This is a genomic window from Umezawaea sp. (assembly GCF_057122925.1).
In genome coordinates this window covers 1-115,343 of sequence record NZ_DBNGPQ010000065.1, presented here as the reverse complement: position 1 = coordinate 115,343, position 115,343 = coordinate 1, and the positions used below count along the sequence as shown (strand labels likewise).

Genomic DNA, 115,343 nt, shown 5'->3' with positions numbered 1-115,343 from the left:
GACGTCGAGCCTGCCCGCGGTCAACCCGGCGTCCTTGACGACCTTCCGCACGACGGCCGCCGCCGACATGTTGCGGAACGCCTGGACCTTGCGACCCCGCATCAGGCGGTGCGCCCGGCTCATCGCCCGGATCACGGTGTACTGGCCGGTGCGGTCGCGGTCCAGCTCCAGCGCGGTGACCTCGCCGGAGAACACCTGCTCGGTGGTGGTGACGCTCGAGGCCGCCAGCGACACCACGAGCTCGGTGCCGATCGTGATGCGCGTCTCCTTGAGCAGATCGTTCTTCTCGTCGGAGTACGTCAGCACGGCGCAGTCGGGCAGGCCGACGTTCTCGTCCACCACGCAGCGGACCAGTTGGTCGGCCTCGGCGATCAGCGGGATGCCGTTCGCGCGCACCAGCGCGCTCGCGGCGATGTTGTCGCCCTCCACGTCCGGCCCGGTCATCGGTCCTCCCCTGTCTCTCCCGCCACACCCGGTACCAGCAGTTCCGTGCCGGGGACCAGGACCATGGGGTCGTCGATGTCGTTGGCTTCCGCGATCACCCGCCAGGCCGTCGCGTCGCCGTACTCGCGCCACGCCAGCTGCGGCAGGCTGTCCCCGGCGACCACCCGGTGCGTCCGCCGGGCCTCGCGCGAGCCGGACGTCGGGTTCTGGCCGGGCGTGCCCGCCCCCGCCTCCTCGATGGCCAGCGAGCAGGTGGCGCGCAGCGGCTTGCCGTCCACGTCGAACAGCGAGTAGTCCACCGACAGGCTGGACAGCACGCCGTCGAAGGACACCGACGTGGCGGTGCCCCACTCGAAGCGGACCCACGGGCTCGCGGGCTTCTTCTTGCGCAGGCTGGCCTTCGTGGGCACGCAGGCGATCATCAGCTTCTCCACCCGCTCCTCCACCGAGTTGTCGTGCTCGGCGGTCGCGTCCAGGAACACGTCCACGCTCAACGACCGCGGCCCGCTGCCGACGAACTCCGGCAGCGACGCCTGGCCCGCCATCCGCGCCGGTTTCCGCCGCCACTCGACGCTCTTGCTCAGCGCCAACTTGTTCGGGTTGAACTGGAACTTGACCGTGGCCAACCGCGCCCCCGGCTTGGCACCGCTCCTGGCGGGCGGTTCCATGATCACCAGCTGCGCCTTGACGAGGCCCGAACCGAAGTACGCCTTCGCCGCCTTGCCCGCCTTGCCCGCGATCACCCCGACCTTCGATGCCACGGTCCGCCTCCTCCCGTCGCCGCGCTCAGTCGTCGCTGGACGCCTGGAGGCCCTCGTGGGCGAACTCCAGCGTCTCCACGGCGGCCTGCGACCGGCTCGGGTCGAAGGTCGGCCCCTGCCAGCGGATCGGGATGATGCCCATCACCTGCCAGCTGACGATCGGGGTCAGGTCCGGGGCCAGCGCGACGATCTCGCCGTCCTCGCGGTCGGCCTCCTTGATGACCTCGTTGAACCACTTGAGGACCTTGGCCGAGTCACCGGTCACCGGGCGGGTCATGGTGATGTTGGACCAGGTGATGCGCGAGGGCAGGCTCCAGCTGAACCCGTTGTTGCCGCCCTCGGCGTACTGCTCGACCTCCACCGTCGCGCCGAGGCCGTCGCAGGTGTGGAACATGCCGAGGTCGTCGTCGGCGATGGTCAACCGGAAGAAGACGCTGCTGGCGAAGACGTCGTCGCTCATGGAAGTGCTCCTCGTTCGGGCCGGTCAACGGCGGCGGTCGTGCAGTCGGCCGGTGCGTTCGCGGCCCTGGCGCAGCTCGGCGCGCAGCAGCCTGCCGAGCGGGTCGAGCAGCCTGCGGGCCAGTTCGTCGAGATCCGGGTCGACCCGCTTCGGGCGGGTGGAGCGCGCGGGCTCGGTCACCGGGGCCTCGGGCCAGGCCCCTGGCATCCTCGGTTCGGGGTCCGACGACGCGCCTGCCGGTGCCCGCTGCACCTGCGCGCCCGCCGACCACCTCACCGGGACGGGGGCCGAGGTCGGTCGCGGAGCCGCCGGGTCGCTCGATGCGCGGTCCCGGCCGATCGGGGTCGGCACGCCGGTCGGGTGCGGGCGTGCGACCGCCGGGAGCTTCGGGCCGCCGTCGAGCGGTCGGGGCGGCGTCGGCCGCACCACGGCGGGCGCGCCGCTCCCCGCGGGTCGGGGCGAACGGCCGACGTGCCGCTGGACGTGGGGGTGAGAGGCGGGACCGGTCGCCCGCTGGACGGCCACCGACGACGCCATCGAGGTCGGTGCCGAGATCGGCGTGGGGGTCGAGATCGGGGTCGAGTTCGGGGTCGGCGCGAAGGTCGGCGTCGGCATCGGTGTTGGTGTCGGCGCGAAGGTCGGTGACGGGCTCGGCGCGAAGGTCGCTGCCGGGGTCGGGGTCGCCGCGGAGGTTGATGCCGGTGCCGCGCTCGGGGCCGTGCCGCCCGGCCGCGCCCGGCCCGAACCGGTCGGCCCGTGCGCGCCCGCCCGCCCCTTCACCACCGGCGTCGGCGCGTTCGGGCGGCTGAACCACCGCGTCCGCGGGGACGTCTCGCCGGAGCTGGTAGGCCTCGGCGCGGCCGTGCGTCGACCGACCGACCCGCGACCACCGTCCGCCGGGACTCCCCGGTCCGCGGACCGCAGGCGCGCCGTCGGCGCGGGATCCGAACCGGTCGCCTCCCGCCCGGCGCCCGCCCACCGCGGGCGGACCACGGGCCGCCCCGCCGCGCGCCGCACCGGCTGGGGCAGCCCTGCGGCGGTGCTGGTGGTGAGGGGCCGTTGAGCGATCAGGGGCAGCACCCGCGGACCGTGCGTTCCGCCCCGTGGTGTGGACCGGTGAGGCTCATCCGCCGCGGGCCCCGTGGAGCCCACGTGCGCCGCGGAGGGCACGGGACCACCGGGTGCCGCGTGCGCCGCGGAGCCCCCGTGCGCCCCGGAGGGCACGGGACCACCGGGTGCCGCGTGCGCCGCGGAACCCCCGTGCGTCCCGGCCCCCGCCCGCGCGGCAGGCGTCGGCGACCGCTGGACGGTCGCCTCCCCGGCCGGGAGCCGGGTCACCGGCACCACCGGCAGCCGGGTCGCACCCGGTCCGGCCGGTGCCCGGTCGGTCGTGAACGCGTCGCCGGACCGCCGCGCCGTCGGCATCGTGCCGTCGAGCGCACGCCGCACCGGGCGGTCCACCCCCAGCGGTGGCAGCACCTCCGCTCCCGGGAGCGGGCCGCGCCCGTCACCGGCGCGCCGCACCGGTCCGCCCGCCGTGGTCGCCCGCCGGGAAGACGACCCACCGCTCGGGGACGACTCCGGCTCGTCAGCCGCCGAACCCCGCACGGCCGGTGCGTTCGCCCCACCGGCCGCGGGCTTCGGCGAACGTGCCCCCGCCGGGGTCGCGGTGGCCGGCAGTCCCGCGAGGGGTGCGCCGATCCCGGTGCCCCGCTCGGGTCGCGGCGCCGCGTCGGGCTTCGGTCCCGCGCCGCGCTGCACCGCGGGCGGACCGCCGGCCTGAGCCGCCACCGACCGGACCACCGGTGTCGGCCCACCGACGCCGGGTGGGTTCGACCGCGGCACCGACGACGAGCCCGCCGCTCCGAACGGCACCTGTGCCGTCGGCGGCATCGCGGTCAACGGTTCCCCGAGCACCGGCACGGATCTCGGCCTCGGCGCGGCCTCCGCGGGCCCGGGCCGCCCGCCCGCCGGGGCCACCGGCACGCTCGGGTCCTTCCCCGCCGCACCACCGACCACGGGCAGCGAGCGGACCGGCATCACCGGCCGCCCGGCGACGGTCAACGGCGGCCGGACCGGTCGCAACCGGACCACCTCGGCGATGCCACCCGTCGACCTCGCCCCACCCGTCCGCCCGGCGCCGGACCCTGCCGAACCCATCACCACCCCACCGGCGCGCAACGCCACGGCAGCGGCCACGGCCTCGCCTCCACCCGACGACGTCGGGCCGACCACCGCGCCACCGGTGCTCGAAGACTCCACCGCGGCACCAGCACCGGAAGACCCGGCCGCACCACCGGAACACCCGGTCGCGCCACCACCGGACGACCCGGTCGAACGCCCTCCACCGGAGGGCTTCGACCCGCCGACCGCACTCCGCCGCACCAGCGGCGCGGCACCGGCACGAGGAGCCTTCGGCACGGCCGCCTCGACCACGTCACCGGACACCCCCGTCCGCGCAGGACCGACCGCCTCCTCGCTCTCCCGGCGCCAGGCCACCAGCAGCGGTCCGCCACCGGAGTACCGGGACCGCTCGGCCACCTCCGGACCGGTCATCCCGCCGACCAACCCGGCTGGGGCGTCGGCGTGCACCGAGTGCCCCAGCTCGCCGCCGAACCGGTGGTCCCGCCAGGACGCCAACCCGTCCCGGAAGCCCAGCCCGTCGCCGACGGCGATGCCGCTGCGCTGGATCACCCCGCTCAGCGGCGCGACGGCACGCCACCCGCCGTCCCACGCGGGACGCTCCGGTGCCGCCGAAGCGGTGACCCGCGCGGCCACCGGCTCCCGCGCGGCGCGGGAACCGCGCCGCCACCGATCCCGGAAGAACCCCACCGGGTCACCTCCCCTCGTTCACCCTGGTGTTGATGCGCGCGATCTCGCGGACCCAGCTCTGGCGCTCGTGGTGCGCCAGGTCGAGGATCTCCTCGCGCGGCCAGTGGAAGTGGTAGGCCACGTACGCGACCTCTTCGAGCAGCCGGTCGGCCGCGTACGTCACGATTCCCCCAGGCGACCACCGGCGAGGTCGACCTCGAACGCGGTGCCGCACGACGGGCAGGACACACCCGCCCTGGTGTGGCCCTCGCTGTTGATCCGCCGGTAGAAGTCCTGGAGGAAGGCGATGTCGGTGGCGTACATCTGCTCCACCACCCCGGCGTGGACCTCGCGGACCGTGCCCAACCGGGTGATGACCTGGCTGAGCAGCACCACGCTGAGGTAGCCGGGGTTCTCCTTGACCCGCAGGTCGATCTGGGGCCGCAGCTCGTCGCGCGCCGTGGCCAGGCGCATCCGGCCGTGCCGGTGCACCACGCCGTCGGGGTCCACGTAGCCCCGCGGCAGTTCGAAGTCGAACTCCGTGCGCAGGCCGCCGTGCGCGCTCGGCGCGGCCGACCGCTCCGGCTCGTCGCTGGGCTCGACCAGCTCGTCGAGCTGGTCGAGCGCGATCGTCCGCCGCCTCATTCGACCGTGATCTCCTCGAACACGAGGGTCACCTTCTCGGTGGCGGCACTGGATTCGCCCGCCTTGAACGAGGGGCCCTCCCACTTGCTGGCCCACGCGCGGAAGAGCGTCATCCGGCGGACCGTGTTGCCCTCGGTGTCCTTGACCTCGATGGTGATGTCCTGTCGGGCCGCGGTGACCGCGCCCTTCTCCAGGGTTTCCTTGAGCCAGTTGGTGAACGTGACGCTCTGGTCCAAGCCCCTGGTGAGCGTCACCTCACCACCCTTCTGCGCACCGGGTTGCTTGCGCAGCACCGGTTTGCCGGTCGAGGTGACCTGGGAGACCTCGACGACGTCCTCCTCCACGGTCAGCCCGCTGACCTCCTGGAGGGACTCGACGGTGAACCCGCCGAGCTGGACGCCGAAGATGTGGGTGGAAAGAGCATCGCCCTCTGCCATGGGTGGTGCCGCCTTTCTGGTTCACGCGCCCGCGCGGGACGGCTCATTCGCTGACGAGGCTGGTGCTGTCGGAGAACTGCGACAGCTGGAAGACCACGAACTCGGCGGGTTTGACCGGCGCCACGCCGATCTCGCACACGACCTGGCCGAGGTCGATCGACTCCCGCGGGTTGTTCTCCCGGTCGCACTTGACGTAGAAGGCCTCCGCCGGGGTGCGGCCGAACAGCGCGCCCCGCCGCCACTGCTCGGTGAGGAAACCGGTGATGTTGCGCCGGATGCTGGCCCACAGGCGGTCGTCGTTGGGTTCGAACACCACCCACTGCGTGCCCAGCAGGATCGACTCCTCCAGGTAGTTGAACAGCCGGCGCACGTTGAGGTAGCGCCACGCCGGATCGGAGGACAGCGTGCGGGCGCCCCAGACCCGGATGCCGCGACCGGGGAACGAGCGCACGCAGTTGACGCCGATCGGGTTGAGCAGGTCCTGCTCGCCCTTGCTGACGTTGATCTCCAGGTCCACCGCGCCGCGGATGACCTCGTTGGCGGGCGCCTTGTGCACGCCGCGCTCGTCGTCGTTGCGGCTCCACACTCCCGCGATGTGCCCGGCGGGCGGCACGAGGGTGTTGCGCCCGCCGGCCGGGTCGAAGACCTTGATCCACGGGTAGTACAGGACGGCGTACTTGGAGTCGTAGTTCGCGTCGTCCATCCGCCAGGCCCGGACCTTCTGCGCGGTGAGCCCTGGCGGCGCGTCGAGCAGCGCGACCCGGTCGCCCATCTGCTCGCAGTGCGAGATCATCGCCAGTTGGACGGTCTTGACGCCCTCCAGGTCGATCAGGCCGCGCTGGTAGGCGCTCATCAGGTCCGGCGCCACCACCATGGTGACCTCGTCGACGCTCTCCAGGCCACCCATGCCGGTGCGCGCCTCCGGGTCGCCGAGGTACTCCCCGGTGTCCAGCTTGGCCACCGCCTTCGACGGGGCCGGCGTGTCGGGCAGCGTGACCTGCTGCTTGTCCGGACGCGCCAGTGCGCCGCCGGACCGCTCGGTCACCCGGATGAACTTGGAGCGTTCGGACACCTGCGTGGCGACGTAGTTCTTGACGTTCTTCCTGGTGGAGACGTCGTGGGTCTCCACCACCTTGCCGCCCTGCTTGACCAGCAGCTTGAAGCGGTCCTCCGGGGGGTTCTCGCCGTCGGCGTCGGCCACCTCGACCGAGATGTCCGAGCCCGTGCCGGGCAGCGCCGCGACGTGCAGGCCGCCCAGTTCGGCCGGGGCGGGCGCGGCGGGCTCGGGGTCGGCCCCCGCCTGGGCGCCGCCGACGCGCACCACGTACGCCGCGCCGCCGCCGTTGGCGAAGTAGCCGTACATCGCGTGCGGAAGGTAGGCGTCCTCGGTGAAGCCGCCGAAGAGCTGGGCGTACTGGTTCCAGTTCGACACGAGGGTCGGCCGGTGGAAGGGCCCGCGCTCGGCGAAGCCGACGAAGGCGGCCACCGCGGTGCCGACACCCTCGATCGGTCGCGCCCCGGACTGGACCTCCTCCACGTAGACGCCCGGTGAGAGGTACTGCGGCATGGTCGCTCCCCTGTCTTTCCGCTCTGCTGTCTTTCCGCTCCGCTCTGGCACTTCACAGCCTGCTGCGACCGCGCGGGCAAGGGCAGGGTCGGCGGACCACGACCGAGGGCAATGCCGTTGCCCGAAGGGACACGCGCGGTCCGGGCACACCGAAGCGCCCCGGCGCGGTGGGCGCCGGGGCGTGGGGGGCGGTCATGGGCGACGGATCGAACGGGTGCTCGCGAAGTGCGCGCGAATCACTCGTCCTGCTGCCGCGGCCCCACCGTGCGGCGGCCGCCGCTGACACTGGTCTGCAGATCCTCCGGGCGCAGGAACCGCCGCAACCAGCTGTCCACGGTGGCGATGAGCGAGTCGAAGTCGTCCGGCAGCTGGTTGTCGTACATGACCAGCACCTCCTGGGCGAGGCCGGTGGCCAGGACGTTGCGAACGGCGCCGACCTGGGCCTCCAGAGCGTTGTAGGTGCTGGAGGTCTGGCCCTCTCCGGTGATCGGGATGTCGACGTCGAACGAGTCGATGACGGACTGGATGAACTTCCGCGCGTCGCCGGCGTCCACGCTGTCCAGTGTGTCCCGCACCCGCGTCCACACCCGCCGGTCCTGGTTCTGCGTCGACGAACCCTGCTGGGCCCTGGCAACGACCCGGTCGATCAGCTCCTGGTCGTCGGTGTACTCGTTCATCATGGCCGAGAGTTGCTGCCTGACCCGGTTGATCGACTCGTTGGCGATGGCGTCACCGGCCCACAGGTTGTACGGGTTGTTCGACAGCATGGTCAGCACCCTGGCGACGGTCGAGCTCAGGCTGTCCCGCAGCTGCTCCGACGTCGTGCTGCTGGCATGGGAGGAACCGTGCTCGGACGCCACGTCGATGTCCATCCCACTGCCCGGCGGCGACTGCTGAGCGGCGGGCGGGGCGTCGGCCATGGTGACGTTGCTGGACTGGCTGTTGGCCGCGTCGCCGTTCTCGCTGCTGTGCGAGCTGGCCGCCTCGGCCTCGTCGAGCTCCGCCCAGGTGGCGACCGAGTCCAGGGTGTTCAGGAGCGTCCGCATCCGCTGTCTGATGTTCTCACCGGGGGTCAGCGCGGCGTTGAAGGCGTTGCGGAACGCACCGCGCATGGTGTGCCAGGCGATGATGTGCCGTCGGTCCTCGTCGTAGCCGGTCACGATCTGGTTGGCCCTGGTGTCCCAGCCGGGGCGGCCTCCGACGGTGACCTCCGCGCCCGTGCCCTCGTCCGTCGTGACCCGGTTGGTCACCACCTCGACGTCGCCGCTGGAGTTGCTGCGCCTGCGCACCAGCCACTCCATCAGGGCCGTGCTGAACTCCCGGAGGACCGCGTCGCCCTCGAAGAGGTTGGAGTCGATCATCCCCCTCAGGTCGTCCGTGGCGGCGGCGAGGGCGCCGCCGCCGTGAGGCATCACGAAGACGTCGTACTGGCCGTACGCCATGCGCACCACGTCGCCGCGGAGCAGCTGGTCCCAGGTGATCGTGGCGAACCCGGTCCCGTTCCCCTGGTCCGTCAGCCTCGGGTCGATGCCCCTGCTGATGTTCAGCGCCTGCCTCCGGGTGCTGGCGCCGCTGCCGCTGGGCAGCGCCACCGGCACGACCAGCAGCATGGACAGCAGCCTGTTCATGATCTGGGTGCCCGCGTCGGCGTCGAGGCCCGGCTGGACGTCCGCGATCCTGGCCCGCTGGACCGGTATGCCGCCGCCGTGGTGATGGTGTCCGGACGCGCCGCCGTGCCGGGGCGGCTCGCCGCGCAGCGCCCTGGTGGCGTTGGCCTCGGCCTCCTGCTCGTGCCGGTCGGACGGGTCGCTCATCCGCATCCCGTTGCCCTGATCGGTGCCCTCGACCCGCCCTTCGGCCTGCTGGCGCACGTGGTCGAACTCGTGCAGCAGCGTCTTCCAGTCATTCCCGCCGCGGCCGAGCACCACGTGCCTGCCCGTGGTGTAGGCGCGGGCGCCGATCTCCTCCGTCGAGCGCTCCGCGGCCTGTCCGGTGTGCAGGCGCACCCCGGACAGGTCCACGCCCAGTCGCGCCTCCGCCTCGAACCGCACGTCGTCGGGCACCGGCCGGCCGGAGCCGCTCACCGCGTCCCGCACGCTCGCCCGCCGCACCTCGGCCTGCTCTGCCCCGGCCTCGTCGAGCACCGACTGGACGAGGCCGGTGGTGGCCGTGTTGCCGACGAGGCGCTGCAGCCTCAGCACCTCCTCCGCACCGCGCTCGGCTCCGTCCGGGATCTGCGGAGACTGTGCCCGGTGGCAGGTCCCGCCCTCGTGCTCGTGCTCGTGCTTGTGCATCAACGCCTCCCGCGTCGGAAAGAGCAGGTCACCGCGTCACCCCGAACCACGGCCCGAACTCGCTCTCCAGCACGAGCCTGCCGAGCTTGCGGTACTCCTGGTGCACCGCCGCCACCACGTCGGCCATGGCCACCGGGCGGTCGGAGGCCGCCGCCTGGTAGGCCGCGGTCACCGCGCACGCGCGGATCGAGCCGCCCGCGAGTTCGAAGCGCTCCGCGCAGAACGCCAGGTCCACGTCCCCGGCCCGCGGCAGGGCCGGGCCGAGGCAGCGGTCCCACAGCGCCAAGCGGTGCTCCGCGTCGGGCAGCGGGAAGTCCGCGATCACGTCGATCCGGCGGGTGAAGGCCTCGTCCACATTGGACCGCAGGTTGGTGGTCAGCACCGCGATGCCGTCGAAGGACTCCATGCGCTGCAACAGGTAGGCCGACTCGACGTTGGCGTACCGGTCGTGCGCGCTCTGGACCTCCGACCGCTTGCCGAACACCGCGTCGGCCTCGTCGAACAGCAGCACCCCGTGCACGCCCGCGGCCTCGGTGAAGATCCGTTCCAGGTTCTTCTCCGTCTCGCCGACGTACTTGTCCACCACCGTGGACAGGTCCACCACGTACAGGTCCATGCCGATCTCGGCCGCGACGACCTCGGCGGACATCGTCTTGCCGGTGCCCGACTCGCCCGCGAACAACGCCACCACGCCCCGTCCGCGACCGCCGCCGGGGCGCATCCGCCACTCCCCCAGCACACGGTCGCGGTGCCGGGCCCGCACGACCAGCTCGGCGAGCTGCCGCCGGGTCCGCTCGGGCAGCACCACGTCGTCCCAGCCGACGGCGGGCACGATGCGCCTGGCCAGCCGGTCCAGGCCCGCGCCGTTCTGCGCCCGCACCCCGGCACGCACGTGGCGCAGCCCGACCGGCTCGCCCTCCACGGTGGCCAGGTGGCCTGCCACGGCCACCACCCGGTCGATCTCCTCGGAGCCGAGCCGGTAGCCGGCCAGGTTCGGCAGGAACGCGGGTTCGCCGCCGAGCGCGCGCGTCCACCACGAGGCCCGCTCCGCGGGCAGCGGCGACGCCACGGGCACCGACAGCACGGGCCGCGCGGTCCACCGGGGGTCCCAGTGCTGCCTGCTGTGCAGGACCACCGGCAGGTCACCCGCCAGCGCGACCAGCTCGCGCAGGGCCCGCGCCCCGTCGGGCGCCAGCGGCTCCAGCGGGCCGAGCACCACGCCCGCTCCGCGCAGCCGGGCCTCGCGGACCACCGCGGCCAGCTCGGGGCGCTTCCGGTCGGCCAGCGCCGCCACGTCGAGCACCACCGCGCCCCGTCCGGCCGCGGCCAGCGCGCCGACCGCCGCCGGGCCCGCGCCGCCGCCGGTGTCGCGCAGGTGCACCGGGGTGATCCCGGCGCGCAGCCCCGCGCCGAGGCGCTCGGGCAACTCCTCCACGGGGGCAGCGGCCGCGGGCGCGATGCGCGCGAACTCCGCCACCTCCGGGTCGGGCGCGTCGTCGCCGAGCAGGTGGGCCACCACCCGGTCGGGTACGCGCAGCGCCCTGGACAGCGCGGGCGCCGTCGGGTCCTGCACCTCGACCAGGCCACCCGCCACCAGGGGTGCGCTCGCCGCGAGGCGGAACCGCCCCGGTCCGGCGATCGGCTCGCCGCACAACCGGAGCGCCAGGCCCACGGTCGCCCGGCGGCGCGTGACGTCGTCGTTGAGGTAGCCGTAGAGCCGCTCGAAGCGCGGGTCCACGTCGGGCGCCACGGCCACGAGCAGCAACTCCAGGTCGACCGGTGCCAGACCGAAGCCGGCGGCCAGCCGGAGGAGCCGGGGCCCCGCGTCGGGCACGAGCGCGGCCAGGGCGTCCAGTTCGGGGTCGGGCTCGGGGACGTGGAGCGGCGGTTGCCGCGGCGCGGCCAGCACTCCCCGGACGGCCTCGGGGGTGAGGTACAGGCCGCGGTACGGATCGTCCGGCGCGGGGTCGACGGCGCGCAGCGCCGCGACCGCCTGCCGCACCCGCCGCTCGACCGCGCTCAGCCGTGCCCACAGGTAGACCAGGTCGGCGCTTTCCGGGGACGTGGCAGGCCCCGCGTCCTCCTGTGCCGGTCGGACGACCACGCCGGTCATCGGATCGCCCCTCCGCGTCGCCTCCTGGACCCCGGCGCGGGTTTGGGCCTGGTGGCCGCGAACCCGTCACCACCGGCGGTCGTCGGTCCCTCGTAGCGCAGGCGGCGCGCGCGCTCCCCGGACTGCGCCGCCGTCTCCAGCACCACTCCCTCGGTGACCGGCGGGCCGGCCTTGGTCCACTCGCCCGCCAGCGGCGCGATGACCTTCAGGTCGATGGACGGCTTCAGCTCACCGCCCAGCGCCGACCACATCTCCGAGGTCGCCCGCCCGTCCGGCGGCTGGGCCGAGTTCAGCAGGACGCCCAGCCCCAGCTCCGCCAGCGACCCGGTCAGCCACTCGTTCGCCATCCGCTCGACGCGCACGAGGTTCGCCAGCACCTCCGACAGCAGCCGGTGCTCGTCCTGCGGGCGGTTGGTCCACGCCGTCACCAGGTAGGCCAGCTCGAACCACCGCGCCGGGCCGTACCACCCGGTCAGCACGCCCTCGTCGTCGTGGACCTCCACGCCGCCCGCGTGGCGGCGCATCACGTCCTCGCGGATGTCGTGCAGGAACACGTTGACCGTGGGGGCGTTGCGCCGAGCGGCCCAGTCCTTGGTCGGCGCGTCGAACGACAGCTCGCCCCCGCCGCCGGGCACACCCGCCGCGACCAGCATCCGCCGGATCGCCTCGTCCACCTCGTGGATCACGGGCACCTCCTCCTCGTCGTCGGGTTCACCTGCGCGCCACCATGTCCGGCGGCCCGATGGACCCCGGCACGACCAGGAACGGCGTGGTGACGGGGCGGAAGCCGGGGCCGGTCGCGGTGATCGTGCGCGGCCCGGTCTGGTCCTTGGACAGGATCAGCAGCTGCGCGGTGAACCGGCCGTCCGCGCGCGGCGACGTCGGTGCGGCGGAGGCGGTGATGCCGGGCGTCCAGGTCAGCCGGACCGGAGCGCCGGGCGGGAAGTCCACGCCTCGCACCGAGGTGACGAACCCCGGCTCGCCGATCGGTGGCACGGCCACGATCCTCGGCTGGAGCACGGTCATCGGTGCGGCGGCGGTGTTGTCGTTCGGGTTGGCGTCGGTGCCGGTGGTCCGCAGCACGCCGCGCACCTCGGTCCGCACCGCCGCGGTGGGCGCGAGCACCACCTGCACGACCTGGGTGGTGCCCGCCACGAGGTCGGGCAGCACGCAGCTGGTCGGCGCGCACCCAGGGGGCACGGCCGCCACCGGCACCCGCGCGGGCAGCAGGAAGTCCAGTCGCAGCCCGGTCGCCAGGGAATCGCCACCGTTGCGCACGGTGTAGGTGACCACCGCCCGGCCGCCGACGTAGGACGGGGCGGGTTGCACCGAGACGGCCAGGGCGGGACCGGCGGGCGGGACGGGCGGGGGCGGCGGCAGCGTGGTCGTGGTCCGTGTGGTGGTCGGCGTGGTCGTGGTGGTCGGCGGCTCGCCGACGGTCACCACGGTGTTGTCCGCGTTGTCCGACGGCAGCGCGTCCAGCACCGCACCGGCCACCGACGAGTCCAGCCGGTGCGTCCCCGGCACCACGCCCACCACGTCGGCCACCACCTCCACCGACGTGCCGGGGGCCACCACGCCGAGGTCGCACCGCGACTCCTCGACCGCGCACGTTCCGCCCGACGCGCGCAGTCCGACCAGCCGCAGCCCGGTGGGCACGGCCACGGTCAGCACGGTGCCCGGAGAGGCCGCCGGACCGCGGTTGAGCACGGTCACCGGGATCGAGGCGGTCCGGCCCGCGTCGACCGACGCCGCAGGCGGCGCGTCCACCGAGAGGTCGACCGACTGCTGCCAGGTGGGTTCCTTCTGCCTGCCCGGCAGGTGGGTGGCGATCCGGTTCAGGGCCCCGGTGCCGGGGTCGAGCACGGCCAGCTCCTCCGGCGACCGGGCGTCGCCCGCCCGCCGGGTGGTCAGCGCGATCCGGCCGTCCGCGGCGTACGCGGCATCGCGCGGTTGGAACGGCCCAGCAGGGTTGATCACCGGCGCGGCGCACGAGCCGCCGCCGAGCAGCACCTCGCAGTTCAAGTCCGCCAGTCCCACCCGCAGCAAGCCGTCGAACTCGCGGTTGAACACCAGCTCGCGCCCGTCCGGGCTGAACGCCGAGCTGTCGTCGGTGACCGGGCAGTCGCCGCCGCACACCAGCGCGCTCAGATCGCGCTGCTGGTCCAGCGTCCCGGCGCGCGCCGTCCAGATGTGGTTGTCGCGGACCTCGCCGGTGGGTCCGTCGGTGATGATGCCGCGGGTGAACGCGAGCGCGGTCCCGTCCGGCGACCACGCGGGCTGGGTGTCCTCCTGGTCCGAGACCTCCGGCGGCGGCCTCAGCACACCGGCCACGGCGCCCGTGGCGGCCTCGACGACCACGACCCGGCTCTGGCCGCCCGCAGGCCGCAGCCCGCCGGGAGAGCGTCGCGCGAAGGCGATGAACCGGCCGTCGGGCGAGAAGCCCGCGTCGAACTCCCAGTCGGCGGGCTGCCGGTCTGCGACGGGCACCCGGCGCGGGTTGCCCCCGTCCGCGTCGACCAGCCACAGGCGCTGCACCCGTTGGCCACCCTCGTCCTCGAACCGGCTCAGCAGGATCTGCCGACCGTCCGGCGAGTACGACTGGCGGGTCGCCCACGGGTCGAACCCGGCCCGCGGCCGGAACAGCAGGTTCGGGTCGTCGACCGCCTCGGGGTCCTCGCGCAGCACGGTCACACCGAGGTCGCGCGGGTCGGAGCCGTCGGGGCGGATGTCCTGGAGGGTCGCGGTGAACCAGGTGGGAGCGCTGGTGCGGGAGACCAGCAGCCGCGGCACGGAGCCCTCGACCTGCCAGCTCGGGGAACTCAGGTGCCGGTCCTCACCCAGCAGCAGGTCGGGCGGCGCGGTGAGCGGCAGGCCCGGCGTCGTGTCGGCGCGGTAGACCTTCACCGCGTTCGGGTCGGCGGGGCAGCTGCAAACCTGGTCCAGGCTCAGGAACAGCAGGCGCGAGCCGTCGGGCAGCCACGCGGGCCAGTGGCCGCGCCACGCGGCCTGGTCGCCGCCCAGCAACGGGGTGCCGACGCCCGTGCCGGTCAGCACGCGCACCCGCGGCACGTCGCCCACCCGCAGCGTGTAGGCGATGCGGCCGTCGACCGGGTTCCACGCGGGCTCGCCCGCGTCGCCGTTCGGCTCGTCGGTCACCCTGGTGACCGCTCCACCCGCCACCGGCATCCGGTAGACCTCCCGGTCGCCGTCGCGGTCGCCGGAGAACGCGACCTGCGTGCCGTCAGGGGAGAACGTGGGCCACGACTCGTCGGAGTCGGTGTCGGTCAGCCGCCGCGGCTCGCCGCCGTCCACGCCGACCAGCCACAGGTCGCCACGGGAGCCGAACACCACCGTCCGCAGGTCGGGCGACAACTGCGGGTGCGCCGCGTCGTGGCCCTCGGTCAGCGCTCGCACGCCGCCGCCCGCGTCGCGCAGGTACACCTGCGGCCGGGGTTCGTCGCGCAGGCTGGTGAACACCACCAGGTCGCCGCGGGCGGACACGTGGTCGTCGAAGTGGGCGGGCCCCTCGCCCAGCAGGGGCGTGGTCGGGCCGAGGTCGTCCGGCTGCGGGTCGACCACGTGGCCGAGGCTGCGGTGCTCGGTGCCCGCGAAGGCGATGCGGCCGGTCACCGGCTCCCCCGGCTGGGCGGACACCTCCGGCGGGCCGACGACGTCACGCACCACCGCGATCACCCCGCACACCACCACGACCGCCGCGAGCACGGCGAGGGTGCGGGTACGCGCCCTTCTGGACAAGGTTCCACCTCCGGTCACGGACCTGTCGCAAGCGATCGTCGCCGCGCGCGGCGAGCGCCGGGGAGGTCCGGTCGGGCAGGGTCAGGGAAGACCCGTGGGCCGTTCGGGCAAAGGGGAGTCCGGGGCGGCGCTCAGATGAGGCCGTGGCGCATCACGTAGCCCACGGCGTGGGCCCGGTTGCGCAACTGGAGGCGAGTGGTCACCTCGTGCAGCACGTTCTTCACGGTCCGCTCGGAGAACGACATCCGCGCCGCGATCTCGGCGGTGTCGCACCCCTCCGAGATCAGGCGCAGCATGTCCGCCTCCCGAGTGGTCAAAGTGGACAGTGTCGGCCCGTTCGGGTCGAGCACGCTGCGCTGCAACCGGCTCACGTGGTCCAGCAGCAGGCCCAGCAGGTCACCCGGCAGCACCGCCTCGCCCTTGTCCAGCGCGACCGCCGTGGCCACCAAGCGGTCCTGGTCGGCCTCGGCGCGGCGGACCACCGCCGCCACCCCGCAGTCGATGGTGGTCTGGAGCGCGTCCTGGTCGAAGCGGCCCACCACGACACCGGTGCGCGTGCCCGACGAGCGCCGCAACCGCCGCAACAGCGCCGCCGCCGCCTCGTCCACCTCGTCCACCACGACCAGCGCCACCGCCGCACGCTCGCGGTCGTGCGGGTCGAGCACCTCCACCTCCGGACGCGGGCGCAACTGGTACGCGACACCCGTGCGCAGGACCGGGTCCTCGGCGTACACCGCGACCGGGATCCTCGTCATGACAGCCTCCCCTGGCGAGAACCGGATCGACGTGGCGGTCCTCTCACCACCATCCTGCGCACCCGGACCGGGCGCGGGTCGGCGCAGCGACCGCCCGTGCACTTGTTTGCCCCCGGTGTGCCCTTTTCTCCCTGTCTCAACGGGTTCCGCCCTGCCTACCGTTCGACCGGTGACCACAACGACCGAATTCGGTCTCCCGACCGTGGTAGTCACCCCCGGTTCGGAGGCGAGCACAACGTTGACGGTGCGCAACGACAGCGACATTGTCGAGGCGTACGAGTTCGAGGTGGTGGGCGAGTGCGCACCGTGGACCTCCGTCGAGCCCGCGCGGCTCTCGCTGTACCCCGGCACGTCCGACCAGGTGGCCGTCCTGCTGCGTCCGCCGAGGTCGTCGGAGGTGCGCGCGGGTGAGGTACCGCTGGGCGTGCGCGTCCTCCCGGCGGAGCGCCCGGAGTCGGTGGTGGTCTCCGAGACCACGGTCGTGGTCGAGCCGTTCCTCCAGCAACACGCCGAGCTGGTGCCCGAACGCCGCCGAGCCTGGCGCAGCGCGCGTTTCCACGTCGAGGTGCACAACGACGGCAACACCCCGATCACGGCGGCCCTGGTCGCGGCCGAGTCCGACGACCAGCTGCACGTCACCGTGCCCGCGGAGCCCACGACCGTGGACCCTGGGGTGCGGGTGGAGCTGCCGGTGCGGGCGCGCGTCGGCAAGGTGCTGTGGTTCGGTTCGCCGCTGGCCTGGCCGGTGCGGCTGACCACGACCTCCACCGCCGCCTCCGCGGTGCTGCCCGCCTCCGGCGAGGCCGCGCAGTCCGAGGAGCTGGAGGGCGAACTGCTCCAGCTCCCGGTGTTCCCCAAGTGGCTGCTGGCGCTGCTGGCACTGCTGCTGGCGCTGCTGCTGGCGTGGCTGCTGCTGGTGCGTCCCGCGGTGCGGAGCGCCGCGCGCGAGGCCACCGACGACCGGGCCGGGGAACTGGTGGAGGCGGGCAGGCAGGAGGCCGCCGCTGCCCAGAACGAGCAGCCGCAGCAACGACAACAGGGTGGCGAACAGCCCCCGAGCGGTCAGCAGCAGGAACAGCAGGGGCAGCCGGGACAGCCGGGGCAGCGCGATGCCGTTGGCGGCGAGCAGAGCTCCAACACCATCGAGGTTCGCACCAACACCGGCGACCAGGGCACCGGCAGCTACGTCGTGCCCGCCGGGAAGGTCTTCCGCATCACCGACCTCGTGCTGGCCAACCACCAGGGCGACGAGGGCGTGCTGACCATCGCCTTCGGCGAGCGCACGGTGACCACCATCGCGCTGGAGACCTTCCGCAACCAGGACTACCACTGGGTGACGCCGATCGACGTGCCGGAGAACAGCACGGTGAGCGCGACCGTCAACTGCGCCCGGCCGGGCACTCCGGCCAGCGGCCAGCAGGCGCCGAACTGCCTGCAACTGCTCAACGTCAGCGGCGCGCTCGCGGACGTGCCGCAGGGCTGACCGGTCGCGAACCCGCGGTGGTCCGGACCCGCGGCGGGTCGGGTGCCGCGGGTCCGGCGTTCGCGGCCCGGCAGACCCTCGACGTGCTCACCGGTCACGTCGGGATCGGCCGGACCGCGTCGACGACCCGGCCGACCACGTCGATCCCCGGTGCCACCGCTCGTGGTCCGCAACCACGACCCGCGGCCGAACTTCTCGACGACCGCCACGGTGATCCGCGGCTTCCGCCGTCCCGCCGCCATCGCCGCACGCCGTCGCCACCACGGGCAGCGCCCGTCCCACCGCGCGCCCCCGCGCCGTCACCAGGTGATCACCCGTCAGGTCGGCGCGTGGCGCGGTGACAGGCCGGTGCGGACTCCCGTTCCCACCGCCGGACACCGCCCGGAGGGCCGGTCAGTCGCGGCGGCGGTTCCACTCGTCCAGCAGCGCGTCGATCCAGGCGCCGAGCAGCTCGGCCGTCTCGCGGTCGCCGCAGAGCAGGTGGTGGTGCAGTTCGGCGCCCGCGTCCGCCAGTTCGACGCACAGGTCGAGCGCGCCGAGGTCGAGTCGGCCGAGGTCGGACTCGCTGACAGGCGGTTCGGGCATCGCGGGCTCCGACGCGTCCGGTCCGGGGCAGGTCATCGCGGGCGCCCGGAGTTGCGTCCCGCGATGCGCAGGGCCTCGATGTACTTGGGCAGCTCGACCAGAGCCCGTTCCCAGCTCTCGGAGTTGAGCTGCCCGGCGAACACCGAGTCGACCACGAGCCGGTCCACGTCGGGCGCGACGTCGTCCCCGGACACGTCGCGCAGCTTGCGCGACAACTCCAGCCTGCGCAGCCGCGACCGCACCTCGTCCAGGGTCCGCTCCAGCTCGCCGATCACACCCCGCGCCTGGTCGGGGTCCAGGACCAGCCACCCGCGTCGGGCGAGCTGGAGGAACAGGTCGCCCGCGAACCGCTCCGGGGGGAGGGCGCGACCCACGTCACCAGTCTCCCCATCGGACCACACGTCCATCACGCCCTCCGCGCGGGAACCGGTCATCCCAAGGATCCCGATCCCCAGGTTCGCCCCGTACCAGGGATGTGCCCCGACCCCATCACACCGCGCGCGGTAAAGAGAAGCCCAGGCCGCACGGTGTGCCTGTCCTTACCCATGTTCTGCCCGCGGGGCAGCGCGATCCGCCGCACCGGTGCACTGCTCCTCACCGCGGGCTTCGATGCCGAGGCCCGGCTGTGGACTGCGTCGACCCCGTCGTCGTCCGCCGCGTCGAGCGTCGTCTCCGGGCACACCAACACGGTGTGGGCTGGCGCTTTCCGCCCGCACGGGCACGTCCTCGCAACAGCCTTCGAACCCGTGGGCACCACCCGGTCGACCGCCACGTCCGGCTGGTGCCCCGGTGTTCCGCTGGTCGAGCAGGTGGCTTCTTCACCATTGATTCCTCACGGCTCGTCCGTCGATCGTGAACAACCCCGCGTCGGTAGACCTTTGGTGCCGCGGACGGCTGAACCGGGCCGCTGCTCGGACCAGCTGACGAGGAACACCTGACGAAGGGGGACAGATGAGGGCACCTTGGTGCGAGCACTTCTCGCATCGAGCGCTCGTCCTGCTGGTGTCCGGAACCGCGCACCACGGCCCCGTCCGGCACGAGATCTCGTCCGACGAGACCGTGGCCCCCGTCAACTGCTCCTGCGCGGCCCAGGCGGTCGCGAACGGCGAGGTCGCCGGATCACGTCGCACACCGGGGCGCGATTCCGGATCGCCCGCGCAATGGCTCGGGTTCGCGGCACACCGGAGATCCCGAGGGGGGATCCGAGCCGCCGCACAGGCGGCAACCACGAGTTGTACGAACAAGGGGAGATTTCGGCATGTCGAGCACCAGACGAACATCGATGATCTTGCTGGCCCTCGTGGGCGTGCTGAGCGGGATGCTCAGCGGCACGGCGAGCGCGAGCGAGGACGGGCCCGCGGAGGCGTACGCGCGCATGGTCCAGTCCGGCCGGTTGTCCGCGGCGGATCGCGAGATCCTGCTGCGCAGCCCCGAGATCGCGCGGACCGTGGTCGATCCGGGCAGGACGACGGTCGAGCAGCACGTGCGACCGGCCGACGGGAACGAGCCCGGCGTCCAGTCGGGGTGCTGGATCGGGGAGGCGTCGGTCGACGGGTACTACGTCCTGGGCGAGTGGGCGTTCACCTTCACCTACCGGGTCGACTGGTGCGAGGACGCCAACGTCGTCCTCGGGGTCCACTACCGACAGGGCAGTACCCGGCTGAACACCTTCATGAGGGACAGGGGCGTCTCCGAGAACTGGGTCACCCCCACACCGTCCCGCACCGTGACGACCAAGTGGAAGCAGCACGTGGAGAACTGCCCGTTGTTGTTGCCGTGCACGTGGAGCAACTACCCGTACGTGGTCTGGCACCTGACCGCCGACCCGTTCGGGACCGACTGGAGCGAGCGGGGGATCGAGGGCTGATCTCGGTGCCTGCCGCCCGTCTCGGCTGGCGGCAGGCACCGGCCGCGCACCGGTGGTGCGGGAAGGACCGGTCGGCGGGTCCCGCGTTCGAGCGCGGCTCACCTCTCACCGCGAGATGGAGATGTTGAACGTCGCGGTTCCCAGGGCCCTGACGGTCGCGAAGAACAACGGGGCGGCGTGCTCGGTGGCCAAGGCGGTGTCGACGCCGCCCAGGTCCAGGACGCTGCTCCCTGGCCATCCCAGGTCACCGAGCAAGCCCGTGACGACGGTCTTGGCCGCGCTGTCGTCGCCGCTGACGAAAACGGTCGCCCTGGGAAGCGACGCCAGCGGGTCGACCATGATGGTGAAGTTCATCGTGTTGAGCGTCTTCACGACACGGGCACGGGGGAACCGTGCCTGCACCTGCTGGGCCACGCTGTCGCCGGGGTAGGCCATCGCCATCCCGGGGGTGAAGGCGGCCGAGGGGTCGAGCACGATCCTGTCGGCCAGCACGTCATCCCCGATCTCCTCCAGGGCACCGAGCACGGCCGTGCCCGGGATGGCGGTGACGACCACGTCGCTGGACGCGACGGCCTCGCGCGGGCTGAGCGTTCCCGCTCCACCCGCGCGCGTCCGTGATCCGTGGACGACGTGGTGACCGGTGGACGCCAGTCGTGTCCCCAGTGCCGTACCGACCTTGCCCGTGCCGAGGATCGCGATTCTCATGGGTTCTTCCTGTGGTGGTTCGGACGGTCGAGCGACGAGGAGCCGGACGTCCCGGCTACTTGGTTTCGACCTTCGCCAGGGGCGTCTTCCGGGTTTCCAGGGCTTTCACGGCGATGTCCCAGGACGTGTCGCCGGGGAACAACCGGGACCGCAGGTAGGCCCACACCAGCGCCCGCAGCGCGGCGACCCGTTCGGGGTTCTCGTCGGAGGTCTCCGCGGCGTCGTAGCCGGAGATCCCGCCGAACAGGTGCTGTGCGCCCAGGAAGGTCAGCAGCGTCTTGTTGCCGCCGGGGCTGTGGGTGTAGGCGTCCCAGCGGTAGCTGAGCCGGGAGGAGAAGTGGGGGTTCAGGTCCTCGTCGCCTGCGATGACGAGCGCGGCGCCGGTCATCTGCCCGAAGTCGATGAAGTTCATCATCGGGTAGTGCTCGGCGGCCCACGGCGAGAAGTGCTCGTCGGCGATGCCCGGTCCCCCGATCACGACGCCTGCCTTGACCCTGGGATCGGAGAGGTCCTTCTCCCGAGGGTCGTTCGGGTCGAGCACCCGCGAGCCCAGCAGCAGCGAGACCGTGTGCCCACCGGCCGAGTGCCCGACCGCGGCCACCTTCTCGGTGTCGACACGGCCCGGCAGCCCCGGAACCGCGGCGAGGACCTCCTCCAGGTGGTCGAGGACGACGTGCATGTCGGTGGCGCGGTCACGCCAGAACAGCGACGCGTCGGGCAGGTCCTGGTCGCGCAGCCCGAGCACCGTGGAGTCCAGGTGCGTCGGCTGGACGACGACGAACCCGTGAGCGGCCCAGAAATCCGCGACGGGGCCGTAGCCGCGCAGCGAGGAGAGGAAGTTGGCCATGCCGTGCCCGTGCGAGAGCAGGATCACCGGCAGGTCGGTCCCGGTCACGGGCGCCGAGACCTTGATCTCCAGCGGCACGGGCCTGCCCGGTACCTCCAGCGAGACGGGGCTGTAGCTGACGAGGGGGGTGGGGTCGCTGACCGGGAAGCCTGCGGCGTCCGCGTAGGACACGCTCATGGTTGTTCCTCTCGGGCCGTTCGTCCGTGAAGCCGTTGCTCGACGGACTCGGTGGGTGATCGACTTCGACCACCCGGCAAAGATTGCCATGGACGGCAAGTTTGCACAAGGAGGCATTTTAGCTATGGAGTGCATGTATGCTGGGGCCTGCGCGGGCGGTGACCAACGGAGTGCGGGGAGTGCGACGGTGACCAGTGGCGGTCCAGGACTTCGGGAACGGTCGAAAGCACGACGCCGGCGGCTGATCCTGCACACGGCCCTGCGCCTGTTCACCGAACACGGGTACGAACGGACGACGATCGCCGACATCGCCGAGGCGGCCGAGGTCGCGCCGCGGACCGTGACGGGCTACTTCCCGTCGAAGCTCGACTTCATCACCGAGTGGCCCGCGTCCATCGAGCGGCGGGTCATCGCGCTGCACCAGGAAGATCCCACCGTGGAGTTCATCGATCTGGTGGACAGGTGGTGGCACGACCTGCGCGACAACGTCGACCAGGAGGAAGCCGCACTCACCCGCGCCATGGCCCTGGCCAACCCCGGCGTGGTCGCCATGGCGGAGGCCGAGGTCTCACGACGAACCCCCGGAACAGGCTTCCCCTTCGACGGGAACGATCGCGACGACCTGTTCGGAGCCGCGGGTCGAACCGCGATCAGGGGCGTCAACCACGTGTTCCTCCGCGGCGTCGCCGAGGGCCGCATGACCGACGAACTCCACGACGACCTGCTGCGCCTGATCCGCGCCATCGCCGACAGCACCAACGTCGGCCACGGCTCGCTCAAGCTGGACCCCTAGCCGGAGCGTCGCGCCCCCAGTTCCCGGTCGCGGCCGAGTTCGCGCGACAGGGGTTCCCCCCGCTCCGAGACCAGGCCGGCGGACCGGGACCCGCCGCACCGCGAGGGCCGCCGCGGTCGATCTTCGCAGCCGGCCCTCGCGGTGAGGTCTCAACGGGGTTCGGCGGGCGGTCGGCCGGAACGGGCCGGCACGGTCTCGCACCAGCAGGCCGTCCTCGGTCCGCGCACCGCCACCGCCCACTACGGCGGCTCCATCACGGCCTCACCCCCACCGTGCTGGACGACCCACGACCCCGAGGTGGTCCGCGGCGCCCTCAAGCGCCAGGGCGAGACCCGGACCCGGTGATCCGCTCGACCAACTCGTCGCGGTAGGCCTGGGCGTCCCGCAATTCCGGTTCGGAGCCGTCGGTCCGCGCGAGCGCGCCTTCGAGGATCCTCAACGCCTGCCGCTCGTCGCCCTTCGCGTCCGCCAGCCGTGCCGCGTTCTCCACGGCTTTCGCGAGCTTGGTGCGCGCCTCGGGTTCCTGGGCGGCCTTGTGGATCCGGATCCAGTTGCCGCCCGGATCGACGACGGTGAACCCGGTGTACCGGTCGTTGCGCAGCCGGGGCCTGGTCATGCGCGGGATGCCGGAGATGAGCAGTTTTCCGTGCACGGACCGCATCCCCGCCGCGAAGGCCTCGAACAGCTCGCCGGTGTCCTCCACGATGACCAGGCACGTGCTGTACGACTGCGCCGGGTCGTAGTCGTCCATCCCGAAGAAGTGCAGGTTGATGTCCTCCCGTCGCACGGCGACGTGCGGGTTCGGCCGCGTCTGCCGATAGGTGACCTCGAAGCCGAGCATCTCGTAGAAGGACGTGATCTCGTCGATGGACGGACAGGGCAGGAGCGGGATCGTCAGTTCGTTCGCCACCGCTCGAAACTAAGTCCGGCCCCGCCGAAACGACACGGAGGTATTTGCTCAAGCGAACAGCAGGACGACTCCCCGGCGACGACACCCCAGGGCCGCGTCCGCTTTTTCGCAGCGGACTCGACCAGCCCCAGCCCGTCGGGCCGCGCCGCTACACGGCTTGGGCGGTGGAGAGCGGTGCGCCACCGAGGATCCTGTCGCGCAGCTCCGCGGGCGTCAGGGCGGCGTCGGCGAGCGGCCCCGAGAACGCGGTGGCCGCCGCTACCGCGAAGAAGGTGGCTCGACGGCGGCGAGCACCACCTCGCGCACGAGGAAGTGGATTGCCGAAGGGTGAGCTGGTCGGGACTTTCGGCGCACCGCATCGTCCGATGCTCGCCGCGGGGGAACCGGTAGCCGCGGGCCAACGACCCATCTCCGTGGCGAGAAGCGCCAGAACCGGGTGGAGTCGCGACCTCGTCGCACCCCGTCACAGCGGACGGCGCAACCCGTCCAGCACGAGGGTGATCACACCGTCGGCCTCGACCCGCCACCCAGGGCGGTCGTGGGCCGCACTGATGCCGTGCAGCGCCATCATCACGGCACCGGCGTCCACGTCGTCGCGCACGGTGCCCTCCCGCACGGCGGCGGCCACCAGGTCGGTGACGGCCCGCTCCAGCTCCCGACTGCCTTCGGCGAGGGCGTCCGAGCGGGTGGCCATGAGCGTGGACAGCGTCCGGGCCAGGCCTACGTGGGCGGCTATGTGGTCGACCATGCCGCGCAGGAAGGCCGCCAAGGCCTCCGCCGCGGGCAGCACGGCCCGCAACTGGCGGAGACGGTCGCACAGCGCGGCGATCTCGCCGTGGTAGACCGCCTCGGCCAGCGCCTCCCGCGTGGGGAAGTGGCGGTACAGCGTGCCCGTGCCCACGCCGGCCAGACGGGCGAAGTCGTCGAAGCGCAGGTCGAAGAAGCCACCGGCGTCGAAGACCTCACGGGCCGTGGCGAGCAGGGCGTCGCGCTTGCGCTGGGCATCGGCCCGGAGCGGCTTGTCGACGGTCATGCGCTACCTCGCGTTGACAAGTGGAGATGGCCTCCATGTTCTCGGTAGAAGTGGAGATGTTCTCCACTTAGATGGTACCCCACGAGCGCACGAGGAACGGTGGGCGTCCATGGGCCATCCAGGGCTACATGGCCGACCTCATCGCGGAGAAGGAGGAGAACCCGCCGGACGACCTGCTCGGGCGGCAGATCGTCGAGCTGCGCGCGAACGGCACCTACCGGAGGTCGGCACTGGTCAACACGGGCTTGCTGCTGCTCGTCGCAGGCCACGAGACGACGGCGAACATGATCTCGCTGTCGACCGTGGCGTTCCTGCGCAACCCGGAGCAGCTCGCGATGATCAAGGCCGACCCGGCCAAGACGCTCAACGCGGTCGAGGAGATGCTGCGGTACTTCACGATCATCGACGTGGGGACGGCCCGGCTGTGCGTCGAGGACGTCGAGGTCGGCGGGCAGCTGATCCGCGCGGGCGAAGGCGTGCTGGCGCTGGGTCATTCGGCCAACCGGGACCCGCGGGCGTTCGAGGACCCGGACGACCTCGACATCGAGCGCGTCGCCCGCCACCACGTCGCGTTCGGTTTCGGGCCGCACCAGTGCCTGGGCCAGAACCTGGCCCGGATGGAGCTCCAGATCGTGTTCGGCACGCTGTTCCGACGCGTCCCCGGCCTGGAGCTGGCGGTGGACGTCGACGAGCTGCCGTTCAAGGACGACGCGAACGTCTACGGCCTCTACCAGCTCCCGGTGACCTGGTAGAGGACGAACCGCCGTCCCACCTCAGCAGGAGCGGCCCATGAAGATCACCGTGAACGGCGGCGAGTGCGTCGGTGCCGGACAGTGCGTGCTCACCGGGCCCGCGACGACTCACCCTGGCGCGTGACACCAAGCAGGAACTCACCACCGCCAGCGACGCGGTCACGCCACGTCCGACCGGACCGCCTCCTCCACCGCACCCACCACGGTGAAAACGCGGTCCAGGTCGGTGAGCTTGATGGGCCTCAGCACGCGCCGGTCGGAGGCGACGACCACCAAGGACACCCGGTGCTCCTGGCAGCGTTGACGGGCGGTCAACAGCGAGGAGATGCCCATCGAGTCGAAGAACGTCACGTCGGTCAGATCGGCCACCACGATCTCCGGCGCGGTCACGGTCGCCGCGGCCTCGGCGAGGGCTGTGTCCATCAGGTCGACGGTGTCCAGGTCGACTTCACCCACGATGTGCACGACCAGCGCGTTGTCGAGTTTTTCACTGCTCACCGTCAGTGCCTCGTCGTCCATCCCGCGGTCCTCCGATGCCTGGGTTTGGTCGCACCCGCGCAGGTCGCGGGTGCGAGCAAATCAGGTGGCTGGCTGTGGTAGCCGCCCGATCCGGAAGTGCACACAACGTCGCTCCGACCGTACTCGGTGACCCTCGACCACGCAGCCCCGGTCGGGTCGTTCGTTCATTCGCCCTCGGATTCACCTCCCCCACGCCGAAGGAGAAACACGGTGAGTGACCGCCAGCGCCGCGAGACGATCCGTCAGGCCCCGACAAGGCCCGATCGTGGCGTGATGTGACGCGGTACCCGGCGCAGGGGCGCGCCGGCACCCACCGAAGGTCTGTAACAGGTCCCCCACCGCGGCCGACAACGATCATGCCGCACTCCCCCTCCTGACATGAGGTTCCTCCATGACCACACCTGGCCGGCAGGCGCCGAAGCGGCCCGCACCCGTCAACGGCGACGAGCCGACCGCGAAGCGGGCCAAGCTCGATCCCACCGCAACGCAGGCCGACGTGGTCATGATCCCGGAAGAGATGCCTGACGGCGGCTTCCCGGTTCTCGACGGCCTCCCGGAGCCGGTGCGCACCAGGGTCGAGGGATATGCGAAGCGCCTCCTCGGCCACCTGCACACCCGGCCGGAACTGGTCGACGAGCTCCACCACCGCTACGCCGCCGCAGCCGCGGAAGAAGCGGGCGACAAAGAGCTCGGCGAGCAGGTCGACACGTCCGGTTCCCTGACCACGACCAAGGCCGTCGAGAAGAAGGTCGCCGACAAGGTCGAGCAGGAGGCCGGGGCGAAAGCGCTGTCGCACACCGCCAAGGGGAAGTGGCTGGACAACGGCGTCGCCTCCGGTGCGGTCCCGAAGAACAACATCCGGGACCGCCAGCTGGCGAACCAGATCTCGGCCGTCGTGCTCCAGACCGACGGCAAGGGTTCGTCGGAGATCGAGGTGATGCTCATCAACGGACGGATGCTGATCAGCGCCAACGAGAAGGCGGTGGTGGCGAACCTGCACGGCAAGCGGCTCGGCGACATGATCGACGGGCTCAACCACGCCCAGCTCAAGCCCCACGTCAAGTCCAAGGCGCGCAAACTCGCGGACCTCTACGACGTGCTGCACGGCCGGAACTGCCCGAACGGCGAGAAACGCCTGGCCCAGATCGCGGTGGACTGCCTGATCTGGCCGAAGCAGCAAGAACCGGTCAAAGCCGCGTTGGCGACGTTGCTCGCGGACGCGCCCATCGTCAACGGCGGCCCCCCGGCGAACGCGGCGGCCGCCCTGGTGGCCACGCGCCACGCAGGGCACGTGATCGCGGTCGACGGTGAGGACGCCGCAACGAAGAAGCAGGTCTCCCAGAAGGGCCCGGACGGCAAGGTCGCCAAGGACTCGATGGGCAAGACGGTCATGGTCACCGTCGCCGCACGGACCCCGAAGTCGCACGCGGAACAGAACTTGGTGCTGACCCAGGTGCTCGCCGAGCACACCGGCCCGTCGGCGGTGGCGGGCGGGAAACGGCCCTGCACGGTCTGCTACCTGTCGTTGAGCCTCGTGCGCAACCAGGGTTTCGCCGACCTGCGGTTCAGCAACCGCTCCGGTGGCTTCTGGAAGACCACGACGGTCGGCGCCCTGACCACGATCGCCAAGGCGCTCCGCATGGACAAGGACGCGATGGTCATGGCGTTGGACCAGATCCCGTTCAGCACCCACTACGTGACCGACCTCGACCGCCTCGCGGCCAGGAGCACGCCGGTGGCCCGGCTGCGGGACGCCCTCTCCCTCTACAACACGAAGACGGTGTCGCCGTCGCAGAGCCAGGTGGACGAGGACTTCATCGTCGACGAGTCCGAGCACTCCGAGTCCGAGCACGCCGAGTCCGCGAGCGAGGACGAGGACTGGTTCGGCGAACACAGCGAATCGGACGAGGCCGTGGAGGCAACCGACGGAGCCGAAGGAGAGCCCGAGGACGAACTCGACGACGAGGAACTCGACGACGTGATCGACCTCGAAAAGGTGGAGTAGGGCTCCGGACCCGGTGCGCGTCCGCGGTCGCCTGGCTTCAGGATGGTCTGGTCCACGATCCGCACGGCGAACTCGCGGGGCACGTCGTGTTCCTCGGAGGCGACCCTCGGGGCCACGAGCTCGATGTTGTTTCTCCCTGAAGGTCGGAAGCCGACCGCGCTGGAGAGGGCGCTCGGTCGGCGAGGTGTCCACGTCATCGAACCACCTGACCTACGAGCCGACCGACGTCGAAACGGGCCCACCGCGGGAATTCCGCGGTGGGCCCGTCGTTCACGGTGTTCAACAAACGTGGTCGTACCACGCGTTGTGAACGTCACCGGCCCCGCCGATGTCGTACGTCCCGTACGTCGGGATCTTCTTCCACCCGTCCGGCCCACCACTACCGGCCGGGTAGTGGTCGACCCAGATGAAGATGCAGGTGGTGTCGCAGTGCGAGTACCACGCCGTCCAGACATCCTTGTAGAAACCGCACACCAGGACATCCTGGTCGTCGGTCGCGGCCTGGACGGGCTGTTGGACCGAGATCTCCTGCGACACCTGCTGGACGGGGACCTCCTGATCAGCCGCCTGACCAGGGGCCACGGTGTAGAAGACCGCCAGCAACATTCCCGCGATCACGACACCGACACGTTGGAGTTGGCGCATCTGGGGACACCCACCTTCCTGAAATCGAGTCCCGATCAGGAACTCGTCGATTGACCGCCCCAGTTCTACGCGACCGGCATTCTTTACGGTCGACCCGCGGACATGAACAACCAATCCGCGAGATCACTGCCTGGTGACCTGCCTGGATGAATGCCCACTGCTACCACCGATGCAGACCCACCAAGTCGGCGACCAGCTACCACCCTCGAACCAGCAACACCTCGCCCTCAGTGCACGACCCCGACATTCGCAGCGCTTCTAGAGGTTCCCGTGCGACGGCTGTTGGTGAATCCTGAATTCGGGAACACCGGCGAGTTGAACTCGGAACATGATGTGGCTCCGGCGGAGATCACCTCCATCTGCTCCAGACCACTTCCACCACCCGGTCGCCGCCGTTCTCGAACTCCTCAGGAAATCCCACGCAGAGACGGTTCTCGACAACCACGCCACCACGACAAAACAAACACCGCCCCACGTGCCGAACCCCCCTCCGCGGCCAAGGAAAAACCGCACCACAGCAACTGAGGACCGTGCGACCCACCTGGCCATCCGTCGATGCGGGGGAACACGGTCGCTAGGGTTCCGCGGGTGCCGTTCACCCTTGCCCACCCCGCGGCGATCCTCCCCTTCTCCCGTGGTCCGCTGGTTCCGTCCGCACTGGTGATGGGATCGATGGCGCCGGACCTGACGTACTACGTCCCCCTGCCGTGGCTCGATCCCACCGGCACGCTGCTCACCCGCACCCACCACGCGTCGTCGGTGTTCTGGCTCGACCCGTTGCTCGCCCTGGTCCTGCTCGTGGTGTTCCACGTGCTGCTCAAACGGCCCGTGGTGGCGCTCCTGCCCCCGGCCGCCGCGGGGCGCGTGTGGCGGTCCGCGGAGCGGTTCACCTGGCGGCGGGCAACCGCGGCGTGGTGGATCGCCGTTTCACTGGTGATCGGGGCAGCGACTCATGTGGCGTGGGACCGCCTGGGCGGCGCGTTCGGTGAGGATCACTCGCCAAAACTGGACCTGGCCGGCGGTGTACTGGGTTTCGCCGCGCTCCTCGTCTGGACGTGGCGCTGGTGGCGGGCGACGTCGACGCAACCGATCCCGACCGGTCTGCGGCTCCCGGCTCGGCTCCGCACGGTGGTCTGGAGCGCAGTGGTGGCAGCGCCTCTGGTGCTGGGCACTATCGGCGCGGTGAGCGGGGTCCGGCAACTCATCGCGGCCGATGAGATGGACCACTCCGACCTCCCGCCCGACATCATTCCGCCGACGTGGACCGGGAAGGACATGGCGGAGCTCGCGGTGAGGCAGTTCGCCGTGAACGGTGTCGCCGCCCTCTGCGTCGTGCTGGCGATCTACGCCGTTGGCTGGCACCTGAGCCGTCTTGCCACCCGTGGGCGTGGCTCGACCGGACCAGGTCCGGGAGGTGGGGCGCCGCCGCCACGCGACGTCCCGCGATCCTGCTGACGATGACCTCGCAACCCGGTCAGGCAGGGAGCCGCCTCATCCTGCGCAGCCGTTGGCTTCGCCGTTCAGGCCACGTCCGACCGAACCGCGTCCCGCACCGCACCCACCACGGGACCGGCACCGAGGCTCCGCGCCAACGGGAATGGCGACGAGCGTGTTGTGGTCCGGTGGCGGACACGACGGGTCCCCGAACGGCGGCCAGCCATGCGGGTGACCGAAATACAGTTCACACCGATGTTTGTCGCTGGGCCGATCGGATCTGTCACGGAGAGTCCCAACGGCCCAGCAGAAGAGGCTTTCAGCCTAGTCAAAAAGGTCTTTTGGCCACTGCCTGAAACTCTTCCCCGCGCAGAGCATGTATGCCCGATCACCATCCAATTTCCACAAGGAAGCGATCGGAAAGCAAATGCCTTCGCGCAACGATCCGGCCCTGCTCAACGATCGAGAAGAGGCATACATCCGCGATAGAGGCGGCACTGCCCAGAGTTAGCCGCCGAAATGGAGTTGCTCATGCGCAGGAAGTTTTATCGACGATTACTCAGATCGGTGGGTGCCGTCGCGGCGGCCCTGACCTTCATGGTCGCGGGCGCGACACCGGGATGGGCGGTGGCCCCGGCCAACGACAACTTCGCCAACGCCCAAGCCGAGACCGGCTCGTTCACCGACAGCCTCAACACCGCCGACGCGACCACCGAGTCCGGCGAGCCGCTGAACCCCTCCTGTACGGCCTTCACCCTTGAGCACACGGTGTGGTACGGGTTGACGGTCAGCGCGGGCTCCGGAGTTGTCGCCAGCACGGCGGGATCGGACTTCGACACCGTCCTGGCCGTCTACACCGGCGCGAGCCTAGGATCGCTCTCCGAGGTCGCCTGCGACGATGATGTCAACTTCCCGGACCTCACATCCCGGGTGGAGTTCACCGCGAGCACGTCCACGACCCACTGGATCCAGGTAGGTGGTCTCGACACCACTGCCTCCAGCGGCAACCTGGCCCTCGACGTGATCGTGACCCCGCCGGCGGGTGCGGACATGTCGGTATCGATAGCCGAGTCGGCCGACCCGGTCGCGCTGGGCGGCGACAACCTCACCTACACCCTCAACGTGGCCAACTCCGGCCCCTCCGGAGCGACCGGGGTCACCGCCAACACCGCCTTCTCCGGCGCGTCGGCGGGCATCGTGTCCGCCACGTCCAGCCAGGGCTCGTGCGGCATCAGCGCCCCCAACGTCAACTGCTCGCTCGGCGCGGTCGCCGCGTCCGGCTCGTCCACCGTGACCATCACCGTCACCCCCGCCGCGACCGGCACCATCACCGCCACCGCGACCGTGGACGCCACCGAGAGCGACCCGACGCCGGGCAACGACACCGACGCCGAGTCCACCGCGGTGAACAACGCGCTGGGCTGCACCATCGTGGGCACCAACGCGGGCGAGACGATCACCGGCACCAACGGCGCGGACGTGATCTGCGCGCTGGGCGGCAACGACACCATCAACGGCCGCAACGCCAACGACACCATCTACGGCGGTCCCGGCAACGACTCCAGCTACGGCGAGGACATCCTCGGACTGCTGGACAACGGCGCCGACACCCTCTACGGCGGACCGGGCAACGACACCCTCGACGGCCAGAACGGCAACGACACCCTCATCGACCACGACGGCGCCGACACCCTGTCCGGCAGCCTGGGCAACGACACCGTCGACACCCAGGACGGTGTCGGCGGCGACACCGCCAACGGCGGCCTGGGCACCGACACCTGCACCACCGATCCCGGCGACGCCACCTCCGGCTGCTGAACCACCCCCACACCCCGCCGCCCTGGCCACCCGCCAGGGCGGCGGGCCCCCACCCGAACGCCCCCGGAACGCCACCCGGAGATCACCCCGCAACCTCGGATCGCGTACGAGCGGCTCCACCTGACCGACGCTGCCCACCACACCCAGCTCACCGCGTCGACCGCGGCCGTGACGGCGTTGATCCCCGCGGCCGTCACCAGCGTCAGCGGCGAGCACTGGAACACCACGTCCGCTTCTCTCCACAAAGGACCCCAGTCTGGGTTGAGGTGCGCCGGAGTGACGTCGTCGTGGTCGGCGGCCAAGGTAGGCGGCAGGGTGGTGGTGTCGTCGTCCCGGATGGACATTCCGAGCCCGGAACCGTTGTCCCGGCCACTGTGCGCGGTTCCCAGATCGTCGACGACCGTGATGGCGCCCTGATCGCCGGGCTCGAGTCGGGTGTGCGCGTCGGTGGTGCTCACCAGTTCGACGCGGTCTTGCGGTGTGCACTCGCCCGCCTCCGCCCCGCCGCGCCTGACCCGCCGGCGGGGGCCGGCCTTCCGGCTTGACCTGGAGCGCGCTCCAGGTCCTAGCGTCGGAGGCGTTCGCCAGCCCGCCAAGCACCGTCCGGTTCGCCGGGCAGGAGGAGTACCCGCGCATGATCACCCGAACCACGCTCGGCTCGCCCGGTCTCACCGTCAGCACGATGGGCCTGGGGTGCATGGGGATGAGCGAGAGCTACGGCGCCGCCGACTGGGACGGCGGCCTGGCCACCATCGACCGGGCCCTGGAGCTGGGCATCACGTTCCTGGACACCGCCGACGCCTACGGCACCGGGCACAACGAGGTGCTGGTGGGCCGGGCCGTCCACGGCCGCCGGGACCAGGTGCGGCTGGCCACCAAGTTCGGCATCGACCGCAGCGCCGGCGACCGGGCACGCCGCATCCGCGGTGCCCGCGACTACGTGCTGCGCGCCTGCGACGCCTCGCTGCTGCGGCTGGGCGTCGAGGTGATCGACCTGTACTACGCCCACCGCCCGCCCCAGGACGTGGAGATCGAGGAGACCGTCGGGGCGATGGCCGAGCTGGTCGAGGCGGGCAAGGTCCGCCACCTGGGCCTGTCCGAGGTCAACGGCGAGTTGCTGCGCCGGGCGCACGCGGTGCACCCGATCACCGCGGTGCAGAGCGAGTACTCGCTGTGGACCCGCGACGTCGAGGCGGTCACCCCGGTGATGGCCGAGCTGGGGGTCGGGCTGGTGCCGTACTCGCCGCTGGGGCGGGGGTTCCTGACCGGCACCCTGGACCGCTCCACGCTGGGCGAGAAGGACCTCCGGCGCACCAACCCCCGCTTCGCAGGCGAGGCGGGCGAGGCCAACGAGAAGATCGCGCACACCGTGCGCGAGGTGGCCGACCGGCTGGGTGCCACCCCGGCCCAGGTGGCGCTGGCCTGGGTGCACGCCCAGGCCGAGCGGCTCGGGGTGGCGGTGGTGACCATCCCGGGCACCCGCAGCCCGGCCCGGCTGGAGCAGAACGCGGCCGCGCTGGAGCTCACCCTGGACGCCGAGGCGCTGGCCGCGCTGGACCCGCTGAGCGACCAGGTGGTGGGCGAGCGCTACACCCCCGCGCGCACCGCTGAGATCGCTCGGGATTAGCCGGTGGGCTCGACGCGCCCGCGAAGTGGTCGATCGTCGGGCGGCGAGCCGGTGTCCTCATCATCGCTGTCGTCCTCGGGGTCGCAGACGAAGGTGCACAGCGCGGTCCCACCGGGACGGGTCTCTTGGCAGAGCAGCGAAACGGCCGGCATGACCGCGATCAGCGCGCTGACCGGGTCGACCGGTCGGCGGTGTGACTCCGGGACTGCTGCCAGGTGTCCGCCGGCCCGGCTGGGAACCGTCCTCCGAGGAGGGTGTCGGCCGGGGAAGCCGGGTAACTCCGGCTGCCGCTTCATCCGCGCGACGAAGCCGGTCGTTCTTCAGCGTTGAGCGCTGGACGTGGGCCGCGGTGAACACAACTGGTTCCGGAGATCACGGTTGGCGCGGCGGAGTTTCGCGTTCCGGGCGGCAACTGGTCGTAGCGGCTCGACGTGCGCGGACCTGGAGCTGGTGGGGTGGTCCGGGCTGCGCCGATCTCGCCGGCGACGTCGGGGAAGTTGCGCCGGAACGTGGTACTGCTCAGTCCGAACCGGCGGGCGAGCGCGAGGACGCTGGGGCGGTTCCGTTCTCGTCGCAACGGCCGGTGAACTCGGCGAGGGCCTTGTGAACCTGTGCCTTGGTGGGCAGGACTGCGTGCCGGCACGGGCGTAGGCGAACTCGGTTCGCAGGGTTTTACCTGCCGAAAACTCATCCGTCCAGGTGACAGCGAGTCCACAAGGACCGGTGCACGGATGCAGTCGTGATCATGCCGCGGCGGATGAGCACGGCATGATGACCAGCCGTGCTGCTTCGGCCTGCCTACCTCAGCGCGACCAACGCGTTCGCCCCACCACACCTGCTGCCCATGAGCGGCCGGGACGAGGACGTGAAACCCTGGTGCCACGACACCAGGATTTCACGCTGAAACGCCAACCGGGCAACACCCGGCCGCGGTTCTCCCCCACCATCGCCTGGTCGGCGAACCGAGCCGAACCACACCCGGAGCCGCTGATGACCGTCGTTCCCACCACCCTCTCCCCCGCCGCGGTGACGCATGGCTGACGCCGGGCGGCGCGTTCGACTGCTGGACCGGGGGTCGTGGCCCGAGACCCAGCGCGTCGCGGAGATCCTCCGCAAGGAGACCGTGGGCGGTGTCCTGCTCCTCATCGGCGCCGTGCTCGCACTCGTGTGGGCGAATTCGCCCTGGTCCTCCGCCTACGAGGCGTTGCGTGACGTGCGGGTCGGCCCTGCCGCGCTGCACCTGGACCTCACCCTGGCGACGTGGGCCGGGGACGGCCTGCTCGCGATCTTCTTCTTCGTCGCCGGCCTGGAGCTCAAACGCGAGTTCGTCGCGGGCGACCTGCGCGACCCGCGCAGGGCCGCGGTGCCGGTCGCCGCCGCCGTCGGCGGTGTCGTCGCGCCCGCCCTGATCTACACCGCGGTCAACCTCGGCAACCCGGCGGCGTTGAGCGGCTGGGCGATCCCGACCGCCACGGACATCGCCTTCGCGCTGGCCGTGCTGGCCGTGATCGGCCACCACCTGCCGTCCGCGCTGCGCACGTTCCTGCTCACCCTGGCGGTCGTGGACGACCTGCTCGCCATCGTGATCATCGCCGTCTTCTACACCCGCGAACTCTCCATCATCCCGCTGGCACTGGCTCTGCTCCCGCTCGCGGTGTTCACCTTCCTGGTGCAGCGCCGGGTGCGGTCGTGGTGGCTGCTGCTCCCCCTGGCCGCGACGACCTGGGCGCTGGTGCACGCCTCCGGCATCCACGCCACCGTCGCCGGGGTGCTGCTCGGCTTCGCCGTCCCGGTCATCCGCAAGCACGGCACCGGGCCAGGCCTCGCCGAGCACTTCGAGCACCGGTTCCGGCCGATCTCGGCCGCCGTGGTGGTCCCGGTGTTCGCGTTCTTCGCCGCCGGCGTCACCGTCGGCGGCTTCGGCGGCCTGCTCACCTCGCTCGCCGACCCGGTCGCGCTGGGCATCGTGCTGGCGCTCGTGCTCGGCAAGACGATCGGCATCACCGGCGCGACCTACCTCGTGGCCCGGTTCACCCGCGCGGAACTGCACGACGACCTCGCCTGGACCGACGTCATCGGCCTGGCCGTGCTGGGCGGGATCGGGTTCACCGTCTCCCTGCTGATCGGCGACCTCGCCTTCGGCGCCGGCAGCGAGAGCGACGAGCACGCCAAGATCGCGATCCTCGTCGGCTCCCTGCTCGCGGGGCTGATCGCCACGGTCGTCCTGCGCGCCCGCAACCGGGTTCACCGGCGGATCTGCGCCGAGGAATCGGTCGACGCGGATCAGGACGGGATTCCCGACGTGCACCAACGCGAGGACTGACGGCCTCCGGCTCAGTGGCCGCGCACCGGTTCGCGCGTCCAGTCGGTGTCACGGAGCGGGAGTCCCCGCTCGGTGCACGCCCTCACGAGCGTCGACCGCGGCGGTGACGCCGTTCTCACGGCGTCGCGGCTGCTGGTCGCCGCGGGCATGGTCGACCGGCGGCAGAACCCGGCCACGCGCCGTGAGGTGGTGCTGGGGCTGACCGCCGCGGGACACGAGGTCGTGCGCGGTGCCACCGAGCGGCGGCGGTCCGAGATCGCCGAGATCGTGGCCCGGATGCCCCAGTCCACGCGGCACGGCTTGGTCGAGGCGCTGCTCGCCTTCACCGAGGCGGGGGACGAACCGTCCGCGGGCGCCGTACCGGGCGATGTGGGGTGGTTCTGACGGTTCAACCGCCGGGGGCGCTTCCCCGCAACTCCACGAGGTGGTCGTCGGGCAGCAGGTGCGCTGCTTCGGGTTCCTCGCACCAGAGCCGTTGGCCGTTGCGCAGCACGGCCAACACCCGTGGACCGAACTGGAGCGGGTCACGGCCGATCTCGGTCGAGCTGACCGGCCGCAGCGCGACGACCAGGTCGTCGGCGTGAGCCGAGGCGTCGATGAACGGGCCCAGCAGATCGGGCCAGAAGACCGGTCGTCTGATCGTTCCACCCGCCAGTTCGTCGGAGACGATCCCGCGGGTGGCGCCGAGGTGGGTGGCCAGTGCGCTCGCACGCGCCTCGCGCACGACGGTGATGATCGCCGACCTGGTCGCTCGCCGGACTGCCGAGGTGACCAGCACGCCCGCCTCGTCGCTGTTCACCGCGATCACGACGCAGAGCGCCACGTCGACGTCGGCGCGGCGCAGGACTTCGCCGTCTCCCCCGTCGCCCTCCACCACGACAGCTCCGTCGTGGGCCGCGATCCGAGCACGGGACCAGTCGGGTTCCACGACCACGAGGCTCGTCGCGGACGCCAGTTCCACGAGGGTCAGCGCCGCCCGGCGCCCGGTCTCGCCGTAGCCGATGACGACGACACGACCGAACATCCGTTCTCCTCCACGACGGCGGGTGAGCCCGCGGCACGGTGGGGCTCGTCACCACCGTCGCACCGCACCCGCACCGGCGCACCTGAAGATCTGCTTGCGCTCGCGGACCGCCAACCGCATCGTCAGCCACTCGTCAGGTCAAATCCGGCGTCGTCAACCGACGATGGGATCAACAACGTCGACGAACGGAGGGCACCATGACGGCACTGGTGCAGCGGTCGGACCACCACACGCGGGTCGTCTCGGGAGAACTGCTCACCGAGTTCCGAGGTGTGCTCACGACCTCGACGATCGCCGAGGTCGTGGCCGTCGCTCGTCACGACCTGGAGGGGCAGATCGTTCCCGAGGCTCTGCAGGAGATGCTGCACCGGCTCGCCCACCACAGGTTGAGCGCCCTGTGCGACTCGAACCGGTGACCACGCGGTTCGGCGTTCACACCTCGGGTCCGGTGCTTCGGTTCCACAGGAACGATCCCGTGCTGACGGCGACCCGTGGAGAGAGCAGGTCCTCGACGCCCGTCAGGACGTCGACACCGCCGTGATCGCTCGCACGAGACGCGCGGTCATCGCACCCTCACCTCCATCCGGCGGAAGACCCTGACTCCGACGTACCGGACCACGGTTTCACCGGGAACCCAGATCAGTGACCTAGGCGAACGTTACGCTCCCGTTACGTCCGCGACGTGGTGGTGACCGCCGCATTGTGCGTCACCCTCGACGCCCCGAACCTTGCGATCGTCTTGCGATCCAGCACTCGGCCCCGCTCGACCGGTCGACACCTCCTCGGTCGGGCAAGCTGTCGAAGCAGACGATCCGGGACAGGAGGGCCATGAACCACCGCGTGCTGCTCGTCGAGGACGACGAACGGATCCGGCAGGTCCTCGTGCTGGCGCTGGGCGACGAGGGCTTCGACATCACCGACGTCGTGTCCGGTGAGGACGCGCTGCGCGAGCTGGAGTCCTCGTCGTTCGACGTCGTGCTGCTCGACCTGATGCTGCCCGGCGTGGACGGGCTGGACGTCTGCCGCACGCTGCGCTCCCGCGGCGACCTGCCGATCATCATCGTCACCGCTCGCACCGACACCACCGACGTCATCGCCGGACTCGAAGCGGGCGCCGACGACTACGTGACCAAACCGCTCGTGGCCAGTGAGCTCGCGGCCCGCATCCGCGCCCTGCTGCGCCGCCGAGGCGGAGGCAGGGTGGACAACCTGCTCCGCGTGGGCGATCTGGAGATCCGCGTGGACGAGGGAGTGGTGCACCGGGACGGGGTGCCGGTGCACCTGACCAGGACCGAGTTCCAGGTGCTGGTCGAACTGGTGTCGGCGGCGGGCCGGATCGTCACGCGAGAGCAGCTGCTGGAGCGGGTCTGGGGCTACGACTACTTCGGCGACACCCGGTTGCTCGACGTGCACATCCGCAGGCTGCGCCGCAAGATCGAGAAGGATCCCGACGAACCCAGGCTGCTGCTGACCGTGCGCGGCTCCGGCTACAAGGTCGATCCGGCCCGATGACGACCGAGCGGGTGGGGTGAGCCGTGCGCGTGTCGTTGCGGTGGCGGGTCGCGACCGTGCTCGGACTCGGCTCCCTGCTGGTGACCAGCGTGCTCGCGACCGCGACCTGGAACCTCGCCTCCGGGTACATGTTGCGCCAGCGCGAGCAGAGCGCCGTGCGGCAGGCCGAGGTCAACGTGCTTCTGGTCGACGACTCCCTGCGACGCGGGTCCGACGGCCTGGACGACCTGCTGACCGGCCTCACCACCGGTCCCGACTCCACGATCCTGCTGTTCCGCGACGGCCAGATCCTCAGCAGCGGACGGCCGGTCGACCCGACGGCACTGCCCGCCAGGCTCGTCGAACTGGCTCGCGAGGGCACACCGGCCCGGCAACGGCTCGTGATCGACGGGATCCCCGCCATCGCCGTCACCCTGCCGGTGGCATCCGGTGAAGCCGTGTACCTCGAACTCTTCCCGACCCTCCAGCTGGACCGCACCTTCCGCTACCTGAGCAGCCTGCTCGTGGCGGGCACCCTGCTCAGCGCCCTGCTGGGTTTCCTGCTCGGGTCGTGGGCGAGCCGCAGAGCGCTGCGCCCCCTGACGGAGTTGACGAAAGCCGCGTCGCGGATCGCGGGCGGCGACCTGCGGGCCCGGCTGCCGGAACGAGCGGAGCCGGACCTCGCACCACTGGCCACGACGTTCAACGCGACCGCGGACGCCCTGGAACAGCGGGTGCTGCGCGACGCGCGGTTCGCCAGCGACGTGAGCCACGAGCTGAGGTCGCCGCTGACGACGATGGTGAACGCCGCTGAAGTGCTGCGGCGTCGGGCAGAGCTGCGAGGCCCACCGGCGAAGGCGCTGGACCTGCTGTCGTCCGAAGTGGACAGGTTCGCGCGGATGGTGGTGGACCTGCTGGAGATCTCCCGCGCCGACCAGGTCACCGACGACCGGGCACTGGAACCCGTCGACGTCGGCGACCTCGTGCGCAACATCATCGCGACCCGCTCCGAACCCGCGATCGACGTCACCGTCGACCAGGACGCTCCCCTGGTCCTCGTCGACCGCCGACGGCTGGACCGCGTCGTCGCCAACCTCCTGGACAACGCCGAACGGCACGCGGGAGGAGCCATCCGCGTCGCCGTGACGCACCACGACTCCGTGGTGCGGCTGGAAGTCGACGACGCCGGCCCCGGCGTCCCCCACGACCTCCGCGACCGGATCTTCGACCGCTTCGCCCGCGGCACGCGCTCCGGCAGCCGCGGCACCGACTCCGGCAGCGGTCTCGGCCTCGCCCTGGTCGCCCAGCACGTGCAGCGCCACGGCGGCGCGACCTGGGTCGAGGACCGACCGGGTGGCGGCGCTCGCTTCGTCGTCGAGATCCCGGAGGCAGAACGATGACACGCTCCGCAGTAGCGGCGCTGATCGTGACGGGCGTGCTGGCGGCCGGGTGCGGGGTGAGCGCCCAGGACGAACCGGAACCGCTCGAAACGTCGTCGGTGTTCCCCGAACCCATGCCCACCCTGACGCAGCAGCCTGATCGACCACCGACCTCACCGTCGTCACCGGTGTCCACCGGCTCGTCGCCCCGAACGACGTCACCAGCGGCGGACGGGTGAGCACCGACGCCCTGGCAGGTCAGCGAGGTGTGAACGCGATGGCGGGCAACGACCTCGCCGCGTCGTCCCCGCCGCCGTCGGCGGGAACGCCCAGCACCCGCGCCAGGCGACGCCACGCGCGCGGGTGGTCACGCCGGTAGCTCCGCAGCACCTCCGCGACCTCCTCGACCGGCAGGTAGCGGTGGTCCGGTCCGATCCACGTCCGCTCGCCCACCCGGAGTTCCAGCGCCGGAGCCGCGCGGAGGTTGCGGTACCAGTCCGAACGGTCACCCCAGCCTGCCACGACCACCACCTCCGGCACGTCGGGCGAGTAGCGCGCGACCTCGACCACGACGTCGCGCCGCAGGCCGGACCGCCTGCCCGTGTGCGCCAGGTAGGCGAAGCGGTGTCCGAGCACACGCCCCAGCCCCAGCCGGTAGAGCAGGACCGGCGCGCGGAACAGGTGCTTGACCAGACCGGACGGCCTGCGATCGACCAGACCCACGACACCACCTCGACGCTGCGCCACCTGACGACGACGGGACGACAAGAGGCCGCCGCGCGGCTCTACACCCCGCAGCGGAAGCAGTGGTGCGGTCCGACAGCCCGATCGCGACCACCCCAGCCCGCCCCGCTCGCACGCTCCCACAGATCCTCCCACACCGACGGGGGTGGGTCTCCGCTGTCGCAGGTGCGACCGCAGTGATCGCAGATCAGGATCAGGGTGGATTCGTCGTGGTCGCCGGGAATCGCGGTCACAGTGCGGTTTTCATCTCTTTCACGCAGGGAACGTGCTCCGGACGGGGGTCTGCCGCGCCCCGTGCGGCAGACCCCTGGTCTCGCACCGGGGATTGTCGTGGTGGCCCGCCCTACTGTCGCCCACATCGCGCCCCGTGAACCTTGCGATCATCTTGCGATCCCCGCGGTGATCGCGACGAGACCGTGGAACGGCGGTCGACCGTCGACCGGGAGAACGTGCCGATCCAGTGGCACAGCGAGACCAGCACCAGCTGCACCGGCGTTCTTCGGGCCCTGCGCGTCAGCGGTGAGCGGGAGGACCGCGGTCGCGTGTTCACGGTGGCGGCCGATCCCGCGGGCGCTGGTGGCGCGACCGCCGCCAGGTCGGCGGTGCTCGTGTCCTCGGTTTCACCGGACCTGTGAGACGCCACGGCCGTGCACCCCTCGCGACCGCGAGCGTCTCGGACGGGGTGCCGATCTGGCTGTCCCGATCAGGGCGGAGTTCGCGGGACGCTTCTCGCCCATGAGCCTCACACGACGCGTGACGCGGCGTGCGCGGGCGCCGGGGGGCAGGCCGAACCCGGAGAAAGTCTGAACCAAGAACTTCTTGCCTGGGAATTTCTTAGATGATAGTTTTCGGCGGTCGCTCCACCGGCGCGTCGATCCACCAGCGGCGTTCGGTGCAGCGCGTCGTCGCGGCGCATCGCGATGCCGCCTCGGCAGGGGCACCCTTGGCGAGCCGCCACCACCGCGGGTTCCGAGGCCGACAGCGGTTCGAGCAGATTAGGAGATCGCCATGACGGCACGTGACGCGGATGTGCCGGGTCCTCGCCCTTCACCGGATTCCGAGCTCACCTGGCTGCTGCACCGAGCAGCACAGCACATGCACAACGCCACCGGCGACCAGGCCGAGAAACACGGACTCGCCCTGCGCGAGTACATCGTCCTGAGCGCCCTCCACAAGACCCCCGGCCTCACCCAGGGAGAACTCGGCAGAACCCTGAGCCTGGACAAGACCACCCTGATGAGCCAACTCGACCGGCTCGAACGCAGAGGCCTGGTGGTGCGTCACAGCTCGCCGCACGACCGCCGCCTGCGCATCCCGGTGATCACCGACAGCGGTGAAGCCCTGCGCGCCACGGTGGCCGAGGCCAGCGCCGCCGTCGAGGCCTCGGCGCTCGATGGTTACGAGCAGGAACACATCGCGCACTTCCGCCAGATGCTGTTCGCCATCATCGGTGACAGCGAAGACCCTGGTTCCTGCCTGTGACGGCCCCCGGAAGTCGTGCGTCGCGGCACGTCGCCCCGCGGATCCACGATCGAAAGCCCCCGCCGCGACCATGACCACCGCACCCGGCCCCGCCACGTCGGTGTGACACCTGGACCCCGCGCCGATCCGGCCTGCGCCCTCCGCGCCCTCATCGACATCGTCGTAGCAGCGCGGCGATGTTCCGGCCCCGGCGGGATCCGACGCGGGCGTTCCGCGACCTGCCCCTGAGCTTCGTCGCCGACGCCCTGCCCCCAGGACCGCCGGTCGCTCACGCGATCGGACGACTCGGGAACCGCCACGCCCCGCAGCCCGGAAAGCTCCTGCCCGGGTCTCATCACCCCACCTTCGCGCACGAGGGCGATCCGGACCGAGCACCCCGATCGGCACGGGTCGATTTCTCAGGAACCTCGCTCGATATCGGCGCGCGCCGCGGAACACCGAGGATTCGAATCCGCACAGCGACGCCTCGCCGATGTCGGTGGCGAAGGCCCTCATGTCCAGGACAAGGCAGCGCTCGTCGATATCGTCGATCGGCCGGATCCGATTTCCGGACATGCCAGGCTCACATTCCTCCACTCCATTCAACTGCCACGAAGATGGAAGAAGTTCATCACATGCGATCGTTCGCACCACGCGTGCCAACCCGCCACATCGGGCCGGCGACAATCATGGGCCTCGTTGTCGCACAGGGCTCGATCTGGCTCATCCGGCGTCCGCCCGACGAGAATTTCGGGAGTTACCTCGGGCAGTTCTTCGGAGCCGAAGCCGTACTGCTGCTGTCGGTGGCGCTCGTGCTGATCAGCACGTTGCCGTGGGTGGAGGCGTGGTTCGACGGCATCGACCGGGCCGCGATCTGGCACCGCAGGCTGGCGATCACCGGACTGGTCCTGCTGGCGCCGCACATCATGCTGTCGTCGAATCCGGACGTCAGTGAACTCGGTGGCGCCCTCGCCGTGATCGGCATCGCCGGCTTGGTGGGGCTCGCCTTGTGGGCCATCCTGCCGAGGTGGCAATCCGTGGTTCCCCGACCCTTGCGCCCTGCGGTGATAGCGGCTCGTGACGCGCGCGGCCTCGCGGCTTTCCGTCGAATTTTCGGCGGTTACGATCGCTGGCGCGCACTACACCGGACGACCGGCTTGTTCGTCGCGGCCGGGTTCGTTCACGGCGTCCTCGACGGAACGGCGTTCGACACCTCACCAATCCGGTACTGGAGCTACCTGGCGATCGGCGCCGTCGGCCTCGGTTTCTACGTCTATCGCGAACTGCCGGCCCGGCTCTTCCAGTCGTTGCACGACTACCAGGTCGCCACGGTCGAGGAGATCGAGCCGGGCCTGGTGGAGATCGCCCTGCAACCGATCGGGCGCGGGGTCGATTTCATGCCGGGGCAGTTCGCCATGGTTTACCTCGAGGCCAAGGACGGTTGGCACCGGCATCCGTTCACGATCGCCAGCGCCCCGCACGACAGGGACCTGCGCTTCACGATCAAGGCTCTGGGCGATTACACGTCGCGCCTTCACGAACTCGTCGAGCCGGGCATGCCCGCGGTCATCGGCGGCCCGCACGGACGTTTCGACCATCGGCGTGGCACCGACCGGCAGGTCTGGATCGCCGGTGGCGTCGGGGTCGCACCCTTCCTCAGCTGGCTGCGCTCACTCGACGGCCCCCTGCCGTACCGGGTGGACTTCTTCTACTCCGCCGTCGGCGCACCGGCATTCGCCGATGAGATCCGGACGATCGCCGACAGGCACGACGACCTGCACGCTCACATCATCGATTCGAGCCTCGAAGGGCGCTTGACGGCGGAACGGGTGCTCGTCGACGTCGGCGGACACCCGGAAGGGCTGTCCGTGTTCATGTGCGGTCCCGCCGCGATGCTGTCCGCCTTCGAGACGCGGTTGCGGCGGGCGGGCGTCGCCTCCCGACACATCCACCGGGAGTACTTCGACTGGCGTTGACGTCGCACGGACGACCCGATCTTCCCCGAACCCACCACCGCTGGCCGCCACGTGTCGCTGACGCGGGAGCGGACACCTGAGCCCCGCACGGCAAGTCTTCTCAGTTAAGAACATCTTGACTGAGACATTCTTGCCTCGTACGATCATTCCATGCCACCTCTCGTCGCTCCCCTCCCGTGGTCGCAGCCACTGCCCGAGGCGTCTCCGCCGGCAGAGTTCGCCCTCTACCACCTGCCGACCGGCACGTACACGACACGCGCGGCCTTCGCCTTCAAGGGAGGGTCGTTCGGCGACAAACGGGAGTTCGCCTCATCGGCGGTGTTGGTGCAGCACCCGAAGGGCGATCTGCTGATCGACGCGGGCTTCGGCGCCGACGTCGCCACGCACATCGCGATGCTGCCCCGGTTCGTGCGCGCTCCTCATCGAGCGGGTCCGACGGTCAGCAGCCAGCTCGACGCCATCGGCTACGACCGCCGCCGGTTGCTCGGCGTGCTGCCGACCCATTCGCACTGGGACCACGTCAGCGGTCTCGACGGACTGCGCGGCACTCCCCTCTGGATGAACGCCCGCGAACGTGACTACGCGGCCCGGGACGCGGACGGCAAGGTCTACCGCAGCGTCTCGAAGGGTCACGAGATCCACGAGTACCGCTTCGACGACCGGCCGTACCTGGGCTTCGCATCGAGCTACGACGTGCACGGCGACGGCTCGGTGGTCGTGGCCCTCGCCGGTGGCCACACCACCGGCTCGGTCATCGTCTTCGTCACCCTGCCGACCGGGAAGCGGTACGCCTTCATCGGCGATCTCACCTGGCAGATCGACGGCATCCGCCGTCGCGTCGAACGACCGTGGGTCCTGAGCAAACTCGCCGACAGCGATCCCGAACTGCTTCGGCAAGGCCTGCTGCGCATGGTTTCCCTCGACGAGTTGATGCAGATCGTCCCCGCCCACGACCTCGGCTCCTACCAGGGGATCCCTCTGCTGTCAGCACAAGCAGCCGGACGGCCCGGCTGAACCAGATCGCGCCGGGGGGGATCCGGCCGCCGACCCCTTCCTCGCCCCACCTCGACAACCGGGGCCGGATTTCACCCATCACCTCCACAGGAGGAAGAGGACATGACACCACCGTTCCCGTGTGCCGGATGAGCGCCCGCGCGGCCTCCGGGCGTGAGGTCTACGCCCGCAATTTCGGAGTGGCCCCCGCCGAAGCAGAACGCATCATGAACGAGCGCGCAGGCGCTGTGTACGCCAGGGAAGCGTTCGAAGCCGCCGGAGGCCCCGGCTGGCAAGGACACAAGCTGACCGACCGCGACCGCGGCATCGCCGTCATCACCGCACTCGTCGCGCAGAACGTCACCGACGGGCGCCTGTCCACCTACCTCTCACTGGCCCGCCGCACCGGCCTGGACGAGGAGGCGCTCACCGAGCTGATGGTTCTGCTCACCGCCTACCTCGGACAGCCGTGCACCTCGCTGGCGATGGAAGCGATCCGCCACGCGGCCAGCGACGAAACGGTCCATCACCAGGCGTAGGCCCGCACGTCTCTTGTCCACTCGATCTCCGATAGGAAGCTCATGCGAACTCTGACAACGATTGGCGCTGCGTGGGCGGCGATGGTGATCGCGGGAGGTGTCGCTGTCGTCGGCGGCGTGCCCGCCGCGGCGACTCCCCCGTCGTCGACACCCGGCCCGACACAGGAGCGGGTCACCTGGAGCGCCCAGCCGTCGCTGCCGCAGTCGCGGTCCGAGGTCGGAGTCGCCGCTCTCAACGGCCGGGTCTACGTCGTCGGCGGCAGTGTGGAGAGCGCAAACACCGAGCCGAAGTACGCGTCCAACCTCGTGAACAGCTACGACCCCCGCACCCGGCAGTGGGCGAGCCACGCGCCGCTGCCGCGCGAACTCTCGCACGTCGGTGTCGCAGGCCTGAACGGCAAGCTGTACGCCTTCGGCGGGTTCACCAACGTCGTGCACATCGATCCCCAGTCCGTTTCCTTCGAGTACGACGCACGACGTGATCGGTGGACCCGCCTGCCCGACATGCCTGCCCGGCTCGGCTCCGTCGGCGTCGCGGCGGTCGACGGCAAGCTGCACCTGATCGGCGGCCGCGACTCCCGCCGCGTCGAGACCATCCCTGGTGTGCCGTTCGAGCTGGGTTTCGGCACCGTCCGAACGCACTTCGTCTACGACCCTGCGCGCCGCACGTGGTCGACCGCACCGCAACTGCCCGCTGAGGCGCGCGACCACGCGGGCGTCGCCGTGCTCGGCGATCGCATCCACGTCATCGGCGGCCGTGTGGAGGACGTCGACCAGAACCTCGCCCGCCACGACGTCTACGACGCCCGCACCCGTCGCTGGACCGAAGCCGCACCCCTGCCTGCACCGCGGTCGGCTGGAGCCGCGGTCGTGCTCGACGGCCGCATCGTCTACGCGGGCGGTGAATGCAGGCCCGGCAGCGAGACCGAGACCTTCGACGACGTGACCATCTACAACCCGCGGACCAACCGCTGGTCGACGGTCGCGTCGATGCCGCTCGGCGGCCGCCACGGGATCGGCGCGGGGCAGGTTGACGGCCGAGCGTACTTCGTCGCCGGAGCACCGACCTGCGGCGGCGGTTCGAGTGCGGACACCCTGGAGCTGAAGCTGCGATAGCCGCGCGCACCGTGATCTCCAAGCTGGGGCCCCAGCTTGGAGATCACCTCCAGCCGGACGGTGGTTTTCGCGGTCGGGCCCGAACTCCACGACGGCCGGTTGACCCCAGGCCGTACTCCGAAGATTTTCATGATCTACCCGGTGGCGAGCCGCTCGTGCTCCTCTCGCCGTCATTCCTCCTCTCGGGCGTCCGGGCCCGTCCCGCCCGCTCGTCGTGCTGACGGTGTTGTCGCTCAGTCCGAACTCGTGGAGCGCTCCGGGCGGTGGGCGCGCCTCTGCGTGCAGGCGGTTCGCCCGCCTGCCCGAGGGTGAACTGTTCCTCAGCGGCGGTACGCGCGGAGGAAGACGTCGACGCCTTCGGTGATGATCTCGCGGAACTCCGCCTCCGCGTTCGGCGATCCTTCTCGCAGCGGTTCCAGTGCGAGGAGGAACGTCAGGGCGGTGAAGTGCTTCACGGCGCGGCGCGGAGGAGCCGTTCGGAGTTCGCCGGTTGCCATGAGCGCCGTGAAGCGCTCTTCCACCAAGCGCTCGGGGTGTTCGCGTGCCGGCTCCTCCAGCCGTGGCGCGGACGGCTCCTGGGAGCTCAGCCGGCGGTAGGTGGCGTAGCTCGACGACGGGAACGCCTCGGTCGCCACTCGCAGCGCGAAGGCGGTCAGGCCCTCGGACAGTTCGCGTCCTTCGACGAGCTCCTCGTCGACCGCTGTCCGCACGGTCGCGGTCACGGCCTCGCTGACCCGTTCCAGGACGCCGCGGAACACGGTTTGCTTGTCGCCGAAGTGGTCGTAGACGGTGCGCTTGGACACGCCCGCCCGTGCGGCGACGGCGTCGACGCTGGTGCGCTCGTAGCCGTCCGCGATGAACAGCGCCTCGGCCGCGTCGAGGATCGCAGACCTCTTGCCCTCGGACCGCTGGCGTCGCCCCGGTGTCTGCTCAGCCGCTTTGATCGTCGCCACGTCCTCATCCTATTCTCCGGAAAACCACACTGCACCGTGTAGTGTGGTTTCCGAAGGGGTGATCATCATGTCCACGAGATCCACGGCCGCACCGGCGGGCGCCGCCGGTATCCAGGTGCGGAACCTGACCAAGCGCTACAACGGCAAGGCGGCGGTGGACGACCTGTCCTTCACCGCCCTGCCCGGTGCCGTCACCGGCTTCCTCGGACCGAACGGGGCAGGGAAGAGCACGACGCTGCGCATGCTGCTCGGCCTGGTCAGGCCGACGAACGGCAGCATTTCGATCGACGGGCGTTCCATCGTCGACCTCGACGAACCGGCGCGGACGGTGGGCGCTCTGCTCGACGCCCGTGCGGTGCATCCCCGCCGAACCGCGTTCGACCACCTCCTCGCCGTGGCGCAAGCCGCCGGGCTCGGCTCCGAGCGGGTCGCGCAGGTGCTGGACGTCGTCGGGCTGACCGACGCGGCGGGCCGTCGGGCGGGAGAGTTCTCGCTGGGGATGAACCAGCGCCTCGGCATCGCGATGGCGCTGCTCGGCGATCCACGGGTACTGGTGTTCGACGAGCCGCTCAACGGCCTGGACCCGGAAGGCATCCGCTGGGCGCGAACCCTGATGCGCGACCTGGCGGCCGACGGCCGGACAGTGCTGTTCTCCAGCCACCTGATGTCCGAGATGGAACTGACGGCGGACCACCTGGTCGTCATCGGACGAGGGCGGCTCATCGCCGACTCGACGTTGGCCGAGTTCGTCCGGGCGAACACCACCCTGGCCGTCGTGGTCGGTTCGGCCGCCATCGACGACCTCGCCCGCGCACTGGACGGCGCGGGCGTCGCGTTCGAGGTGACGGCGGGCCGGACCCTGCTCGTCACCGGGGTCGACCCGGCGATGGTCGGCAAGATCGCCGCCGCCGAGGGCATCGCCCTCGACGAGCTCACCGGGGTGCGCGACTCCCTGGAGGACGTCTTCCTCCGGCTCACGCACGACGCCACCGAGTACGAGAGCCGTGCGTCATGAGCCTGCTGCGTTCGGAGTGGACGAAGCTGCGCAGCGTGCGCTCGACCTGGACCGCCGCGGCGAGCACCGTCGCCTCCGGTGTCGCGCTCAGCGTGCTCGGCATCTCGGACCTGCTGGGCGCGGCGTCGTCGTCGGTCCCGCCGGACTGGGACCCGACCGCGGGCAGCCTGAAGGGGTTCCTCTTCGCCCAGCTCGTCATCGGCATGCTCGGCGCGTTCGCCATCACCCCCGAGTACGGCAGCGGGACGATCGGCGGCAGCGTCGCGGTCGTCCCGGCACGGTCTCGCCTGCTCGCGGCCAAAACCGCTGTCGTCGCGGCGATCGCCCTCGTCACCGGCCTGCTCACGACCCTGATCAGCTTCACGGTGGTGCAACTGGTGCTGCACGGTGCGGGGCTCCCCGCGGCCGGGCTGGGTGACCGGGGAGTCCTCGGCGCCCTCGTCGGAGCCACGCTGTACCTGACGCTCGTCGCCCTCATCGGGGTCGCCGTCGGCGTGCTCACCCGATCGAGCACGAGCAGCCTCGCGGTGCTCGTCGGCGCACTGCTGCTCGTGCCCGCCCTCGGACCGGGACTGCCCGGCGGCCTCGGCGACGCCTTCGCGCGGTTCTGGCCGATCACCGCGGGGCAGGCCTCGTACGTCGTGGTCCCCGTCGACGGCGTGGTGTCGCCCGCGCTCGGACTCTTCGTCCTGGCGGTGGCCACGGCGGCCGTCACCGTCGCGGGCCACATCGCGTTCCGCGCCCGCGACATCTGAGCGGGCGCCCGTCACATCCGCACTTCTCCGCCGGCCCTCTGGTGCCGGCGCCCACGGGGAGGACATGTCCACGACCGATGTCGCGATCGTCGGCGGGGGGCCGAGCGGACGCCGACCACTTGCGGATCCCGTTGTCGGTCAACGAGATCCGCAGGAACAACACCGCCCGTCAGACGGCGATCCTGCCGAACAGGTGCGAGGCAGGGGCGTGCGGGTCGTCGCCGTAGAAGAACTCCACGAGCGCCCGGTGGAACTCGGCGCGGTCCAAGCCGCCCGATCCGTCCAGGTCCAACGCGTCGAAGACCGCGGCGCAGTCCTGTGAGGACACGTTGCCCGCGTGGCGGAAGATCTCCCCGAACTCCGCCCGGTCGACCCTGTTGTCGCCGTCGAGGTCGACCAGGTCGAAGTAGCAGTCGGCCACCGGCCCGACCTGCTGCGGGTAGAGGGCGGGATCGGCCAGCGCTCGCCGGAACCCCGCGGTCATCTCCCGCAGGTCGACCTTTCCGTCACCGTCCTGGTCCATCGGCGCGATCACGTTGGCCCAGAACGCGTCCAACCCCTCGGTGAGCTGCCGGGCGGTCGCGGACTCCGGCATGACACCACGGGCCGCGATGTAGCGCTCGCCCATGAGCCGGACGTCCTGACGGGTGATCACCCCGTCGCCGTCCACGTCCGCACCCTTGAACCACTGGCGGTACTTGAGATCGCAAACTCCAGTCATGACCGCGCAACGTAGTGAGGCGATCACCGTGCTTTCAAGCCGCACCACCACGGTGGAAATCAAATCATTCGTTCGAGTGGTGCCGCCGTCACCCACGTGGATGACGGCGGCCGGCTTCACCCGATGCGAGACCTCGCCGACCCGGACCGGGCCCGTCAGCCGGGTGCGCGTCAGCCGGGCGGCACGAGGTTCGGTGGCGCGAAGGCGAGCACATCGGGGAGAGGGCCGTCGTAGGGCTCGACGTCGACCAGCGCGCTGAGAGCACTCGGTCCTTGGGAGAGGCGCGAGCACGGTCGATCCGCCGTGAGGACGTTCGGGTTGCCGTGGCGGTCCAGGGTGCCGTTCAGGCCCGGCCGCACCGGATCCCACCACGCTCCCGTGGACAGTTGCAGGACGCCCGGCATGAGGTCGTCCGACAGGACCGCGCCCGCGAGGCAAGCGCCCCGGTCGTTGTGGACGCGCACGACCATGCCGCTCTCGATGCCGCGCGCCGCGGCGTCCGACGAGTTGATCGTCACGGGTTCACGGCCGCGGATCTTCGAGCCGAGGCTGTGGCCACCGTTGTCGTACTGGCTGTGCAGGCGTGAGGCGGGCTGGTTCGAGATCAGGTGCAGCGGGAAGCGGTTCGCCAGATCGGCGCGAAGCCACTCGGTCGGTTCGTACCACTTCGGATGCCCGGCGCAGTCGTCGTAGCCGAACGAGTCGATCTTCTCCGAGAAGATCTCGATCCGGCCCGAGGGCGTCGCCAGGGGGAAGAGCCGCGGATCCGAGCGGAGGTCCTCGAAACTGCCGGGATAGGGCCCGGTCGACGCCGGCAGCCCAGCGGTGGAGCTTCGCCAGAAGTCGTCGAAGTCCGGCAGGGCGGCGGCATCGCCGAGTGTGGCCCTGGTCTGTTCGTAGAGGTGCCGGACCCATTCGCTCTCCGAGCGCGACTCCGTGAACTCGTGCTCGAACCCGAGCCGTGCGGCCAAGGCGGCGAAGATGTGGTGATCGGTGCGCGATTCGCCCTCCGGTTCGCGGACTTTCGGCATCGCGGCGATGTGGGGGTCGGAGAACCCGGCGGCGAAGTCGTCGCGCTCCAGGCTGGTGGCGACGGGCAGGACGATGTCCGCGAACTTCGCCGTCGTGTTCCACCAGGCTTCGTGGACCACCACCGTGTCCGGGACCTGCCAGGCGCTGGTCAACCGGTGGAGGTCCTGGTGGTGGTGGAACGGGTTCCCCCCGCACCAGTAGATCAAGCGCAGCTCGGGCAGGGTGAGGCGTTGGCCGTCGTAGTCGATGACCTCGCCCGGACGCAGGAGGGTGTCGGCGATCCGTGCGACGGGGATGAAATCGGGAACCGGGTTGGGAACCTCCGGGATCGTCGCCACGAAAGCGCGGTCCTGTGCGACGCCCGTCGCGTCCATCGTCGCGTAACCCGCGCCCCAGCCGCACCCCGGCCGACCCATCGAACCCGCCATGGCGGCCAGCACGACGGACATCCAGATCGGTTGTTCGCCGTGGTCCGCGCGCTGCACCGCGTAGTTGACCATGATGACGGAACGCCGGCTGGTGAGGCGGCGGGCGAGGTCGGTGATCGAGTCACGGCTGATGCCCGTGATCCTCGCCGCCCACTCGGCGTCCTTCCGGACGCCGTCGACCTCGCCGAGCAGGTAGGCGGCGAAGCGGTCGAACCCGACGCAGCACCGGCGGAGGAAGTCCTCGTCGTGCCACCCGTTGACCAGCATCGTGTGGGCGATGCCCAGCATCGCGGCGGTGTCGGTGTTGGGGACGACGGGCAGCCACTCGGCGTCGAGGAAGTCGGCGGTGTCGCTGCGGATGGGGCTGATGTTCACGAACCGCACCCCGGCCTCGCGGCACCGCCGTTGCAGGTCCCGCGTCCGGTGCCTGGCCAGTCCGCCGGGGTTGATCTGGCTGTTCTTCAGGGCCAGCCCTCCGAACGCGACCACGAGTTCGCAGTTGTCGGCTATCTCGTCCCACATCGGCATCCGGCTCTGGTAGCTCCACGGATGACCGCCGATCACGTGGGGGAGGATGACCTCCAACGCCGCGGTGCTGTAGGTGTTGCGGGAGTCGGTGTAGCCCCCGCCCAGCGCCAGGAACCGGTGGAGTTGTCCCTGCGCGTGGTGGAACCTGCCCGCGCTCGCCCAACCGTAGGACCCGCCGAACACCGCGCTGTCGCCGTGCTGTGAGCGGACTCGACGGAGTTCATCGCTCACGAGCGTGATCGCGTGGTCCCAGCTCACCTCCACGAAGGCATCGGTGCCCCTGGCCGTGCCGTGGGCGCGCGGCTCGCCGTTCAGCCAGCCCTTGCGCACCGCGGGCCGCAGGACGCGAGCTTGGTCGTCGGCGGCCGTCACCATTCCGGGGCCGATGGGCGACGGGGCGGGGTCGTCGTGCCTCGGCTCGATGCGCACCAGTCGACCGGAATCGACCACCGCGTCGAAACTGCCCCAGTGCGTCGCAACCGACATGCGTCGTTCCACCATGCGTCAACTCCGCCTCTGACGTTTCCTCGGTCCTGGACAACGGTCGTCCACGTCGCAGTGGGTGACGTGGTGCACCGGGAGCCTGCCGCCCGCACCGTCCGCCTCGCGGGAACGGGTCGGCGACCGGCTGCGCGGGCGGGGAGGCCCCCGTGCGGGAATCGCTCATCAGCGGAACCTCCGTCCCGCCTCTGGCGGGCCGCGCGGTGCGGCTCGTGGTCGGCGACGTGACCTCCACGGTATCCCTGGGCAGGGCGGGGTAGAAGACGATGTCAAGCAACGGCGAAGGTTCTTCTGTGTCGACGAACCGTTCACCGGAGACCTCGCTCATCGTTGAGCACCAGCACGCCGAACAGCGCCAACTCGGATCGACGCCATCCCAGCCAACGTCACCCCAGGCATTAGAACCTTCGAACCACGCCCGTGAACCCCACCACGAACAACGTCGCGAACGCCCAACCCAGGATTTGCAGGAGGAGCCCGGCGATCGTCGCCGCCATCGCCCATCCACCGTCGGCTTTGAAGTCGCAGCGCGACCTGCCGCCGGTGCTGATCAGTGGCACCGAGAGGTCCGCTGCCAGGCGGATCGTGTCGGCGAAGCGGCACGGGAAGTCCGTGTCGGGCAGGTCCTCCACCACGACGGCCGAGCTGACGTTCTGCACGCGCGGCACAGACCGGTGGACCACGTCGGCGCTCGACGCGGCCCACGTGAGGGCGAGCGCGACCACGAAGACACCGGCCAGGCCGACCAGCGCCCGGCCTGGCCGGTAGCCGTGCCCGATGAACCGCTTCTTGACCCAGTGCCATATCCGCGAGCCGCGCGTCGCGGACTCGTTCGTCTGATGTCGTTCGTCCTCCAGCGCGATCAGGACCTCCCTGGCCTCGGTCGCCCGTCCGGTGTTCCGCAGAACGGCCGCGAGGTGCTGGTAGGGCTGGGCCTCGAACGGACGAGCGTGCACGCTGAACCAGTGGGGCCAGTACGGGTGCGCCGATTCGCGCGACAGCCTGCCGTACTCCAGCTCGGCGAGCACCACCGTGCTCGTCGAGGTGCACCGCCCGTTCACCGGACGGCACACGGTCTCCGGGGGGATGCGGAGCTCGTTGACCGTCGCGCACCGGAGGTCGAGCGTCACCGCGCTCGGGTCGGTGTTCACGATCTTCGCGGGCCGTCGGGCGCGCTTCTCGGGATCTTCGGGATCCTCGGGTTCCGAGCCGAAGGACTTGCCGGTGAAGCGCCTCCCGACGCCCAGGTCGAGACGGGAGCCGACACGCGCGGACATGAGGTGGATCGTCGCGAGTTCCTTCGACTTCGCCACCGCCTCGAACCCCGAGCACAGCAGGAGTGAGCCTCCCACGTGCAGCCCTTCGGCGTTGAGCACCGGACCGTGTCCGTTGGTCAGCGTCGTGCCGTCGAGCCACAGGTCTCCGCGCACCCGTGCGTTGACGAGCTGGACCGCTCCCGTGTCGCAGGAGACGGTCGCGCGAGCGTGACGGAACCTGAGCGCGCGGCCCACGTGGATGCCCTCCGCGTGCAGGGCCGGTCCCTCCGGGTTGTCCAGACACGCCCCGTCCAGTTCGAGGTTGCGGCCGATGCGGGCACCGACCAGCCGCACGGCGCTGTCGGCGGTGTTGCTCGTCGTGCCCAGGCCTCGGAGGTAGAGGGTGCCGTCCACCCTGATCCGGTCGGCGTGGAAGAACGGAATCCGGCAGTCGAACAACTCGAGCCACGGCACCCACGCGTTGTGGGCGAAGATCGGCCCCTGGAGCACGCACCGGTTCAGGTGCAGCCCGACCTGGGTCCTCACCGAGTCGAGTCGGAGCTCCGGGCCATCGATCCACGCGTTCGCGAGCGTCACCCCCCGCGGGTGGAGGTGGTTTCCGCACCTGCCCTCCAGCAGGCCGCTGATCACCCGTGCCCGCACGTGGTACCAGTTGTCGGAGGTTCCCGGACGGCGAAGCGCAGCGCAGTCGAGTTCCCTCCCCGCCTTCGCGCAGGCGACCAGCCGTCGTTCGACCGGTGTCAGTCCCCGCCACCTCATGACGAGCCCTCGTCCGCGTAGGTCGGTGGCAGGAGGGGTGTGGGACCTCGGGGCTGGTCGTCCCGAGCGGGCTCCTCGTCGGCCACGTCGGCGACCACCTCGTCGAACACCGGGTCGTCGTAGTAGCCGCTGTGCCCGCGCAGTCGGGACCGCGGCCGGTCCGCGAGCGACTCGATGAACTCGGGGTCCCGCAACCTGATGTCGTGGCCCAACTCCCGGCCCCGCAGGAAGCTGCCTTCGCCGCCCGCGCGCACTTCTCCGAGCCCAGGCGGGTTCTCCGAGCCCATTGCGTGCCACGTCGGCGGGGAGGTCTCGGAGGTCTGCGTGGATCCGTCCTGCCAGGTGAGCACGGGGCCGCCGAGCGGATCGGTCCACCGGTGCACGTTCCTCCACCGCCCGCCCAGGACCTCGTGGACGCTCGCCAGCTCGGCGTAGCCGAGGTAGCGCGGGAAGAGCCTGGCGAACGCCCACCGCAACTGCGACCCGTAGGTGACCAGGCCCAGCCGCCGAACGGTGTTCTCGGCCTCGGCCCGCTTGATGTAGCAGTGGCCGGAGTCGTCCGTCTCGCGTTCCTTCGCCAGCACGAGCACGGCGGCGACGCACACCACGCTGCCCTGGCTGTGCCCGGACAGGACGACCTTGTGCTCCCCTGGCTGGTTCGCCAGGTGGTTCGCGCGACTGGCCAGCTCGAGCGTGGCCCGACCGCCGTAGGGCGGAGGGCAGATCGGATGGGCGTAGCGCGGCCAGAACGCGATCAGGTCCCACAGGACACCGACCACGGTCCGCATCTTCTGCCCCTGCCACGAGCGGATGCCGAGCAGGACCAGGCCCGCGGCCAGGCCCGACAACACCCAGCCGCCGACGCTGGGGAGCGGACCGTCGAGCAGCCACGCGGGTGGGTCGGTGGCCTCCCGGTCGACGACCAAGCGGACGGTCCCGACCACGCCCGCTGCCACCACCAGCGCACCACCCAGCACGCTGATCGTGCCGAGCGCCCAGTGGTAGCGGTACTTCGCCCGCGCCAGCCGCCACGCCGTGGCGACCTTGCCGATGCCCCGCGGTTGAGGCTCGTCCGCGACCCTCCTGGTGACTTCCACGCCGTCGTCGTGTTCGCCCTCGTAGTCCCCCGCGGCGCGGTCGTCGAGCCCGTCCGACCGCCACCGGCCGAACCCCAGCCACAGTCCGACGGCCAGCAGGACCACCGAGACTCCCAGCAGCCACCAGAGCGGCCGGTCCCGCCCGACGAAGGCCGACGGGCCGCTGATCGTCGCCGCCAGCAGGACCGCCGCGGCCACCGGTTGTTGCGCCATCACGGCCAGCAAAGGCAGCAGCAGCACCAGGAACACGACGGCGAGCACTCCCCACAGCACGACCCCCGTCCAGTAGGCCTCGCTCAGTTCGATCCGCCACTGGACCACGTCGCCCGCGGTCTCGGCGACGTCCGCCCGCGTGACGTGATCGCCGACCGGTTCGCCCAGCAGATCCGCTACGCGGTAGGCGAATCCGCTGCTGAACCCGGCCGCGAGCGTCGTCGCGAACGCCGCGGTGATCCACGCCGCGAAACCGCCCCACATCGGCCCGAACGCCGTGCGGGCGTGCTCCGGGATGGGGTCGAGGGCGCCTCGCTGCTTGCGGCACACGCCCAGGAGGACCAGCAGGAGGACCGCGGCCAGACCGCTCTGGACCATGGTCACGACCTCGAAGCCCGCCAGCGGCCGGGCCAGCGCGTCGGCGTCGCCGACGTCCCACAGGACCACGGCGGCCAGCACCACCGACCCCGCGAGGTACACCAGCGAGCCCCACTTGAGCAGGGTGAACCGGAGGGGGACGCGGCAGGAGTCGTTGAACCGCGGGTCGGGACGCGACTCGGTGGCCGGGACCTTCGCGACCCCGAGCGCGGCGAGGAGGACCAGGAGGACACCGACCCCGACCGCGATCGCCCACAGCCAGGTCGGCGCGGTGGCCGTCAGGACGTCGGTGTTCAGTGCGCCGCTGTACAGGATGCCCGTCACGGCGCAGGCGACCGCGACGTGCGCCGCCCGCAGCGCCGGGGCCCTGGGTGACGTGTGCCAGAAGGCGTGGTCGCGCAGTGACCCGTCCTCGGGGACCCACTCGTGCCGCTCGCCCTTGGGCTCGTACAGGAACGTTTGCCTGCCGAACCACCACAGCAGGCCGATCACGGCCGCCGTGGGGACGACGCCCAGCAGCAGGCGCGCACCGAACGGCCAGGTCGCGGTGAAGTCCAGCCACCCGTTGTCCTGCAAGCACACCGCACTGCTGGAGCACTGCCGGACGACGAGTTCCAGGCAGAGGTGGACGGTGTTCGCCACGAGCACGGAGGTCAGCACGACGCCGAGCAGCCGGAGCACGCCGTCGGCGAACTTTCCCCTGCCCAGCAGCATGTAGCGGGACAGGTTCAGCAGGGCGAACGGCGCCAGGAGGAGCCAGAGCGCCCGGCTCGCGCCGCCGGAGGTGAACCGTCCCCAGTGGAACGCCTCGACGATCCGGGACCGCGGCGGCTGCGTCCCGCCGGGCAGCGTGGTCACCGGCTCGGCGGCCCGGAAGAAGCGGGCGGTGTCGTCGCCCGCGACCTGCCGGGGAAAGGGCTCGCCGAGCATCGATTCCGGTGGTGTGCCGGAGACGCCGTGGACGCGCAGCTCGTGAACTACCCTGTTCGGCCGATCAGTCATACGTCCACCCGCCTCAACGTGCAGGGCTACCAGTAGGCTAATCGGGTGCTCAGAGGGCTCGTTACCGTTCGAAGCCGATCCGTGACCTCGGCCGTGAACCGTCCTCACCCCGCCGGTCCACCGCGGAAGCTCGCGAGTGGTCATCACCGAGGCGTTCGGCGGTTCCGAGCGGCGGCGTGACGAACCAGAGACTGACTATGCGCGCCAAGCAGGACGTCCCAGCGGCGCCCCCTGGCACCTGCAACGGGTGACCATCGTCATCGCTCATCGCCGATAGCGCTGGCTCCGCCAGTGGATGCCGTGCACGGGTCAAGGCCTGCCGCAGGGATGCCTGAACTTCGTTAAGGTGTCAACCGTGGGAAAGGGCATAAACAAGGACCGGATCGTCGCGGCAGCGCTCGACCTGCTCAACGACAAGGGCATGGACGCACTGACCGTCCGTGCGCTCGCCGCGAGGCTGGACGTGCAGGCGCCGGCGCTGTACTGGCACGTCCGCAACAAACAGGAACTGCTCGACGAGATGAGCACGTTCGTCATGCGCCGCGTCACGGATGCGCTGTCGGCCGTCTCACCAGACGCCGGCTGGCGGGCCAACCTCGCCGACTACGGCCAGGTCCTGCGCACGGAATACCTGGGCTACCGGGACGGAGCCCGCATCTTCAGCGGCACGCGCCTCTCCGATCCGGACGTGGTGAAAGCCAAGGAGACCTGGCTCGCGCGGTTCGTCGAGGCCGGCTTCACCCTTGCCGACGCCGACGACGCCCTGGACGTGGTCACCGCGTTCGTCGTCGGCTTCGTCATCGAGGAACAGGAGCGGGTGCGGTCGGAGGAGACCACCCCGGGTCGTTACTCGCTGGCCGAACGCGATGCCTGGCTGGGCGAGGGGGCCGATCTGGTCAAGGCCGCGGGTCGCCTGCGCGATGATCACCACACGCGGTTCACGCGGCACCTCGATGTCGTCCTCGACGGGCTCGCGGCCCGGCAGCAGCGCTGACCCACGTCCGGGGCGAGACGTTCGACGCCCCCGTCATCGACGTGATGACGCCGAACCTGGACGGGGCCCGGGTTCTCCGGGCCCCCAGGGCGGACGGCCGCCGCGTACCGGCGCAGGTCGTTCACCCTCCGCGCGGCGCAGGACGCTAGCGGACGTCGACGGCGAGGTTTCAGGGGATTCCGACGGGCGCAGGTCGGCTCCCGCACGCCGCCGTCGACCCCACGACGCGGTATTCCACGAGCTCCAGCGCACGACCCGGCGATTCGCGGACCGCGCGGTCGGCGTCCGCGACGAGCACGTGCAGGTCACCGAACCCGCTCCTCTCTCTCCATGCCGGCCCGGCGTCGCTCGGGTGTTCGGCGTCCTCGCCCCGAGCGTCCTTCACCACGCTTGACACCTTAACAAAGTTCAGGCACGGTTGTGCCAGACGAGTTGAACATAGTTAAGGAGTCTCTGGTGCGCGCAGCAGCAGTCAGCCACCCGGACGCCACACCCGTCTGCGCGGACTTCCCCGATCCACAGCAGCAGCCGGGGAACGAACAGCCGCGGCTGGTGGGCGCGGGTCTGCGCCACGTCGTCCGCGCTGGTCACCGGCGGGCACTGAGCGCCGGGGTTCCCGAGGTCATCGCCCGGTTCGGCGACGGGACCTTCGACGCGCCGCACGCCGTCATCCGCTCAGTCGCGTCGGCGAGGCACGGGCGCAGCAGGGGCGGACCCGCGCCGTCGTCCCGGACTGACCGGGACCGGATCGACGAGTGCGGAGGGCAGCATCGTGCAAGGCACGCATCGGTTGACGGCTGACGTCGAAGGCGGACCCCGGACCTCGGGGGAGCTCGATTCCCGCAACCTCGTCGTGATCGCGGTACTGCTGGTCTCCACGTTCGTCGTCTTCCTCAACGAGACGATCATGGGCGTGGCGCTGCCGGTGCTCATGACCGACCTGCGGATCGAGGCGAGCGCGGGGCAGTGGCTCACCGCGGGCTTCCTGCTCACGATGTCCGTGGTCATCCCGGTCACCGGGTTCCTGATCCGGAGGGTGCCCACGCGCTCCCTGTTCGCCACGGCCATGGTGTTGTTCAGCGCGGGCACGCTGGTCGCGGCGGTCGCACCGGGCTTCGGCGTGCTGCTCGCCGGCCGCGTCGTGCAGGCCGGTGGCACCGCGATCATGATGCCGCTGCTGACGACCACGGTGTTGACGCTCGTGCCGGCGGCTCGCCGGGGTGCCCTGATGGGCAACATCGCGATCGTCATCTCCGTCGCACCCGCGATCGGGCCGACGGTGGCGGGCGTCGTGCTGGACCTGTTCGGCTGGCGCCAGATGTTCTGGCTGGTGCTGCCGATCGCGCTCGCCGTGCTGGTGGTGGGGCTGCGGCGGATCACGAACGTCGGGGAGACCACCGCGGCGCCGATCGACGTGGTGTCCGTGGCGCTCTCCGCGCTCGGCTTCGGTGGCCTCGTCTACGGGTTGAGCAGCCTGGGCCACTCCGGTGGCACGTCGCAGGTCGTGGCGTGGGCCGCGTTCGCCGTCGGTGTCGGGAGCGTGGTCGCGTTCGTCGCCCGGCAACTGGTGCTGCAGCGGACCGACCGCGCCCTGCTGGATCTGCGCGCGTTCCGGTCGCGGACGTTCACGGTCGCGAGCGTGATGATGATGCTGACGATGGCCACGCTGCTGGGCACGTCCGTCCTGCTGCCGATCTACCTGCAGAGCGTGCTGGTGCTGGAGCCGCTCACCACGGGCCTGCTGCTCCTGCCGGGGGGTCTGCTCATGGGTGCGCTGGGGCCGGTGGCCGGGCGGCTGCACGACCGGTTCGGCGCGCGGGCGCTGCTCGTGCCCGGCACGGTCGCCACCAGCGCGGCGCTGTGGTCCACCACCCTCTTCACCGCCGGCACCTCGCTGCCGCAGGTGACCGGGTTCCACCTGCTGCTGTCGGCCGGACTGGCGTTCGTGTTCACGCCGCTGTTCGCCGCGGGCCTGGGGGCGGTGCCGCCGAAGTTGTACTCCTACGGCAGCGCGATCTTCAGCACCGCCCAGCAGCTGGCCGGGGCTGCCGGGGTGGCGCTGCTGGTCAACGTGCTGTCGGTCCGCTCGGCGGCGCTCACCGCCGAAGGCGTGCCGCTCGTGGAGCAGACGGCGGGCGGCGTGCACGCGGCGTTCCTGGTAGCGGCCACGCTGTCGTCGTTCACGATCGTCGGGGCGTTCCTGATCCGGGTCCCGGCGTCCGGCGGAACACCCACGGCGCACTGACCGCAGCGCCACTGACCGGATTCCGAACCGCATCGTGATCGCGATTCACCCAGGATCGAGGTCGTGGTGGGGTGCCTCTCCCACCATCCAGGAGTGTCCGTGCTCGCGGGAACGACCGTGACCCGTCCGCTGCGCGTCCTGATCGGCGCCGACACCTACCCACCCGGCATCAACGGCACCGCCCGGTTCACCGCACGACCGGCCGCGGGCGTCGCCGGGGCACAGCGGATGCCGCGCCCGGACGTCGTGCACGTGCGGTCGTGCACCCCCACGCCCGTGACGGGGCGTCGCCCGCGCGCGCGTCCGCCTCCCCGTCGCGGGCGTGGGGGTGGTGGCGCCGCAGACCGAGCGCCCCCCGGAACCGGAGAAGGAAACCCTCGAGGTGGTCGGGTGTTCCCGGCTGCCGCTACCTGGAGAGAACTCATGGTGCAAGGCATGTCGGTAGCGCGCCCGTCGGGTGTCGCGGAAGACAGGTGGAGCGGTCGGCTGGTCGGCTGGTTGATGATCCTCGTCGGGGCGAACCTGTTGTCCGACGTGGTCATCGTCGCCCCGCTGCTGGCGTTGTCGGACATGATGCGGCACTTCCAGACCGACCAGGCCGCGTGGCTCAACTCGAGCGCGATGCTGGCGGGCGCGATGTGGGCGCCGTTGCTCGGGCGCACCGCCGACATCCACGGCAAGCGCCGGATCCTCATCGTCACCATGCTCGTCACGCTTGCGGGATCGCTGGTCTGCCTGATCGCGCCGAACGTCGTCGTCTTCGTGCTCGGCCGGTTCCTTCAGGGCGCGGTCATGGGGACGGTGCTGCTCACGGTGGCGATCACCCGCCAGCTCTGCGACCCACGGGTCGGGATGACCGCCGTCGGGGTCGTGACCACGGGCGCGTCGATACTGGGGATTCCCTCGATGCTCCTGCTGAACCCGGCGATCGACGCGTTCGGCTACCGGAGCGTCTTCGTCGCCGCCATCGCTCTCGCGGTGGTCTGCGCGGTCGCCGTGCGGCTGTTCATCCCGGAACCGCCGATCCGCTCCGGCGGGTCGGTCGACGTCGCCGGGGCGCTGCTGCTCGGTTCCGGTCTGGTCGCGGTGCTCGGTAGCGTCAGCATGGCCCCTGGCCTGGGCTGGGCGAACCCGGGTCTGCTGGCCGCGCTGGCCTGCGGCGTCATCGCGCTGGCCGCCGGGGTGCGGCACGTGCTGAGGGTTCCCGAACCGATCGTCGACCTGCGTGGGCACAGCGGGTCGCTGGTGTCGACGCTGGGAGCGGTGGCGCTCACGGCGGGCTCGGTGCAGAGCATGTTGCAGCTGATGAGCCTCGTCGCGGAAGTGTCGCCCGAGCTCGGCCTTGGCTACGGCCTCGGCGGTGGCGACGTGGTGCTCGCGTTGTTCGTGCTGTCCGCGGTCGGGATCATGATCGGTGGTCCGGTGTCCGGTGTCCTCGCGTCCCGGATCGGTCCGGCGCGCACGCTGCTCGCCGGGATCGCGGTGGGCACGCTGGCCACGTTCGGGATGCTCGCGGGCATCTCGGCGCTCCCGGTCGGGCTCGTCTGCGCCACCCTGCTCGGCGTGGCCGCCGGCGCGGGAATCGCCTCCAGTTTCAACCTCGCGACCGTCATGACACCGCCCGAGCACCACGGTGCGATCGGCAGCCTGGTGGCGGTCGTGCTCTGCGTCGGGTCGGTCGTGCTCAACTTCGTCGGCGTGATGGTGCTCAACGCGACGGCCACCGACACGCTCGTCGCGGAGGTCGCCGCGAACTCCCTGGCCGGGGTGCGGCTGTACATCCTGATGGGTGGCGCGGCGCTCGTCGCGGCCGCGGTGCTCGCGACGGTGCTGGTGCGCAGGCGCGGGTGAGTCACGCGTCCGGTCGGGCGGCGATCCCGTCGAGGACCATGCCGAGGTGCCGTTCGAACCGCTGGTCGCCGTCGTCGTGGAGGTGCCCGGCCTCCTTGACCAGTGACGCGCCTCCGCCCAGCCAGGCGTCGCGCCGCGTGGTGGAGTAGCGCGTCGGATCGGTCTCGGCGGATTGGCGTCGTTCCTGTTCCTCGATGACGAAGCCGACGACGAAGGCGGTGACCAGGTCGACGGCGTCGTCGGCGTCGTCGGGCTTCCAGCCGGCCGCGGTCCAGCGCTCGAACAAAGGTTCTTTCATGCGGACCACGTCCGGGTCGGTGATCCGGGTGCCGCTGAAGATGCGGGCCCCGTCGCGGTGGAGCAGGTACTCCGAGCGCAGGCCGCGGGCGTAGGCGGTGAGGTCGTCGCGCCAGCCGGCGCCGGACGGGACCGCGGCGAAGGCTCCGGTCACGCGGCGCATGACCTCGGTGGCCATCTCGTCGAGCAGCTCCTGCTTGTTGCGCACGTGCCAGTAGAGGGCGGGGGCGCGGACGTCCAGCCGGGAGGCGAGCGCGCGGACGGTGAGGCCGTCCATGCCCTTGTCGTCGAGGAGTTCGAGCGCCGCCGTGACGATCCGCTCCCTGGTGATGCCCTTGGCCATGGTTGACACCTTAACGGTGTTCAGGAACACTGACCATATCGTTGAACTTAGTTAAGGAGAACCTGATGCGCGCTGCGGTCATCACCGCCCCCGATGTGTCACCCGCCTGCTCCGACTTCCCCGAGCCGTCGGTCCCGCCCGGTCACGAGCCACTGCACCTCGTCGGAGCCGGCCTGCACAACATCGTCCGCGGACTGGCCTCCGGCCAGCACTACGGCCGCGGCCGGATGACGTATCCGCTGGTGCCGGGCATCGACGCGGTCGCACGCACCGGTGACGGGCGCCTGGTCTACACCGGATACGCGCGTCCGCCCTTCGGGACGATGGCCGAGCGGCTGGTCGCTCCGTTCCAGGCGGAGGTTCCGGCGGGGGCGGATCCGCTCGCGATCGCCGCGGGCATGAACCCCGGCCTGTCGGGCTGGATGGTGCTCGCCGCGCGGCGCAAGGAGATGGGGACCTTGGGCACCGTGCTGGTGCTGGGCGCGACCGGGATGTCGGGCAGCCTGGCGGTGCAGGGCGCGCTGGCCCTCGGAGCGGAGCGGGTCATCGCCGCCGGGCGTGATCCGGAGGCGCTGGAGCGGCTGCGTGGTGCCGGGGCGACGACGGTGTCGCTGGCCCAGGACGGGCCCGACGGCCTGGAGGAGGCTCTGGCCGGTGCTGTTGCCGAGGCGCAGCCCGGTCTCGTGCTGGACTACCTCTGGGGGCCTGTCGCCGAGGCCGCATTCGCCGTGCTGGGGCGGAGCGGCGAGGACAGCGAAGCGGACACGGCCTACGCGCAGATCGGTTCGCTCGCGGGTCTGGAGGCGTCGCTGCCCGCGGACTTGCTGCGCAGTCGGCGGATCCGGATCACCGGGAGCGGCATCGGATCGGTGTCCCCGGAGGAGATGCTCGCCGAGGCGCCCGAGGTCATGGCCCGCTTCGCCGACGGGTCGCTGCGGGTGCCCTACACCGCGTTCCCGCTGAGCCGGGTCGGTGAGGCGTGGGCGCACACCGGGCGCGGCCGGGCCGTCGTCGTGCCGGACTGAGTTGTCCACCACCCGATCGTTGTCGCAGAGAGGAGGAGCCGTGCAGAAGAGGGCACTGGTGGTAGGGCTCGGGATCGCGGGGATGTCCGCGGCCATCGGGCTGCGCCGAGCCGGTTGGACACCGGTGATCGTCGAACGGGCGCCCGAGCGGCGTACCGGAGGCTATTTCATCTTCATGTTCCCGGAGGGTGTGCAGGCCGTGGCCGACCTGGGGATCGCCGACCACCTGCACACCCGCAACCCGGACTGGCGACCGGGCGGGAACTCGTGGTCGGTGGATCGCCAGGGCAAGCGGAAGCCGGTTCTGGGCTTGCTGGACGCGCCCAGCGGGCTGGCCGCGGTGCTGCGCGGCGACATCGAGGCCGCGTTGTGGCAGGGCATCATCGGCGACGGGTCCGAGGACGCGGTCGAGGTGCGGTTCGCGACCACTCCGGTCGAGATCACCGAAGGCGCCGGCGGGGTGCGGGTCCTGCTCGAGGACGCCGGCACCGGGAAGCAGTACCGCGAGGACTTCGACCTCGTGGTCGGCGCGGACGGGATGCGGTCGAGCGTGCGCCGGATGGTGTTCGGTCCGGACGAGGACTACCTGGCGAACTGGAAGGCGATGATCTGCGCGTTCCAGATGAAGGAGCAGGTGCCCACCTACGAGGCGAGCGACAGCATCATCGTCTCGCGCCCGAAGCGTGCGATGTGGGTGTTCGGACTGGCCGACCACGCGCCCTGCGCATGGCTGACCTACCGCACCAAGGACATCCCGGACCGGTTCGCCGGGCCGTCGATCGAACAGGTGCGCGCGGCCTTCTCCGGGATGGAGGACGACCCCGTGGTGCGCCACGTCCTGGACTCCCTGGAGCAGGCTCCTGAGCACGTGTTCGACTCGATCCACCAGGTGAGGATGCCCCGGTGGAGCAAGGGCCGGGTCGTGCTGGTGGGGGACGCGGCCTGGTGCATGAACACCTACTCGGCCATGGGCTCCTCGTCCTCGCTGCGCGGCGGCGCCGCACTGGGCGCGGCCCTGCGGGAGCACCCCGGCGACCTCGCCGCCGCCCTGGACGCCTGGGAGACCGGCCTGCGTCCCTACATCACCCGCCAGCGGCGCTCCGCACGGGTCAAGCAACAGCGGTTCGTCCCGTCCAGCCGCCCGGCCGAGGTGCTGGTTTCGAGCGTTCTCGATCTGATCCGCAGGGTCGTCCACCGCCGCCTGGCAGCGGAGCACACCGCGGCGAAGACCGCTGCCCCGTCCGAGGCGGCGCGGTGACGGCCATGCGGAAGAGGGCGTTGGTGGTCGGGCTCGGGATCGCGGGGATGTCCGCGGCGATCGGGCTGCGCCGGGCCGGTTGGACGCCGGTGATCGTCGAACGGGCGCCCGAGCGGCGTACCGGGGGCTACTTCGTCGGACTGTTCCCGGAGGGCAGGCGGGCCGCGGTCGACCTGGGCATCGCAGGCCACCTGCACACCCGCAACCCGGAACGGACGGCCGACCCGAATTCGTGGTCGGTGAATCGCCGGGGCAGGCGCAGGCCGGCCCTGGGATTCCTGGATCAGCCGGGGGAGCCGGCAGCGGTGCTGCGCGGCGACATCGAGGCCGCGCTGTGGCAGAGCATCACCGGCGTCGAGGTGCGGTTCGGGACCACTCCGGTCGGGATCACCGAAGGTCGTGCCGACGTGCAGGTCCTGCTCGAGGAGGCCGGCACCGGTGCGCAGTACCGCGAGAGCTTCGACCTCGTGGTCGGCGCGGACGGGATGCGGTCGAGCGTGCGCCGGATGGTGTTCGGTCCGGACGAGGACTACCTGACCAGGTGGAACGCGATGATCTGCGCCTTCCAACTGAAGGAGCAGGTGCCCTCCTACGAGGCGAGCGACAGCATCATCATCGCGCGCGCGAAGCGGGCGGTGTGGGTGTTCGGGCTCGCCGACCACGCGCCCACCGCGCTGCTGACGTACCGGACGGCAGACATCCAGGAGCAGTTCAGCGGGTCGCGGGTCCAGCGGCTGCGGTCGGTCTTCTCCGGAATGGACGATCCCGTGGTGCGGCACGTCCTGGACTCCCTGGAAGAGGCCCCTGACCACCTGTTCGACTCGGTGCACCAGGTGCGGATGCCGCGGTGGGGCAAGGGGCGGGTCGTGCTGGTGGGGGATGCCGCGTGGTGCATGAACCTCTACTCGGGCATGGGTGCCACGTCGTCGCTTCGCGGCGGCGCCGCGCTGAGCGCGGCCCTGCTGGAGCACCCCGGCGACCTGGCCGCCGCTCTGGACGCCTGGGAGGCCGGGCTGCGTCCGTTCATCACCAAGAACCAGCGCACCGCGCGGCTCAAGCAGCAGATGTTCGTCCCGTCCAGCCGTCGGGCCGAGGCGCTGCGGTCGGCCCTCCTCGGGCTGGCCCGCAGGGTCCGCGGCCGTCGGCAGGCGACGGAGGCGGGCGGTCAGCAAGCCCAGGTGCTGTCCGGCACGTCGCGGTGAGGACGATGTCCGCGTCGAGCACTCCAGGAGAGGCGATGCCACGGCTTCGCCTCTCCTGGAGTGGACCGATCACAGGTCGGGCACGAGCCGGTGAGTGGGAGACCACGACGCACGGGAGGATCCGGGCGCAGACCAGTGCCCGCACCGACCGGCCCGCGGTCTGCCGCAGGGCGCGCACCAGCCGCCGGTCGACCCGATCGACGTTCGGAATTGCGACTGTTTTTCGACCATACCTCTGGAGCGGGGAGCACGGTTCCGACCTGTCGTGGACGCTGACGACAGGAGTCGAACAGGTCCCGTGTCCACTCTCGACCGCGTGGGTGTCGAGCACGAGGAACCGCACGTGGTCGCGGGACCCGCAGCGACATCCCGACCGTCGTGGCGGTGCACTCCACCGCCCTCGATCGTCTCTGACGGCTTCGTCGTGCCTCAGGTGCGCGACTCCGGCCGGCCGAGCGCGGCGTAGGTGAGGTCGGTCAGGTAGTCGTTCAGGGCGAGCGCCGCGGCGACCGCGGCCGGTTCGTCGCCGTGGCTGATCGCTCGCAGCAGATCGCCGTGCAGCCGGGCCGCGGTTCGCAGATCCTCGGCGACGTCGGGCAGGTGAGCGAACCAGAAGCGTCGTGACAGCGACTGCAGGGGCGCCATCGCCAACTCCAGGTACTCGTTCTGCGTGGCTTCGACGATCAAGGAGTGCGAGCGTTTGAGCAACGTGGCGAACCGCCTGACGTCGCTGCCTTCGAACGCGTCCAGTTCGGCGACGAGCGCGAGCATCCGCTCCTTCTGCCGGGTGTGCGCGCGGTAGGTCGCGAACCGCGCCGCCATCTCTTCCAGGCCGCGGCGCAGTTCGAGGAGCCGGAAGTGCGCTTCGACGGAGACCGCCGCGACGAACACCCCGCGATGCGGGTGGATCTCGACCATGCGCTCCCGTGCGAGCCGTTGCAGCGCTTCTCGCACGGGAGTGCGGCCGAAGCCGGTGCGCGCCATCAACCCGGCCTCGGAGACGGCTTCACCCGGTGCGAGTTCCTGGAAGGTGATCATGTCCTCCAGCAGGGTGTAGGCCTGCTCGGCCTTGTTGACCTGTTCTGCCACTCCCCCATCATCGCTCATCCGGCAGCGGGGCTGGACAACGCCCTCCGTGCCCATGTACAACCAATATATGAGCGATATGTCAGGCGAGTTCCCGCACTGGCGGCTGGACGCCGCGGCATCGGGAGCGGCCGACCTCCCTGTGCTCGCCGAGGTCGACGTGGTGGTCGTGGGTGGTGGGGCCGCGGGAGTCGCCGCCGCGACCGTGTGCGCCGAAGGCGGGCTGTCCGTGGTGATCGTCGAGCGCTACGGCTTCTTCGGCGGCGCCGCGGTGGCCGGGATGTCGGGCACGATCTGCGGTCTCTACCTGGCCACGGAATCGGGCGGGCCGCGGCAGGTGGTGCACGGGTTCACCGAGCGCTTCCGCGAAGCGCTCGCCGCGCGCGGCGGCGTCACCGGCCCCCAGCGGTACGGGAAGACCTGGACGGTCGCGCACGATCCGCTGGTCTGGCGGGAGGTCGCCGACGACTTCCTCGAACGCGCGGGGGTCCGGATCCTCCTTCACACCGCGGTCACCGGGGTCCTCGTCGAGCACGGGCGGCACGCGGGCGTCGTGGTCGAGTCGAACGCCGGCCGATCGGTGATCCGCGCCGCGCGCACCATCGACGCGTCGGGGGACGCCGCGGTCGTCGCGCGTGCCGGGCACGCGACGCGGTTCGGGGACGGTGGCCGCGTCCAGAACCCGACCATGTTCTTCCGGCTCGGCAACGTCGACCTGCCGGCGTTCCGAGAGGCGTACGGGGAGGACACGATCTGCCCGCCGTGGGTCAGCTCCGCCATCGAGACCGCCCGTGCGGACGGGCTCGACCTCCCCCGGTCCCACGTGTGGCTGTTCCGGACGACCCGGCCCGGTGAGCTGCTCGTGAACGCGACCCGGCTGGTCGGGCGCGACGGGCGGGTGCTGAACGTGATCGACCCCGAGGACTTCACCGAGGCCGAGATCGACGGCCGCCGCCAGGTCCGGGACTACGCCCGTTTCCTGCGGCAGCGGGTGCCGGGCTGCGCCGGCTCCTTCGTCGTCGACACCGGTGTCGAAGCGGGCGTTCGCCAGACCCGCAGCATCGAAGCGGTCGAGGAGCTCACCAACGCCGACGTCCTCGCCTGCCGCAAGAGGGCCGACGGGGTCGTCCGGTCACCGTGGCCCATCGAACTGCACTCCGGCGATCGGCCGGAGCTGCGCTGGCTGATCGACGACTTCTACGAGGTCCCCTACCTCTCCCTGGTGCCGCGGACCGGGGAGAACATCATCGTGGCCGGGCGCTGCCTCGGGGCGGAGCACGAGGCCCTCGCGTCGGCCAGGGTCACCGCCCAGTGCTTCGAGTACGGCCACGCCGCCGCCACGGCGACCGTGCTGTCGCTGCGCGACGACCTGCCGTACCGGTCGGTGGCCGGCGCCGACGTCCGCGCGGCGATGCGCGCCGCCGGCAGCGGTCTCTGACCCGATCTCCGCGAAGGGACCACCTCCGTGACCGACTTGCCCGACTACGACCCCGTGCGTCCGGGCGCACTGCGCAGCGAGTTCACCCCCGGCAGCACCCGCTGGGCCGTCCGCCGCGCCCAGTGGACGGCGCTGGGCCTCGCCCCGGAAGACCAGGGACGACCCAAGATCGCGATCGTCAACACCTCCTCGAAACTCGGCATCTGCTTCTCCCACCTCGATGGGATCGCCGAAATCGTCGCCGAAGCGGTGTGGGAAGCGGGCGGGCTGCCGTTCGAGATCCGCACCACCGCGCCACTGGACTTCGTGACCAGTGCCGGCCGGAAGGCCCGCTACCTGATGCCCACCCGCGACCTCATCGTCAACGACGTCGAGGCCGCGGTGGAGGGTGCCGTCCTGGACGGCATGGTGTGCCTCTCGTCGTGCGACAAGACCACGCCCGCGCACCTGATGGCCTCGGCCCGGCTGGACCTGCCCTCGATCATCGTGCCCGGCGGCTTCCAGGGGGGTGGCCGCTACGGTGGCTGCTCGGTCGACATCGACACCGTCTACGAATCGGTCGGCGCCGTGCAAGCCGGCACCATGACGGTCGACGAACTCGGCGAGCTGGCCGACTCGGCGATCCAGGGCCCCGGTGTCTGCGCCGGGCTCGCGACCGCCAACACCATGCACGTCCTGGCCGAGGCGATGGGCATGACCCTGCCCGGAGCGGCGCCGATCCGCGCGGACTCCGACCGGATGCGCGCACTGGCGGCCGACGCCGGCCGCCGGATCGTCGACATGGTCGCCACGGGGCTGACCGCGCGGAAGATCATCACTGGAAAGGCCGTCGAGAACGGCGTCCGGGTGGCGATGGCGCTCGGCGGCTCGGTCAACTGCGTGCGCCACCTGGCGGCCGTGGCCGGCGAAGCGGACCTCGACCTCGACGTCGTGGCCCTGTTCGAGCGGCTCGGCGAGGACACGGCGCAGCTGGCCGCCATCCGCCCGAACGGAACCCACCAGGTGTGGGATCTCGAACGCGTCGGCGGGGTCAAGGCGGTGCTGCGGACCCTGCTGCCCAGGCTGCACGGTGACGCGCTGACGGTCAGCGGGCGAACCGTGGCCGAACTGTCCCGCGACGCCCCGGAAGCGGACGGAACCGTACTGCGCCGGCTCGACGACCCGGTGCGCCCGGAACCGGGACTGCTGATCCTGCGCGGCTCGCTGGCGCCCGACGGGTCGGTGGTCAAGGTCGCGGGCGCCGGCAACGCCCGGCGCCGGTTCACCGGCCCCGCCGAGGTGTTCGCGGGCGAGGACGACGCGATCGCCGCGCTGGGCACCGGGAACATCGCCGGGGGAAGCGTGATCGCGCTGCGCGGCATGGGACCGCGCGGCGGCCCCGGCACGGTCTTCGCGGCGAGCTTCGTCGCCGCCCTCAACGGCGCCGGCCTGGGCGGCAAGGTCGCGGTGGTGACCGACGGCGAGCTCTCCGGCCTGAACCACGGACTGGTCCTCGGCCAGGTCATGCCGGAAGCCGCCGACGGCGGCCCGCTCGCGGGCGTGCGATCCGGCGACACGATCACCATCGACCTGGACGACCGGACCGTCGACACCGTCCCGCTCCGGCACGGGGAACCGGTCACCTCCGGCCGCCCCGCCGAAGAACGGGGCTGGCTCGGGCAGTACGCCGCACTCGTCGGCCCGGTCCAGCAGGGAGCCGTCCTCCGCCGTCCCAAACCCGCCACACCTCCGTCCGGCCGCTGACGCGCCCTCCCCCGGACCGGAGCAGAACACCGTGTCCACGGCACCCGCCGGCACCGCGCCGGGACAGTCACGGAAGGCGTCGCTCGCCCTGGCGGCGTTCGCCACCTACGCCGTCGGCTTCCTCGGCCGGACCGCCCGGTCGCGAACGGTACGGAGGTAGCCCGATGACGGACGGCACGACGAGGATCCTGGCCGCCGGCGGCGGACCGCCGTGACGGGGCACCGGGCGGCGCCCATCGCCGGCCGTGCCACGAGGTGGTTACCGGGCGGCGGTGGAGCGGTCGGGCCGGGCCGGTCCACCGCCGCGGCCGGACCGCTCCGCCGCACTCGCCTGCCGCAACAGGGCCATGGCCGCCTCCGACGGTGACCCGGCGGGCGTCGTGCACACCACGACGGACTGCCCCGGCGACCGCGCGAGGACGAGGGTCTGCTGGGTGACGGTCACCGTGCCGACGACCGGATGCCGCAGCTCGTAGGTGGCGGCGTCGCACGGCGTCACCCGGTGGTCACCCCACAACGCCACGAACTCCGGGCTCCTCATCGTCAGCTCGCCGATCAGCTCGGCGAGCAGCCGGTCCTCCGGGTGACGGCCGACGGCGATCCTCAGATTGCCCACGACCGCGCGCACCTTGCGCCGCCAGTCCCCGTAGAGCTCCCGGCAGTGCGGGTCCAGGAACAGCATCCGGCTCATGTTCGGCCGGCGCGCGGGGTCCTCCGGGCTCAGCGGGTCGACGTGCCCGGCGAGCAGGGCGTGGCCGAGCGGGTTCCACGCCAGCACGTCCGTGCGCCTGCCGAGGACGAGCGCCGGGACGCCGTCGAAGGAGCGCAGCAGGTCCCGCGTCTCGTCGGCGAGCTTCTCGGGGCGGGGCCTGCGCGCCTGCGGTACCCGGCGGGAGGCCCCGGCGAGGCGTTCCAGGTGGTCCCGCTCGTGGTCGTCGAGCAGCAGGGCGCGGGCGATCGCGTCGAGCACCTCCGCCGACGCGCCACGGGACATGCCCTGTTCGAGCCGGGTGTAGTAGGACACGCTGACCCCTGCCAGCTGCGCCAGCTCCTCCCGGCGCAGCCCCGCCACCCGCCGGCGCGGCCCGAGGTCGCGGAGCCCCACGTCTTCCGGGCGCAGCCTGGCCCGCCGTGCCTGCAGGAAGTCGCCGAGCGGGCCTGGTCCGTCCATCACCCCACTATCCACGCCTGCGGCACCGCCCAGCCACACCCCGCCAGGGGTAGGACAAGGCGGGGCTGGTTGGCGCGCGCGGACGCGATCAGGCTCGACCTGGTCAGGGCAGCCGCCCGCGACTTACGAGGGAGTGACCATGGATCAGATCGAGCTGGGCGACGTGACCGTCACCCGCGTCAAGGAGTACTACGGCTCCGTCGAGATGGGCCCCGCGGACTTCTTCCCCGACAGCCCCGACGGCGCCTGGGACGAGCACCGGCACTGGCTCGCCCCGGACTTCCTGGACTCCGGCACCGGCGAATGCCGCTCGGCCATCCAGACCTGGCTGCTGCGCAGCGAAGGCCGCACCATCCTCGTCGACACCGGGGTCGGCAACCACAAGGACCGCCCCTACGCGCCCGTCTGGAACCGGCTGAACACGGACTACCTGGACAACCTCGCCGCCGCCGGAGTCCGGCCCGAGGACGTCGACGTCGTCATCAACACCCACCTGCACATCGACCACGTGGGCTGGAACACCTACCTCGACGGCCGGACCTGGGTGCCGACCTTCCCGAACGCCGAGTACCTGATGACGCGGCAGGACTTCGACTTCTGGAACCCGGCCAACAACCACGAACCGGTGCTGGGTCGCGGCAACCAGAACGTCTTCGAGGACAGCGTCGCCCCGGTGCACGAGGCCGGGCTGACCCACCTGTGGGACGGCTCGTACCGGATCGACCGGAACCTCCGGCTGGATCTCGCGCCCGGCCACACCCCTGGGTCGTCCGTGCTGACCCTGGAGTCGGGCGGCGACCGCGCGCTGTTCGTCGGCGATCTGGTGCACACGCCGCTGCAACTCGTGGAGCCGGAGACCAACTCCTGCTTCTGCGAGGACCCGGCCGAGGCCAGGGCGACCCGCCACAAGCTCCTCGGCCGCGCGGCCGAGGACAACGCGCTGGTCTTCCCCGCTCACCTCGCCGGCCAGGGCGGCGCCGAGGTCGAGCGCCACGGGTCGAAGTTCGCCATCAAGGAGTGGGCGGGCTTCTCCCGCATCGCCTGAGCCCGGTGGGGCAGGCCCCTGCCCCGCGGCAACCCGAGAGAGGAAGCGTTTCCCGTGCCCCAGCAGGCGAATCCGATCGTCGAGACCCCGGCGGGCGCCGTGCGCGGTGTTCGTGACCGCTTCGGCGAGCTCTACCGCGCCGTCCCGTACGCGGCGGCCCCCGCGGGTGCCGGCCGGTTCGCGCCACCGGCGTCCCACCCCGGCTGGTCCGGTGTCCGGGACGCCACCGCGCCGTCGCCGACCGCGCCGCAGCCGGCCCGGGACTTCGGGCGGCTCGACATGATCCCCTACTTCGGCCCCGGCTGGGTGCGCGGCGAGGAGTACCTGACCGTCGACGTCCGCACGCCCGGCACCGACGGCGGGAAGCGGCCGGTCATGGTCTTCGTGCACGGCGGCGGGTTCGTCACCGGCTCCACCCGCGCCGCGCTCTACGACGGCCGGGCGTTCGCCCGCGACGGCGTGGTGCTGGTGACGGTGAACTACCGCGTCGGCGTCCCCGGCTTCCTCGACCTGGAGGGCGCCCCCGCCAACCGCGGGCTGCTCGACGTCCTCGCCGCGCTCGGCTGGGTGCGGGACACGATCGCCGCGTTCGGTGGCGATCCCGGCAACGTCACGCTGTTCGGCCAGTCCGCGGGTGCCACCATCACCGGAGCCCTGCTGGCGACGCCGGAGGCCAAGGGGCTGTTCCGGCGCGCGATCGTCCAGAGCGGCAGCGGCACCGGCGCCTTCACCCCCGAGCAGGCGCACCGGGTCACCGCGGCGGCTGCACGGGCACTGGGCGTGCCGCCCACGGCGGAGGCGTTCGCCGGGATCCCGGACGAGAGGTTCCTCGAGATCCTGCCGGATCTCGCGGGGATCGACCTGCGGACCGAGACGGCCACGGACCCACTCGTCGAGCTGAGCCCGTTCTCCCTGGTCCTGCCCGTGCAGCCTGCCGACGCCCTGGCGGAGGGGCCTGCGGGAGAGGTCGACCTGCTCATCGGCACCAACACCGAGGAGGGCCACCTCTACCTGGTACCGCAGGGCAAGCTGGAACCGTCGACGGACGACGACGTGCTCGCCGTCGCGGCGAAGGTCAGCGCGGACCCCACCGCCGTCGTCGCGGCCCATCGGGCGGCCCGGCCGGGGGCGACCCCTGGCGAGTTGCGCTCCGCGGTGCTGGGCGAAGGCCTCTTCGGGGCCGGCACCGCGCGGCTGGCCGATGCCCACGCCCGGCTGTCCGGTGGCCGCACCCACGCCTACTCGTTCGGCTACCGCTCGACGGCACTGGACGGGCGGCTGGGCGCCACCCACACGGTCGAACTGCCCTTCGTGTTCGACATCGCCGATGAACCGTGGCTGCACGGCGACGCCGGCCTGCTCGGGCCCGACCCGGCGCCCGCCGGGCTCGCGGCCCGCGTGCACGGCGCCTGGGTCGCCTTCGCGACCCACGGCGACCCCGGCTGGGCCGCGTACGACCCGCGGCGGCCCCGGGCGGAGGCCCTGGGCGGCTGAAAGATCCACGGGTCCGGCGCAATCCGTTGCCGAGCGCGAGGGCAATCGATTGCGCCGGTAGACTCACCGACATGCCCACGCTCCAGGACGTCGCCGACGCGGCCGGGGTCTCCCGCTCCGTGGCGTCGCGGGTGCTCACCGGCGACTCGCGGGCCAGGGTCAGCGAGGCCACACGCACACGGGTCCGCGAAGCCGCCGAAGCTCTGCGGTACGTACCGAGCCACCGGGCCAGGGCCCTGCGCTTCCGGCGCTCCGGTGCCGTCGGCCTGATCGTCCCGGACGTCACCAACGCCGTCTTCGCGGACATGCTCGGGGGTGTGCAGGACAAGGCCGGGGAAGCCGGCATGTCGGTGCTGCTCGGTCAGGTCGACCCGCCGCCGTCCGGGCACGGGCGCCTGCGCGAGCTGGTCGCCGAGGGCCGGGTCGACGGCGTGCTGCTGCAACGTCGCGAGGACCTCGACGACTCCGCCCTCGCCAGGGTGCTCGGCGACGACGTCCCCGTCGTGCTGATCAACTCCCGGCTGCCGGGCCGGTCCGGCTCGGTGGTCCTCGACGACGTCGCAGGCGCCCGGCTGGCGACCCGTCACCTGGTCGAGCTCGGCCACGAGCGCATCGGCCACCTCGCAGGCGTACCGCACCACGACACCGCGGTCCGCCGACACCAGGGCTACGTCGAGACGATGGCCGAGGCCGGGCTGACGATCGCGCCGGAGTGGGTGGTGCGGGCGGGCTGGGAGGCGGCCGCCGGGGCGGAGGCCGCCCACCGGATCCTGGAGGCGCCGCGGCGGCCGACCGCCCTCGTCGTGTCCAGTGTGAACGCGGCGGTCGGCGCGGTTTCCGCGCTGGGCCGGGCCGGCGTCCGGGTGCCCGAGGACATGTCCGTCGTGACCGTGCTGGACACCTGGGTCGCGCAGGCCTGGAACCCGGCGCTGACCACGGTGCGGCTGCCGCTGCGGGAACTCGGTCGCGCGGCGTGCGGCGTGCTGATCGAGCACCTCGGCGGCACACCGCTGCGCGATCTCGTCGTGGCCGACCCGGCGCCGCGGCTGGTGCTGCGGGAGTCGACCCGCGCGCTCTGACCCCGCGGGAACGGCCGGTGATCTTGTGCGGCCGTGGCCGCGAACTCGTTGTGGTGCAGGCGGGATCGGTCGTGCCGATCCCGCCTGCTTCCGCACCTCGATCAGCGTCCGGTGAACCTCGGCGTGCGCTTCTCGACGAAGGCCGTGATGCCCTCGCGGCCGTCGGCGGACGCGAACAGCTCCCCCAGCGCCTCGCGTTCGCGGCGGAAGCCAGGGCCTGCGGATCCTTCGGGTCCACCGTGGACGGCCGCGACGACCGCGTCCCGGATCGCGGCCACGGCCAGCGGCGCCCGCCCGGCGAGTGACTCCGCGACCTCCAGCGCCCGCGGGACCAGCTCGTCCCCTGCGCACAGGTGGGTCACGATGCCCACCGCCTCGGCGGTCACGGCGCTCAGGCGGTCGCCGGACATCATGAGCCAGCGGGCCCGAGTGGGGCCGACGTGCCAGGTCAGCCGCTGGGTGCCGCCCCAGCCCGGCAGCAGCCCGAGGGTGACCTCGGGCAGGCCGAACGCGGCGCCACGCTCGGCGACGACCACGTCGCACGCCAGCACGAGCTCGAACCCCCCGCCGAGGGCCAGGCCGCGCACCGCCGCCACCACGGGTACGCGGCACCGCGCGATCCGGTCGCACAGGGCGTTGCAGCGCTCGGTGAAGGCAGCGAACTCCCCGTGGTCCGCGTCCGCGTAGAAGGCGATGTCCGCGCCCGCGGCGAACGCCTTGCCCGCACCGGTGAGCACCGCCGCCCGCACGTTCCGGTCGGCCTCGATCTCGTCGAGCGCGCCGGTCAGCGCGTCGACGGTGGCGTGGTCGATCGCGTTGTACTTCGCCTGCCGGTTCAGGGTGAGGACGGCGACGGCGCCGCGGCGCTCGACGAGCACCGGCACGGCGGTCCCGTCGACACCGCTCTCAGGACCGGGCACCGAACGCACCCCCCGCGACCAAGGCGTCGACCGCGGCCGGGCTGTAGCCGAGCTCCCCGAGCACCTCGCGGGTGTGCTCACCCAGTGCCGGTGGCACCCGGCGCAGCCCTGGGCGCTCCCCGCCGTAGCGGATCGGGTGGGCAGGCACCCGGACGTCGCCTGCCTGCGGGTGCGGGATGGTCAGGATCGTCTCGTTGTGCCGGACCTGCGGATCGGTTGCCACGTCGTCGAAGTCGTGGACCGGCGCGTGCCAGACCCGGAACTCGGTGAACCGCTCGATCCAGTACGCCGTCGGGCGCTCGGCGAGCAGTGCGGCGACCCGCTCGTTGACCTCCTCGCGGCGCGCGTACTCGTCGGCGGGGGCGACACCGGTGAACCACGGCTCGTCGAGCACCTTCGCCAGCACGTCGGTGCCCGTGAGGGAGATCGTCAGGTGCCCGTCAGCAGTGGCGAAGACGCCGTACGGCGCCCTGTAGAACCGCGACGAGACGCCGGAGGGGCTTCGCTCGCCGCGAAACCCGTTGAGGTGGTAGGAAAAGGGCTCGACCTGCAGGTCCAAGGCCGCGCTCAGCAGGTTGCTCTCCACCCTGGTGCCCTCGCCGGTCCTCTCCCGCCCGTGCAGCGCGGCCAGGATCCCGAGCGCCCCGAGCGCCGCACCGTGCGCGTCGACCACGGAGGCGCCGACCGGGGTGGGCGGTCCGCCCTCGGCCCCGGTCGCCGCGGCGAGGCCGGACAGCGATTGGACCAGGACGTCCTGCCCCGGCCGGTCCCTGTAGGGGCCGTCGGACCCGTAGCCGGAGAGCGAGCAGTAGACCAGCCGCGGGTTGGTGGTCCGCAGCTCCTCGTAGCCGAGCCCGAGCCGGTCCATCACGCCCGGCCGGAAGCTTTCGATCAGGACGTCGGCGCCGTCCAGGAGCCGGCGCAGCACTCGGCGGCCCTCGTCGGCCTTGAGGTCGACGACCATGCTGCGCGCGTTGCGGTTCGCGAGCAGGAAGAACACCGAGACGCCGCCGACGAACGCGTCGGGGCCCGACCAGCCACGCTCGAAGGCGCCTTGCGGCGGCTCGATCTTGATCACGTCCGCGCCCAGGTCCCCGAGGACCTGGGTGGCGGAGGGGCCCTGCAGGAAGTGCGTGAAGCTCACGACTCTGGTTCCGGAAAGCATGTGTCGTCCCTGTCCGTACGTGCGGTGATCCACCGCGGCGGAGGGCGCCTGCGAGCGCCGGGTCCGGTCCGTTCCTGGTCTCGGGAACGAGTGGGTGCTCCGGGCACGCTACGTCCGCGGCGGTTCACCGGTCAAGATGCGCAATCGATTGTTCTTTGCTGAACAATCGGTTGCGCATCACGGCTCCGGCGTGCTTCGATCCTCCGCGAACGAGCGTCCCCGCAGCCGCGGGACGCGACGGCGGGCACCGCGAAGCACCAGTGCTCACCGCCGTGCCCCGGCGGGCGGAGTGCGCGACGGATCGTCCCGGTAGGACATCGACAGAGGAGTCGTCCACGATGCAGAGCACCGAATCCGCGGCCACACCCCCGTTGACCGGGCCCCGCAAGGTCGTGGCCGCGTCCATGGCGGGCACCGTCGCCGAGTGGTACGAGTTCCTGCTGTACTCCGCGTCGTCGGCCCTGGTCTTCGGCACCGTCTTCTTCCCGGACAACGGGAATCCGCTCGACGGTGTCATCAACGCCCTGCTGGTCTACGCGGTCGGCTTCGTCGCCCGCCCGGTCGGCGGGATCGTCTTCGGGCACTTCGGCGACCGGGTCGGCCGGAAGAAGCTCCTCCAGCTCAGCCTGCTGATGGTCGGCGCCGCCACCTTCCTGATCGGCTGCGTGCCCGGCTACTCCAGCATCGGCTTCTGGGCGCCGACGATCCTGGTGCTGCTGCGCTTCGTGCAGGGCTTCGCGGTCGGCGGCGAATGGGGCGGCGCGGTCCTGCTCGTCGGCGAGCACAGCCCGGACGCCCGGCGCGCCTACTGGTCGAGCTGGCCCCAGGCCGGCCTGCCGCTCGGCAACCTGCTCGCCACGATCGTCCTGCTGTCCCTGTCGTTCTTCCTCACCGAGAGCGCGTTCGCCGCATGGGGGTGGCGAACGGCGTTCTGGGCATCGGCGATCGTCGTGCTGGTCGGCTACTACATCCGGACCCAGGTGGAGGAAGCGCCGATCTTCCTCGACTCGCTGAAGCGGGCGAAGGAGCGCGAGCCAGAGCGCTCGTCCGTCATCGAGGTCCTGAAGCGCTACCCGCGCGGCGTGCTCGTCTCGATGGGGGCGCGGGTAGCCGAGAACATCCTCTACCAGGTCGTGGTGACCTTCTCGATCACCTACCTGGCGCTGCGCGTGGGCAGCAGCACCACCGACATCCTGCTGCTCCTGGTGGTCGCCCACGTCGTGCACCTGGCGATCGTGCCGTGGTTCGGTCACCTCGCGGACCGGTTCGGCCGCCGCCCGGTCTACCTCACCGGCTCGGTCCTGATGATCGGCTGGGGCTTCGTGGGATTCCCGTTGATGGACACCGGAAACCCGGGACTGATCGTGCTGGCGCTCGTCCTCGGCGTGGTCGTGCACGGCCTGATGTACGCGCCCCAACCGGCGATGATGGCCGAACTGTTCCCGACGCGGATGCGCTACGCCGGCGTCTCCCTCGCCTACCAGACGACGTCGATCTTCGCCGGGTCCCTCGCCCCGTTCATCACCGCCAGCCTGCTCAAGGCATACGGTTCCTCGGTCCCGATCGCGGTCTACCTGGCCGGTGCCGCGGTGATCTCGACGGTCGCGGTGCTGGCCGCCAAGGAGACCAGGGGTATCTCCCTGTCCGCGCTGGACGAGCTGGACGAGCGGTCACTCGGCCGCGTCTGATCGCGCGGCACGAGGCCATCGGTCGCCGGACGCACCCCGCCGTGCTCGTCAGCGTGAAGTCGGGCCAGCCGCACGGCCCCCGGCTTCCGCTTCCGTGAGGGCACCCGCCTCGGCGACCTGCGCCTGCGCGGTACGGCCACGGCGTGAGGGCGTGCGCTACGCGGCCGGGCCGGTGAGCAAGGCCCTCGGATTCAGCACTCGCATCCTGATCGCACTTCTGCGGGACATCTCGCTCGAACGCGAGGCGGCACTCGCACGAGAGACCACCACACGGAGCTGATCGACCAGCCAGCCCGCCATGGGAGGAGGTTCGAAGGCGGCCCGGTTGTTCGAGCGGAAGCCGGGCGAGTACGTGCCCCGGCTCCGGCTCCGGGACAGCGCGATCAACCTCCGCACGCCGAAACGCGTGGCCCGGCTGCTGGACGACGCCGGCCGAGCGACCGGAACGGTGATCCCGCCGACTGCGCTCGCGGCGTACCGAGCCGGCCTCGACCAGCCGTCGTCGATCAGCCGGCGGGCTCCAGGGGCATGAAATCGGGCAGGGCGAGGGCCGAATGGGCCGGTCGCGGCTCGGCGGGGGGCGTGGTGCCGAGCTTGCGCAGCCTGTCGTTGCGCTGTTCCAGGGCCTGGGCGGTGGTCGGGAAGAGCGTGGCACCGCTCTCGCCGACCAGCCCCTGGTTCGCGTCCACGAACCCACGCGTGCCGTCTTCATAGGCGGCGAGGCCGGTGGTGTGGTCCCGGTCGGCCACGGAACCGGCGAGCATGTACGCGCCGACGAGCGCGAGGCTGGAGCCCTGTCCGGTGAGGAACGAAGGCGCGTACGCTGCGTCGCCCGCGAGCGCGACCCTGCCGCGGTGCCAGCGGGGCATGCGGATCTGGCTGACACCGTCGAAGAACACGTCGTCCGCCTCGTGCATGGCGGCCAGCATTCCGGGGACCTCCCAACCCGCGTCGGCGAAGGCCGCGGCGACGAGATCCCGTTGTGCTTCCGGGTTCGCGAACACCTCGGACGGCGGTTCCGGGCGGGCGAAGTTCAGGAAGGCGTGCACCTCGTCGTCCTCCTCCACGGCGTAGAGCGCCGCGGCCCGGCCAGGGGTGTTCCACATGACGGTCTCGTGGGAAAGCCCGAAGGTGTTGCGCAGGGGGAACACGGCGAAGCAGTAGCCGAGGTACCGGTGGAACTGCTCTTCTGGGCCGAACACGAGCTCCCGGGTCCGGGAATGCGCACCGTCCGCACCGAACACCAGGTCGAACGTGCGTTGGCCGCCGCCGCGGAAAGTGACGGCGACCCCGTCGCCGGACTGGACGAGGGTGTCGACGGAGTCGTTGAACAGGAACTCCACGTCGTCGCGGACCGCCAGGTAGAGCGCGTCGGTCAGGTCCCCGCGCCGCACCTCCAGGTCCCTTCCACCGGCACCGCCGGTGACCGCGTGCGGGTGGACCGAGGCCACCTCACCGCCGTTCCCGTCGAGGAAGGTCAGCCGGCGCAGGTCGATGTGCGTGTCGCGCAGTCGTGGGAGGATCCCCATCCTCCGGACGACCTCCAGCGCGGTGCCGCGGATGTCGATGGGATAACCACCGCTGCGGACCGAGGCCGCCCGCTCCACCACCGTGACCGCGTATCCGTGGCGGGTCAGCCAGTACGCGAGCGTGGGACCGGCGATGCCGGCCCCGGAGACCAGCACCCTGCCCCTCGGGGTGCGGCGAACGTCCTTCAGGTGAGCTGTGCGGGTCATGCCTTGACTCCCTTGTGCGTGGTGCGGGTGACGAGCAGGGCCAGCGCCGTGACGACGCCGGCGATGACGAATCCGGTGGTGTACGACGATTCGGCCGCGACGTCCGACCCCGACGGGGTCCCGGCGGCGAGGAGCACACCGGCGAACATCCCGCCCGAGGCCATCCCGAGCACGCGGGACACCAGGATCAGGCTGGTGGCGACGCCGGTCTCGTTCGGCGCGGCGGAGGTCGCGATGCCGGTCGTCATCGCGGTGACGACCAGGCCGCTGGCCAGTGCGACCAGTGCCTTGCCGACGACGAGATGCCACGCCTCGGTGTGCACGACCGCCATGGCGACCAGGGCCAGGGTCATGACGACGACCCCGGCGGTGGCCACGGAACGTGAGCCGGAACGCCGCTCCCAGTTCCCGCCCACCGGTCCGGCCAGCGTCGCGACCACGGTGCCGGGCAACAGGAACAAGCCGATCTCGGTGGCGCTGGCCCCGAAACCATAACCGTCACCGGACGCGCTCCACAGCTGCGTGACGAGGAACATCCCCATCGAGGTGCCGACGCAGATCATGAACGTCAGCACACCCGACTTCCACATCACGGGCCGGGCCAGCAAGCGCAGGTCGATCAGCGGCGAGGCCGCGTGACGTTCGACGGCGATCCAGCCGGCCACCAGTGCGGCCAGGAGCACGACGAGGCCGCAGAGCACGAGCGGCCGCGAAGCGAGGTCGAGCGCGAAGTTGATCGTGAGCATGAACGTGACCAACACCCCGCTCAGCAGGACCAGCCCAGGCCAGTCGACCCCGGCGTCGTCCGACCGGTCCGCCGAATCCGCCGGCACCAACCGGGTCACGAGAAGGGTGGCCACGATGACGGCGATCGTCGGCAGCGCGAACATCCAGTGCCGGGACAGCTGTTCCGCCACGGGACCGGCCAGCAGCATGCCCGCCATCCCGCCTCCCACGAACAGTCCGCTGACCACCCCGATGGCCACCTTCGACTCCCCCGCGGACAGGTGCTTGCGCACGACGATGAACGACAGGGGCAGCGCGCCGACCATCGCGCCCTGCAGGACCTGGCCGACCAGCAGCACGGGCAGGCCCGGCGCGAGTGCGGACACCATGCCGCCGACGCACACCACGACCATCAGCCGGATCAGGACCCGTTTTCCGCCGTAGCGGTCGCCGAGCCTGCCCGCCAGCGGTGTGACGAGTGCGCCGGTGATCGGGAGCAGGATGCTGAGCAGTGCCCCTCCGGTGGGCCCCATGTCCAGTTCGCGTTGCAGGAGCGGGACCGTCGGCTGCACCACCGACTCCAGGGCACCGCTGGCGAGGGCCAGCAGGCCGAGAGCCCCGACCGCGGCCTTCCCTGCCCGCACCGGAGGTGTCAGGGTGATGGTCATGGAGTTCCTTTCTGTGACGGGAAAGTGAGTGAGGAATCTGCCGGGCTGCTCGACGGCGAGCGCTGCCCCGGCCGGTCGACCGCGCGTCGCCCGCCAGGCGGGCAGGAGCGTGGCTCCGAGCGTCAGCAGGACGGTCAGCGCGGCCGTCGACGCGGAGATCCACGGGGACCCGGCGGGCAGCACCTGCCCGAGGCGCTTGAGGCTGACCGGTACCAGGATCCCGAGCACGGCGACGGTGCCCAGCGCGATGCCGCCGGAGCCGGGATCGCTGCCTCCGAGCCGGCCATCCGCAGCACCTGGCCACGTGTCGAGCCCGCGAGCCGCTGCAGCCCGAACTCCCGCCGCCTCGCCGTCATGCTCGACACCAGCGTGTTGATCACCGTGATCGCCGCGTACCCCGCGATCACGACCACCATGAGGTAGACCGCGAAGTTGGCGGTCGTCTTCTGCTCGTCGAACTCCCGGAGCAGGGCGTCGCGGCCGGTTGCCGTCAGGCCGCCCTCGGCGGAGGTCACCTCGGTCAGGTCCGCCACCAACCGTCCGGGGTCGGTGCCCTCGTCGGCTTTGACCAGGATCCGCGTCGCGTGTGCCTCGGTGGTGTGAGCGGCTGGGCGAGGCCGACCCGGTCGAGGATCCGCGCGACCCGGTCCCGGTCGGGTGTGCGGCCGGCGAGCCGCAGCGGCGACGTCACGTTCTGCCGCACGGTCGAGACCGGAAGCAGGTTGAACGCCGGGAAGACGAACCCGATCCGGTCCCGCCGCAGTTCGGTCGACTCGGTCTCGGTCATCTCGCCGAGCTCGTGCTCCTCGATCAGCACCGAACCGGACGTCGGCTGATCGAGCCCGGCCGCGCACTGCAACAGGGTGCTCTTGGCGGAACCCGACGGCCCCGTGATCGCCGTGAACGTTCCCCGGTCGAACCGCGTCGTCACCTCCTCCAGCGCCACCACCTGGTTGTCGCGCCTCCCGTAGAGCTTGCGAACGGCCGTCAGCCGAATCGCGCCGGTGCCGTGTGCGGGGTTCATCGAACTTCTTCCTGCCGCTTCGCCGTCCGAGCCGGTGCCGGACGGTTCCGCCACCAACCCTGTCGCGCGCCGCGGTGCCGCACATCGTTTGCCGAGACCGTCCTCGCCTGGTGCGCGCGAACCGGTCCGGCCCGTTTCTGGTGCGAACGCACTACACGCGTGCGGGCGGCCGTCCCTGGACGTGGGTGTCGCCTGCTTCACCACCGATGGCGGACACACACCGCCGAACGCCGCCTGCCTTGAGCTGCGTCGGGCGAACCAGATCCCGGGGTCGGCGGCGTCCAACTCCAACTTCGCGGAATCAACCATTTAGGCTGAACACGTGCTGCGGTTGACGGACATCGATGACGAACCGGCGTAGTGCACCTCCGACGCAGGCCGGGTCGTGGTGGCGGGAGGGAGCGGTCGTCGCGGTGGCGTTCGCGCTCTGCCTGCTCGGTGGTGCGCTGCGGGTGGACGACACGGTGACGTCGCCGCCGGCGACGGCCTACGTCCTCGCCGCGGTGTCGTCCGGGTTGCTCGCCGTGCGACTGCGCGCACCGGTCGCCATCGTGATCGCCACCACCCTGTGCGGTGTCCTGGTCGCGCCGACGGGCCTGCTGTTGACCCCGCTCATGGTGGCCCCCACCGCCATCAGCGCCTACTCTCTCGCCGTCCGCACCGAGGGGCCGGTGACGCCCGCGGTCTTGCTCCCGGCGGCCGCGCTGCTGGTCGCCGGCCCCCCGTTCTTCGAAGCGGACTTCTCGTGGGCGGACACCGGCAGGCTGGCGACCGTGGCCGCGACACCGCTCGTGGCCGCCGTGCTCGGTCGCTCGACGCGGCACCGGAGGGCCTACCTGACGATCATGGAGGATCGAGCGCGCCGGGCCGAGGAAACCCTGGACGACGAGGCACGCCGGAGGGTGGCCGGGGAACGGCTTCGCATCGCCCGCGAGCTGCACGACCTGGTGGCCCACCAGATCACCCTGGCCAACGCGCAGGCCACCGTCGCCGCTCACCTGTTCGCGACCCGCCCGGAACAAGCCCGCACGAGCCTGGACGAACTGGTCAGGACCACCCGCCACGCCCTCGACGAACTGCGGGCCGCGGTCGGTCTGCTGCGCCAACCCGAAGACACCTCCGCACTCACCGAGCCCGCGCCGGGGCTGTCGCAGGTTCCCGAGCTGCTGAGCACCTTCCACCGTGCGGGCCTGGCGGTGTCGATGCACGAGGACGGCACGGCCAGACCGCTACCGCCTGCGGTGGACCTCACCGCCTACCGCGTCATCCAGGAGGCCCTGACCAACGTGACCAAGCACGCCGCCACCGGGAGCGCCGAGGTGCGCCTGGTCTGGAACCGCGACCACGTGATCATCACGGTCACCGACGACGGCGAGGGCTCCCGCAAGCCTCGGGGGCACCCGCCCGGCTACGGCCTGATCGGAATGCGTGAACGGGCCACCGCGGTCGGCGGAAGCCTCAGCGCCGACGTGCGCCCCCAAGGGGGTTTCCTGGTCTCCGCCCACCTGCCTCTTCCCGCCGCGGGCACCCCGGCGCGGAGGACCGACGGAGCGACCGATGGCGAGGGCCGATGACTCACGACGCACCAGGCGACGGACCGGACGCAGGCGAAGGGGCCGGGGATGTCGCTGTGCCGCTCCGGGTTCTCCTCGCCGACGATCAGGCGTTGCTGCGCGGCGCCTTCCGCACCCTCCTCGACAGCGCCGACGACATCACCGTGGTCGGCGAGGCGGGCGACGGCAGGGAGGCGGTGACCCTCACCCGCAAGTTGCGCCCGGACGTGGTGATCACGGACATCCGGATGCCCGGCACCGATGGCCTCGTCGCCACCGCGGAGATCTGCGCCGATCCGGATCTGCGTGCCACCCGCGTCCTGATCCTCACCACCTACGAGACCGACGAGTACATCGCACGAGCCCTGCGCGCCGGGGCCAGCGGCTTCATCGGCAAGGGGATCGAGGCGCAGGGCCTGCTCGACGCCGTGCGCACGATCGCCAACGGCGACACCCTCCTGTCCCCGGCGGCGACCCGCTCCCTGGTGGCCCGTTTCCTCGCCACGCCGGCCGACCCCTCGCCACGCCACCCCGAACGACTCACCGCACTCACGCCGCGCGAACGCGAGATGGTCATTCTCGTCGCGACCGGTCTGTCCAATGTGGAGATCGCCGATCGGATGCACCTCAGCCCCTTCACCGTTCGCGCCCACGTGCAGCGCGCCATGTCCAAACTGGACGCACGAGACCGGGCGCAACTCGTTGTCATCGCCTACCAGACCGGTCTGGTGACCGGAACGGAGAGTCCCGCCTAGACAGACGTCCCCCGAACGGGTCGGCACCGGCGGATCACGGCCGCGCCGCCGTCGTACCCCGGTGCTATTCGAGCTCGCGCAGGCAGCCGACGCGCCCATCAAGGTGCTGTTGCGGACGGCCTCTCGCCACAGCGCGGGAAAGTCCTGTGGGGTGTCAAACACCGTAACCCGCGTGGATGAGGTTCTCGGCAGGCACGGTCGTGTCACGGCGCGGCGACCGGCACCTGGTCCAGCCGCTCACGGATCGACGCGCTGTCGTCGTGCCCCAGGCGTTTGAGGATGGCGAGGGCCCGTGTCCACGCTGCCCGCGCCGATGGCTCCTCGCCTGCGGCTCGGTGGGCGTCGCCGACGAGGACCAGGCCTCCTGCTTCGCGGTACTGGTCGCCCAACGTGCGGAACAGCGTGATCGCCTTCCCGTGGTGGGTCACGGATTCGGCGTGGTCGCCCAGCTGGTGGTAGGCGCAGCCCATGATCTGGAAGCTGTGGGCCAGGCCGTCGCGGTCGTCCATGCACCTCGCCGCTTCATGGCAGTAGGCCAGGGCTTGGGTGTGGTCGCCGAGGCACGTCGAGTACCAGCCCAACGCGGTCAGGGCGAAACCCTGCCACGCCCGGTTTCCGGTGCGGATGTGGAGCCCGAGCGCCCACCGGGCGTGGGTCATCGCCCGGTGCAGGTCGTGGCGCTGTTCGTACTCCGAGGCCAGCGAGAAGCGGACTACCGCTTGGCCGACCTCGTCGCCGCGCGCCCGGTGCAGCTCCAGTGCGCGGTTGAGGTGGTCGAGTGCGTCAGCGCGCTCACCCAACGCGGTCGCCGTGCGGCCGAGCAGGTGATGGGTCACGGCCAGGGCGTCCTGGTCACCCAACCGCTCGGCCGCCTCCAGCGCGGTGCGCAGGGCGGCGGACTTCTCCCGCCACCGGCCCTGCCGGTGGAGGTAGGAGGTGAGGACCCAGGGGAGCTGCCAGGCGTGCGCGTCCCAGCCGTGGCGCACCGCGTCCTCGAGGACGGCGAGCACCGCGGTGTGCTCGACGGTGAACCACCCCATTGCCTCGTCGTAGCTGGTGATCTCCCGTGCCACCACACCGTCGCCCGGCGCCGGGAGGGTGAGAGGGGGCCAGTGCGGGGACAGCTGCCGCTCGGCGTGGTAGCCGGCGTGCAAGTAGTGGTCGACCAGCCGGAACCGGGCCGCGGTCAGCACTTCCCCGGTGTCGCACGCACGCGCCAGTTCCACGGCGTAGGCGCGCAGCAGGTCGTGCGTGCCGTACCGGTGCGGCGCACGCTCCTCGACGAGGTGCTGGCGCGTCAACTCGGCCAGCAGCACGCGCACCCGCGCCACTGGGAGACCCGCGGTGGAAGCCGCCGCGTGGACGTCCACATCGACACCGGGGTGACGGCCCAGCAGGCGGAACAACCGCCCGGCGTCCGGGCTCAGCACCCGGTAGGAGCAGGAGAACACCGCCCGCACGTCCAGCACGGCGTCCAGCACGTCGAGGCGCTCGTGCTCGTCGCGCAGCTCGTCGGCCAGTGCTCGCAGGGAGAAGCTCCGGTTCACCGCGGCGCGGGCGGCCACCACCGACAGCGCCAGCGGCAGCCGGGCTGAGCGCGCCACGAGTTCGGTGACCGCGTCGGGCTCGGCGTCGACCCGTCCGCGCCCCAGCCGCTCCCCCAGCAGCGCAACGGATTCAGGCTCGGTCAGCACGCCGACGCCGAGGTGGTCGGCGCCCTGCTTGGCGACCAGGGAACACATCCGATCCCGGCTGGTCACCAAGGTCAGGCAGTGCGCGCCACCGGGCAGCAGCGGCAGCACCTGCGCGGCGTCGGCGGCGTTGTCGAGCACGACCAGAGCGCGGCGGTCGGCGAGCACGCTGCGGAAGAGCGCGCCCGCCTCCTCCACACCGGACGGCACGCTGTGCACGGGTACGCCCAGCGCTTCCAAGAACCCGCGCACCACGATCTCCGGCGGTACGGGCTCGCTGGTGTGGTCGAACCCGCGCAGGTCGGCGTACAGCTGGCCGTCGGGGAAGCGATCGGCGTTGTCGTGCGCCCAGCGCAGCGCCAGCGCCGTCTTGCCCGCGCCGCCGGTACCGACGATCACCACCAGCGGGGTGTCGTGCCGGTCGAGCTCGGCGAGTTCGGCGGCACGGCCCACGAAGTGCGGCGCCACGGCGGGCAGCTGCCGCGGTACCGGCCGGTCGGACACGAGCAGCGGGTCCCCGGCGAGGATTCGCCGGTGCAGTTCGCGCAGCGGTGGACCGGGCTCGGTGCCCAGTTCCTCGGCGAGCCGGGCGCGGATGACCCGGTAGTGGGCCAGTGCGTCGGCTTGCCGACCGCGGCGGTACCACGCGAGCAGCACCTGGCCCGCCGCGCGCTCGTCGAGCGGGTACGCGGTGGCGGTGGCGTCGAGGTCGGTGAACCGGTCGGCGTGCAGCCCCAGGCGCAGCAGCAGGTCGTTGCGGTGCAGTTCCGCAGCGACGCGCTCCTGGTCCAGCCGCCGCGCCACCTCGGAGAACCACGGCGTGTCCAGTCCTTCGAACGCCCGACCACGCCACAGCGCCAGTGCTTGGTCGACCGCGTCGAGCTGGTGGCCGCCCGCGCGGGAGCGTGCGCACAGTTCACGGAACAGGTGCAGGTCCACCGAGGCCGGGTCGGCGGTCAGCAGGTAGCCCCCGGCCTGACGGGTGAGCGCCGCTCCCACTGGCGTGACGACGTGGCGCAGGCGGGAGAGATGGCTGTACAGGGCGTGCTTGGCGCGGGTGGGTGGCTGCTCGCCCCACACCCGGTCCACCAGTTCGTCGATCGGCACCACCTGGTTCACGTCGACGAGCAGCGCTGCCAGCACACTGCGCTGGCGGGGTTGTCCGACGTCGATCGCCTCGCCCGCGACCCGTGCCTGAACCACCCCCAGCACGCCGAAGGCAGGCGCGGGCTCTCCCCGTGTGATCCCCACCTGGTGTGTATCGGTCCCCGCGGGAGCTGCCCAGAGGGCTCGACAGGGTGACGCTGTGCCAGTGACCAGCTACGCAGGGTTCTCGCAGGGGTCGGACGGCACGGTGGTGACACCCGGCCACCCCGGCCGGGACACCGAGGAGGACAAGATGCGCAAGACGATCACCACCGGCGCGCTGGTGCTCGCCGCCATGGCTCCCGCCACGACCGCGAACGCGGCTGAGGACGCTGTCATCGACCGGTACCACAACGTCGCTACCGGGCGGGTTCTCGACGACAGCGAGTTCGGGCTTCGCGTCATGCCCGACTACCACAACGACCACCAGGCGTGGTTCGTGCGGTCGTGGGGTGACGGCTCGGTCCAGATCAGGAACAAGGCGACCGGCAACTGCCTGGACGACAGCTTCGAGGCCGGCCTGCGCAGCTTCCCGTGCAACGAGATGGCGTACCAGGACTGGTACGGGACAGTCTGGGGTGACAGCACCGTGACCCTGGTGAACAAGGCCACCGGCAGGGCCGTGGACGACAGCGTTGAATTCGGCCTGCGCGCCTTCGACCGCAACGACGGTCCCGCACAGCGCTGGTGACCCCGTGCCCGTCGTGCCCGTCGAGGGGTCGGGCACGACGGGGCGTCCTCCTCTCCTGCCGCGGCGTGCGCTTCTCGGCAGTTCAGCCGGTGGGTCTGCGCGCCGAATCAGTTCGGCGAATCCGATTCGAATGACGCCTGGTCGAGTGGTTGGAAGCTCAACGCCATGTCGATGATCGACCCACGCGCCGTGACCGGAAATCGTTTCGTCCCATGAACCATGATCAACGCACGGGTGCGGCGATGCTCCGCGTGCTCGGCGGAATCTTCCTGGCCGTTTGCCTCGGGATGTGCGTGTGGGCGCAGTTCGTCACGTTCGAGGGACCGCCCACCTGCGGCGGTGAGCCGATGCGGCCGGGGCACGTGTGCTTGGACTTGGGCGGCGACAGCCCGACCGTCACCTACGACCAGGCCTACGCGGCGCAAGAGGCCACCGTGGGCCTCAAGGTGCTGAACGGAGCGGCGGGTCCGGGCGCTGTTGGCGCGATCGCACTCATCCACGCGTGCCGGCGCATGATCAGCGCGCACCGGTTCACCGTTCGCGAGGCGATGCTGCACACCCTGCTGTTCGCCACAGCGCCGTTGCTCACGATCGTGGTGATCGTGCAGGTCCTGGCCTCGAACCTCGGCTTCGGATGGAGGTCGCCGATCGGCGTGCCGGGCCTCACCCACGGCGTGCTCCTCGCGATCGTCGCGGTCGCGGGCGCCGCGGTCACGGCCTACTCGCGGCACGAGCAGATCAGAGCGGCCGAGGTGCGGGCCGCGGCACGGCAGCGACTCGCGAACCCGGCACCGGCGGGCCGGAAGGCCGACGACCGGTGTTGAACCGATCCACCGTCTTCCCGGAGCGTCGAACTCGGTTGCGGGCACCGCCGGCGGCGGTCAGCGACAGCATCCTTGGTGGAGCTGTACGGGATCACCACCGCGCCGCCCGACGCCCTGGCCGGCGTGCGCACCCGCTCGCGGGTCGACGCGCCACCGATGCCCGACCGGGCGCCGCTCCCGGCGCACCCTGCCCGATGGGACGGCGGACACCGCGCGATCGCTTTCCCCGCCGCTCCCAAGAGGACGCACGACCGGCTGCGAGACCGGGTCAGTGTCGCAAGTGGACGGTCGGCGACTCCGACCGCGGCCATCCTTGACCCGCAGAGTGCGAAGACTTCCCGCAACGTCAACGAATCCGACCAGGAGATCGGTGCGAACAAGAAGATCAAGGGGCGCGAGCCGAGCACATCGCCACCGATGTGCTCGGCTCGCTGCTCGCGGTGATCGTGACCGCGCGCCGGTCTGATCGGTCTGCCAGGCACGCCCGGTCTCCGCAGGCACGGAGCCGCGCTCCCGTTCAGCTGATGACGAGCGTGAGCTTCCCGCCGGGGTGACCGTCCTCGCTGTCGATGTGCGCGGCGGCCGCGTCCTGGAGCGGGTAGCTCTTGCCCTGCGCGATCCGGACCCCGCGGTCGGTCACCCAGCAGGCGACCCTGGTCAGCACCTCTCGCGACTGCTCCGGACCCGAGTACGGGATCCCCAGTTCGAAGGCGGCCCCGTCGGCGATGGTGACGATCCGCTCCTTCGTACCCCGCAACTCGACCGACCCCGGCAGCACCCCGTGCCCGGCGGCGTCGAGCACGGCGTCCACCGGTCCCGGCGTGGCCCCGCGAACCCGCTCCTCCCAGCCGTCGCCGTAGAGGACGGGCACGACCCCCAGCGACTTCAGGTCGTCGAGGTTCCGGCCGCCGGCGGTGCCGATGACGGTAGCGCCCCGCGCGACGGCCACCTGCGCGGCGAAGCGCCCGACCGCGCCGCTGGCGCCGTGCACCAGCAGCGTCTCGCCTTCGCGGACCGCGAGCTGTCCGAGGACGCGAAGCGCGGTCTCGCCTGCGACCGGCAGCGCCGCCGCGTCTGCCCACGAGATGCCTGCCGGCTTGAGTGCGAGCGTCCTCGCCAGCGCGTACTCGGCGTAGCCGCCGGTGTCGGGCCAGCCGAACACCTCGTCGCCGACAGCGAACTCCGCGCCCTCGCCGGCGGCGTCGACGACGCCGGCCACTTCGAAACCGGGGGTGTGCGGGAAGGAGATCTGGAAGTTCTGCTGCTTGGAACCGTAGCGGACCTTCCAGTCGAGAGGGTTGATCCCGGCGGCCCGGACGGCCAGCCGCACCTGCCCCGTGCCGGGTTCCGGCACGGGGATGTCGGACAGCCGCAGGACTTCCGGCCCGCCGTAGGCGGAGAAGGTGATCGCTCGCATGGTTCTCTGCGTTCCTCGGGTCATGACGTCGAACGTCGACGGATGCGCTGACGTGCCCGCAGCGCCGAGACCGCGGGCACGATCGCGGGGCGTTCACCGCGGCCGGAGGCTCAGGAAACAGCCGCGTTCGTGGGCACGGTCCAGCCGGTGGATCGGATCCACTCGGCCAGGTCCAGGGTGGCCGGCTCGATCGCCCGCACCACCGCGAGGTCCGACGGGTGTTCCGCCGCCTTCGCGAACTGGCGGAACATCGCCCTGTCGAGGTCGCTGGGAAGCACGCTCAACGGGAGGGCCTCGTAACGTGCCGGGAGCCCGGCGCGCGCGCCGAACGCTGCGGCGATCCGAGGGCCTGTCAGCTCGTCGGCGACGAGATCGACGGCTCCGCCGGGTGCCTCCGCGGTGTCGAGCAGGATCGCGGAGGCGATCCTGCCGATGTCCCTGACCGAGATCATCTTCAGGGCGACGTCCTCCGGCAGCGGCAGCCTCAGCACGATCTTTCCGTGCTCCAGGCTCGGCGCCATCTCCTCCATGAAGGGGGCAGGGCGAACCATCGTGGCCCTGAGGCCGGACTTCCTCAGGTGCTCCTCGATCCAGTGCTTCGAGTCGTGGTGCGGCACACCCGCCTCCCGGTCCGCGCCGATGACCGAGTTGAACACGACGTGCGGGACGCGTGCCGCGACCGCCGCGTCGACGAGTGCGGTGCCGATGCGGATCTCCGTCTCGACCCCTTCGAGGCTGTTCGCCTCCGGGGTCATGAAGGAGAACGCCTCGACCGCCGTCAGCGCGGCGGCCAACGACGCCGGGTCGTCGGTCCGGATGGCCGCCAGCTCGACGCCGCGGGCGGCCAGCGCCCGAGCCCGCCCGGACTCGGGGTCGCGGACCAGAGCCCGCACCCGCGCCCCGCGGTGCAGTAGCGCGTCGACCACCGCTCCACCCTGTCGCCCCGTCGCACCGAAGACCGCGATCGTGCCGGTCGTCCGTGTGCTCATCGCTGCCACCCTTCACCAGCGGCCTCGACCTTGATCTGTTGTGACATGTCTCCAGGGTGCGGTCTGCGGCGCCAGGCGCGCCACTGGTATCACGCCAGGTTCTTCCGAAAACCCGCCAGTGGTGGGTAGCCTCGACGGCGTGTCCGACCCCAGCGGCGAGCCGAGCTTCTGCACCGACGATGCGCCGCTGTCGGCGTCGCTGCCCCACGGCGCCGACGTGGCCGCGCACTTCCACGACTACGGCCAGCTCCGCTACGCCGCGCGTGGGGCCCTGGTCACAGCGACCTGGGTGGGCACCTGGGTGGCGCCTGCCAGCCGGATCATGTGGGTGCCGCCCTTCGCGGTGCACAGCAGCAAGGCGTACGGCGAGACGGACATCCGGGTGCTGTCGCTGCCCGTGACGCTGACCGGACAGCTTCCGGCCGAGCCGTCGGTCTTCGTGGCGAGCGCGTTGCTGCGCGAGGCCTACCTGGCGCTGATGACCGAGGGCGAGCCGCTGGAGAGCCCCCGTGCGCGGCTGCTGATCGACGTCGTACTCGCCGAGCTCGCCCGCGCCGCACAGGAGCCGCTGCGCCTCCCGGAGCCGAGCGACCGGCGTCTCAAGGCGGTCACCGACCTGCTCCACGCGGACCCGGCAAGCTCGGCGACCCTGGCCGAGCTTGGCCGCCGCGCCGGCGCCGGCGAACGCACCCTGAGCCGACTGTTCGGCAGCGAGCTGTCGATGAGCTTCCACCAGTGGCGCACCCTGCTGCGCATCCAACGGGCGCTGATCGAGCTCAGCGACGGTGCCTCGGTCACCGCCACGGCGATCCGGCTGGGCTGGTCGAACCCCAGCAGCTTCATCGACGCCTTCACCGGGCTGGTCGGTCAGACACCGGGGAGCTATCGCTCGTCGGCTCGGTCCTACCGCAGCTCCCCTGGGTGAGAGGTCGGCGGAGCGACCGTGGTTCCTGGCGGAACACCGGTGGCAGCCCAATGGTGCGGGAGCTCACGCTGGGAGGGTGACTCCCTCCTCCACCACCCAGAGCGCCTCGCCAGCATCGACGGCCTCGGCCGGTGCGACGCTGAGCGACCTCATCGTCCAGTCGCTGACGCGGCACAGCTCGTCGGAGGCGTTCGTTCTGCCGCACCGCACACGACCACAGTCCAGCGATGAGGCGTGCCCCTGGTGCCGGTCGACGGCGGTGCCCACGCGGTCCTGAAGCAGGAGTCCGAGTTCGCGTTCCATGATCCGTCCAGTGGTGAGCAGCGTCCGCCGCTGACCGAGTCACGACCTGACGGTCAGCCGACGGTGGGACGCCCGCGCCCGCGACTGGGGCCGTCCGACCACTCAATGGGTCGCAGCGGAAAACGGGAGGCCAGGTGCTCCTGGAGGATGAGGTGCCGGAACTGGAGGACCGCGCCAGACTGGCGGAACACGCCGCGTCGGTGCGCGTCCTCCAGGAACGGCACCAGCCGCCACGGTAGGCGGTCCTGCGCCGCCAGCACGAGCCGTGCTGCGGCGTAGTACGGCCATACCGAGAACTGCACGGCCACCAGCAGGCCCAGCACGCACCCGGCCGCCAGCGCGAACTCGATTTCGCGCAGCGCCGTCACCGCCGGAGTCGCGACCGTCGACGCTACGGCCCACGTGCCCAGGAACTCCACCCTGGCCCGCCGCACGGCCGCTCTGGGGTCGGGTTCGCGCAAGAAGTCCGAGTCGCGCTCGCCGTCGATGCCGTTGTAGGAGCGGAACGAGTCCTGATCGTCATCGAAGAAGGAGCGGGTGTTGACCGGGGCGTGCGTCAGCCACAGCTTGAACACCGTCAACGCCGCGAACGACGCGACCAGCCCGACACCGATCGCGATATCGGCGCTGAACCACGCCTCGGGCAGGACGAACTTCGCGAACATCGCGACCGTCCCGCCGTACATCAGCACGAACGCCGCCATGAACGGGGCAATGGTCAATGACCCGACGACGTTGCGCAGCACCTTGGGCACGACGGCCACGCTCGCCGCGGCGAGCATCGTTCCCGCCGCGGCGCCGGTACCACGACCACCCCACCACGACAGTGCGGCCATCAAACCGATCACGAGCCCGATGCGCGACGGGCGGACGGTCGCGTGCAGATCCAGACAACGCAAGTGCGGACCCGCCCTGAGCACCCGCAGGTGTCCCGCGAGATGTCCGAGCCACGTCGCGGCCCGTGCCGGGTCGTAACGGCGGTCGCCCATCGCGTGCTCGCCGTAGACAGCGGGCAGGTAGCCGTCCAGCAACTGCTGCCGCAACGCAGCCTCGTCGGGCTGTGCGGCCAGCGTCGCCGGGTCGGAACGCGTGGTGCTGTACTGAGTACGGGCCAGCCACGCCATCAACGGCGAGGACAAGACCGCCGCCAGCGGGCCGTCCGCTCGCAGGCCGTCCACGACAGGGTCCCAACGCCTGTCGCCGGGAGGGCGTCCGGCGGTGAGGTAGCGGACCAGGGCGTCGACCGTGACCGGCTGGATCTCCACGACCGGCGTGTCGGCCACGATGACCCCAGCGTCCGCGACGGCCCGCTCGTACACGTCCGAACGGCACGACACCACGAACCCAGGCAACTCCACGACAGCCTTGTTCAACTCCCGCACGACATCCGGCCCCATGCCGTCCGGCATCTCGTCCAAGCCGTCGAGCACCGGCAGCACCCGCCCGCTCTCCACCAACCGCGCACACAGTGCCTCGTGCTCGTCCTGGTGGCCGGGTAGAGGTGGATAGAGAGTGGCCATGCGCCGCGCGCACCACTCGGCCAGCGACAAGTTCGGGTCGGGCACCCATCGCGACACGTCCAGCGGCACGGGCACCGGTCCCTCGCCGTCGAGCAGGCGCACGACCATCAGGAGCATCGCCACGCTCTTGCCCGCCCCTGCTTCTCCCAGCACGACGAGCCGCGGCGCGGCCCGCAACACGTCCGGCAGCTCCCACACCTCACCTTCCAGGGCGCCGGGCTCGGCGACGTCGCGCCGCGTACTCGCCCAGCGGACTTCCAGCGCGTGCGGCCCCAACTCCCGGACACCGACTTCGCGCCGAACTCGGCGCCCCACCTCGGCCGCCAGGTGCTCGACGACCATGTCTGGCGACACACCGCCCGATCGGCGAGCGAGGAACACCCCGTGCACGGTGACCAGCAGGCCGATCAGCCCGACCAACAGCCCGCCCACGCTCGCCGCCTTGTCCAGGCGGTCCGCGAGTTCGCCCGACTGCGCGTACACCCAGGCGGCGCAGCCAACCGCTAGCGCGACCGACCCGCCGCCGACCGCAACCGATGCCCGCATCCTCTTCACCGCACGATCATCCCCGGTTCCGCGGCGATGGTTTGCCGTTGATCTTCGTTGTTCTGCACCAACCGTTCAAGTGCGCAGAGCCCGCCAGCAACCACAGGCGATTCGTTCACGCCTCACCACCGTGTCCATACCGTCGAACGCAGCCCATCACCCAATCGGCGTACACCACCGAATCCGCGAAGCAGGCCCGGACAACCGGGCTGCGATTCGTCCGGACCGACGTCGCGGACCTGACCGTTCCGCGCAGAGGTGGCGGAGTCCGGGTGTACCTGGCGGGGCGATGGCGGAGTCCAGGACCAGTGGGCGAGGGTTGGTGCGAGCGGGCCGTGCTCTACCGGGAAGGTGCCTCGGTGCGGAACCTGGACCTCGTGCCCGGCGGCGCCGGGCCGGCGACCCACGAGCTGTTCGACATCGCGTTCACCGACGAGGAGGACGAGCAGCGCCTGCCGTTGACCAAGGCGTGGCGGATCCCGTTCGAGTCCTGCCTGCCCGTGCGCGAGTTCCCCTCCTACAAGGGCCAACGGCGCTGCTCCGGCCACTGGTGGACCACCACGACGGGCACCCTGGTCGCGTACGAGTCCCGGGTCGAGCGTGACACGCTGATCCTGCTCGACTTCGACGCCGACGTCATGGACATCGCCTCCCAGCCGTTCTGGCTGTTCTGGACCACGGCCGAAGACAAGCCCCGTAGGTCAGTACGGCAGTACGTAGGCGTGGCTCATGTCGGAGTCGTGCGTGGTCGTCGAGCCCTGGGAGTCGGTGAGGTCAGCAGTGCCGTGGATTCCGGCGGTCTGGCCGCTCAGCCACTCGGCCTTGACGTAGGCGTTGAACCGGGGGATGCAGCCCGGCGCCGTGCTCACGGTGAAGTCCGATTTGTTGAGCGGCACGTACTTGTGGTGCATCCAGTACGGCACGTCGTGCGTGACCTGGATGCTGCTGTCGGCCTTGCAGAGTGCGCCGTCCGACTTCCACTGGTTGACGAAGAGCGTGAACTTCACCTGCGCAGACCCGTACGTGTCACACGGGGCGTCCGGATGGCAGACCTTCAGGTTGACGTCGCCGACGACGTTGAGGCCCTGCACTGCCGAGGGGAGGTCGAAGTGGTCGAGGGCGGGCAGCCGCAGTGTGCCGCCGTTGAGGGCGTGCGTCCCCGCGCTCACGCTGGACTGCGCCGGTTGCCCGTCGGCGGCGTTGACGACCGAGGTGTCGGCGAACGTGAGGTACCCGCTGACCAGCCGGTAGGTGGCGGCGCTGTCCCGGCTGAGCGAGTTGCCCCGCACGTTCGCGGTGCAGGTGACCCTGCCTGCGACGCCGGGGTGGACGAGGAACCGGGTGTAGAGCGTCACGTCCCGCAACGGGGAGCCCGAATCGATGTCGTAGACGTTCTGCCCGATCACCATGTTCTTGCTCCAGCCGCCCGGTCCCTGGCAGACGACCTCGTTGTCGAAGAGGCTGCGGATGGTGGCGTCGTTGACCCGCATCTTCGACACCACGTATGCGGTCTGCGTGGCGGTCATGTCCAGCGAGATGGTGCCTACGGGAGTGACGCTGTGCACGACAGGCCGGACCTGCTTGGGCACCGAGATCGTTTGCGGGGTGAAGGTAGCGAACGTCTCCGCCTGCGCGGGCGTGGCGGCAAGCATGCCCGCGGTCAGAGCGAGTACCGCCGTCGCGGCCAGGGAGCGGACGTTCAAGTCGGACCTCCTCATCGGCGCTGGCCACTGTGATTACGGTCTGGACCGTAATCACGGTAGCCGCGGTACTCCCGTCGTCGAATCCGCCAACCAGGTCCGAACAACTCGATCGATCGCAGTCAGGACCTACGGGGCGGACTGCTGGTCACCGGACTGGGCATCCGCCGTCTTCGAGCGGAACGGACAGGACCACAGGTCAATCGCGTTTCGGCCCGCAAGGTTCGCGTGTGCGCCGTTCCAGGGGCCCGAAAGGAAGGTGATGGCGATGCCGTTCTGGTTCTCGCCGCCCCGCAACCCCGACGATGCTGGTGTTCCCTCCGGGGGGGTGGCGCGCTCCCGCGCAGGTCGCGCTGGAGATGGGCAAGGTGCTGCTCGGTCAGCTGATCGCCTCGGCGTCGCGGTGTTGGCGGGAGTGACCTGTCTGCGCCGTTGGCGGAACAGGGCCCGCCCGCGACGTGGGCGGGCCCCTCGTCGAGGTGGCGCGCGCAGCGGCGGTGACGATGTGGGAGCCACCTGGCGAGTGACGGGACCCCGATAGTTGGGCCGGGTGATGCGGCCCCCTGTTGCTGAGCCGCCGTCATGGGAGTTGGGGGCTGCACTGGACCTCGTGCCAGAGCGCCTCATACTCGCTGGGGCTGATCTGGCCCAGGTAGCTGTGGCGCCGGTGGAGGTTGTAGAAGTTGTCGATGTAGTCGGCCATGGCCACGGTCAACTCCAGGGTCAAGGTGCACACGATCGTGTGACTCGCAATCTCCAGGCCTGGCCAGCGACGCCGCAGCCCCGCCGCGTCCGCAGAGCCGCTCAACGGCCCCAGGGCAACCAACACGAGCGGGAAGACGTTGCGCGGGAACCGCAGCCCGGAGTCCTTGGCGCGCGTGAACTCGTCGGTGCTGATCCCGATGGCCTGCTCGGCGCAGACCCCGCGCGGTACCCGTCGCGGATGCGGACATCCCAGTAGCTCCCGCGCGGCCTTCTTGAGCGGGGTGATCTTGTAGTCATCAGTGCTTATCCGCACCTCGACTGGCCGGGCGCGTTGGGGTGCTGCACCGTTGTCGCGGCTGCACGCCTCGGCCGAGTGCGCCGAGCGCAGCGACTCGGCCACGTGGCGCGCTGTTGACGTTGGCACACTGATCACATGACAGGTTTGACCGCTGAACTCGTGGTCGAGGGTCGCGTCCCGCAGACACCGGCTCTCGCTCCGAACGGGCATCTGCTCTGCTACGTTCTCGCCCCCATCAGCCGAATCGGTGACCACCTCGACACCGCGCTCTGGCTGGCCGACATCGACGGCGACGGTGTGTGGAGTCGGGTGACCGCCGACACCGCGACGGAGTCCCTGCCCCGCTGGTCCGCGGACTCGGGCACGTTGTACTTCCTGTCCGACCGCGCCGAGCGTGGCGCTCCGCAGCTGCACCGGCTCACCCCCGCCGACGACGTGGTGACCGCGGTGACCCACTGGCGCGCCGGCATCATCGACCACCGGCCGCTCGCCGATCCCAACCTGATCGCGCTGCTCGCCGAGGACGAGCCCACCGAGCAGGACGTGCGCCGCGCCCAGGACCGTGACGACGCCATTGTCGTCGGTGAGCGCGAACCGCGTGCTCGGCTGCGCCTGCTTGACCTGCGCACCGGCCAGGTCACCACCCCGGATGTGTTCGGCGACAGGCACGTCGTGGAACTGCGGCAACGACCCGACGGTGGCCCGCTCGCCGTGCTCACCCAGGCCAGCGCCGACAAGGACTACGGCCCCCGCACCGGCCGGCTGCACCTGTTCGACCCCGCCACGGGGACCGCGGAAGACCTCGGACCGGTCGAGGTCGACGCACAATCCCTGGCTTGGTGGCCGGCTGAAGACGGTTGGCACCTCGGTTACCTCGCCCTCACCCCACCGGTCCTCCACGCAGGCACCGCCGTGTTCGACCTGGCTATGAGCAGCCGCGTCCGCCGCAACCGCACCGCCGACCTGCCGATGTGCCCCACCGAACTGCGCCAGACCGACGCCGCCCCGCTGGTGGTCTTCGCCAACGGCCTGAACACGACCCTGGCCCGGCTCGACCCCGACGGTCCCACGCCGCTGTCGCAGCACCCCGGCCACCTCGACGCCCTCACCACCACCCCAGCGGGCAAGACGATCGCGGCACTGACCGGCACCCGTCACGAACCCACGAACGTTTGTGTCGGGCCACCGACCGGGCCGCTGCGGAAGATCACGGACACCCGCCCCGAACTGGACGGCATCGCACTCGGTACCCAGCGACCGCTGGCCTATCGAGCCGCCGACGGCCTCGATCTGGACGGTCTGCTCGTACTGCCGGCCGGGAAGTCCGCCTCGGACGGCCCGTTCCCACTCGTCACGATCGTGCACGGGGGCCCCGACGACCGGTACGCCGATCGCCTCCAGTTGTTCTCGTTCCACGGCGCACAGGCACAGTGGCTGGCCACCGCCGGGTACGCGGTGTTCCTGCCCAACCCGCGCGGCGGCCAGGGCCACGGCCACGCGTTCGCGGCCAGCGTCGCGGGCAGGGTCGGCCGGGAGGAGTGGTCCGACATCCTGACCGGCATCGACCTGCTCATCGCCGAGGGCATCGCCGACCCCGACCGACTGGGCATCGCCGGCGGCAGCCACGGCGGCTTCATGGCCGCCTGGGCGATCGGGCAGACGAACCGGTTTCGCGCCGCGCTGGTCAACGCGGGTATCACCGACTGGGGAATGCTCGCCGCGACCGGGGAGCACGGCCAGCTCGAGGGCGCACTCAGCGGCAGCATCGGGTGGGAGGGGATCGGCCCACACCCGCACGACGCGGTCAGCCCGATCTCCTTCGCCAGCCGCGTCCGCACGCCGGTGCTCATCCTGCACGGCGCCGAGGACACCAACGTCCCCCTCGGCCAAGCCGTGTACTTCCACCGGGCCCTGCGCCATTTCGGCGCCGAGCACGAATTCGTCATCTACCCCAGGGAGGGCCACTCGATCCGGGAACGCAACCACCAACTCGACGTCCTGCGTCGCACCCGCGCCTGGTTCGACCGCTGGCTCCAGCCCTGACCGGACGTGCCTGGTCCTGGCACCGTTGTTCCCACACTGACGACCGCAAGAAGCAAAGGCGATCTCGGCCAGACCGTGCTGCAAGTACCCGTTTCCGAGCTTGAGCGGGTGGAGGGCCTGTGGTGCGCGGACGAGGGAACTCCTGGTAGATCGGACGGTGTCTATGCGCCGTTCCACCAGGAGTTCCGTTGTCGTGCCCGATGCCCGCGGGCTGTTCCACCGAGGGTGCCCCGTGCTGCCGCCTGGCCGCCTCCCACCAGCCCACCCCACGGACGGCTCGGTAGCCCACCGACCTCACCGACGCCCAGTGGGGTGAACTGGATCCGCTGCTGCCCGATCCGGCGTGCCTGGCAGGCCGGGGCGGTCGGTGGGAGAAGCACTGCCGTCGGGTGATCGTGAACGCGATCCTCGACGTGGTCGACAACGGCATCAAGTGGCGCGCACTGCCCGCGGACTTCCCGCCCTGGCCCACGGTCTACGAGCGCTTCGCCCTGTGGGAGAAGGCCGGTGACAGCGTCTGCTCGACGCGTTGCGCGACCGCGTCCGCCTGGCGGAGGGCCGGGTGGCGGCTCCGTCGGCGGCGGCCATGGACTCGCAGTCGGTGCGCGCCGCCGAGACAGTCGGCCATGCCACCCGCGGCTACGACGCGGGCAAGAAGGTCCCCGGCCGCAAACGTCACATCGTCGTGGACACCATGGGGCTGCTGTTGGCCGTGGTGGTCACCCCGGCCTCGACGCAGGAACGAGTCGCCGCGCAGCCTGCTGCGGCGGATGCGCGACACCGCCGGCAAGCGAACCTCGTTGGTGTGGGCCGACGGCGGCCACACCGGCCCCCTGATCCACCGGGCCCACAAGACACTTCGTCTGGTCGTGGAGATCGTCCACCGTCCCGATCCGCCGTACTTCACCGTGCTGCCCAGAAGATCGGTGGTGGAACGAACCCTGGCCTGGATCACCGGCCACCGCCGCTGCGTCCGCGACTACGAACGACTACGACACAACCACGAGGCCATGATCCGCATCACCGTCCGCCGACTCAATCAACGGACGTAGCTCGGAAACGGACACCTACACCCTGCCGCAACTCGAAGTGTTAAGCGTGGCCGTGAGTAGGCGCCAGCAAGGTGGAAGAACTACTCAACTTGCGTAGTTCTTCCACTTCTTTCCGGGACGGTCTCATTCGCTTGCGAGGTCGACGTCAGCGGGCTCGGACCAGCCCTTGTTGGTAGGCGATGACAACGAGTTGCGCGCGATCGCGTGCCCCGACCTTCGACATCGCCCGGTGGATGTGCGTGCGCACGGTCAAAGGGCTCACGAACAACCGCTCACCGATCTCCTGGTTCGACAGGCCGTGCGCGGCCAAAGCGGTCATCTCGCGCTCGCGGTCGGTCAGGGCCGCGAGCAACCCCTGGGGCACATCGCTGATGTCGCCGTTACCGGACAGGAAGCGGTCGATCAGCGCGCGGGTGGCGGCGGGCGAGAGCAGCGCTTCCCCGGCCACGACGGTTCGAACCCCGTCCAGCAGACCCTCTGGCGTGACGTCCTTGCCGAGGAATCCGCTCGCCCCGGCCTTGAGCGCACGGGCCACGTGTTCGTCGGTTTCGAAGGTGGTCAGAATCAGCACGCGGGTACCCACGAGGTCATTGGCGGAGCAAATCTGCTGTGTCGCGGCCAAGCCGTCGCGGAGCGGCATCCGGATGTCCATCAGGACCACGTCAGGACGGTGGCGCCGGGCGAGATCGATCGCCTCCTCGCCGTTCGAAGCCTCGGCGACGACCGTCATGTCGTCGCAGGAGTCGATCAGCATGCGGAACGTCGAGCGGAGCAGCGCCTGGTCGTCGGCGAGGAGGATGCGGATCATCGGAGCACCTGGTGTTCCCGCGTCGCAGTTCACGGCGCGCGCTCGTCGGGCGAAGTCGTCCCCTGCCCCGGTTTCCCGATGAGGAGCTTGCTGCTGCGCCGGAACGCCCACACGACGACCACGGCCACCGCCAGCGACATCGGTGTGCCCATGGCGATGCGGGCGAAGCCCAGGCCGTTGGTGCTGTCGACGAGGTAGAGCCACTGCTGGACGCCGAACCGCGCGCCGAGGACCACGGCCGCCGCCAGCGTGGCGAAGAAATGCGCTCGCAGGACGCCGCGGTCCTCCCTCCAGGGGTTGTTCCGGCCGTGGGTGAAGTTCCAGATCACCCCGGTGACAGGACGGCGGATCAGGAGTGAGAGCGCGGCGATCAGGAAACCGACGAAATAGGCCCAGATCCCGACGACGAAGTAGTTCTTCGCCGAGCCGGTCACGGCGACGAGTGCCGCGGCGAACGCAATGCCGACCAGGCTTCCCAGCGCCGTCAGGGGACGCTCGCCTTTCAGCAGCCGGAACGCCACGAGCCCGAGCCCGACCACGACGGAGATGACGATCGTCGCGGTCAGCGGGAGGAGCGCGTTGGCCGTGACGAAGACGACGACCGGGATCGTCGCGTAGAGGAACCCCTTTCCCTTTGGTTTGCCGAACCGGTCGGTCGCCTTCTCGGGCACGACCGGATCGCCGTTCGGCGGAGAAGCACCGGGTATGGCTTCCCCTCGCTCGAACTGGTCGTTGATGGGCTCGGTCACGATCATTTCCTCCTACGATCAAGGCGGTGCCACAAGAGCACTGCTCATGTCACGACCTCGTAGTTGGATGGCGGTTGGCCATCGTTTGGGCGAGTGCGAGCGCTTCGTCGAAGTTCGCTCCTCGGGCGATCAGCCGCCGGCACCTCATGATGTGGCGCTGTCCGTCGAGGGTGAGTGCCCCGCTCAGCTCGTCACCGCGGCGGTAGAGGGCCACGAATCGCTCGCCCGCCGACTCCCCCGACACCACGACGTGTTCGTCGCCGTCCGCGACACCGGCGAACTGGATGCGCGAGCCGTACCAGTCGGACCAGAAGCAGGGTCCGGTACGGCTCGGCCACGGCTGGAAACAGGGCGTTCCGCGCCGCCCGTGCTCCCTGCTCGGCGGCGTTCGACCAGTGCTCCACCCGCATCGACGTGCCGAACCGGGGGCGTGCCACCGGGCGACGTCGCCCGCCGCGTAGACGTCGGCGCCGCCGGCTCGCAGGTGCTGGTCGCAGACGACCCCGTCATCGATGGGCAATCCGCTGCCGGCAAGCCACTCGGTGGCTGGGGCCGCCCCGATCCCCGCTACGACGAGGTCGGCCTCGATCGAGGTGCCGTCCGCCAGGTGGAAGCGTTCGACGCGCCCGCTCCCTTCGATCGCGGTGACCTCCTGCCCGCAGGCCATCGTGGTGCCGTTCCTCTCGTGCGGGGAGGCCAGCGCCTGCCCGATGGACCTGGCCATGGGCGCGGGCAGCGCTTCGCCGATCGTGGTCGGCAGACCACGCCCGCGAGCTGCCGACGTGACCTCCGAGCCGATGAAGCCCGCTCCGACGACGACCGCCTGAGCACCTTCGTCCAGGGCGCGGCGCACCGAACGGGCGTTGTCGAGGGGCGCAGGACGTGCACGCCCACCAGACCGCTCGCGCCCCGCGGCCCACGAGTGCGCGCACCCGTCGCGATGATCAGTGCGCTGCAGGGGATCTGTCCTTCCCGCATGCGCACGACACGGGCATCGGGATCGAGACCTGTCGCGTGCTCGCCGTGCAGCACGTCGACGCCGTGGTCGTCGGCGAGCTCGGGGTGACCGCGGAGCGGGACGTGGTCGATCGGCGCCCCCGCGGACAGGAACTCCTTGCTCGGCGGAGACCGGTCGCGGAGAAGGCGGGCCTCCGCTCCGACCAGGGTGATCCGGTCGTCGAACCCGGCCTCGCGGGCGGACTCGACCGCCCGGAGGCCCGCGAGCGAGGCACCGGCCACGACGAGCGCGCCGCGGTCGGGTCTGTCCATTTGCGACGCCACCCCGGTCACGCCTCGAACTTCAGTGCCTGGGTCGGGCAGCCCTCGACAGCCGCGGCCACGTCGGCCTCGGCGGAGGAAGGCACCTCGACGCGCAGGACGGCCAGGTCGCCGTTGGCGTCCACTTCGAAAACCTCGGGCGCGAGGGACTCGCAGATCCCGATTCCGGTGCACTTGGCCCGGTCGAGCACGATCCTCACCACAGCGCCGCCTCCTGCGCCGCGGGGCTCAGGCGGACGTGCATCCGCTTGACGCCGGGCACCATGTTCGACCGCATGCGGACCACCTCGCCGTCGAGTTCCATGCCGGAGAACCGGGAGATCAACTCCTCGAAGAACACCCGCGCCTCCAACCTGGCCAGCGACAGACCCAGGCAGGCGTGCTCGCCCGTGCCGAACGCGAGGTGAGGGTTGGGTTTGCGGGTGACGATGAACTCCTCGGCATCGGCTCCGAAGACGTCCTCGTCGCGGTTCGCGGCGCCGTAGAGCAGGATGACCGTCTGTCCCTTCTTGATGACCTCGTCCCGGAGGGTGACGTCCTCGGTCGCGGTGCGGGTCATGTGGGTGACCGGGGTGGTCCAGCGCAACATCTCCTCCACCGCGCTGGGGATCAGGGCGGGGTCGTCCACGAGCTTCTGCCGTTGATCGGGGTGGTTGATCAGCGCCAACGTGCCCAGGGCGATCAGGTTGCGGGTGGTCTCGTTCCCGGCGAGCAGCAGCAGGCGGAGGAAGTTGACGATCTCGTCGTCGGCGAGCTTCTCACCGTCCACTTCGGCGTCCAGCAGGGTCGAGACGAGGTCGTTGGCGCGGCTCGACTTCCGAAGTTCGATCAGGTGCTGGAAGTAGTGGCTGACCGCGCCGAACGCCTCTTGGGGCGTCATGGCGATGTCCGGGTCAGCCGCACCGATCACCGCGTCGGACCAAGCGCGGAAGTCCTCCCAGTCCTGGTGCGGCGCGCCGATCATCTCGGCGATGATCCTGGTCGGTACCGGCGCGACGATCCCCTCGGCGAATTCGAGGCTGACGCCTGCCTCGACCCGATCGAGCGCACCGCGGACGATGTCGCGGATGCCGGGCTCCAGCAGGGCGATCTGGCGCGGCGTGAACCCCTTGGACACCAGCCTGCGCAGGGCGCCGTGCCGCGGCGGGTCAGTGGTGATCAGCATCTTGCTCACACCGCCGGACGGGCGGTTCGGGTCTTGCACGTTCACCCCCTGGGCCGAGGAGAACAGGTGTGGCCGCGCACCGATCCACTTGATGTCCTCGTAGCGCGTGATCGCCCAGGAACCGCCGTTGGCGTCGTTCCAGTGCACTGGTGACTGTTGGCGCAACGCCCGGTAGGCAGGCGCCGGATCCCCCAGGTAGAACTCGGGTGATCCCAGCTCGTAGTCCATGTCCGCTCCCTCCGAGAGGCACTCCCCCGACGCCTCGACATGTAGCACCGTACACGTAATTTATGCGACCCTCTACACCTAATCCGCGACGCTGGGTCGCGGTCGTCACACGGGAGTGCCGCTGTGGGCCAGACCTCTTCGCCGAAGTTTCTGGTGTCCGTACTCGCGCTCACCGGGATCACCGTGTCGTTGCAGCAGACCGTCGTCATCCCTCTCCTGCCGGCACTGCCGCGGCTCCTCGACGTCTCTGCGGCCGACGCCTCGTGGGCGGTCACGGTCACGCTCCTGGCGGGCGCGGTGGCGGCGCCGGTCAGCGGGCGACTCGCCGACATGTGGGGCAAGCGGCGCCTGCTCCTCATCTGCCTGGCATCGCTCGTCGCCGGTTCGGCGGTCGCGGCGCTGAGCGGTTCCCTGGCACCTCTGCTGGTCGGTCGCGCACTGCAAGGACTGGCCACCGGCGTCGTGCCGCTGGGTATCAGCCTCATGCGCGACCACCTGCCCCAGCCGCGCCTCGCGCCGGCCACCGCCATGATGAGCGCGTCACTGGGCGTTGGAGCGTCCCTGGGGTTGCCGCTGTCGGCGCTGCTCGTGCAGTACGCGAACTGGCGCTTGCTGTTCTGGGTGTCCGCGGGCTTGGCGGCACTGGCCGCGCTGCTCGTGTCGACTCTCGTCGCGGAGTCGCGACAGCGGACCGGCGGGCGTTTCGACGCCCTGGGGGCCGCGCTGCTCACGGCGGCTCTGGTCTGCCTGCTCCTGACGATCTCGAAGGGTGGCCTCTGGGGTTGGACGAGCTTCACCATCGGCCTGCCCGCCGGGTCGGCGGTCGTCCTGCTGGCGGCGTTCGGCGCCTGGGAGCTGCGCGCCCGTCAGCCCCTGATCGACCTGCGCGCCAGCCGGGTCCGGCAGGTGGCGCTCACCAACGCGTCCTCGGCGGTCTTCGCCGGCGCGATGCTCATGAGCCCTCTGGCCTTCACCCAGCTGTTGCAGATGCCGGTGGCCACCGGTTACGGACTCGGGCAGACGATCTTCATCGCGGGGCTCCTCCAGGCGCCAGGCGGATTGTGCATGATGGCGATGTCCCCGTTGTCGGCGCTCATCACCCGGACCGCGGGCCCCCGGCGCACACTGATGATCGGCACCCTCGTCGTCGCAGCCGGTTACGGCTTCGCGGCGCTGGCCCACTCACACCTCTGGCAGGTGCTGCTCTGCACGATGGTGGTCGGCGCCGGGATCGGCCTGGGGTACGGCGCCGTCCCCTCGCTGATCATGGCGGCCGTCCCGGTCACGCAGACCGCGGCCGCCAACAGCCTCAACAACCTCTGCCGCGCGCTGGGCACCTCCAGCGCGAGCGCGGTCACCGGTCTGCTGCTGGTCGCCTCGACCACGTCCGTGGGCACCCTGACCGTCCCGTCGGAGACCGCGATCGTCGCCATCCTCCTGCTCGGCGCGGGCGCGGCCCTGATCGCACTGCTGATCTCCGCCTTCATCCCGAGGCGCGCCGTCGAACGGAGTCCCGCGGTGGCCGCGACGACGCCGACCTGATGGACGGGCTAGTCGCGGAACTCCTCGGCGCCACGGCGGGCGAACCTGATCAGCATCTCCCCGAACATCTCCCGCTCCTGCGGGGTCCAGTCGGCGAAGACCCGCCGGATCCGTTGCCGGTTTTTGGTGCGCATGGCGTTGAGGTGATCCGCGGCCATCGGTGTGAGGCTCACCACGAGCGCGCGACGGTCGCGCTCATCCGGCTGACGGTCGATGAGACCGCGCTGCGCCAGCTCGTCGAGGTGGCGCGTCACGGTCGTGCGGTCCAGGCCCAAGGAGGCCGCGAGAGCCGAAACCCGCTGCGGCCCGTCGCGGTGCAACACCATCAGCGGCTGGATCGTACCCCGGCCCAGGTGCTCGGAGAAGCTGGCGGCCAGGTCCTCGAAGTAGGTGTTCGAGGCGCGCGTCAGCAAGGTGATCGCCTCGATGACCCGGTCTTCCAGCCGTTGTCGTTGCGCCATCGCTCCATCCTGGACTTGCCGCGCCCGCATCGGGCTCGGCGTGAGTCTACTGCCGTTCCCTACTGCGATCCCCGTACGCGGTGCCCGCATCCGAACGACGACGGGGGCGGGGTCCGGACGGGAAGCTTCGAGCCACGTTCGAAGGAAGTGGAGTGTCTTGTCATGGCTGGATTGCTGAGTCGTCTTGGCCGGTTCTCGTTTCGCCATCGGTGGCTGGTCGTCGTCGTGTGGTTGGTGGCGCTGAGTGGTTCCGTGCTGCTGGCCGTCAAGTCGGAGGGGCCCGTCACCACCAGGCCGACCATGCCGGGAATCGAGTCCCAGCAGGCGTTCGACCTCATCAAGGAGCGGTTCCCCGGTGTGGCCGCGGACGGTGCGTCGGCCACCATCGTGTTCGTCGCCCCGCCGTGGAGGTCGGTGACGGACGCGGAGAGCCAGCGGACCATCGAGGCGGCGCTGGCGTCGGTCTCCGGCGGTCCTCAGGTGTCACGGGTCACGCCGCCGTCGGCGGGCGGGAGCATCAGCGCGGACGGTTCCACCGGCTTCGCGTCGGTGACCTACGCGGTGCCGTCGCCCGACGTGACCGACGAGTCGCGTGCCGCGCTGGGCAAGGCGGTGGAACTGGCCCGAGCCGGGGGGCTGACCGCGGAGGTGTCCGGCTCGGCGCTCAAGACCGGCACCAAGATGAGCGCCGTGGAACTCATCGGGGTCGCGATCGCGGCGCTGGTGCTGCTGATGACGTTCGGTTCGCTGGTGGCGGCAGGCCTGTCGCTGATGACGGCGATCATCGGGGTGGCCATCTCGTTCCTGTGCGTCTGGGCGGCAGCCGGACCGATGGGGATGATGATCACCAGCGGGATGCTCGCGCTGATGCTGGGGCTGGCGGTCGGCATCGACTACGCGATGTTCGTCGTCTCGCGCTACCGGGAGGAACGCCACGGCCCGGACGACGCCGAACGGGCGGCCGGTCGCGCGGTCGGAACGGCGGGCTCGGCGGTGGTGTTCGCCGGGATGACCGTGGTGATCGCACTGGCCGGCCTGTCGGTCGTGGGCATCCCGATGCTGGCGAAGATGGGCGTGGCCGCCGCGGGCGCTGTACTGGTGGCCGTCCTGGTGGCGCTCACCCTCGTGCCCGCCCTGCTGGGTTTCGCCCCGAACCGGGTCCTGGGACGGGCGCGGCACCACATCGGCGTGCCCACTCCCGAGCGCTGGTCGCCCGCCCAGGCGTGGATGGGCTTGGTCCTGCGCAGGCCGCTCCTCATCACCCTGGCCGGTGTCGGCGTGCTGGCCGTGATCGCGGTTCCCGCACTGTCCCTGCAACTCGGCACGCCGGGGGACGCGGCGCTGCCCGCCACGGCCACCCAACGCCAAGCGCACGACCTGCGGGCCTCAGCGTTCGGGGCCGGGTTCAACGGCCCGTTGACGGTCGTGGTCGACGCACGCGACGCCGATGACCCGAAAGCCGCGGTGACGCTCGTCGCGGAAAGCGTCAAGGCGACCAGCGGCGTGGTGTCGGTCTCGAAGGTGACCTTCAACCAGGCGGGTGACACGGCCATCTTCAGCGCCGTGCCGTCGACCGGCCCGACCGACGAGCGCACCGAGGACCTGGTGGAGTCGCTGCGCGCCGATCGCCCCCTCGTGGAGGCGGCCAACCTGGTGACCTACGAGATCACCGGCACCACCGCGCTGGACATCGACATGGCGCAGAAGACGCAGGCGGCCCTGCTGCCGTACATCGCGATCGTGGTGGGCCTGGCCCTGTTGCTCCTGCTCGTCGTGTTCCGGTCGGTTTGGGTGCCGGTCAAGGCCGCGCTCGGCTTCCTGCTGTCGCTGTTCGCCTCGCTCGGGGTGATCGTCGCGGTGTTCCAGTGGGGTTGGGCGGCGGATCTGCTCGGCGTCGAGCAGGTCGGACCGGTCATGAGCCTGATGCCGATCCTGCTGGTGGGCATCGTGTTCGGGCTGGCCATGGACTACGAGGTCTTCCTGGTCTCGCGGATGCGCGAGGCGCACACGCACGGCAAGCCCGCTCACGAGGCGATCGTCACCGGCTTCCGGCAGAGCTCCAAGGTCGTGGTCGCCGCCGCGGTGATCATGGTCGCGGTCTTCGGCGGGTTCGCGGCCGCCCACGAACCGCTGATCAAGATGGTCGGCCTCGGGCTCGCGACCGCGGTCTTCTTCGACGCCTTCGTGGTCCGGCTCACGCTAGTCCCAGCCGTGCTGCGACTGTTGGGCGAGCGGGCCTGGTGGCTGCCCCGGTGGCTCGACCGGGTGCTGCCCCACGTCGACGTCGAGGGCGAGGCGCTGAACGACGAACAGCCCGGACCCGAGCCCGACCGAACGCCCGTCCACGCGCTGAGCGGGCGTTGACCGTCCGGGTGGAGTCGAACCGATGAACGTGGTGACCGCGCTGGTCGCGTTCCTGTTCGCCGCCCTCGGTGCCAGCCTCGGCACCGAGGGCATCTTCCGGCCGGCAGAGGTCCTGCCCGGCGCCATGCTCAGCCTGGCCGCGAGCGTCGCCCTGTTCGCCGCCGCCCGACATCCGCGCGTGGCGACCGTGATCGCCGTCGGCTGCGAGGCCGCCGCCTGTGCGGCGGACTACCTGCCGACGCCGTTGCTGCTGGCCCCGCTGATCGGGTGCCTGTACCGGCTGACGGTGTCGGCCGGCCCAAGGGCGACCGCCTGGTGGACCGGGTTCGCCGTCGGCGCGGTGATCCTGGGCGGAATGGCGGGCGACACCACACCCACGGGCGGGTCGTTGATCCTGCGGACCGCCGGTGTCGCCCTGTGGCTGCTGCCCGCGGTGTTCGCCGGACGCATGACCCATGCCCAACGGGCGTACCTGCGGATGGTCCAAGCCCGCGCCGAGGACGCCGAGCGGGGCCGCGACGACGAGATCCGCCACCGGATCAGCGAGGAACGCCTGCGCATCGCCCGTGAGCTGCACGACGTCGTCGCGCACCACCTCACCGTTGCCAACGCGCAGGTCGGGACCGCGTCCCATCTGATGGCCGAGCGTCCCGAGCAGGCCCGCCAGCTGCTCACCGGGCTGAACCGCTCCACGTCGGCGGCGCTGCGGGAACTGAAGGCGACCGTCGGGCTGCTTCGCGACTCCGACGACGATCCTCCCGCGTGCACCACGCCCGCGCCGGGCCTCGACCAGCTCCCCGAGTTGGTCGAAGCCTGTCGGTCAGCCGGGATCGACGTCACCGTGCGCGTCGACGGCCCACCCCGGCCGCTGCCTCCGCTGGTCGAGCTGACCGCGTTCCGCATCGTCCAGGAAGCCCTGACCAACGTCACCAAGCACGCGTTCGGCCCGGTCGTCACGATCACCCTGACCTACGCCGAGGACACCTTCTTCGCCCGCGTGGTGAACACCGGCGCCCGTCCCGGCCCGGCGGGATCGGCGGGATACGGGTTGATCGGCATGCGGGAACGCGCGCACGCGGTCGGCGGATGGGTGTCCGCAGGCCCGGCCGACCACGATCTGTACGCTGTCTTCCTCACCATCCCACTGGCCACGTGGCAGGAGCACCAGGTGCCCTGGTGATCCACTGCTACTCCTGGACCGACGCCGTGCCCACCCGGCGGCAGATGGTGGAGGAGGCCGCGTGCGCAGGCGACGTGGACGGCGGCGGTGTGGTTGTGATCGTCGAATGGACTCGCACTGGGTGCATGGGCATGCCGGTTACCGGTGTCGTCATGGTCATTCGAGCAGCCGGACCCGCACAGCGGACACTCCCCTGCCGTTGTACTTTCGCGAGGAATTACTGATCACCAGGATCGGCACCCGCCTCGCCGGAAACGATCACGAGGATCGACCGAGTCCTGCGGAGGTTGCTACGTTCCTGCACGTCAACGCGATGACGGTCACCTGCTACACCGACCGTATCGCCATCGGGAGCCAGCCCTGAAAATACGAAAATCCGGACCGCAAAAGTGCGATCCGGATCCGTGGGGTAAAACGTGACCGAGGGGGGACTTGCGCCCCCACAGCTGCGCAATTTCGCAATATCTGCGAAATTCACCATGCAAGAGAAATTAGCAGGACGTTCCGTAGATCATCAACGGAGCCCGCGGACAGTCTGCGCCAAGGGATGCGGTTCCTTGGTCAGCGCCGACACCGCAGTGGCGACCTCCTCGACAGACGCCCGGACGTACGTGGTGGTAGTTCCCGCGTCCCGCGCACTGGAGTGCCCCGCGAACGCACGTGCCACCGCGTAGCCGAAGTTGCGTTCCACCCACGTCAACGTGGTGTACCGCAACCAGTGCGCACTCACCTGCTGCGCCCGCACCCACGCCAGATGCTTGCCCAGCCGCTGCCACAGGTAGCCGTATCGGCTCTTCGTGATGGGCTTTCCGTTGGCGTACCGGAGAATCGGCCCACTGTGATCACCTCCACGATGGGCGGCATGGGCGAGGAGATGGGCGATGAGTGTCGGCGACACCGGTTGCCACCGTTGGGTCTCTCCTTTCTCCCGCAACAACACCAGGCACTGCTGCTCGTCGACATCGACCAGGCGCAAGCCGAGCGCGCCTCCGCGCCTGCAAGCGGTCTCGATGTGCAGGCGCAGCAGCAGCGCGTCCAGTGCGGGATCGTTCCCGGTGGTGGAGGCGATGTGCATCAGTTCCTCGACTCGCGTGTCGGGCAGGCCTCGCCGAGTGGACGGTTGTCGTCGGGGTTTGGCCACTTTGGCGGCGGGATTGGTTGTGTCGCTGATGATGCCGTCGGCGAGGGCATGCTGGTAGAGGCAGCGCAGTGCGCCGATCAGGTGTTCGGCGGCGGAGTTTCCACCGCGGGCGTTGCGGCGCGGCACCGCCGTGCGCTTGACGTGTTCGGCGAGCGCGGCGATGTCGGAGGGTGTGATGTCGTCGAGTCTCCGTTCGCCCCAGTGGGCCAACACTCTGTTCCAGTAAGGGGTGTAGACCTTGCGTGATCCGGCCGGTACCGCGTCGATCACGGTCGGCAGGTAGTCGCTGAACGTTGGCGCGTGAGGCTTCGGTGTCGGGTCTTCCAGCAGGTCGGCTACCGAGACGCCGAGTCGTGCCAGCACCATCCGTGCTGTTTCGAGATCGACCGGACCGTCCGCCGCGAGGTTCACGACTGCGCGTTTTCTGCGAGTTCGGTGTTGTGCCGGACCACCATGCGGTCCAGAGCGGCCATCGTGTGGATGAGCAGCACTCCCTGCTCGGGCGCGGCCGCCAGCAGCACGCGGTCGCCGGGTGACAGCCCGCACCAATGCCTCATGGCGGCGGGTATAGTGACCAACGTGTTGCCAGGGACGCGGAAGGCACCAGAGGGATGGCGTCGGGCCACGATGACATCCGCTACTCGCGCGAAGTCCAGGCTCTGACCCGGCTGCCATCCCAGTAGCCGCGTGATCAAGCGTTCACTCGCGCGTCCTCCTCCATCCAGTGTGGCGATGCCGTAGACCATGGATCCATCTCGAGACAGCGCACCAAGATCGAGCAGCGGCAGCGCGGCGATGTTCCGCGCTTCGTCTGCCGAGAAGGTCGGGACGACGGCATTGATCACCAGTTCGGCGATCGTACGATCGTACGAACTGTCATCCATCAGGGCGCGTCCGCTAGTGTGATGCACCTCGACGGGCAGAGCAACGCGACATCATTCGCTTCGCCACCGACCCAACTCACTCTTCCCGCATAGGACGACACAGCCACTCCTCCGCCCTCCCCCAACCCATGCCGTACAGACTGCACCCCACCGAGGACATCACCTTTTCCACTTACCGGAAACTGATCCAACTGACACCTCGGGCGTACATCACTTCATATCACATCAAACTGACGTATGCGTGTAACAGTGAAACACATGGAATTCAGGAGACTGTAGAGGAGGATGAGGATCCTGGAGAACATTTCAGTAGAATGAGTCGCAGTGATATCCGTATTTGGTTGCGCCACGGGATATGGCATTACCCATCCGACTTGAGTCGGCTGTACTCACCGTCTTGCTCACCACCCCTCGTCCATCACCGAAGGCGGCTCGGGTGACCCCTGCATCGTAAGCGCGGCACGAGGCGTACTCATAGGCTTGGTATTGACCTTGCTGCGCCGTCGGTGCACCGTCGGGCATCACCCGGCTGGACAACGCCTGACGCGACCATCGTCATGCTCGTCAACGTCCTGAGCCGTCGGTCAAACAGTTCTAATGCGACCCGCGGACAAACTCAGCGCGAAGGCCTCACTGCTGCGTGCCCCTGGGTGCCAAAGCCGACCGCCGACCCCAGGTCCCGGAACTCGGCGCCGTGGTCAGGAGCGGCTCGATGCTGGCGCCTGTAACGGCAGCCGGGTCTACTACTCGAAGTGCCCTGCGCGGCGAGTGCCGAGTCGGACATGTTCACGATGTTGCGATTCCTCGCCAGTCCCGAAGGGCTGGCGCTGCATGGGCGGGATCACGTCATCGACGTCCGCCTTCTGGTTGCGATCCTCGCCAGTCCCGAAGGGCTGACGCTGCCCCCGACCGCGTCGAGATCGTCCTCATGGCACTAATGTTGCGATCCTCGCCAGTCCCGAAGGGCTGGCGGTGCCTTGATAATCCCGCCCGAGTCCGCTCCGTTGAGGAAGTTGCGATCCTCGTCAGTCACGACGGAATGACGCTGCTGTTCCTGCTCACCGCGCAGACCACGGGCAGCAGTAACTGGCAGGCGTGGAACGCCGCGTACAACGCGATGTTGCGATCCTCGCCAGCCCAAAAGGGCTGACGCTGTTCGTGACCGCGGGGCAGTCCCACCACAGGCGTCCGTTGCGATCCTCGCCAGTCCCGAAGGGCTGACGCTGCCAGCAGCGAACTCACCCAGCAGCGCGACATCTACGAGTTGTGATCCTCGCCAGTCCCGAAGGGCTGGCGCTGCACGTGCGGGTTCAGCAATACAGATGGATGGATCCGTTGCGATCCTCGTCAGTCCCAAGGAACTGGCGCTTCATCAAGCAAGGGGTTCGCAATCCCCGGCGATCTTCCGGTTCCGTGCGAGTTCCGCTTCGCTGAGCGCGGAGCCCCATCCGCTCCTCATCTCTTGGATGGAACCCACCTGATGTCTGCGGCGGCACGCAGTCCGCACCGCGACCGGCTCTTGGCCGCCATCGAGCAGATCTGCGGCACGCTGCGCGCCGGTGCCGATGACAGCGAGGACCAGCGGCGATCGATCCCACGATCCTGGCCCCATTGCGCGACGCGGGGTTGCTGGCGGCGCTGGTTCCCGCTGAGACCGGGGCTTGCAGGTGGATTCGCTCACCGAGTTGGAGCTGATCGAGGCGGCGAGTTTCCTTGACGGCTCCACCGGGTGGACCTACTGGGCGTTAGCGAGCAGTACTGCGCAAGCGACGTCGATGCTGCCACCGAAGGCTGGCGCTGCGATGGCCAGGTAAGAAGACCGGCCGCCCATCTCGATGTTGCGATCCTCGCCAGTCCCGAAGGGCCGACGCTGCCCACCTTCCGGAGGCCCTGCCCAACTATGCGCTGGTTGCGATCCTCGCCAGGCCCCAGGGGCTGACGCTGCTCGCTCAGCACGCCACCGATGGCGGCCTCGAACACCATGTTGCGATCCTCGCCAGTCCCAGGGGCTGACGCTGCACGCCTCCTGCGCCTCGTTGGCGATCGAGCGGTTGTTGCGATCCTCGCCAGTCCCGAAGGGCTGAGGCTGCTGGATGGTGTCGGCGGTGTGGGGACCGTCGCTGGGGTTGCGATCCCCGCCAGTCCCGAAGGGCTGGCGCTACGCCCACCGCAGTCTGCACGTAGATCAGACCCGGCACGGTGTTGCGATCCTCGCCAGACCCGAGGGCTGACGCTG

95 protein-coding genes and 5 pseudogenes (1 of these 100 running past the window's edge) are annotated in these 115,343 nt (G+C 70.9%); 44 read left to right on the top strand and 56 right to left on the bottom strand.

Translation table 11 applies throughout. The features are described 5' to 3' along the window. The 13 genes from AC156L_RS15020 to AC156L_RS14960 all read right to left on the bottom strand — a co-directional run. Positions 1 to 444: the 5' portion of a VgrG-related protein gene (locus tag AC156L_RS15020; protein ID WP_330876442.1), read on the bottom strand. The gene continues 1,254 nt to the left of window position 1, outside the view; only the first 444 of its 1,698 coding nucleotides appear in the window; the start codon lies at positions 442 to 444; the stop codon falls past the left edge of the window. Further along, positions 441 to 1,205 (bottom strand): CIS tube protein, encoded by a 765-nt coding sequence (locus tag AC156L_RS15015; RefSeq protein WP_330876443.1) that lies wholly within the window; start codon positions 1,203 to 1,205, stop codon positions 441 to 443. Before AC156L_RS15015 ends, AC156L_RS15020 begins: the two co-directional genes overlap by 4 nt. A 25-nt stretch (positions 1,206 to 1,230) precedes the next feature. After that, on the bottom strand, positions 1,231 to 1,665 hold the full coding sequence (locus AC156L_RS15010) for a phage tail protein (protein WP_330876444.1): 435 nt from the start codon (positions 1,663 to 1,665) through the stop codon (positions 1,231 to 1,233). Positions 1,666 to 1,689: 24 nt separating this feature from the next. Continuing rightward, complete coding sequence (locus AC156L_RS15005; protein ID WP_484406938.1) at positions 1,690 to 4,497, bottom strand: hypothetical protein; 2,808 nt, start codon at positions 4,495 to 4,497, stop codon at positions 1,690 to 1,692. A gap of 4 nt (positions 4,498 to 4,501) precedes the next feature. Next, complete coding sequence (locus AC156L_RS15000; protein WP_176947121.1) at positions 4,502 to 4,660, bottom strand: DUF6760 family protein; 159 nt, start codon at positions 4,658 to 4,660, stop codon at positions 4,502 to 4,504. After that, positions 4,657 to 5,121 (bottom strand): hypothetical protein, encoded by a 465-nt coding sequence (locus AC156L_RS14995; protein ID WP_330876446.1) that lies wholly within the window; start codon positions 5,119 to 5,121, stop codon positions 4,657 to 4,659. The genes AC156L_RS15000 and AC156L_RS14995 overlap by 4 nt, the downstream gene beginning before the upstream one ends. Continuing rightward, positions 5,118 to 5,558: a phage tail protein gene (locus AC156L_RS14990; RefSeq protein ID WP_330876447.1), complete on the bottom strand. Its 441-nt coding sequence runs from the start codon at positions 5,556 to 5,558 to the stop codon at positions 5,118 to 5,120. The genes AC156L_RS14995 and AC156L_RS14990 overlap by 4 nt, the downstream gene beginning before the upstream one ends. Positions 5,559 to 5,601: 43 nt before the next feature. Beyond that, positions 5,602 to 7,125, bottom strand: a complete 1,524-nt coding sequence (locus tag AC156L_RS14985; protein ID WP_330876448.1) for a phage tail sheath family protein — start codon at positions 7,123 to 7,125, stop codon at positions 5,602 to 5,604. A 236-nt stretch (positions 7,126 to 7,361) separates the two neighbouring features. Beyond that, positions 7,362 to 9,419: an eCIS core domain-containing protein gene (locus AC156L_RS14980; protein WP_330876449.1), complete on the bottom strand. Its 2,058-nt coding sequence runs from the start codon at positions 9,417 to 9,419 to the stop codon at positions 7,362 to 7,364. Positions 9,420 to 9,447: 28 nt separating this feature from the next. Continuing rightward, positions 9,448 to 11,532 (bottom strand): ATP-binding protein, encoded by a 2,085-nt coding sequence (locus AC156L_RS14975; RefSeq protein WP_330876450.1) that lies wholly within the window; start codon positions 11,530 to 11,532, stop codon positions 9,448 to 9,450. After that, positions 11,529 to 12,218 (bottom strand): Pvc16 family protein, encoded by a 690-nt coding sequence (locus tag AC156L_RS14970; protein WP_330876451.1) that lies wholly within the window; start codon positions 12,216 to 12,218, stop codon positions 11,529 to 11,531. The genes AC156L_RS14975 and AC156L_RS14970 overlap by 4 nt, the downstream gene beginning before the upstream one ends. A gap of 25 nt (positions 12,219 to 12,243) precedes the next feature. Then, positions 12,244 to 15,291, bottom strand: coding sequence for a hypothetical protein (locus AC156L_RS14965; RefSeq protein ID WP_484406936.1), 3,048 nt, complete (start codon positions 15,289 to 15,291; stop codon positions 12,244 to 12,246). Positions 15,292 to 15,422: 131 nt separating this feature from the next. Next, positions 15,423 to 16,046, bottom strand: coding sequence for a helix-turn-helix transcriptional regulator (locus tag AC156L_RS14960; protein ID WP_330876453.1), 624 nt, complete (start codon positions 16,044 to 16,046; stop codon positions 15,423 to 15,425). A 244-nt stretch (positions 16,047 to 16,290) separates the two neighbouring features. Between AC156L_RS14960 and AC156L_RS14955 the strand changes: the two genes are divergently transcribed. After that, positions 16,291 to 17,529, top strand: a complete 1,239-nt coding sequence (locus AC156L_RS14955) for a COG1470 family protein (RefSeq protein ID WP_330876454.1) — start codon at positions 16,291 to 16,293, stop codon at positions 17,527 to 17,529. 393 nt (positions 17,530 to 17,922) lie between these two features. Here the strand turns inward: AC156L_RS14955 and AC156L_RS14950 are convergent, their stop codons facing one another. Both AC156L_RS14950 and AC156L_RS14945 read right to left on the bottom strand, forming a co-directional pair. Then, positions 17,923 to 18,114 (bottom strand): hypothetical protein, encoded by a 192-nt coding sequence (locus AC156L_RS14950; RefSeq protein WP_484406935.1) that lies wholly within the window; start codon positions 18,112 to 18,114, stop codon positions 17,923 to 17,925. 32 nt (positions 18,115 to 18,146) lie between these two features. Further along, complete coding sequence (locus AC156L_RS14945) at positions 18,147 to 18,488, bottom strand: hypothetical protein (protein ID WP_330876456.1); 342 nt, start codon at positions 18,486 to 18,488, stop codon at positions 18,147 to 18,149. Between the two features lie 908 nt (positions 18,489 to 19,396). Here AC156L_RS14945 and AC156L_RS14940 point away from each other — a divergent pair. Continuing rightward, the gene (locus tag AC156L_RS14940) at positions 19,397 to 19,981 is read left to right on the top strand and encodes a hypothetical protein (protein ID WP_330876457.1); all 585 of its coding nucleotides are present in this window, start codon (positions 19,397 to 19,399) and stop codon (positions 19,979 to 19,981) included. 105 nt (positions 19,982 to 20,086) lie between these two features. On the opposite strand, the gene AC156L_RS14935 is transcribed toward AC156L_RS14940, so the two are convergent. Together AC156L_RS14935 and AC156L_RS14930 are read right to left on the bottom strand one after the other, a co-directional pair. Continuing rightward, positions 20,087 to 20,686 carry an NADPH-dependent F420 reductase gene (locus tag AC156L_RS14935; RefSeq protein ID WP_330876458.1) on the bottom strand — a complete coding sequence of 200 codons (600 nt, stop codon included), beginning with the start codon at positions 20,684 to 20,686 and terminating at the stop codon, positions 20,087 to 20,089. A gap of 55 nt (positions 20,687 to 20,741) precedes the next feature. After that, positions 20,742 to 21,710, bottom strand: a complete 969-nt coding sequence (locus AC156L_RS14930; protein WP_330876459.1) for an alpha/beta hydrolase family protein — start codon at positions 21,708 to 21,710, stop codon at positions 20,742 to 20,744. A gap of 55 nt (positions 21,711 to 21,765) precedes the next feature. Between AC156L_RS14930 and AC156L_RS14925 the strand changes: the two genes are divergently transcribed. Then, positions 21,766 to 22,503 (top strand): TetR/AcrR family transcriptional regulator, encoded by a 738-nt coding sequence (locus AC156L_RS14925; protein WP_330876460.1) that lies wholly within the window; start codon positions 21,766 to 21,768, stop codon positions 22,501 to 22,503. Between the two features lie 313 nt (positions 22,504 to 22,816). Here the strand turns inward: AC156L_RS14925 and AC156L_RS14920 are convergent, their stop codons facing one another. Both AC156L_RS14920 and AC156L_RS14915 read right to left on the bottom strand, forming a co-directional pair. Then, complete coding sequence (locus AC156L_RS14920) at positions 22,817 to 23,413, bottom strand: VOC family protein (protein WP_330876461.1); 597 nt, start codon at positions 23,411 to 23,413, stop codon at positions 22,817 to 22,819. 463 nt (positions 23,414 to 23,876) lie between these two features. Further along, positions 23,877 to 24,446 (bottom strand): TetR/AcrR family transcriptional regulator, encoded by a 570-nt coding sequence (locus AC156L_RS14915; protein ID WP_330876462.1) that lies wholly within the window; start codon positions 24,444 to 24,446, stop codon positions 23,877 to 23,879. Positions 24,447 to 24,562: 116 nt separating this feature from the next. Here AC156L_RS14915 and AC156L_RS14910 point away from each other — a divergent pair. Beyond that, a pseudogene (locus AC156L_RS14910) lies at positions 24,563 to 25,198 on the top strand (cytochrome P450); the annotation flags it as partial. A gap of 159 nt (positions 25,199 to 25,357) precedes the next feature. Here AC156L_RS14910 and AC156L_RS14905 read toward each other — a convergent pair. Continuing rightward, a complete protein-coding gene (locus tag AC156L_RS14905; RefSeq protein WP_330876463.1) occupies positions 25,358 to 25,717 on the bottom strand; it encodes an STAS domain-containing protein in 360 nt (119 codons plus the stop codon). A 391-nt stretch (positions 25,718 to 26,108) separates the two neighbouring features. Between AC156L_RS14905 and AC156L_RS14900 the strand changes: the two genes are divergently transcribed. Beyond that, on the top strand, positions 26,109 to 27,722 hold the full coding sequence (locus AC156L_RS14900; RefSeq protein WP_330876464.1) for a hypothetical protein: 1,614 nt from the start codon (positions 26,109 to 26,111) through the stop codon (positions 27,720 to 27,722). 279 nt (positions 27,723 to 28,001) lie between these two features. On the opposite strand, the gene AC156L_RS14895 is transcribed toward AC156L_RS14900, so the two are convergent. Further along, positions 28,002 to 28,367: a DUF6355 family natural product biosynthesis protein gene (locus tag AC156L_RS14895; RefSeq protein ID WP_330876465.1), complete on the bottom strand. Its 366-nt coding sequence runs from the start codon at positions 28,365 to 28,367 to the stop codon at positions 28,002 to 28,004. Between the two features lie 588 nt (positions 28,368 to 28,955). Between AC156L_RS14895 and AC156L_RS14890 the strand changes: the two genes are divergently transcribed. After that, entirely contained in the window at positions 28,956 to 29,822 is an 867-nt protein-coding gene (locus AC156L_RS14890) for a DUF4184 family protein (protein WP_484406933.1), read from the top strand. A 510-nt stretch (positions 29,823 to 30,332) separates the two neighbouring features. Then, the gene (locus AC156L_RS14885) at positions 30,333 to 31,619 is read left to right on the top strand and encodes a calcium-binding protein (protein WP_330876467.1); all 1,287 of its coding nucleotides are present in this window, start codon (positions 30,333 to 30,335) and stop codon (positions 31,617 to 31,619) included. 344 nt (positions 31,620 to 31,963) lie between these two features. Here AC156L_RS14885 and AC156L_RS14880 read toward each other — a convergent pair. Then, positions 31,964 to 32,077 (bottom strand): annotated as a pseudogene (locus tag AC156L_RS14880) (DUF4314 domain-containing protein); the annotation flags it as partial. A 176-nt stretch (positions 32,078 to 32,253) separates the two neighbouring features. Between AC156L_RS14880 and AC156L_RS14875 the strand changes: the two are divergent. From AC156L_RS14875 to AC156L_RS14865, 3 genes are all read left to right on the top strand, one after another. Further along, positions 32,254 to 33,246 carry an aldo/keto reductase gene (locus tag AC156L_RS14875; protein ID WP_330876468.1) on the top strand — a complete coding sequence of 331 codons (993 nt, stop codon included), beginning with the start codon at positions 32,254 to 32,256 and terminating at the stop codon, positions 33,244 to 33,246. 1,033 nt (positions 33,247 to 34,279) lie between these two features. Next, the gene (gene nhaA, locus AC156L_RS14870) at positions 34,280 to 35,569 is read left to right on the top strand and encodes a Na+/H+ antiporter NhaA (RefSeq protein WP_330876470.1); all 1,290 of its coding nucleotides are present in this window, start codon (positions 34,280 to 34,282) and stop codon (positions 35,567 to 35,569) included. Between the two features lie 72 nt (positions 35,570 to 35,641). Then, entirely contained in the window at positions 35,642 to 35,953 is a 312-nt protein-coding gene (locus tag AC156L_RS14865; protein ID WP_330876471.1) for a hypothetical protein, read from the top strand. A gap of 4 nt (positions 35,954 to 35,957) precedes the next feature. On the opposite strand, the gene AC156L_RS14860 is transcribed toward AC156L_RS14865, so the two are convergent. Beyond that, positions 35,958 to 36,593, bottom strand: coding sequence for a potassium channel family protein (locus AC156L_RS14860; protein ID WP_330876472.1), 636 nt, complete (start codon positions 36,591 to 36,593; stop codon positions 35,958 to 35,960). 197 nt (positions 36,594 to 36,790) lie between these two features. On the opposite strand from AC156L_RS14860, the gene AC156L_RS14855 reads away from it, so the two are divergent. The 3 genes from AC156L_RS14855 to AC156L_RS14845 all read left to right on the top strand — a co-directional run bounded on the left by AC156L_RS14855 (position 36,791) and on the right by AC156L_RS14845 (position 39,484). After that, positions 36,791 to 37,009: a hypothetical protein gene (locus AC156L_RS14855; RefSeq protein WP_330876473.1), complete on the top strand. Its 219-nt coding sequence runs from the start codon at positions 36,791 to 36,793 to the stop codon at positions 37,007 to 37,009. Between the two features lie 412 nt (positions 37,010 to 37,421). Further along, the gene (locus AC156L_RS14850) at positions 37,422 to 38,105 is read left to right on the top strand and encodes a response regulator transcription factor (protein WP_330876474.1); all 684 of its coding nucleotides are present in this window, start codon (positions 37,422 to 37,424) and stop codon (positions 38,103 to 38,105) included. 23 nt (positions 38,106 to 38,128) lie between these two features. Then, on the top strand, positions 38,129 to 39,484 hold the full coding sequence (locus AC156L_RS14845) for a HAMP domain-containing sensor histidine kinase (protein ID WP_330876475.1): 1,356 nt from the start codon (positions 38,129 to 38,131) through the stop codon (positions 39,482 to 39,484). 237 nt (positions 39,485 to 39,721) lie between these two features. Here AC156L_RS14845 and AC156L_RS14840 read toward each other — a convergent pair whose 3' ends face one another. Both AC156L_RS14840 and AC156L_RS14835 read right to left on the bottom strand, forming a co-directional pair. Next, positions 39,722 to 40,186 carry a nitroreductase family deazaflavin-dependent oxidoreductase gene (locus AC156L_RS14840; RefSeq protein WP_330876476.1) on the bottom strand — a complete coding sequence of 155 codons (465 nt, stop codon included), beginning with the start codon at positions 40,184 to 40,186 and terminating at the stop codon, positions 39,722 to 39,724. 364 nt (positions 40,187 to 40,550) lie between these two features. Further along, complete coding sequence (locus AC156L_RS14835) at positions 40,551 to 40,850, bottom strand: hypothetical protein (RefSeq protein ID WP_414719894.1); 300 nt, start codon at positions 40,848 to 40,850, stop codon at positions 40,551 to 40,553. Between the two features lie 365 nt (positions 40,851 to 41,215). Here AC156L_RS14835 and AC156L_RS14830 point away from each other — a divergent pair, with 365 nt between their 5' ends. The 5 genes from AC156L_RS14830 to AC156L_RS14810 all read left to right on the top strand — a co-directional run bounded on the left by AC156L_RS14830 (position 41,216) and on the right by AC156L_RS14810 (position 46,292). Then, positions 41,216 to 41,689 (top strand): MarR family winged helix-turn-helix transcriptional regulator, encoded by a 474-nt coding sequence (locus tag AC156L_RS14830; RefSeq protein WP_330876478.1) that lies wholly within the window; start codon positions 41,216 to 41,218, stop codon positions 41,687 to 41,689. A 614-nt stretch (positions 41,690 to 42,303) separates the two neighbouring features. Continuing rightward, positions 42,304 to 43,644 carry a ferredoxin reductase family protein gene (locus tag AC156L_RS14825; protein ID WP_330876479.1) on the top strand — a complete coding sequence of 447 codons (1,341 nt, stop codon included), beginning with the start codon at positions 42,304 to 42,306 and terminating at the stop codon, positions 43,642 to 43,644. A 150-nt stretch (positions 43,645 to 43,794) separates the two neighbouring features. After that, on the top strand, positions 43,795 to 44,658 hold the full coding sequence (locus tag AC156L_RS14820) for an MBL fold metallo-hydrolase (RefSeq protein ID WP_330876480.1): 864 nt from the start codon (positions 43,795 to 43,797) through the stop codon (positions 44,656 to 44,658). A gap of 128 nt (positions 44,659 to 44,786) precedes the next feature. After that, positions 44,787 to 45,176 (top strand): carboxymuconolactone decarboxylase family protein, encoded by a 390-nt coding sequence (locus AC156L_RS14815; RefSeq protein ID WP_330876481.1) that lies wholly within the window; start codon positions 44,787 to 44,789, stop codon positions 45,174 to 45,176. Positions 45,177 to 45,257: 81 nt separating this feature from the next. Continuing rightward, on the top strand, positions 45,258 to 46,292 hold the full coding sequence (locus AC156L_RS14810; RefSeq protein ID WP_330876482.1) for a Kelch repeat-containing protein: 1,035 nt from the start codon (positions 45,258 to 45,260) through the stop codon (positions 46,290 to 46,292). 320 nt (positions 46,293 to 46,612) lie between these two features. Here AC156L_RS14810 and AC156L_RS14805 read toward each other — a convergent pair whose 3' ends face one another. Beyond that, positions 46,613 to 47,245: a TetR/AcrR family transcriptional regulator gene (locus AC156L_RS14805; protein ID WP_330876483.1), complete on the bottom strand. Its 633-nt coding sequence runs from the start codon at positions 47,243 to 47,245 to the stop codon at positions 46,613 to 46,615. Positions 47,246 to 47,312: 67 nt separating this feature from the next. Here AC156L_RS14805 and AC156L_RS14800 point away from each other — a divergent pair, with 67 nt between their 5' ends. After that, positions 47,313 to 48,260 (top strand): ATP-binding cassette domain-containing protein, encoded by a 948-nt coding sequence (locus AC156L_RS14800; RefSeq protein WP_330876484.1) that lies wholly within the window; start codon positions 47,313 to 47,315, stop codon positions 48,258 to 48,260. Further along, complete coding sequence (locus tag AC156L_RS14795; protein WP_330876485.1) at positions 48,257 to 49,015, top strand: ABC transporter permease; 759 nt, start codon at positions 48,257 to 48,259, stop codon at positions 49,013 to 49,015. The genes AC156L_RS14800 and AC156L_RS14795 overlap by 4 nt, the downstream gene beginning before the upstream one ends. A gap of 169 nt (positions 49,016 to 49,184) precedes the next feature. Here the strand turns inward: AC156L_RS14795 and AC156L_RS14790 are convergent, their stop codons facing one another. The 4 genes from AC156L_RS14790 to AC156L_RS14775 all read right to left on the bottom strand — a co-directional run bounded on the left by AC156L_RS14790 (position 49,185) and on the right by AC156L_RS14775 (position 56,951). Continuing rightward, positions 49,185 to 49,736 carry an EF-hand domain-containing protein gene (locus AC156L_RS14790; protein WP_330876486.1) on the bottom strand — a complete coding sequence of 184 codons (552 nt, stop codon included), beginning with the start codon at positions 49,734 to 49,736 and terminating at the stop codon, positions 49,185 to 49,187. Between the two features lie 170 nt (positions 49,737 to 49,906). Then, the gene (locus AC156L_RS14785; RefSeq protein WP_330876487.1) at positions 49,907 to 52,210 is read right to left on the bottom strand and encodes a molybdopterin-dependent oxidoreductase; all 2,304 of its coding nucleotides are present in this window, start codon (positions 52,208 to 52,210) and stop codon (positions 49,907 to 49,909) included. Between the two features lie 413 nt (positions 52,211 to 52,623). Continuing rightward, positions 52,624 to 54,027, bottom strand: coding sequence for a hypothetical protein (locus AC156L_RS14780; RefSeq protein ID WP_330876488.1), 1,404 nt, complete (start codon positions 54,025 to 54,027; stop codon positions 52,624 to 52,626). Between the two features lie 230 nt (positions 54,028 to 54,257). Beyond that, positions 54,258 to 56,951 (bottom strand): hypothetical protein, encoded by a 2,694-nt coding sequence (locus tag AC156L_RS14775; protein ID WP_330876489.1) that lies wholly within the window; start codon positions 56,949 to 56,951, stop codon positions 54,258 to 54,260. A 355-nt stretch (positions 56,952 to 57,306) separates the two neighbouring features. Between AC156L_RS14775 and AC156L_RS14770 the strand changes: the two genes are divergently transcribed. Next, positions 57,307 to 57,945, top strand: a complete 639-nt coding sequence (locus AC156L_RS14770; protein WP_330876490.1) for a TetR/AcrR family transcriptional regulator C-terminal domain-containing protein — start codon at positions 57,307 to 57,309, stop codon at positions 57,943 to 57,945. Positions 57,946 to 58,114: 169 nt separating this feature from the next. Here the strand turns inward: AC156L_RS14770 and AC156L_RS14765 are convergent, their stop codons facing one another. Next, on the bottom strand, positions 58,115 to 58,333 hold the full coding sequence (locus AC156L_RS14765; protein WP_330876491.1) for a hypothetical protein: 219 nt from the start codon (positions 58,331 to 58,333) through the stop codon (positions 58,115 to 58,117). A 465-nt stretch (positions 58,334 to 58,798) separates the two neighbouring features. On the opposite strand from AC156L_RS14765, the gene AC156L_RS14760 reads away from it, so the two are divergent. Together AC156L_RS14760 and AC156L_RS14755 are read left to right on the top strand one after the other, a co-directional pair. After that, positions 58,799 to 60,190, top strand: coding sequence for a DHA2 family efflux MFS transporter permease subunit (locus AC156L_RS14760; protein WP_330876492.1), 1,392 nt, complete (start codon positions 58,799 to 58,801; stop codon positions 60,188 to 60,190). Positions 60,191 to 60,625: 435 nt separating this feature from the next. Further along, positions 60,626 to 62,041, top strand: a complete 1,416-nt coding sequence (locus AC156L_RS14755; protein WP_330876493.1) for an MFS transporter — start codon at positions 60,626 to 60,628, stop codon at positions 62,039 to 62,041. A 1-nt stretch (position 62,042) separates the two neighbouring features. On the opposite strand, the gene AC156L_RS14750 is transcribed toward AC156L_RS14755, so the two are convergent. Next, on the bottom strand, positions 62,043 to 62,681 hold the full coding sequence (locus tag AC156L_RS14750) for a TetR/AcrR family transcriptional regulator C-terminal domain-containing protein (RefSeq protein WP_330876494.1): 639 nt from the start codon (positions 62,679 to 62,681) through the stop codon (positions 62,043 to 62,045). A 65-nt stretch (positions 62,682 to 62,746) separates the two neighbouring features. Here AC156L_RS14750 and AC156L_RS14745 point away from each other — a divergent pair, with 65 nt between their 5' ends. The 3 genes from AC156L_RS14745 to AC156L_RS14735 are packed head-to-tail and all read left to right on the top strand — an operon-like array spanning position 62,747 to position 66,166. After that, a complete protein-coding gene (locus AC156L_RS14745; protein WP_330876495.1) occupies positions 62,747 to 63,706 on the top strand; it encodes a zinc-binding alcohol dehydrogenase family protein in 960 nt (319 codons plus the stop codon). Between the two features lie 40 nt (positions 63,707 to 63,746). Further along, on the top strand, positions 63,747 to 64,964 hold the full coding sequence (locus AC156L_RS14740) for an FAD-dependent monooxygenase (protein ID WP_330876496.1): 1,218 nt from the start codon (positions 63,747 to 63,749) through the stop codon (positions 64,962 to 64,964). A gap of 5 nt (positions 64,965 to 64,969) precedes the next feature. Next, a complete protein-coding gene (locus AC156L_RS14735; RefSeq protein WP_484406930.1) occupies positions 64,970 to 66,166 on the top strand; it encodes an FAD-dependent monooxygenase in 1,197 nt (398 codons plus the stop codon). A 429-nt stretch (positions 66,167 to 66,595) separates the two neighbouring features. Here AC156L_RS14735 and AC156L_RS14730 read toward each other — a convergent pair whose 3' ends face one another. After that, the gene (locus AC156L_RS14730) at positions 66,596 to 67,255 is read right to left on the bottom strand and encodes a GntR family transcriptional regulator (protein ID WP_330876498.1); all 660 of its coding nucleotides are present in this window, start codon (positions 67,253 to 67,255) and stop codon (positions 66,596 to 66,598) included. Between the two features lie 67 nt (positions 67,256 to 67,322). On the opposite strand from AC156L_RS14730, the gene AC156L_RS14725 reads away from it, so the two are divergent. Next, a complete protein-coding gene (locus AC156L_RS14725) occupies positions 67,323 to 68,690 on the top strand; it encodes an FAD-dependent oxidoreductase (RefSeq protein WP_330876499.1) in 1,368 nt (455 codons plus the stop codon). Positions 68,691 to 68,717: 27 nt separating this feature from the next. Continuing rightward, positions 68,718 to 70,433, top strand: coding sequence for a dihydroxy-acid dehydratase (locus tag AC156L_RS14720; RefSeq protein ID WP_330876500.1), 1,716 nt, complete (start codon positions 68,718 to 68,720; stop codon positions 70,431 to 70,433). Between the two features lie 259 nt (positions 70,434 to 70,692). On the opposite strand, the gene AC156L_RS14715 is transcribed toward AC156L_RS14720, so the two are convergent. Beyond that, positions 70,693 to 71,604 (bottom strand): helix-turn-helix domain-containing protein, encoded by a 912-nt coding sequence (locus AC156L_RS14715; protein ID WP_330876501.1) that lies wholly within the window; start codon positions 71,602 to 71,604, stop codon positions 70,693 to 70,695. A gap of 139 nt (positions 71,605 to 71,743) precedes the next feature. On the opposite strand from AC156L_RS14715, the gene AC156L_RS14710 reads away from it, so the two are divergent. The 3 genes from AC156L_RS14710 to AC156L_RS14700 all read left to right on the top strand — a co-directional run bounded on the left by AC156L_RS14710 (position 71,744) and on the right by AC156L_RS14700 (position 75,222). After that, complete coding sequence (locus AC156L_RS14710) at positions 71,744 to 72,649, top strand: MBL fold metallo-hydrolase (RefSeq protein ID WP_330876502.1); 906 nt, start codon at positions 71,744 to 71,746, stop codon at positions 72,647 to 72,649. A 54-nt stretch (positions 72,650 to 72,703) separates the two neighbouring features. Then, a complete protein-coding gene (locus tag AC156L_RS14705; RefSeq protein ID WP_330876503.1) occupies positions 72,704 to 74,143 on the top strand; it encodes a carboxylesterase/lipase family protein in 1,440 nt (479 codons plus the stop codon). A 71-nt stretch (positions 74,144 to 74,214) separates the two neighbouring features. After that, positions 74,215 to 75,222: a LacI family DNA-binding transcriptional regulator gene (locus AC156L_RS14700; RefSeq protein WP_330876504.1), complete on the top strand. Its 1,008-nt coding sequence runs from the start codon at positions 74,215 to 74,217 to the stop codon at positions 75,220 to 75,222. Positions 75,223 to 75,323: 101 nt separating this feature from the next. Here the strand turns inward: AC156L_RS14700 and AC156L_RS14695 are convergent, their stop codons facing one another. Beyond that, positions 75,324 to 76,142 (bottom strand): enoyl-CoA hydratase/isomerase family protein, encoded by an 819-nt coding sequence (locus tag AC156L_RS14695; protein ID WP_330876505.1) that lies wholly within the window; start codon positions 76,140 to 76,142, stop codon positions 75,324 to 75,326. Further along, a complete protein-coding gene (locus AC156L_RS14690) occupies positions 76,129 to 77,307 on the bottom strand; it encodes a CaiB/BaiF CoA transferase family protein (RefSeq protein WP_330876506.1) in 1,179 nt (392 codons plus the stop codon). Before AC156L_RS14690 ends, AC156L_RS14695 begins: the two co-directional genes overlap by 14 nt. Positions 77,308 to 77,645: 338 nt before the next feature. On the opposite strand from AC156L_RS14690, the gene AC156L_RS14685 reads away from it, so the two are divergent. Beyond that, positions 77,646 to 78,995 (top strand): MFS transporter, encoded by a 1,350-nt coding sequence (locus AC156L_RS14685; RefSeq protein WP_330876507.1) that lies wholly within the window; start codon positions 77,646 to 77,648, stop codon positions 78,993 to 78,995. 506 nt (positions 78,996 to 79,501) lie between these two features. Here AC156L_RS14685 and AC156L_RS14680 read toward each other — a convergent pair. The 4 genes from AC156L_RS14680 to AC156L_RS14665 all read right to left on the bottom strand — a co-directional run bounded on the left by AC156L_RS14680 (position 79,502) and on the right by AC156L_RS14665 (position 83,434). After that, positions 79,502 to 80,731, bottom strand: a complete 1,230-nt coding sequence (locus AC156L_RS14680) for an FAD-dependent monooxygenase (protein ID WP_330876508.1) — start codon at positions 80,729 to 80,731, stop codon at positions 79,502 to 79,504. Continuing rightward, positions 80,728 to 82,125 carry an MFS transporter gene (locus tag AC156L_RS14675; RefSeq protein WP_330876509.1) on the bottom strand — a complete coding sequence of 466 codons (1,398 nt, stop codon included), beginning with the start codon at positions 82,123 to 82,125 and terminating at the stop codon, positions 80,728 to 80,730. The genes AC156L_RS14680 and AC156L_RS14675 overlap by 4 nt, the downstream gene beginning before the upstream one ends. A gap of 134 nt (positions 82,126 to 82,259) precedes the next feature. Next, a complete protein-coding gene (locus AC156L_RS14670) occupies positions 82,260 to 82,658 on the bottom strand; it encodes an ABC transporter permease (RefSeq protein ID WP_330876510.1) in 399 nt (132 codons plus the stop codon). After that, positions 82,646 to 83,434 carry an ABC transporter ATP-binding protein gene (locus tag AC156L_RS14665; protein ID WP_484406927.1) on the bottom strand — a complete coding sequence of 263 codons (789 nt, stop codon included), beginning with the start codon at positions 83,432 to 83,434 and terminating at the stop codon, positions 82,646 to 82,648. The genes AC156L_RS14670 and AC156L_RS14665 overlap by 13 nt, the downstream gene beginning before the upstream one ends. A gap of 59 nt (positions 83,435 to 83,493) precedes the next feature. Between AC156L_RS14665 and AC156L_RS14660 the strand changes: the two genes are divergently transcribed. Further along, positions 83,494 to 84,723, top strand: a complete 1,230-nt coding sequence (locus AC156L_RS14660; RefSeq protein ID WP_330876512.1) for a sensor histidine kinase — start codon at positions 83,494 to 83,496, stop codon at positions 84,721 to 84,723. Positions 84,724 to 84,779: 56 nt separating this feature from the next. Then, a complete protein-coding gene (locus AC156L_RS14655; RefSeq protein ID WP_330876513.1) occupies positions 84,780 to 85,457 on the top strand; it encodes a response regulator transcription factor in 678 nt (225 codons plus the stop codon). 203 nt (positions 85,458 to 85,660) lie between these two features. Here the strand turns inward: AC156L_RS14655 and AC156L_RS14650 are convergent, their stop codons facing one another. Next, positions 85,661 to 88,360 carry an AfsR/SARP family transcriptional regulator gene (locus AC156L_RS14650; protein ID WP_330876514.1) on the bottom strand — a complete coding sequence of 900 codons (2,700 nt, stop codon included), beginning with the start codon at positions 88,358 to 88,360 and terminating at the stop codon, positions 85,661 to 85,663. A gap of 100 nt (positions 88,361 to 88,460) precedes the next feature. Between AC156L_RS14650 and AC156L_RS14645 the strand changes: the two genes are divergently transcribed. Then, positions 88,461 to 88,985 carry an RICIN domain-containing protein gene (locus AC156L_RS14645; RefSeq protein ID WP_330876515.1) on the top strand — a complete coding sequence of 175 codons (525 nt, stop codon included), beginning with the start codon at positions 88,461 to 88,463 and terminating at the stop codon, positions 88,983 to 88,985. A gap of 149 nt (positions 88,986 to 89,134) precedes the next feature. Beyond that, a complete protein-coding gene (locus AC156L_RS14640; protein ID WP_484406926.1) occupies positions 89,135 to 89,809 on the top strand; it encodes a hypothetical protein in 675 nt (224 codons plus the stop codon). Positions 89,810 to 90,326: 517 nt separating this feature from the next. On the opposite strand, the gene AC156L_RS14635 is transcribed toward AC156L_RS14640, so the two are convergent. Both AC156L_RS14635 and AC156L_RS14630 read right to left on the bottom strand, forming a co-directional pair. Then, positions 90,327 to 91,226 carry an NADP-dependent oxidoreductase gene (locus tag AC156L_RS14635; protein ID WP_330876517.1) on the bottom strand — a complete coding sequence of 300 codons (900 nt, stop codon included), beginning with the start codon at positions 91,224 to 91,226 and terminating at the stop codon, positions 90,327 to 90,329. 110 nt (positions 91,227 to 91,336) lie between these two features. Then, positions 91,337 to 92,215, bottom strand: a complete 879-nt coding sequence (locus AC156L_RS14630) for an NmrA/HSCARG family protein (RefSeq protein ID WP_330876518.1) — start codon at positions 92,213 to 92,215, stop codon at positions 91,337 to 91,339. A 139-nt stretch (positions 92,216 to 92,354) separates the two neighbouring features. On the opposite strand from AC156L_RS14630, the gene AC156L_RS14625 reads away from it, so the two are divergent. Further along, complete coding sequence (locus tag AC156L_RS14625) at positions 92,355 to 93,140, top strand: helix-turn-helix domain-containing protein (RefSeq protein ID WP_484406925.1); 786 nt, start codon at positions 92,355 to 92,357, stop codon at positions 93,138 to 93,140. Between the two features lie 63 nt (positions 93,141 to 93,203). Here the strand turns inward: AC156L_RS14625 and AC156L_RS14620 are convergent, their stop codons facing one another. From AC156L_RS14620 to AC156L_RS14605, 4 genes are all read right to left on the bottom strand, one after another. Beyond that, on the bottom strand, positions 93,204 to 93,443 hold the full coding sequence (locus AC156L_RS14620) for a hypothetical protein (RefSeq protein ID WP_330876520.1): 240 nt from the start codon (positions 93,441 to 93,443) through the stop codon (positions 93,204 to 93,206). A 53-nt stretch (positions 93,444 to 93,496) separates the two neighbouring features. Next, positions 93,497 to 95,518: an NACHT domain-containing protein gene (locus AC156L_RS14615; protein ID WP_414719896.1), complete on the bottom strand. Its 2,022-nt coding sequence runs from the start codon at positions 95,516 to 95,518 to the stop codon at positions 93,497 to 93,499. Between the two features lie 692 nt (positions 95,519 to 96,210). Then, positions 96,211 to 97,212, bottom strand: a complete 1,002-nt coding sequence (locus AC156L_RS14610) for a hypothetical protein (RefSeq protein ID WP_330876521.1) — start codon at positions 97,210 to 97,212, stop codon at positions 96,211 to 96,213. Positions 97,213 to 97,789: 577 nt separating this feature from the next. Then, complete coding sequence (locus AC156L_RS14605; RefSeq protein WP_330876522.1) at positions 97,790 to 98,314, bottom strand: IS3 family transposase; 525 nt, start codon at positions 98,312 to 98,314, stop codon at positions 97,790 to 97,792. Positions 98,315 to 98,347: 33 nt separating this feature from the next. Between AC156L_RS14605 and AC156L_RS14600 the strand changes: the two genes are divergently transcribed. The 4 genes and pseudogenes from AC156L_RS14600 (at position 98,348) to AC156L_RS14585 (ending at position 101,307) form a co-directional block, all read left to right on the top strand. Further along, a complete protein-coding gene (locus tag AC156L_RS14600; protein WP_330876523.1) occupies positions 98,348 to 100,255 on the top strand; it encodes a S9 family peptidase in 1,908 nt (635 codons plus the stop codon). 305 nt (positions 100,256 to 100,560) lie between these two features. Next, positions 100,561 to 100,752: pseudogene (locus AC156L_RS14595) on the top strand (transposase); the annotation flags it as partial. An 89-nt stretch (positions 100,753 to 100,841) separates the two neighbouring features. After that, positions 100,842 to 100,979, top strand: a pseudogene (locus AC156L_RS14590) (transposase); the annotation flags it as partial. 46 nt (positions 100,980 to 101,025) lie between these two features. After that, positions 101,026 to 101,307 carry a hypothetical protein gene (locus tag AC156L_RS14585; RefSeq protein WP_330876524.1) on the top strand — a complete coding sequence of 94 codons (282 nt, stop codon included), beginning with the start codon at positions 101,026 to 101,028 and terminating at the stop codon, positions 101,305 to 101,307. 145 nt (positions 101,308 to 101,452) lie between these two features. On the opposite strand, the gene AC156L_RS14580 is transcribed toward AC156L_RS14585, so the two are convergent. From AC156L_RS14580 to AC156L_RS14555, 6 genes and pseudogenes are all read right to left on the bottom strand, one after another. Continuing rightward, positions 101,453 to 102,115, bottom strand: coding sequence for a response regulator transcription factor (locus AC156L_RS14580; RefSeq protein WP_330876525.1), 663 nt, complete (start codon positions 102,113 to 102,115; stop codon positions 101,453 to 101,455). Positions 102,116 to 102,144: 29 nt separating this feature from the next. Next, positions 102,145 to 102,870 (bottom strand): DUF3159 domain-containing protein, encoded by a 726-nt coding sequence (locus AC156L_RS14575; protein ID WP_484406923.1) that lies wholly within the window; start codon positions 102,868 to 102,870, stop codon positions 102,145 to 102,147. 43 nt (positions 102,871 to 102,913) lie between these two features. Next, positions 102,914 to 103,717, bottom strand: coding sequence for an NAD(P)/FAD-dependent oxidoreductase (locus AC156L_RS14570; protein ID WP_330876527.1), 804 nt, complete (start codon positions 103,715 to 103,717; stop codon positions 102,914 to 102,916). A 101-nt stretch (positions 103,718 to 103,818) separates the two neighbouring features. After that, a pseudogene (locus AC156L_RS14565) lies at positions 103,819 to 104,133 on the bottom strand (FAD-dependent oxidoreductase); the annotation flags it as partial. A gap of 17 nt (positions 104,134 to 104,150) precedes the next feature. Beyond that, positions 104,151 to 104,342, bottom strand: coding sequence for a ferredoxin (locus AC156L_RS14560; protein WP_330876528.1), 192 nt, complete (start codon positions 104,340 to 104,342; stop codon positions 104,151 to 104,153). Further along, on the bottom strand, positions 104,339 to 105,535 hold the full coding sequence (locus AC156L_RS14555) for a cytochrome P450 (protein ID WP_330876529.1): 1,197 nt from the start codon (positions 105,533 to 105,535) through the stop codon (positions 104,339 to 104,341). The genes AC156L_RS14560 and AC156L_RS14555 overlap by 4 nt, the downstream gene beginning before the upstream one ends. 153 nt (positions 105,536 to 105,688) lie before the next feature. On the opposite strand from AC156L_RS14555, the gene AC156L_RS14550 reads away from it, so the two are divergent. Further along, entirely contained in the window at positions 105,689 to 107,077 is a 1,389-nt protein-coding gene (locus AC156L_RS14550) for an MFS transporter (protein WP_330876530.1), read from the top strand. Between the two features lie 8 nt (positions 107,078 to 107,085). Here the strand turns inward: AC156L_RS14550 and AC156L_RS14545 are convergent, their stop codons facing one another. Then, positions 107,086 to 107,538, bottom strand: coding sequence for a MarR family winged helix-turn-helix transcriptional regulator (locus AC156L_RS14545; protein WP_330876531.1), 453 nt, complete (start codon positions 107,536 to 107,538; stop codon positions 107,086 to 107,088). Positions 107,539 to 107,772: 234 nt separating this feature from the next. Between AC156L_RS14545 and AC156L_RS14540 the strand changes: the two genes are divergently transcribed. Both AC156L_RS14540 and AC156L_RS14535 read left to right on the top strand, forming a co-directional pair. Further along, positions 107,773 to 109,902 (top strand): MMPL family transporter, encoded by a 2,130-nt coding sequence (locus tag AC156L_RS14540; RefSeq protein WP_330876532.1) that lies wholly within the window; start codon positions 107,773 to 107,775, stop codon positions 109,900 to 109,902. Positions 109,903 to 109,924: 22 nt separating this feature from the next. Continuing rightward, positions 109,925 to 111,082, top strand: a complete 1,158-nt coding sequence (locus AC156L_RS14535) for a sensor histidine kinase (protein WP_330876533.1) — start codon at positions 109,925 to 109,927, stop codon at positions 111,080 to 111,082. A 514-nt stretch (positions 111,083 to 111,596) separates the two neighbouring features. Here AC156L_RS14535 and AC156L_RS14530 read toward each other — a convergent pair. Together AC156L_RS14530 and AC156L_RS14525 are read right to left on the bottom strand one after the other, a co-directional pair. Beyond that, positions 111,597 to 112,634 carry a tyrosine-type recombinase/integrase gene (locus AC156L_RS14530; protein WP_330876534.1) on the bottom strand — a complete coding sequence of 346 codons (1,038 nt, stop codon included), beginning with the start codon at positions 112,632 to 112,634 and terminating at the stop codon, positions 111,597 to 111,599. Next, the gene (locus AC156L_RS14525) at positions 112,631 to 113,107 is read right to left on the bottom strand and encodes a hypothetical protein (RefSeq protein ID WP_330876535.1); all 477 of its coding nucleotides are present in this window, start codon (positions 113,105 to 113,107) and stop codon (positions 112,631 to 112,633) included. Before AC156L_RS14525 ends, AC156L_RS14530 begins: the two co-directional genes overlap by 4 nt. Positions 113,108 to 115,343 lie beyond the last annotated feature (2,236 nt).

Bases quoted from the DNA above. Each gene is read 5' to 3' on its own strand.
- AC156L_RS15010 (WP_330876444.1), bottom strand. From the start codon at position 1,665: ATGAGCGACGACGTCTTCGCCAGCAGCGTCTTCTTCCGGTTGACCATC.
- AC156L_RS14995 (WP_330876446.1), bottom strand. From the start codon at position 5,121: ATGAGGCGGCGGACGATCGCGCTCGACCAGCTCGACGAGCTGGTCGAG.
- AC156L_RS14990 (WP_330876447.1), bottom strand. From the start codon at position 5,558: ATGGCAGAGGGCGATGCTCTTTCCACCCACATCTTCGGCGTCCAGCTC.
- AC156L_RS14985 (WP_330876448.1), bottom strand. From the start codon at position 7,125: ATGCCGCAGTACCTCTCACCGGGCGTCTACGTGGAGGAGGTCCAGTCC.
- AC156L_RS14980 (WP_330876449.1), bottom strand. From the start codon at position 9,419: ATGCACAAGCACGAGCACGAGCACGAGGGCGGGACCTGCCACCGGGCA.
- AC156L_RS14975 (WP_330876450.1), bottom strand. From the start codon at position 11,532: ATGACCGGCGTGGTCGTCCGACCGGCACAGGAGGACGCGGGGCCTGCC.
- AC156L_RS14960 (WP_330876453.1), bottom strand. From the start codon at position 16,046: ATGACGAGGATCCCGGTCGCGGTGTACGCCGAGGACCCGGTCCTGCGC.
- AC156L_RS14950 (WP_484406935.1), bottom strand. From the start codon at position 18,114: ATGCCCGAACCGCCTGTCAGCGAGTCCGACCTCGGCCGACTCGACCTC.
- AC156L_RS14940 (WP_330876457.1), top strand. From the start codon at position 19,397: ATGATCTTGCTGGCCCTCGTGGGCGTGCTGAGCGGGATGCTCAGCGGC.
- AC156L_RS14935 (WP_330876458.1), bottom strand. From the start codon at position 20,686: ATGAGAATCGCGATCCTCGGCACGGGCAAGGTCGGTACGGCACTGGGG.
- AC156L_RS14930 (WP_330876459.1), bottom strand. From the start codon at position 21,710: ATGAGCGTGTCCTACGCGGACGCCGCAGGCTTCCCGGTCAGCGACCCC.
- AC156L_RS14915 (WP_330876462.1), bottom strand. From the start codon at position 24,446: ATGACCGTCGACAAGCCGCTCCGGGCCGATGCCCAGCGCAAGCGCGAC.
- AC156L_RS14905 (WP_330876463.1), bottom strand. From the start codon at position 25,717: ATGGACGACGAGGCACTGACGGTGAGCAGTGAAAAACTCGACAACGCG.
- AC156L_RS14900 (WP_330876464.1), top strand. From the start codon at position 26,109: ATGACCACACCTGGCCGGCAGGCGCCGAAGCGGCCCGCACCCGTCAAC.
- AC156L_RS14895 (WP_330876465.1), bottom strand. From the start codon at position 28,367: ATGCGCCAACTCCAACGTGTCGGTGTCGTGATCGCGGGAATGTTGCTG.
- AC156L_RS14885 (WP_330876467.1), top strand. From the start codon at position 30,333: ATGCGCAGGAAGTTTTATCGACGATTACTCAGATCGGTGGGTGCCGTC.
- AC156L_RS14875 (WP_330876468.1), top strand. From the start codon at position 32,254: ATGATCACCCGAACCACGCTCGGCTCGCCCGGTCTCACCGTCAGCACG.
- nhaA (WP_330876470.1), top strand. From the start codon at position 34,280: ATGGCTGACGCCGGGCGGCGCGTTCGACTGCTGGACCGGGGGTCGTGG.
- AC156L_RS14860 (WP_330876472.1), bottom strand. From the start codon at position 36,593: ATGTTCGGTCGTGTCGTCGTCATCGGCTACGGCGAGACCGGGCGCCGG.
- AC156L_RS14855 (WP_330876473.1), top strand. From the start codon at position 36,791: ATGACGGCACTGGTGCAGCGGTCGGACCACCACACGCGGGTCGTCTCG.
- AC156L_RS14850 (WP_330876474.1), top strand. From the start codon at position 37,422: ATGAACCACCGCGTGCTGCTCGTCGAGGACGACGAACGGATCCGGCAG.
- AC156L_RS14830 (WP_330876478.1), top strand. From the start codon at position 41,216: ATGACGGCACGTGACGCGGATGTGCCGGGTCCTCGCCCTTCACCGGAT.
- AC156L_RS14825 (WP_330876479.1), top strand. From the start codon at position 42,304: ATGCGATCGTTCGCACCACGCGTGCCAACCCGCCACATCGGGCCGGCG.
- AC156L_RS14820 (WP_330876480.1), top strand. From the start codon at position 43,795: ATGCCACCTCTCGTCGCTCCCCTCCCGTGGTCGCAGCCACTGCCCGAG.
- AC156L_RS14815 (WP_330876481.1), top strand. From the start codon at position 44,787: ATGAGCGCCCGCGCGGCCTCCGGGCGTGAGGTCTACGCCCGCAATTTC.
- AC156L_RS14810 (WP_330876482.1), top strand. From the start codon at position 45,258: ATGGTGATCGCGGGAGGTGTCGCTGTCGTCGGCGGCGTGCCCGCCGCG.
- AC156L_RS14800 (WP_330876484.1), top strand. From the start codon at position 47,313: ATGTCCACGAGATCCACGGCCGCACCGGCGGGCGCCGCCGGTATCCAG.
- AC156L_RS14795 (WP_330876485.1), top strand. From the start codon at position 48,257: ATGAGCCTGCTGCGTTCGGAGTGGACGAAGCTGCGCAGCGTGCGCTCG.
- AC156L_RS14790 (WP_330876486.1), bottom strand. From the start codon at position 49,736: ATGACTGGAGTTTGCGATCTCAAGTACCGCCAGTGGTTCAAGGGTGCG.
- AC156L_RS14785 (WP_330876487.1), bottom strand. From the start codon at position 52,210: ATGTCGGTTGCGACGCACTGGGGCAGTTTCGACGCGGTGGTCGATTCC.
- AC156L_RS14775 (WP_330876489.1), bottom strand. From the start codon at position 56,951: ATGACTGATCGGCCGAACAGGGTAGTTCACGAGCTGCGCGTCCACGGC.
- AC156L_RS14755 (WP_330876493.1), top strand. From the start codon at position 60,626: ATGTCGGTAGCGCGCCCGTCGGGTGTCGCGGAAGACAGGTGGAGCGGT.
- AC156L_RS14750 (WP_330876494.1), bottom strand. From the start codon at position 62,681: ATGGCCAAGGGCATCACCAGGGAGCGGATCGTCACGGCGGCGCTCGAA.
- AC156L_RS14745 (WP_330876495.1), top strand. From the start codon at position 62,747: ATGCGCGCTGCGGTCATCACCGCCCCCGATGTGTCACCCGCCTGCTCC.
- AC156L_RS14735 (WP_484406930.1), top strand. From the start codon at position 64,970: ATGCGGAAGAGGGCGTTGGTGGTCGGGCTCGGGATCGCGGGGATGTCC.
- AC156L_RS14725 (WP_330876499.1), top strand. From the start codon at position 67,323: ATGAGCGATATGTCAGGCGAGTTCCCGCACTGGCGGCTGGACGCCGCG.
- AC156L_RS14715 (WP_330876501.1), bottom strand. From the start codon at position 71,604: ATGGACGGACCAGGCCCGCTCGGCGACTTCCTGCAGGCACGGCGGGCC.
- AC156L_RS14710 (WP_330876502.1), top strand. From the start codon at position 71,744: ATGGATCAGATCGAGCTGGGCGACGTGACCGTCACCCGCGTCAAGGAG.
- AC156L_RS14700 (WP_330876504.1), top strand. From the start codon at position 74,215: ATGCCCACGCTCCAGGACGTCGCCGACGCGGCCGGGGTCTCCCGCTCC.
- AC156L_RS14690 (WP_330876506.1), bottom strand. From the start codon at position 77,307: ATGCTTTCCGGAACCAGAGTCGTGAGCTTCACGCACTTCCTGCAGGGC.
- AC156L_RS14685 (WP_330876507.1), top strand. From the start codon at position 77,646: ATGCAGAGCACCGAATCCGCGGCCACACCCCCGTTGACCGGGCCCCGC.
- AC156L_RS14680 (WP_330876508.1), bottom strand. From the start codon at position 80,731: ATGACCCGCACAGCTCACCTGAAGGACGTTCGCCGCACCCCGAGGGGC.
- AC156L_RS14675 (WP_330876509.1), bottom strand. From the start codon at position 82,125: ATGACCATCACCCTGACACCTCCGGTGCGGGCAGGGAAGGCCGCGGTC.
- AC156L_RS14660 (WP_330876512.1), top strand. From the start codon at position 83,494: ATGACGAACCGGCGTAGTGCACCTCCGACGCAGGCCGGGTCGTGGTGG.
- AC156L_RS14635 (WP_330876517.1), bottom strand. From the start codon at position 91,226: ATGCGAGCGATCACCTTCTCCGCCTACGGCGGGCCGGAAGTCCTGCGG.
- AC156L_RS14630 (WP_330876518.1), bottom strand. From the start codon at position 92,215: ATGAGCACACGGACGACCGGCACGATCGCGGTCTTCGGTGCGACGGGG.
- AC156L_RS14620 (WP_330876520.1), bottom strand. From the start codon at position 93,443: ATGGAACGCGAACTCGGACTCCTGCTTCAGGACCGCGTGGGCACCGCC.
- AC156L_RS14600 (WP_330876523.1), top strand. From the start codon at position 98,348: ATGACAGGTTTGACCGCTGAACTCGTGGTCGAGGGTCGCGTCCCGCAG.
- AC156L_RS14585 (WP_330876524.1), top strand. From the start codon at position 101,026: ATGCGCGACACCGCCGGCAAGCGAACCTCGTTGGTGTGGGCCGACGGC.
- AC156L_RS14580 (WP_330876525.1), bottom strand. From the start codon at position 102,115: ATGATCCGCATCCTCCTCGCCGACGACCAGGCGCTGCTCCGCTCGACG.
- AC156L_RS14575 (WP_484406923.1), bottom strand. From the start codon at position 102,870: ATGATCGTGACCGAGCCCATCAACGACCAGTTCGAGCGAGGGGAAGCC.
- AC156L_RS14555 (WP_330876529.1), bottom strand. From the start codon at position 105,535: ATGGACTACGAGCTGGGATCACCCGAGTTCTACCTGGGGGATCCGGCG.
- AC156L_RS14545 (WP_330876531.1), bottom strand. From the start codon at position 107,538: ATGGCGCAACGACAACGGCTGGAAGACCGGGTCATCGAGGCGATCACC.
- AC156L_RS14535 (WP_330876533.1), top strand. From the start codon at position 109,925: ATGAACGTGGTGACCGCGCTGGTCGCGTTCCTGTTCGCCGCCCTCGGT.
- AC156L_RS14525 (WP_330876535.1), bottom strand. From the start codon at position 113,107: ATGGATGACAGTTCGTACGATCGTACGATCGCCGAACTGGTGATCAAT.